We start from the raw sequence: 99,960 nt of genomic DNA on the forward strand, positions 1-99,960 counted from the left end.
GTGGAGCACCCGGCTGTTAACCGGTAGGTTGTGGGTTCGAGTCCCACCCTGAGCGCCAAGAAAAGCGATTGTCGCGGGATAGAGCAGTTTGGTAGCTCGTCGGGCTCATAACCCGGAGGTCGTAGGTTCAAATCCTACTCCCGCAACCAAATTTTTATTATGGCGAAGTAGCTCAGTTGGCTAGAGCATTCGGTTCATACCCGGAGTGTCAAGAGTTCAAGTCTCTTCTTCGCTACCATTTTTTTATAAGCTCTTAGCTTATTTTTCCTAGGAGCTATATGGCTCCATGGTCAAGCGGTTAAGACACCAGCCTCTCACGCTGGTTTCCCGGGTTCGAATCCCGGTGGAGTCACCAAATTGACCATAGACTATATAGCCTATGGTATTAATTTGTTGAAAAATCTTAATATATAATATTAGAATTGAGGCCCTATGGCCAAATGGTTTATGATCCTAACCCAATTTGCGGAGCAAATTGCTGGTAGGTCAGATGTCGACGAAGTCGACAAAGACACTTTAAGCGAAGCTTAAACATTATGAATCGTAAAATATAATATCAAGAAACATTTTAAATTAGGCCCTATGGTCAAGCGGTTAAGACACCACCCTTTCACGGTGGTATCCCGGGTTCGAATCCCGGTAGGGTCACCAGTTAGCCTATTGGCATTTCTCGCAAGTTGCGAGTTTATGGAAGTATAGCTCAGTTGGGAGAGCATCTGCCTTACAAGCAGGGGGTCACAGGTTCGAGCCCTGTTACTTCCACCATTTATAATTAATATATTTTTTGGGGATTATTTAATCCTTGATTATGGCCTGGTAGTTCAGCTGGTTAGAATGCCGCCCTGTCACGGCGGAGGTCGTGGGTTCGATTCCCATCCAGGTCGCCAATCTAAATAATAATCTAGATGTGACTTCGTTCTAGGTCCGCCGTTACGGCGGAGAGTTCTTCGGACTCACTACGTTCGTCGCGAAGATTTCAAATCTTACGATTTGAAACCCTACAAGGGACTGGGTTCGATTTTCATCCAGGTCGCCAATAGATTTTTGTTTTTTAAGCAATTGGGATTTTGCTTAAAATAAGAAAGGATTTTTTCTCCTTTCTAATTAACCTTTTTCGGGCTGATGTAGCTCAATTGGTAGAGCAACTGACTTGTAATCAGTAGGTTGTGGGTTCAATTCCTATCATCAGCTCCACAATCTTTATATTTGTTTAGCTTTCGAGCTATAGCTCGATATGCGGATGTGGCTCAGTGGTAGAGCATCGCCTTGCCAAGGCGAGGGTCGCGAGTTCGAATCTCGTCATCCGCTCCATTTTTAGCTTGCTTAGCAAGCTTTTTTAATTTAATATCATTGGTCTTATTTGACTAGTTTATAAAAATAAGATATACTAATAAGGTAATTAATCTTTATGCGTCATTAGCTCAGCTGGATAGAGCGTCTGGCTACGGACCAGAAGGCCTGGAGTTCGAATCTTCAATGACGCGCCATTAATTATAGAAAGCTTTGTTTGGGCTTTCTTTTTTTTATTTTATTTTTTATTAGACAATTTGTAGCATTAGAATAAATTTTTACCCCTATCATCTTATTTATTAAAAATGATTATATGTAATTAGACTTTATGTAAATTTAATAGAAATTTTCTAGATTATTCCCTTTAATGAGGTAAAATCACCTAAAAATGTAAAGAGGTAAAAAAATGAAAACGCAAAAATTGTTAATTTCAATATTGTTTTTAATATTGTTCATTATAGGTTTTAAATTAATTATAAACAACTATAGTAAGCCTTCTATTATACAAAAGACAGAAACTGGTGTGAGTAATCTATCAAGTGTTAAAAATAAGGGGGAAATATACTTAGCTGGTGGATGTTTTTGGGGTGTTGAGGGATATTTTAAGAAAATCCCAGGTGTCCTTGATACTAGTGTTGGCTATGCTAATGGAAAAACAGATGAGACATCCTATGAAAAAATCAGCAAAACTGACCATAGTGAGACTGTCAAGATTAGCTATAATCAAGATAAGGTATCTTTACAAGATATAATAGAGTATTATTTTAGGATCATAGATCCAACATCTGTAAATAAGCAAGGTAATGATGCTGGAAGGCAATATAGGACTGGAATTTATTACACAAATGAAAATGACAAACTTGTTATTGATGAGATTATTAGACAAGTGCAAGAAAAACATAAGGATAAAATTGCAGTCGAAGTCGAACCATTGAAAAATTTTGTTTTGGCAGAAGAGTATCACCAAGACTATTTAGATAAGAATCCAGGAGGTTATTGCCATATCAATATTTCTCTAGCTGAAAAACCCTTAGAAACAAGAAAAATCGATAAAAACAAGAAGGAACTTAAGAAAAAATTAACAGAAGAAGAGTATAAGGTTACGCAGGAAAATGAAACTGAGAGGGCTTTTTCATCAAAATATGATGATTTTGACGAACCAGGTATTTATGTCGATGTCGTATCTGGAGAGCCACTTTTTTCCTCACGTGATAAGTACGATGCAGGCTGTGGTTGGCCTTCTTTTACTAAGCCAATTGATGCGGGTATTAATTATAAGACTGATAATACACGTGGCATGGAAAGAGTGGAAGTAAGGAGCAAAAAAGGAGATTCTCACTTAGGCCATGTATTTAATGACGGACCAAAGGAAAAGGGTGGGGCAAGGTATTGCATAAATGGGGCAGCTTTGAGATTTATTCCTCTGGACAAGATGGAGGAAGAAGGTTACGGGGCCTATATTGATAAGGTAAAATAAGAAATTGAAGGAAGAAATATTTTATCTAATTTAATTGGTTCTAGCCTAGTTACCAAATGTTTTATACTATGCATTATTATTGAATTAATTAACCTAGTAAAGTATATTATAGAAAAAAGGAGTCTGATATGAAAATCAAAAAGAAATTTGCAACTGCTTTAATTTTTGCAACTGCATTTACTGGTTTGATTGCTGGCACAAGAAACGAGGCCTACGCTTTTTATACAATTAAGGATGGAGTATTGGAAGGAGATGAGTTTGGTCCTTTTAAGTCAAGGAAAGAGGCAGCAGAAGCAGCATATAATGCTTTAGAAAAGGATGCAAACAAAGAATCATATATTCTAAGTGCATTTTTGGGTAAATGGTATTATAGGTTGATAGTCCCAGTTGATAAGCTGGAACAACCTCTAAAATTTGATAATGAAGAAGATAATAAACTCTATGCAACAAGGAATAAATATTTACCTAAAATAAATTCTTTTTCAAACCTAACTAGCGAAGAAGCTAAAAAGTATATTGATGAAATTAATGGAACTGACACAGAATCATATATGAAGAAGCTTGTCAGTGAAGCACAGAAATTAAACAATTCTAGGAATAAGGGCAAGAAAGTTGTTAAGAATATTAAGAAAGAAGAAAATAAACGCAAACCACTAAGTAAGGAAGAGCAAATTGAAGAGCTAAAAAAATCTATCGAAGCCAATAAAACTGCTAAAAAATCAGCAGAAAATCTAATTGCAATTGCTCCTAAGACTGTCGCACCTGTAAGGGATAAACTAGATAATTTAATCAAAAAAGCTGATGATATCATCAAGAGATCTGAAGCAGTTTTAGAAAAAATAAAACTTTAATTTATGGACTGGTTCCTTAACTTATTATATATAAGTGGGGAATCAGTTTTTTTGTAGACTTTATATGAACTTAATTATTTTTCCATTGTTTGTCCACAAAAAGGGTATATATTATTTTGTAGGAGGAGAATATGAATAATAGAAGTTATAAAAAAGATAGTGGAAGATTTTCATCTTTTGCTGCTGCTTTAATTGGCGCTATTGTTGGTGGATTTATAGTATATTTCCTACTAGCAGGTGTTAATTCAAACAATAAAGAAGTAAGTAAAAATACAAGTCAAATAGAAACAAGGCAAGAAAATACCAAGCCAATAGAAGTTAAAGAAAATGAGTCTATGGAGTCAGTTGTGGTTAAAAAGTCAATTGATTCTGTCGTTGGTATCAATACAGTTTCCAAGGTGACTAGACAATCATTCTTTGGCCCTCAATCAGGCTATGTTGAAGGAATTGGTTCAGGATCTATAGTAAGTGAAGATGGCTACATTGTGACAAATTCCCACGTTGTTAGTGATGGTGAAGCTAAGGAGATTAATGTCTTATTTAACAATGGAGAAACAGCTCCAGCTAAATTAGTTTGGAACGATGCATCATTGGATCTTGCTATAATTAAGGTTGATAAAAATAACAAAAATTTAAAGGCAATTGACCTTGGTGATTCTGATAAGATTGGCGTTGGTGATAGGGTTGTTGCTATTGGTAATCCTCTTGGTTTCCAACTCCAATCTACTGTAACATCTGGTATAATATCTGGTCTTAATAGGTCAGTTTCCTTTAATACTGGTGTACAGATGGACGGTTTGATGCAAACTGACGCAGCTATAAACTCTGGTAATTCAGGTGGGGCTCTACTAAACTCAAAGGGTGAGCTAATTGGTATTAACACTGCCAAGGCTGGTAATAGCGATGGAATTGGTTTTGCAATTCCAATTAATACTGTAAAACCAGTTATAGAAAAGATAAGAGAAAAAGGTAAATTTGATTCAGTTTACCTTGGCATAACCGGTCAATCTTTGGACTACCTAAGGCAATTACAATACCTAAAAGATAACATTAAGGCTAAGAGTGGTATTTATGTAGTAAGCGTATTTACTGATGAAAAAACTATCAAGGAAGGCGATATAATTACAGCAATCGACGGAAAACCTGTTAAGGATATGGGAGCCTTAAAGAAATTACTACTAGCCTACAACCTTGGTGATACAGTTAAATTAACAATTGAAAGAGATGGAAAGGAAAAAGAAGTTGACTTTAAATTTACAGTTGATTCATCAAATGTAGACGAATATAAGTCAGCAACACCAAACAAATCTATGGAAAATAAAGAAGAAAAATCAAATCCATTTTTCAATCTTCCATAAAAAAATAAGGGCAGCTAATCTTAGCTGCTCTTTTTTATGGAAAAAATTTTATTTCACAACCATTAGGGAAAAATATTTTGGGTCAAGAAAAATTCTTGACATGCTTAGGCAAGGCGTGTATAATACAGGAGTCAAGTAAAAATATTGACAGGTGATATGATGGAGAAAATAGTAAAAATAGCCCAGCTATACGATATGTATGGCCCACTTCTAAATGACAAACAAAGAGATGTTATAAATTGCTATTACAACGAAGATTTATCCCTTCAGGAGATTGCTGACAGTGACGGTAAGAGCAAACAGGCAATTTCAGATATGATTAATAGGAGTGTGGATAAATTATTTGAGTTTGAAAATGAGCTTTCTTTACTAAAAAGCAAGACTGAACTTAAGGCTTCTCTTTATGAAATAAGAGAGCTGATTGAAAGTTCAAATAATAAAGAAGCAATTGAAAGATTAACAGAAATTATTGAACAGATTTAGGAGCAAATATGGTTTTTGAGAGCCTTTCGGATAGACTCCAAGAAGCCCTTGGAAAACTAACGGGAAAAGGAAAATTAAACGAAAAAGATATTGACAACGCTATGAGGGAGATAAGACTATCACTTCTTGAGGCGGATGTTAATTACAAGGTTGTAAAAGACTTTGTCAAGACTATTAAGGAAAGATCACTCGGCACTGAAGTGATGAATTCACTTTCTCCAGGACAGATGGTAGTTAAAATCGTAAATGAAGAATTGACCAGCCTTATGGGCAAGGAAAACTCAAAACTTGCTTTAAGAGGTGGTACACCACATATGGTGATGATGGTAGGTCTTCAAGGTTCAGGTAAAACTACTCATTCTGGTAAACTTGTAAAAATGCTACAAAAGGAAAATAGAAATCCTATGTTAGCAGCCCTTGATATTTATAGACCTGCAGCCATTGAACAATTGAAGGTCGTAGGTAAGCAAGCAAATACCTTTGTATTTGAGAAGGGCAAGGAAGATCCTATAAAAATTGCCAAAGAGGCCAAGGATTACGCAAGGATTAATAATTATGATACAGTAATCCTCGATACAGCAGGTAGGCTTCAGATAGATACTGATCTCATGGATGAGCTTAAGGCTATCAAAGAAGTAGTAAAACCTGACGAAATCCTCTTGGTTGTGGATGCTATGACTGGTCAAGAAGCAGTAAATGTGGCAAAATCCTTTGATGACTACCTAGACATAACTGGTGTAATACTCACAAAACTAGATGGTGATGCAAGAGGTGGAGCGGCACTTTCAATTAGACAAGTTGTAGGTAAGCCTATCAAATTTATAGGTGTAGGCGAAAAACTTGACGATTTAGAGCCTTTCTATCCAGACAGGATGGCAAGTAGGATCCTTGGAATGGGTGATGTACTTTCGCTAATAGAGAAGGCTGAAGAGCAATTTTCCTTAGAGAATGCTAAAAAATTAGAAGCAAAGATGAGGGAGCAAACCTATAGTCTGGATGATTTTATGGAACAAATCCAACAGATTAGAAATATGGGACCTCTTGAAGACTTGCTAGCTATGATACCGGGTGTAAATTCAAAAATGCTCAAGGGTGTCAATGTGGATGATGCCGGCTTTGATAAGATTGAAGCCCTAATTAATTCGATGACTAAGGAAGAAAGAGACAAGCCTGAAATTATTGGCAACAGCAGAAAAACCAGGATTTCAAACGGTTCTGGGGTAGATGTTCGCGAACTTAATAAGCTATTAAAACAATTTAAAGAGCTTAAAAAAATGATGAAAAAGATGAGCGGACTACAGAAAAAAGGAAAAAGAGGCAGAGGCTTTCCAAAGATGCCTTTCTTTTAAAAAATAAGGAGGAAAAAATGGCAGTAAAAATTAGATTAAAAAGATTAGGACAAAAGAAAAAACCATTCTACAGAGTGGTAGTAGCAGACTCTAGAAGAGCTAGAGATGGTAGATTTATTGAAGAAATTGGTTATTATAACCCAGTTTCTGAACCAAAAGTATTTAGAGTTGACAACGAAAAAGCTAAACAATGGATTAAAAACGGTGCTCAACCAACATCTATTGTAGAAAAGCTATTCAAAGACAATGATGTATTAGCATAATTATGAAAGAATTAGTAGAATTAATCGTTAAAGAATTAGTAACAGACAAAGAAGCTGTAGAAATTGTAGAAAATCGCGAAGGCAGCGAGGTTAACATCTTAATTAAAGTTGCTGAAGAAGATAAGGGTAGGGTAATAGGAGTTAGAGGCAATATCATAAACTCCATCAGAACTATCGCAAGAAGTGCAGCTATAAAGGAAAATGTTAAGGTAAACATAAAAATATGAGAATCTCAGTAGGAGAGATTGTAAAAACCCAAGGAATTAGGGGAGAAGTAAAAGTAAAAAGTCTAAGCGACAATGAAGATAGATTTAAAATTGGAGCAAAACTTTTTATTGATGACGAAATTGTCACCATAAAAAGAGCTTACAAGCAAAAAGCTATGTTGGTCTTAGGCTTTGAAGAATATGATAATATCAACGATATCCTTAAATTCGTGGGCAAAGATTTAACAATAGACGAAAAAGATTTGGGAAAACTAGCTGAAGATGAAGTCTACATAAAAGACCTAATGGGTCTGAAAGTCATCTCAAATGGGCAAAAAGTAGGTGAAATCGTAGATGTAATCACAGGTGTATATCCCAATGACGTATACGTTATAAAAACTGATAGGAGCGAAGTATTACTTCCAGCTATCAAAAATACAATCAAAAAAATTGATACTGAAGAAAAAATAATTGAAGTAGAAAATTTTAGTGACTATGAATAAGGTAACACTCCTGACCTTGTTTCCTGAATCCTTTGAATTTTTAAGGACTTATGGAGTAATAGGCAGGGCAATCGAAAATAAAAAACTAGAACTCGAAATAGTGGACATGAGAGATTTTGCAAACAACAAGCACAATCACGTCGACGATACAGTATACGGCGGGGCAGCCGGCATGCTAATCAGACCTCAAGTAATATATGACGCCCTATTATCAGTCAAAACAGCCAAGTCAAAAGTAGCCTTTATGTCGGCTACAGGAAAAGTTTTAGATCAGAAGTTAGCAATCGACTTTGCAAGTATTGAACATTTGATAATAATATGCGGTCATTATGAAGGCATCGACGCTAGAATAACCAACCACTATGTAGACTATGAAATATCCATAGGCGACTATGTCCTAACAGGTGGCGAAATCCCAGCCATGGTCTTAATAGACTCCATGGCAAGATTCATAGACGGAGTTGTAGGCAAAGAAGAGTCATTAACAACAGATTCTCACTATAATATATTGTTGCAACAAGATGAATACACCAAGCCAAGAGTATTTAATGGCTACCATGTACCAAGCGAACTTGTAAGTGGAGACCACAAAAAAATCGCAGCTTGGAATAAGAAAAATGCAATAGAAAAAACAAAAAGAGTAAGACCAGACTTATACGAAAAGTACTTACGAGAGGAGAGCAAAGATGGATTTAATCAAAAAAATAGAAAGTGAAAACCTACGTCAAGATAACTTTGACTTTAATGTAGGTGATACTGTAAGAGTAAGCTACAGAATCAAAGAAGGCGACAAGACAAGACTTCAAGACTTTGAAGGAACTGTAATTTACATCAGTGAAGGTGGAGTAGGCAAGACCTTTACCCTAAGAAGAATTTCTTATGGTGTAGGTGTAGAAAGAACTTTCCTATACCACAACCCAAGAATAGAAAAATTAGTAGTAACCAGACGTGGTAAGGTAAGAAGAGCTAAACTAAGCTACCTAAGAGAACGTCAAGGTAAGGCTGCTAAAGTTAAAGAAAAAACAAACTATTAATGGTAGAAAAAAACATCGTAAGCGATGTTTTTTTCGATTTTCACAGTTTTCGAGCAAGCAAAGCTTGCGAAGTAAAAACTGATAAAAAATTACTAAAATAACAAATGCCTTAAAGGAAACTTTAAGGCATTTTTGAATCCATAAATTTATAATTTTTATTTTTTCAATTATTTATGTATAATAGTAGGTAAGTTAGGAGATAGATATGGCACTTAATATAAATTGGTTTCCTGGTCATATGAAAAAGACCAAGGAAGATATAGAAAAAAACCTAAAGCTGGTTGACATAGTTTTAGAGATTATAGATGCGAGGATTCCAGAATCTTCGAGAAATCCAATGCTTGATGATATTTTGGGGGATAAGCCAAGGCTCATTATTATGAATAAGGTAGATCTTTCAGATCCAAAAGAAAATCAAAAGTGGATTAATAAGTTTAAAAGCGATGGAATTGTGGCTTTGCCTATGAACTCTAAAGAGAGAATCAATGTGGGCAAAATTTACGATATAGCCAGGGAAATTTTGGCAGATAAGTTTAAAAAACACGAGGAAAAAGAAATTGATAACCCTCTAATCAGGATGATGATTGTTGGCGTGCCAAATTCTGGCAAGTCTACTTTTATAAATAATGTTGCCCAAAGGAAGGGAGCGAGAGTTGGCAACCGTCCAGGGGTCACTCAAACCAAACAGTGGATTAAAACTAATTCTAATCTGCAATTATTGGATACTCCAGGTGTCCTTTGGCCAAAATTTGATGATAGGACTGGCCTACATCTATCTTTTACCAACGCCATTAAGGATGAAATCCTAAATATAGAAGATCTTACCCTTTATTTTTTAAAAGAAATAGCAAAGGAATATCCAGAAAACCTAAAGGAAAGATATGGGGTAGACCCAAGTGCGGAAGCTATTGATATTTATGAAGCTATTGCAAAAAAGCGTGGGGCAATTATTGCTGGTGGAGATTTTGATTATACGAGGACAGCAAGTATCATACTTAACGATTTTAGGACAGGCAAGCTTGGAAGAATTACCCTAGAGAAACTATGAAATATTCTGATTATAATGACCAAATAAAAAAAGAAATATACGAAAAATACGATCATATTGCGGGAATTGACGAGGTAGGAAGAGGTCCTCTAGCAGGTCCAGTTGTAACTTGTGCAGTCATTATGAAAAAGGATTCCCACATAGAGGGAGTTACTGATTCTAAAAAGCTGAGTCGAAAGAAGATGCTGGTTTTGAAGGAAAAAATTTTGGCAGATGCCCTAGCAGTTTCCTATGGTTTTGCAAATTCCAGAAAGATTGACCTAATCAATATTAGACAGGCGACCCTGGGCGCTATGAAAGAAGCCCTCGACCATCTTGAAATACGTCCAGATATTGTACTAATAGATGCAGAAAGGATTGACACAGACCTTCCCCAACTAAATATTGTGAAGGGTGACCTAAATGAATATGCTATTTCATGTGCATCGATTTTAGCAAAAGTTAGACGAGATGATATAATGATTAATTTTTCAAAAATTTATCCGGGTTATGGTTTTGAAACAAATTTTGGCTATGGAACAAAGGCTCATTATCAAGGACTCGAACAGCATGGAGAAACTCCTATTCATAGACAAAGTTTTTTGAGGAAATTTCACGAAAGGCAGTTATCATTTATATGACACGAAAAAGAGAAATTGGGGATTTTGGTGAAGAGCTCACAGCCTCGTACCTAGAGAAAAAAGGCTACAGAATCCTAGATAGAAATTATTCCAAACCCTTTGGAGAGATAGATGTGATAGCCATTAAGGGCGACTTGATAGCCTTTGTTGAAGTTAAGACTCGTAAATCAGATGATTTTGCCTATGCGGCAGAGGCGGTAGATTTTTATAAGCAGCAAAGGATAAGAAGGGCTAGCCAGGCCTATCTAGTGGAAAATGATATGACTGATTTTTTGATGAGCTTTGATGTTAGCGAAGTTTACCTAGACACAAGAAAAATAAATTATATAGAAAATGCTTTTTGATATGGATAAGAGAGAAATTTTATTATACTTAAATTACATAAATATAAACAACAGGACTATCCTAGATATTTTTGATAATACGGGTCTTGAAAATTTTTTTGAGCTGACAAGAGTTGATTATTCTTTCCTTAATGATGCAAACTATGAAAGGATTTTTAGTCCCAAAAGTCTCGAGGATTTTAAAACCTATAGGGAAAAAGTCGCTAGGCTTGGTGTGGACTTTGTAACAATTCTTGATGAATCCTATCCTGAAAATTTAAAATACATCGATGATAGACCAGCAGTTTTGTACTACAAGGGAAGGCTTGACCATGGTCGTGACAGCCAGTCTATAGCCTTTGTTGGGGCAAGAAAGTGCACCGACTACGGTAAGTGGGCTTGCAAAAATTTGGCAGGTTCTATTGCTAGCGCGGGTCTTACAACTGTTTCTGGCCTTGCTTATGGAATTGATGCTATGTGTCACAAGGCGACACTTGATGTTGGTGGTAGGACTATAGGAGTAATCGGTTGTGGGATTGACCAAGTTTATCCAATAGCAAATAAGTTTTTGTATGAAAAAATCGAGGAAGATGGGCTGATTTTATCAGAATTTCCTCTAGAGACACCTCCGATTGGCTATAATTTTCCTAGGAGAAATAGGATTATTTCTGGAATTAGTCTGGCAACTGTGGTTATAGAAGCGAAAGAAAAGTCTGGAACTATGATTACAACCAGGTGTGCCTTAGACCAGGGCAAGGAAGTCTTTGCTGTGCCCGGCAACATCAATTCTATTTATTCCAAGGGGACAAATAAGCTTATCCAAGACGGATCAAAATTAATCTTGTGCGCCGAAGACATCCTAGAAGAACTAGATTATCTGCTTGATAAGAAGGTTGAAAAAAAGGTGATTGATTATAGTGCACTTGATAAAGACGAAGCTAGTGTAGTAAGATATATTGAGAATAATCCAAATACCAGTGCTGATGACTTGGCACTCAATTTGGATTTTGAAATTGATGTAATAAATTTTATTTTAACAAGCTTAGAACTTAAGAATATAATTGAGAATATCGGAAACAATGAGTTTACAATAAAGGAGTGAGACTTTGGCTAAAAATCTAGTAATAGTGGAGTCGCCTACCAAGGCTAGGTCAATTTCAAAAATGCTAGGCAGAAACTACAAGGTAAAGGCAACAGTTGGCCACCTTAGAGACCTACCTAAGAGCAAGTTTGGAGTTGATATAGAAAATAATTTTGAGCCTGAATACATAAAGGTGAGGGGCAGGGCGAAAACTATTAATGAGCTTAAAAAAGAAGCGAAAACTGCTGACAAGGTTTATCTGGCAACAGACCCTGATAGGGAAGGTGAAGCTATTTCTTGGCACTTAGAATATCTTCTAGACCTTGATCCAAATGAAAATAATAGGGTGGAATTTCACGAAATCACCAAAAATAATGTCCTAGCTGCCATGAAAAAACCAAGAAAGATTGATAAAAACCTAGTCGATGCCCAACAAGCAAGGAGGGTCATGGATAGGATAGTAGGTTATGAGATAAGCCCAATCTTGTGGAAGAGGGTAAAATCAGGACTGTCTGCAGGTCGTGTTCAATCAGTTGCCCTTAAACTAATTGTAGATAGGCAAAAAGAAATTGATGAATTTATACCAGAAGAATATTGGACCATAACTGCCAAACATAAGTATGGGGATATATCCTTCGAATCTGAATTTTATGGCACAAAAACAAAAAAAATGAAGGTTGCAAATGAAGCTGGTGCCAAAAAAGTATTAGAAAAAATTGATAAGGACAATTTTAAAGTCGAATCAATTTCTAAAACCAAGAGAAAAAGACGACCTTATGCTCCATACACAACCTCAACCCTCCAACAAGATGCATCAAATAGACTTGGTTTTTCAACTAAATTTACCATGCAACTTGCCCAACAACTCTACGAAGGAATAGACATTGGTAAGGATGGAACAGTAGGTCTAATTTCCTACATGAGAACAGATGCGACTAGGATATCAAAGGAAATTGTTGGTGAATCCTTAAAATATATCAAGGAAAAATACGGAGCAGAATACGCTGGCAAGGGAAACACCTATTCTGGCAAGAAAAAGGGCAGCCAAGATGCCCACGAGGCAATCAGACCTACTTCAATATTTAGAGACCCAATCTCCATCAAAACCTACCTAACAGACCAACAATACAAGCTTTATAAGCTAATCTGGTCAAGGGTAGTAGCAAGTCAAATGGCTGATTATGAATATTTATCAACTCAAATTAATTATGACAACAACGGTATAATCTTTAGGTCAAATGGAAAAATCACTATATTTGATGGTTTTAATAAACTTTCAGGAAGCCTAGATAATGAAAATATTTTGCCAGACCTTAAGGAAGGCGAGGTCATAAGTGCTGAAAAAATCGAAAAGGACCAACACTTTACCAACCCACCAGCCAGGTATACAGAGGCTTCTTTAGTAAAAACCCTAGAGGAGTTTGGCATAGGCAGACCTTCAACTTATTCTGCGACTATAAACCAAATAATATCTAGAAACTATGTTGAACTTGATGGCAGATCAATTTACCCAACCAAGCTTGGCAAGACTGTAAATGAATTTTTACAAGAAAATTTTGATGATGTAATTAACGTAGAATTTACTGCAGACATGGAAAACCAGCTTGATAAAATCGCTGAAGATGGCGTTAATTGGAAAGATGTATTAAACGCCTTTTACAAGGACTTCAGAAAAGACATGGACGCTGTAAAAAAAGATACAACAGATTACAAGGTCAAGGATAAGGTATTGGATGAAAAATGCCCAAAATGTGGCAAGGCTCTTGCAGTAAAACATGGTAGAAATGGAAAGTTTATTGGTTGCACTGGTTTTCCTGATTGTGACTTCACAAAATCTATCATAAAAACAACTGGAGTTAAGTGTCCAAAGTGCAAGGACGGGGAAATTATAGAAAAAGTTTCTAAGAGGGGCAAGAGATTTTATGGTTGCAACAATTATCCAAAGTGCGACTACGCCCTATGGGACCCACCAACAGGTGAAACATGCCCAGAGTGTGGCAATCTTTTAATCCACAAAAAAAATAGGAATACAGATGAAATCAGGTGCTCAGCCTGTGATTATGTAAAAGTAAAAAAGAGATAAAATAAAGGGACTTTAGCCATGGCTTGGTCCCTATTTTAATTTATTCATTTGCGTTTGAATAGTTTTCTAATTTAGATGTGCAATTTGGACATCTGGTTGCATCAATATCAATTTTGCTCTTGCAGTATGGGCAATTTTTTTCGTTTTCTACTTTTGGTTCTTCTTTCTTTTTGTGAAGAAGGTTAATTGATTTTATCATCAAAAATAGAACGAAGGCTATAATTAAAAATGTAATAACTGAATTGATGAAAGAGCCTAGTTTAAGTTGGGCTCCAGCAATATTAATTACTAAGTCTTCGTAATTAATTCCTGAAGTAAGCCCTGCAAGTATTGGCATCAAAAGGTCTTCAACCATGCTAGTTACAATAGCTGTGAAGGCTGATCCCATAATAATACCTATAGCCATGTCTAGTACATTGCCACGGGTAATAAATTCTTTAAATTCTTTAAGCATTAAAAATCCTTTCTATAACTAAGTTTCTATTCTTAGTACACGATTATTATACCATAAAGCTTGACTTTATCAGCTTATTTATATATGATTTTATTAGAGGTTTCTATGAAATATTTACAAGTTGACCAGGAATTTTTGGACAAACTAAAATCATATGCAGTTTTCATTCCTTTAATAGAAGTAGATGGCAAAGACCATATCTTATTTGAGGTAAGAAGCGAAAGCGTAAGTCAACCTGGAGAAGTATCTTTCCCAGGTGGGAGACTTGAAGGTGGCGAAGATTTTAGCGAGGCTGCTATAAGAGAGACAATAGAAGAGCTCGGGTTAAAAGAATCTGATATCGACTATTTAGGATATTCTTCAATGATCCTTACATCGTCTTATAGGCACATTAAAAGTTTTTATGGTAGAATTAATAAAAATTTGCAGGAAATAAAGTATAATAATGAAGTGGAGTCAATTTTTACGGTTGACATTGACTTTTTTAAAAATAATCCACCAATTTCATACATGGCACCTTATAGAATGGACTTTCCTAAAGATTTTCCATTTGATAAGATTCCTAACGGCAAGGATTATAAGTTTCAAACCGGTTATAATGAAATGTTTTTCTATGATACCAAGCCGGTGATTTGGGGCTTGACTGCAAAAATGCTAAAAAACTTTATAGAAAGTTGGAGTAATAATGAGAAATGATATTTCGCAAAAAATAAAAGAATATGCAAAAACAAATCCAGCAATTGAATCTATTTTTTATGTAAAAAGGCTAAATAATGATGAATTTTACAGCGTATATACAGTAGCTAATGAAATAATCATAGCTAAGCTTGAGGAAGAATTTAAGGGTCTTTTTGATGATGTAATCTTTGTAAATAGGGTAAAAGAAAAAGCAGAACTAGATAAAAACAAGTTCTCTTTTACAACAATCGACCTTTATAAAATGGATAATATCAAAGTTTCTGAATCAATCATAAGTAGTGATATTGCTAAAGATTTTATAAAAACATTACCAACTGACATTGAGTTTTTGTATAATAAGGCTGGTAGTGAGGCTCTCTTACCAAATAAGGAATTTACCTATAATCCTGTAAAGGAATACGAGTTTAGCCAAACGGTGAAAAACTTTTTTGCCTATGCAATAGAGATTTCACTTTACCTAAATCAAAATAATACCCTGGCTGCAGCTATTAGGATGGAAAATCTGAGAGATGAGCTTATAAAAATGCTCAGAATCCATGTTGTTAACAAATACAAGGGTGGAATGGATGTTGGTAGGGATGGAAGAAACTTTGCCCACACTCTTAGCAAGGAATACAAGGATGATCTTGAAGATACCTTCCATGATATTAATCCACTTAACATTTATAATTCTCTCTTTAAGGCCACAATACTTTTTAGAAAGGTCGGTATGGCTGAAGCAGAAGAATTAGGTTTTGATTATGATAAGCAAACTGATGTGAACACTCTAAAGCTTTTGAGAAATAATTACAAAAAGCTTGAGTCCTTTTTAAACTAGGAGCAAATATGAAATACAAATACAAGCTAGCAAGTCTAATTATGGCGGCTTTTATCTTTCTTATGCCAATAAGCCTTGCGGCTGGGCAAAATAAAATAGTAGGTCTAGATGAAAATGTAAAAGCCTACATAATAGCCAACGAAGAAAATGGAGAAGTTTATTACGAAAAAAATGCTGACGAGCCAAGGGCTATGGCATCCTTAAGTAAACTTATGACTTTTCTCGTAACAATGGATGCTATCCATAGTGGAGCTCTTAAACTTGACACCAAGGTCAAGGCTGACAAGGAAGCAGAAAAATTAACAAGCTGGGAATATTCTTCCTTGGGAGTTAAGGAAGGGGAAACCTATACTGTTGATGAGCTTCTAAAGGGACTAATAGCTGTTTCAGGCAATGACTGTGCCTACCTTTTAGCCAATACTGTTTCAGTTTCAGAACCAGCTTTTGCAAGAGAGATGAATGAAAAAGCAAAAGAGCTTGACCTAAAAAGCCAAGTGTATTATAATTCTAGTGGAGTACAAACAGAAGATGGTTACCAAAATACTTCTTCTGCCAGAGATTTATTCAAGCTAAGTCAATATATCCTAAAAACTTATCCGGAAATCTTAGACTATGCAGCTATTAGGGAAATTAAAGACCCAGGTCGCGACATAGATAAAAAATCAACTATTCCCCTCATGGATGAAATAAAGGGCGTAGATGGACTTAAGACTGGCACTACAGATGAGGCGGGATATTGCTTGGTAACAACTGTAGATATGAGTAAACTTGATAGCAATGATGACTTTAGATCTATCGGTGTTGTCATGGGCGCAGACCAAAAAGATACCAGAAATAAAGTTATGAGTGACCTTATTTATTACGTTTCAAAATATTTTTCTACTAGGGTGGTCTTAGACACTAATGTGCCTATAAAATCTTTAAAAGATATAACTGTTAAACAGGGATATATAGACCTTTATCCAAAAGAAGATATAAAAATGATAATAAAAGAAGGCGAAAATCCTACAATAAAGTATAATATAAAAGATGATATAAAAGCGCCTATAAAAGAAAATGAAGATTTGGGTGAGGTGGAGGTATCCTATAAGGATGAAAGCCACACTGTCGGCTTGTTTTCAAAAAAGGCCCTTGATAGAGCGAGTCTTTTCTCAAGAGTTGTAAGGACTGTAAAAGATACTTGTGACTTTTTATTAAAGACTATAATAGCAAGATAAAGGCAAATTTTTTGCCTTATATGTATCGGTAGCTCAGCTGGATAGAGCACTGCCCTCCTAAGGCAGGTGTCGGAGGTTCGAATCCTCTTCGGTACACCAAAAGGAAATATTATGCAAGATTTATTTACAAAAGCTGATAAGTTTTTTATGACAGAAGCTATAAATGAAGCCAAACTTGCAAAATCAATTGACGAGGTCCCGATAGGGGCCGTTGTTGTTTGTGGGGACAGAATAGTTGGCAGGGGACACAATTTTACTTATAAGGGTAAGTCTGCTTTAAACCATGCCGAAATTTATGCCCTAAAAGAGGCCGGAAAGAATATTGGAGACTTTAGGTTGGAGGAGTGTACTATGTATGTAACACTTGAGCCTTGTCTGATGTGTGCAGGTGCCATTATGCATTCTAGGGTAAAAAGGCTTGTGATAGCATGCAAAGACCCAAAAAGAGGTGGCTTTTCCACATCCTTCATAGATAAGGACAGTCCCCACCTAAATGTGCCAGAGATTTCTTATGGTCTTATGGAAGAAGAATCTCTAAAGGAACTTCAAAGTTTTTTTAGGGCTCTAAGAGAAAAAAAGAAAAGCTAGGATGAACTTAGAAGGTTTCAAGTTTATCTTGGCTTTTTAATTTCAAATTTTTCTACATGAAAAAACTATGAAAGATTACAATTCCGACATTTAGAGTATAATATTTAAAGGAAGTTTTAGATAAAGGAGTAGATAGATGAAAATTAGTCTTATAGATCCTCTAGAAGTTAAAGAATCTTATATTTTAGAACAAAAAGAAAAATTGGAAAAACTTGGTCATGAATTCACCTACTATAAGGAAAGTGCCAAGGACTGTGAAGAAAAAATTGCTAGGTTAAAAGATGCTGACATAGCAATGATTACAAATAAACCTGTATCTAGAAAGGTAATAGAAAATACCAATCTTAAATTAATAGATGTTGCCTTCACAGGAGTTGACCATGTTGATCTTGAAGCTTCTAAGGAAAAGGGAATAAAAGTTTTAAATGCTTCAGGATATTCAGATGACTCTGTTGCTGAACTTGTAATTGGTCTTACCATTGGAGTTTTAAGAAAGTTTAACCAAAATAGGGAAAATATTTTTGAAAGACAAAATAATTATCTTTTAGGCTCCCTAATTAAGGGCAAAACTTTTGGTGTGATAGGCACAGGTCATATAGGAAAAAAACTCATAGAACTTCTCCAAGTTTTTGGATGCAAGATTATAGCTTTCTCTAGGACTGAAAAAGACGATATTAAGGCCTTAGGTGTAGAATATGTTGACCTTAAGACCCTGCTTAAGGAATCCGACATAGTATCTCTTCACATCCCAAACAATAAGGAAACCAAGCACTTCCTAGGAAAAGACCAACTTGACCTTATGAAAGAAGGAGCAGTTTTAATCAACTGTGCGAGAGGTGCTGTTGTGGATAATGACTATCTAGCAAAACTTTTGAATGAGGATAAGTTAAGGGCTGGTATAGATGTTTTTGATATGGAACCACCACTTCCAGAAGACTATCCACTTAGAAATGCTAAAAATGTTATTTTAACTAACCATGTCGCTTTTTACACAGAAGAAGCAATGCAAATTAGAGCAGACATTGTATTTGACAATCTTTACTCCTATCTAAGAGGGGAAATAAAAAACGAGATAAGCCTATGATAGAACCTAAAATCGTTGCTATTGCTGGAGGATCAGCCTCTGGCAAGTCTACGATTGTAAAAATAATTGCAGAAAAATTCAAGGATGATTTGGTAGTTGTGGGCCATGATAATTACTATAGGGCCCATGATGATATCGACTTTGAAGAAAGAAAACTTTTAAATTATGATCATCCACAAGCCTTTGATACTGACCTTTTTTGTGAGGATTTAAAAAAATTATTAGCTGGCCTTGAGATTGACATGCCTCTTTATGATTATAAAATCCATACTAGGAGCAAGGATACAGTAAAAGTAAGGGCGAAAAAAATCATCCTTATTGAGGGAATCCTGGTGTTGTATGATAAAAAAATAAGAGAACTTACTGATACTAAGGTTTTTGTAGATGCAGATAGTGACATTCGATTAAAAAGAAGAATCCTTAGGGATACAGTAGAAAGAGGCAGGTCTTTGGAATCTTGTCTGACCCAGTATATTGAACAGGTAAAACCTATGCATGAAAAGTACGTGGAACCAAGCAAGAAATACGCGGATATCATTATCCCAAGGGGAGCTAAAAATATAAAGGGTATAGAGATTTTGTCTAAACATATAGAAAATATAATAGGAAATACTAATGAAAGTTAATATAATACCTACAAACTATAAAGAAATAAAAGATTATATAGAAGGCAACTCAACTATTGGCCATAAGATATGGGGAGCAATCCCTTATGAAGATGGTTATATTTTTAGGGTTTATGCGCCAAATGCTGATGAAGTTTACATCAAGGGAGATTTTACTAATTGGCAAAATGAAAGGCTCATTAAAAATGATGAGTTTGGATATTTTTATGGCTTTTATAAGGCTAAAGTAAATGATTACTACAAATATATTGTTGTTAAAAATGGTAATTGGATGGAAAAAACGGATCCCTTTGCTCATGTTATGGACGGGGAGGGTGACTTTGCAGCCAAAATCACAGCAGAAGATGACTATGTTTTTAATGATGATGAGTTTATAAAAACCAGGGGCAAGAATTACGATAAGCCTCTAAATATTTATGAACTACACATAGGATCTTTTATGAGATTTTCTGGCAATGTAAATTTCTTGGATATAGTTGATAATCTAATTAATCATATCAAGGAAATGGGATACACTCATGTTGAAATCATGCCAGTTACAGAATATCCTTTTTATCCTTCTTGGGGTTACCAATCTACGGGATTTTTTGCCATTAGCCACAGGTATGGAACTGTAAGAGACTTTAAAAAATTTGTTGATCTTCTTCATCAAAATGGTATCGGAGTTATCCTTGATGTGGTGGCAGTCCACTATGCCTCTGATTACTATGGCCTTGATCATTTTGATGGGACAGCCATGTATGAATCTCAATACATGGACCTAAAATATTCTGAATGGGGCTCAAACAATTTTGATTATTCAAAGGGCCATGTGAGAAGTTTTATGAAGTCTTCTATGACATATTTGATTGAAGAATTTCACCTTGATGGAATCAGGATTGATGCTGTATCTTATATGGTATTTTATAATGGCAATAAAAATAGGGGAGTGCATGAAGATAATATATTCTTCATCAAAAACCTTAATGAAACCCTAGAAAAATTGTATCCGGATGTGATGAGGATAGCAGAAGATTCTTCTGATTATCCAAAGGTTACCCACCCTGTTTGTGAGGGCGGACTTGGCTTTGACTATAAGTGGGATATGGGTTGGATGAATGACACTTTAAGATACTTTAAGGTCGATTCATTTAACCGTAGGGACTACCAATCAAAGATTAATTTCTCCATGTTTTATTTTTACAACGAGAGATTTCTCTTGCCTTTAAGTCACGATGAGGTCGTCCATCTTAAAAAATCTATGGTAGATAAGATGAATGGGTCTTATGAAGATAAGTTTAAGCAATTGAAAGTCCTTATGACCTATCAAATGACCCATCCTGGTAAGATTTTAAACTTTATGGGCAATGAAATTGCAACTTTTGAAGAGTGGAATGAAAATGTTGGTATAAGGTGGGATTATCTAGCTTACCCAATCCATGACTCCTACAATAGTTTTATAAAAGATTTGAATAAACTTTATAAGGACGAAAAGGCCTTTTACAAGTATGATTATGACATGGCTGGTTTTCAGTGGAGAGTGGTTGATGACAATACTAATTCTGTCTTTGCCTATGAGAGAAAGGCAGATGAGGACAGGTATTTGGTTATTTTAAATATGGCCAACGTCTACCAACCATACTATGAAATTTATTATGATGAAGACCTAGTCTTTGAAGAAGTTTTTAATTCCCTAGATGAAAAATACGGCGAATATAGGAATAATAAGAGAAGAATAGAAGTTAAGAAAGGAAATAATCTCGGGTTAGAGCTTTGGCAATACGAAGCTGTAATCTTTAAGATAAAGAAGTTATGAAAGAAAGAAAACCAATCAACCTATCATGGTTAGTAGAAAAATGGACCTTGATAGACGAGGATACATATTTAAAAAATATGTGGTTAAATACAGAATCTCTTGATTTTATTAGAATTAATAAAGAGATTCAAACTAATGAAGATATAGAAGCATCCTATATAGATATAGATCAAGATGTTGAAAAATATATCCTAATGCCTGGAACAAGCGAGATAGATAATAGCGATATAAGAGATGCATTTATCTCTAGCCTTGATAGGCGCGAAAGGGACTACTTTATAGAAAATGCGGAATTTATATCACCAAGTGCAGAATTTTTAGATACAGTTTATGAATTGGGTCTAGAAGGCAGGTGGAATGACTTTAGGGATAAGGTCGCAGCGGGAATGTTACTAAGTTGGGCAGAAGATGAGGGTCTTCCTGTCAACAAGGATATGGAGACTATAAATATAAACAAAATATGAAAAAATTACTTATGATTTTGGCGCTTGCAACAAGTCTAACTGCTTGTGCCAATACCAAGGAAAGTGTTGAAAAACCAAAAGTAGAAGCAGTTAAGGAAGATTCTTCCCAAGAAGAAGGAAAAAATACTGATTCGGGCGAAGAAGTCAATAACAGTGGCGAATTAGAAAAACACACAGAAAATATCTATGAATACTTTGATACTATTACAAACTTTATAGCCTATACAAAAGATCAGGAAGAATTTGATCATTATGTAAAGGTCTTAAAGGATGAACTTAAAATTTACCACGAATTATACAATTCCTATGATGCTTTTGATGGGGTTAATAACTTTAGGACTATAAACGAAAACGCCGGCAAGGAGCCTGTTAAGGTGGACCCAAAGGTTATTGAACTTGTCGAATATTCTAAGAAAATGTATAAGCTTACAAATGGTAAAATAAATATAGCTATGGGCTCTCTCCTTGGTTTATGGCATGAGTACAGGGAGATGTCTTTGGATAATCCGGACAAGGCTGCTATACCAGAAGAAAGTATGCTAGTTAAGGCAAGTAAGCACAAAGATATAGACTCAATAGTTGTTGACGAAAAAGCTGGCACAGTTTTCATAAAAGACCCAGATGTACAAATTGATATTGGGGCTATTGGTAAGGGTTATGCTACAAAGATAATTGCAAATATTTTACAAAAAGAAGGACTTAAGCATGGAATCTTATCTGTTGGTGGCGACGATGTTCTAATCGGAGACAACCCGGCCAGCGAAAATTCATATTACAAGATAGGCATACAAAATCCAAACCTAGATGATAAGGAAAATCCATATTCATCAATAGTAAGTCTTAAAAATACTTCTGTAGTAACAAGTGGTGATTATCAGAGATATTTTATGGTTAATGGCAAGAGGTACCACCACATCATTGACCCAGCTACTATGTATCCATCAACAAGGTGGAGGTCAGTATCCGTAATTTTAGATGATATAGCAAAGGCAGATACCATTTCAACCTACCTATTCATCATTGACCTAGAAGAAGGTCGTGAGTTTGCGAAAAAGGTTGGGGCTGAAGTTTTGTGGATTGATGAAAATTATAAGTCCTATAAAACAGAAGGTTGGCCAGAAGTAGAATAGTTTTACTAGACTATTAAAAAAAATGTAGTTTAATAGTTTAAGATTAGATAAAACTGAGGTTAGAAGTGAACAAGGTAAATGAAGATTTAATTTATGAAAAATTAAATAATAAAAAAGTCAGCTTATTTTTTAAGAGGTTTTTTGATATACTAGTATCACTTATCGTCCTAATTATAATTGCTATTCCTATGATAATAGTTGCAATAGCAATCAAGCTTGATTCTAAAGGGCCAGTTTTTTATAAACAAGAAAGACTAGCCAAGGGTAAAAGGCCATTTTATATTATTAAATTTAGGACAATGAGGGTAGGAGCCGATAAGAATCTTGACAACCTAACAGTCAAAAACGATCCAAGGATAACCAAAACTGGTGCCTTCTTAAGAAAATGGAAGATTGACGAGCTCCCACAATTTATAAATGTACTAAAGGGAGATATGTCTTTAGTAGGACCAAGGCCAGAGACACCAAAGATGGTAAATTTATATCCAAATTACTATGATGTAATCTTTGCCGTAAGACCAGGTATTACTGATTATGCTTCAATAGAATTCAGAAATGAATCAGAATATTATAATTCGATTGAGGATAGTGAGAAAATTTACCTTGAAAAAATTCTTCCAATAAAGATTGATCTTAAGTTAAAATATATAGAAAATCTGTCAATAAAGACTGATATATCAATACTTTTAAAGACAGCAATGACAATAATTACAAAATAGGCGTAAATTTTTACGTCCTATTTTTTTTTGGAAAATTCTTGGTATAATTAAAAGGTATAATAGGAGGTAATTATGAAAATAGCTTTTGATAATGACAAATATATAAAAGAACAATCGGCAAAGATTGTTGAAAGAATCAGTCACTTTGATAAATTGTACCTTGAATTTGGTGGCAAACTTTTTGATGATGCACACGCGTCTAGAGTCTTGCCAGGATTTTTACCAGATTCTAAATTGAGGATGCTTCTAAACATAAAGGATAAAACCGAAATAATTATAACTATAAATGCTAAAGACATTGAAAAGACAAAAATCAGGGGAGATAATGGAATTTCTTACGATACAGAAGCCATAAGACTTAAGTCAGCCCTAGAAGATTTTGGATTTTTGGTTTCTGCTATCGTAATTACCCAATTTAATTACCAGGAAAAAGTTCTTAAGTATTGCCAATACTTGGATAACCTTGGTATAAAAAATTACAAAACTTACGATATTGTAGGCTACCCAAATAACTTAGCGACAATTATTTCTGATGAGGGTTTTGGTAAGAATGACCACGTAAAAACTACTAGACCACTAGTCGTTGTAACTGGTCCAGGACCTGGTTCTGGAAAGATGGCAACCTGTCTTTCTCAAATGTACCTTGATCACGAAAATGGAGTTAATGCAGGCTATGCTAAGTTTGAAACCTTCCCAATTTGGAGTATACCACTTAAACATCCTGTAAATATAGCTTATGAAGCAGCGACAGCTGACCTTGATGATGTGAATATGATCGACCCTTACCACCTTGAAGCCTATGGTAAGTCAGCTGTATCCTATAATAGGGATGTAGAGGCCTTCCCAATTTTAAAGAAGATGTTTGAAAAAATTATGGGCAAATCTCCTTATATGTCACCTACAGACATGGGTGTAAACATGTCAGGTTTTTGTATAGTAGATGATAAGGCAGCAGCAGATGCGTCCAAGGCAGAGATTATCAGAAGATATTACAACACCCTAGTTGATTATAGGATGGCTAAGGAAAATCTCCACACTCTAGAAAAAATCGAAATTCTTATGAGCCAGCTAGAAATATCTGCTGATGATAGGCTAGTTGCTCTTGCTGCAAGAGATAGGGAAAAATCTTCAGGCACAGAAGCATTCGCCATCGAACTTGATAGTGGGGAAATAATTACAGGCAAGAAGAGCGACCTCCTAAGTGCACCTTCAGCTTGTATTCTAAATGTTCTAAAAAAACTTGGCAAGCTTGATGATGAGATTTTACTAATTTCTCCTCATATAATAGAGCCTGTTTCAGACCTTAAGACCAAGGGACTTGGTGGAAATGAAACTAGCTTATCGGTAAACGAAATGTTGATAGCTCTTTCAATTTCAGCTACAACCAATCCTCTAACCCATATGGCGATTAAGCAACTTGGAAAATTAAAGGGATTAGATGCACATTCAACAGTTATCTTAAATGATTCACAAAAGTCAATGCTAAGAAAACTTGGCTTAAACTTCACTCAAGATCCTGAATTTTCTCAAGATAATTATAGGTAAAATAAAACAAGCCTTTTGTAAAATATTTACAAGGCTTGTTTTTTTAATTGTCACTATCATCAAATTCTATATAATTGAAATAATAGTCCACATCATTATCTGTATCATTTTGGTAGGTCTCTGCCATGTCTTTATTCATCTCGCCTATCATATCTGTGATGAATTTTCTAAGCGATCTTTGACCAAACATCTTATCTGACATATCCATCTTAAATTTTCTAACAAGTTTTGAGTGAGCTATTTCTTTAGCGAGGTCTACACCACTTATCTGAGATTTTTTTGTAATAAACTTAGAAAGGAGATTTAACAAGTCTCTTAGGTTGTTAACCTTTGACCTCATATACTTGTAGGTTAGGTTTGATGTTAGGCCTCGGGTTTTGATTAGGTCGTCATAAAACCTATTTTTAGACCCATATTTTATAAATATAATGTTGGTTGTAATATAGTCAAAAGCTTCATTTATTTCATCGCCGGCATAGTCAATAAGGTTGTCTATAATATTATAAGACTTGTCATTCAGCCTTGCTATCATAGATGTGATGTAGTCAGGTCTTTCAATATCGTTGGACCTATACTGGTAGATGAAGTTAGCAAAGTCATAAAAATTATGACCCTCCTTATCAATTGGCATTTTGAAAATCTTGTTAAGGATTTTTTCAAAAAAGTAAATCATAAGGGGTGGGTAGAGAATATCTTTCTCGATTTGTTTAAAAATCACTTCTAGGGCATCTTCAATATCGTTAGAATAAATACTCAACCTATTGCCAATAGTTTTAATTTGAATATGGTAGGCTCCATTTTCTTCAATAAGGTTAATGTTACCAATGATGGTTCGGTTGATTGGAAATTTGTCTTTAAGCATAGGGAAAACGACCTTATCCATATAAGACTGGTAAGGGGCCTTGATTTTAAGATTAGCATTCACCTGATCAATTATTTCTTTTTTGATATCTATATTTTCCAACCTCGGATTGTTGGCTTGGATTCTGATATAATTTGATATAACTTCCCTAAGAGAAAGTTGGTTTTCTAGCGTGTGCATTGATGCGTTTTCAATATGAATCAAGTTTTTATTTTCATCTATATAGGTGAATTCTTTTATAAGTTCTGTTTTAATTTCTATTTCAAAACCATTTATGGTTCCTGACTTATTGTCTATATTTAAGTGTCTGATTGGAAGAGGATAGGTGATGGTTGACCCGGTTTGGATATCGTAGATTTCATTGCCATCTTCTGAGATAAATTTAGCTGTCCCATTTTCATGGAGGTGACCAGTGAAAATAAACTTGACTCCATTATCAGCTAAGACTTCTATAGGGGTTTTGTTATTAAGTCTAGGGTCAGAATCTTTTATTTTATCCTTATATTCCTTGATTATAAATGGTGAAAAGACTAATTCTTGGTTTCTGAAATTTGGAATAAAGGCGTGGTGAGAGACGGCAATAATCATGTCGTTACGGGCCTTGGCCTCATCAATTTTATCAGCTATCCACCTTAGTTGGGCTGTAGATACAGATCCAATTACATTATTCATCCCGTCCCTATGGCCTTGTTCCATGTCTACTGCATAAATAGAAGAATCAATCATGATTATGCTTAGGCCGTTGTCATAATGATCTTCTTTTTTAATCCTTGCCACATAAGAAAAATAGCCGTTGGCATAAGAGGAATATTTTTGCTCCCTCTTATATTTTTTATTTACTTCGTCAAGGTAGGTTTTAAAGATTTCACTATCCTTATAAAATTCTAAAATAGAAGAATCTTGGTAGATAAAATCATAAATTGCATAAAAATCTTCAGGGCTTGTTGGTTGAGTTTTTTTGTCATTTTTATAATCGTAGGCTTTTTTTGAATTTATATCGTGGTTGCCAGGTATTAGAAAAATTTTTCTATCAGGAGCTTTATCTTGCCAAGCTTTAAGGAGAGAAGCAGCCTTTTTGTGGCTTATCAGCTCACCTTCCTTGCTTATATCACCAGAAATTATTAAAAATTTACTCTGAACTTCATCAACAAGACTTAGGGCTTTTTTAAAAAGACTCTCACTTTCTACGACTAGTTTTCTTTCTACTTTTAACTCTTTTCTTAAACTCTCTGTGTTGGCAATCAATGATTCGCAAAGGACGTGAGGGTCTGAAATGATTGACATATCGAAAGTTTTCTTAACATTAGTATCCATAATTTCCTCGTAAATTTGTTAACTATATTATACCTTTTTTATAAAAATTTTATATGGGAAGCTTTAGAGGTATTACTATGTTTGCCAAAAATCTTATAATAGTTTATCTTATATAATAAGAGATAGTATAATATGGGTTTTGTGTATGCTCATTTGTATTTTAAATTATATAGGAGGAGAAGATGAATAAGAAGATTATTGCGACCTTATCTGCCATTGTTTTAGCCGTATCTCTTAGCTCTTGTAGCAATGATTCAGAAATCAAAACTGCAGAAGATTACAAAGATACATATCCAGACATTTATGCGACATATAAAGCTAATGAAGATATGAGCGAAACAAAATTTGGTGGTTCAGTTCAAGTAGATTATCTTGAAGCTCATCCAAATTTGAGAACCTACTACGATGGTTATGGTTTTGCTAAACAATATGATAGGGCTAGGGGTCACGTTTATGCCCTTGAAGATGCTATTAATACAAAAAGACCAAAACCAGGTGCTTCATGTCTTGCTTGTAAGACTATTGACTTTGTAAAGGCACTTGAAAAAGATGGTATAGATGTAAATAGCATGGATTTTGACCAATTTGTGAAAGACCATCCAAAAATGCAGACAATCTCATGTGCTGACTGCCACTTGGACACTCCTGGTAAGATTCAAGTTACTAGAGATCACTTCAAGAAACAAATCGACCAAGGCAATGTAAATGGTAACAATACAAAGGCTGATAGCCTTACTTGTGCACAATGCCACGTTGAATACTACCTAGATCCAGAAACTAAGGAAGTAATTTTACCATACAAGTACGGTTTTGAAACTGATGATATGTTAAAATATTACGATGAAATTGATTTTGCTGATTGGGAACACCCACAAACAGGAGCCAAGCTCCTTAAGGCCCAACACCCAGAGTATGAAACTATGATGGGTTCTGTTCACGATTCAGCAGGACTTTCTTGTATAGATTGCCACATGCCTGTTTTTGAAAATGAGAAGGGTGAGAAATTCAGGTCTCACCATTGGACAAGCCCACTTAAGTCAAAGGAAAATATCAAAAATTCCTGCTTATCTTGCCACGCTGGTAAGAGCGAAGATGAAATGATTGCTTGGGTTGAAGAAGTCCAAAAAGGCGTATATGATAGGACAAACGAAGTAAGTGATGAACTTAAGAAATTTGTAGACCTTTTAGCTAAACATGTTAAAGCTGGTGACTTATCAGATAAGGATAAGGCAGAGCTTCAAAAAATTCACAGACATGCTCAATTCAAATGGGACTTTGTATGGGTAGAAAATGGTGAAGGCTTCCACAATTCAAAGAAGGCCCACCAAAACCTAGACGAAGCTGAAGAATTAGTGAAACAAGGCCTAGAAATCTTGAAGAAGTATGAATAAAAAGAGCTAAAATGGACTCCCAAGGAGTCCTTTTGCTTTAAGGAAAATTATGAAAAAACAAATAGAAAAAATATTTAAAAGTTTTTATTCGATGAAAACTGGGATAATTTTACTAGTGGTAATTGCACTTTTATCGGTAATAGGAACAGTGATTCCCCAAGGTAACCAAGAAGAATTTTATCTTCAATCCTACAGCGATACTTGGGCAAAGCTTATCCTTCTTTGTGATTTTGATAAGGTGTTTTCCGCATGGTGGTACATCTTAATTACAATCCTACTTTTGATAAATTTATTTTTGTGTAGTGTAAACCGCTTTAAGGTAATTTTTGAAAAATCATTTAAGGCTCCTGAAATTTCGCCCAAACTGAAGGAATATCAAACATGGACCAGGGTAAAAGATGATGAATTATCTATTTTTAAAAAGCTAAATATTAGAGCTTATAAGAAAACAGAAGTAGACGGGAAGGAAGTTTTTTATAAGTTTGATGGCAAAATTGGATACATGGGATCCTGGCTTACCCACCTATCCTTAATTATAATTATCCTAGCCTTTGCCTATGGTAGGTACAGGGGATTTGAAGAGTTTGTTCATGGAGTGCCAGGAACTGTAATGGAGCTTGAAAATTCTTCCTATAAGATTAAAGTAGACCAATATGATGTAATGTTCAGGAAAGACTACACAGTTGACCAATACATCACAAGCCTGAGTATCCTTGATAAAAATGACAAGGAAGTTGACAAGGGCCTTGCTATGGTAAACAAGCCTTTTAGGTTTAAGGACTTTAATGTATATCAAAATTCTACAGGTTGGGCCTACCACGCCTTACTATTTAAGGATAAAAAGTTATTAGAAGATAAGCTCATGTATAAGGGTGATGTCTTTGTGGCAGATAATAAAAAAATTGCCTTGCAATTTGTAGATTTTTATCCAGACTTTGATGAAAAGTCTATGATGAAACCAAGGACCAAGTCGCCATTTTTAAAACATCCCGTAACTTTATATGCTATATTCTATGATGGATTTAGGGTGGATATGGGACTTAACCATCCGGGAGAACCCATAGAATGGGAAGGCTACACATTTGTGATTAGGGATCCACAGATGTTTACCCTCTTGCAGGTGGCAAATGACCCAGCAACACCTATAGCACTTTTGGGAGCCATCCTCCTAATGATAGGTCTATTTTTAGCCTTCTATATAAATCCTAGGGAGGTCATTGTAGTTAGGGACGATGGTTTTGATTACCTTCACATTAGGCAAGCCAAACACGATAAGCTTCACAGCAAAAAATATGAAAAAATAATTGGAGAGATTAAATTATAATGAACTTAGTAAAAGTAGAAAATATATTATTTTATATAAGTCTTTTTGGCTATTTAATATCTATGTTGCTATTCATAGCACTTTTTGTAAATAAGACAGAAAAGTGGGGGATAAGGGGCAGAAATGTTTTAACAGCAGCCTTCCTAGCCCACACCCTAGCCTTGGGTGTTAGGTGGGTAAATGCAGGAAGGATTCCACTTTCAAACCAATATGAATTTGCCACTGCCTTTGCTTGGGGCATAGCTCTTTGCTATTTGATTTTTGAAAGAAAATATAAGCTCCTAGCTATGGGCACATTTGTTACCCCAATATTATTTTTAATAATAGGCTACGCTGCTATGCGTGATAGGACAGTAAGACCTTTGATGCCAGCTCTTGATAGTAAATGGCTAGCAGTCCATGTTTCCCTTGCTATCCTATCCTATGGGGCCTTTGCAGTAGCAGCAGGCATTTCTGCCATGTTCCTTATGAGAGATAAGTTTAGTAGTGATTCATTTTTATCAAAGTCTATGGCAGATAAAGAACAGCTTGACCTAATCGCCTATAGGATTATAGCCTTTGGATATATTTTCTTATCCCTAGTAATGATAACAGGTGCTATCTGGGCAGAGTCTGCCTGGGGCAGGTATTGGGCATGGGATCCAAAGGAAACTTGGTCCTTTATCACTTGGATAATCTATTCAATCTACCTTCACCTAAGAAGGTCTAGGGGTTGGGAAGGAAAAAGAGCGGCTATATTTGCAATCTTAGGTTTTATTTGCGTCGTCTTCACCTATATTGGCGTAAATACCTTATTACCATCACTTCACTCCTATGCATAAGAGGAAAATATGAAAAAATTTAAGATAAAAGACCTTACTTTCATGGCTATATCCATAGCCTTGATGTATGTCTTTGGCAAGGTTTTGTACTTGATGAGTAGGTTTTTTCCGATTCCAGGCTCCCGAGTCATATTTACCACACCACTTTTTACTTTTATTTTAACAGCAGCAGTTTTAAAAACTAAAAAAATTGGAACCATATCCATAGTCATGGGCCTTTTGGCCCTGATTTTGTTGAGGCTAACGCTTTTTGGGGCCATAGCTGTAGGCCTTACAGGGATTTTAACAGACCTTACTAGCTTGATTTTAATAAAATCTTACACAGACTATAAGTCAATTAATAAGACCCTAGCCTTTCATAGTTTTTATTCGATATGGACTTCATATTTTTTGGTAAGTCTTTTTATCGAAAATTCTACCTTTGTTATGGGTAATATTTTTTTTGTTTTCATCACTTCACTTATCTTATATTTTGTTGCCTACTATATAGGAAAACTTACTATAAGATTATTTGAATCAAGGAAATTATTGGACAATAAGACCCATAGTTTTAAGGATTAAAAATTTTTACTAGACCCTGGTAGATTGTTTAAATTCCTTTTTAAAGTAAAATAATATAGATAAAAATTATTGAATTTTTACATGGAGATTTTATGATTTTAACAAAAAATATAAACAAGATTATGGAGCCTATTTTTGTTATAGCCCTAAGTCTACTTTGCTTATATTTTGCTCAAACTAGCCTGATTTTTATAGGAATAATTCCTATATTATTTACAATATTTTACTTTAACGAGGGGATATTAAGCTTTTTAATTAGCGCTGGTGGAACATATTTTTTAGGAATGATTTTTACTGATAGGGAAGATCTTTTTACAAGTTTTGTTCCCTTATTGGTTATTAGCCTTGGGCTAATCGTTCTAATAAGCCTTAGATTTACTGCTAGGGTTCAGATTCTTACAGCTTTTATCATAACTAGTTTAACTTTTATTTTTTTATACAAATACAAGATGCTAGTTAATAATATAAGTATGGATAAGTTAGCTATAAATTTAAAGACAAGCTTTGAAAGTTCTTATCCATATAGGCTGGACTTTGATGTTTATAGGCTTACTACAAGTCTTTATCCGGCCATACTAGCTTGGATATCAATGTTTTATGCAGTCTTGTCGGTAAAAATAATTAGAAATTATTTGTCAGTTGTAGATGAGACTTATACAGATATAACCCAGCTTGATGAACTAAGGCTAAGACCTAGAGACTTACTTATTCTTTTGATTATTGGTCTAGCTATCTATTTCGTAGGTAGATTTTTTTCTATCGGGAAAATATATATTTTAGGAAATTTAATTTTACTAAGCCTGATGTTTTTTGCAACTAATGGTTTAAGTCTTTTTGATTTTATGTTAAAGAACTCAAACTTGCCTCTAACGAGGGCTTTCCAGTGGTTTTTCATGCTGATACTCATCCAGATTTTAATTATCCCTTTGATAATCTTTGGGATAGCAGATATATTTTTAGATTTTAGAGCAAGGAGGAAAAATGAAGAACAATGAAAAATTTATTAGCACACCTAATATTGTCTTAATAATGGCATTTCCCTTACTTGCTTCGATAGTAGTATTTTATTATAATCCTACACTTGGAGCCTTAGGGCTGTTTGTTTCATTATTATTATTTTTGTTTTTGAAAAGTATAAACACAACCAAGGCTAAGGAATTACAAAGGTATGTTGATGAAGTGTCATATTCTTTTGATTCTATTACTAAAAATGTAGTATTTGAAATGCCATTTCCAATCGCTATCGTAGAAGACGATAGGAAGATTAAGTGGCACAATTCATTTTTCAGGGACTTATTTCCAGATAGAACCCTAATAGGAGAAGAAATAGATACGCTAATTCCAGACTTAGGTGCACTTGAATTTGACAATGAAGAGATTAGGACATCTAAGAATGTAAATATTTCCGATAAGGTAATCCAGTTTTATTACTCTACAATTTTTGAAGATGACAATAGCAAAGGTCTTACCTTTTTATATGGGATAGACAATACTTACGATGAGTCAATCAAAAAACTCTTCAAGGATAAGAGACTGGTATTTTATTCTGTATTTATAGATAATTATGAGGATATAAGAAACTCTGCCAGCTCCGAAAATAGACCTAAAATTCTGGGAGAGATTGATAGGGTAATAAATGAGTATTTTAAAAAATATAACTGTCTAATCAGGAAATATGAAAACGACAGGTTTATGATCCTAAGTGAATACCAGGACTATGTTGAAATTCACGATGATAAATTTTCAATTCTTGATAAGGTAAGGGATATTAATGAAGGCAATGCTTTGCCACCAACCTTATCTATAGGTGTTGGTATAGCTGGAGCTAAGCCAAGTGAAATATATTCTGATTCTAGAGATGCAATCAACATTGCTCTTTCACGTGGTGGGGATCAAACTGTTGTTAAGCTCGAAGACAATTATGAGTACTTTGGTGGAAAAACTAAGGCCATAGAAAAAACTTCTAAGGTAAGATCAAGAGTAATTTCCCAAGCCCTAAAAAGAATGATGCAAACAAGCTCTGATATTTACATCATGGGCCACAATAACCCTGATATGGATTCATTTGGGTCATCTCTAGGAGTTTATGAAGGGGCAAGGATACTTGGTAAAGAAGTTTACATCATCCTGAATGAAGTGACCAAACCAATTGAGAATATGTATGCAAGGGCGACCGAAGAATTAGAAGAATTGAAAGACCATATCCTTACTGAAGAAGAGGCGCTTAAGAGGATAAGTCAAGCTTCTTTGGTAATTGTAACAGATAACCATAGGAAAAATTCTACCGAAGGGCCAACTCTTTTAGATAAGACTGACAATATCTTTATTATTGACCACCATAGGAGGGGCAAGGACTATATCAAAAAAGCTACTATTTCCTATATCGAGCCTTACGCTTCATCCGCTTCGGAGCTTGTTACAGAAATTTTATCCTATTTGGAAGAAGATTTTAAGGCAAGAACTGCTGTTGCAGAATCGCTATTGGCTGGTATAACAGTTGATACCAAAAATTTTGTCTACCAGACTGGAGTTAGGACCTTTGAGGCAGCATCTGTTCTTAAAAGATGGGGTGCAGATTCAGTTTACATCAAAAGGATGTTTAAGGATGACTTTGAGATTGTAAAATACAAATCAGAGGTAATAGCAGATTCGTTTATAGTGAATGATTTTATTGCTGTAGCTCATTTTAATAGGGAAATAGATGGGTCAACCTTGATTGCAAGTCAGGCTGCAGATGACCTTTTAAATATAAAAGGAGTTCTTGCAAGCTTTGTCTTAACAAGGGCTAATAATAAAATTCATATTTCAGGTAGAAGCTTAGGCGATATATCGGTACAATTAATATTAGAGCGCATTGGAGGTGGCGGACACTTAACAGCCGCAGCCACCCAATTAGATATGAGCATGGAAAATGCTGAAAAAATGTTAAGAAAAGCTATTATTGAATATATAAGAGAGGAAGAAGAAAATGAAAGTAATACTAACAGATAATATTGTAAGAGTTGGAGTTAAGGGAGACCTTGTAGATGTAAAGTCAGGATACTTTAGAAATTATCTAGATCCACAAGGACTTGCTGTTAAAGCAACAAAAGAAAACATGGAAGAACTTGAAAAAATGAGAGACCAACTTAAGAAAGAAGAAGCTGAAAATAGAAAAGCAGCTGAAGCTCTTAAGGAAAAAATTGAAGGTCTAACTGTAGAACAAAAGGTAAGAGTTGGCGAAGATGGAAAACTATTTGGTTCTGTAACAAACAAAGATATAGCTGAAGCTCTAGCAAACCAAGGAATTGAACTTGATAGAAAGAGAATCGAAGAAGTTGAAAAAATCGACGGACTTGGTGAATTTGTTATCAATGCTAGACTATACGAAGGAGTTAACGCAGAGCTTAAAGTTAATGTAGTTGCTGAGGTAGAATAATGACAGATGGCTTAAGGCCACTACCTTATGACTTCTTATCAGAACAGGCTATCATAGGTTGTATTTTAAGTAAAAATTCGACCTTCGATAGTGCAAACCAAATTATAAAACCTGTAGACTTTTACGACTCGAGAACCCAGAGGATATACAAGTCCATAGTCACAATGTTTGAAAAAGACATTAAAGTTGATTATGTATCGCTTGTAAGCCAATTATCGAGTGAAAATATATTACAAGAAGTTGGAGGGGAGGAGTTTATCACTGAGATTACCCTCTCCTCATTTTATACTCCAAATATTGAAACTTATTGTAAAACAGTCAAGGAAAAGTCACTCCTAAGAAGTCTTATTGGGGCAAGTGAGGACATAATCGATTCATCATATAAGCAAACAGATGATGTAAGCGATATCCTTGCGATCGCAGAAAATAGAATATTTGAAATATCACAAGACAGTCATAGCCAAGGTCTTGTAAGAGTTTCTGAAACAATGGATGAGACCCTTAAGCAAATAAATGAACTCACCCTCGCTGATGGGAAAATCACTGGAGTGGCAACAGGTCTTGATGTAGTTGATAATAAACTTTCAGGTCTACAAAATTCTCAACTTATCCTACTTGCAGCCAGACCTGCTATGGGTAAGACTGCCCTAGGTTTGACTATGGCGTGGAATGCAGCCAAGGTTGGAAAGTCTGTTGCATTTTTCTCCCTCGAGATGTCTACCTACCAGCTAAACCAAAGACTTTTATCTATGGTAAGCTTGGTAAGTCTTGAGTCAATTATTAATGGGTCTATAAGGGATGACGATTGGACCCTTCTAATTGATGCTACAAAAAAGATAGTTAAGACTGACCTATATGTTGACGAAACACCTGGTATTAGATTATCAGAAATGAAGTCCAAACTAAAAAGGTTAAAGGCAGAAAGGGGCCTAGACTTAGTTGTAATCGACTACCTCCAATTGATGCAGGCAGATGGAAGACAGGAAAATAGGCAAAATGAAATTGCTTCTATTTCTAGAGGTCTTAAATCTCTATCCAAGGAATTAAATTGTCCAATCCTTTCCCTTGCCCAGCTATCGAGAGAGGCTGACAAGAGGGCAGACCATAGACCAATCCTATCTGACCTAAGAGAGTCAGGTGCAATCGAGCAGGATGCAGACGTGGTAATGCTTTTATATAGGGAAGACTATTACGATGAGGAAGTTGAACCTAACCAAGCCAAGGTGATTTTTGCTAAGCATAGGAATGGTGCAACAGGAACAGTAGATTTGTTCTTCAATAAGCAGTGCACAACTTTCACAGACCTATCCCTAAGAGAAGAAAATGTCTAGGATATATTTAGCAAAGATAGATACCGAAGCAGCTTTTGAACTTCAGAAGTGGGCAAATTTCTCTGATCCAAGGCTTATTGGCTATAATTATGGCAACCTTACAGACTTTGAAATCAAACTCTGGCAAGGCACTATTTCTATGCCAAATAAAAAATATTTTGCTGTAAGAAGAGTAGTAGATGACAGGTTTATAGGTTTTGTTGGACTAAAAAATATAAATCCTCTCTTTAAAAGAGCCAAGTTAGGCATAGTTTTCGATCCGAATTTTGTATCGGAAGGCTATGGCTATGAGGCAGTCCTTGCTATATTAAGGGTGTTTTTTAAGGAAATGAATTACAGGACTCTAAATTTGGATGTAAATACCTTTAATGAAAGGGCTCTTAACCTATATAAAAAGTGTGGTTTTAAAATTGCATCTTATAGCAGAGAAGTATTTGAAAACCAAGATATAGAAGCAGATGATAAGGATTTTGAAATTTCCCATGGCATGATTTATTCGAAAATTATTAACATGAAACTAACAAAGGATGATTATAATGAACTTTGAAATGCAAGAATTAAAATTAGATATGGGTACAACTCCATTTGAAAATATGTTTTTAAATACCTATCTTCAAATGGCTGATGGTGATGCTATCAAGGTTTATCTATTAATCTATAAGGAAATTTACAATAATAATACAGTAGATGAAGGCAAAATTAAACGTCAGCTTAACTTTGATGACCAAAGATTTTTAGATGCTGTAAATTTTTGGATTAATATGGGTATTTTTAGAGAAAAAAAGAACGCTGATGGAAAAACTTATATAGAAATTGTATCCCTAAGACAGATGTATTTTGGTGAAAGTGACCAAACTCCTTCAAATGAAATTAATTTCGATAAGGCTCAAAGAAAGTCGATGATGTTTGAAAATATTGAAAGAATAATAGCTAGAAATTTAACTCCAGCAGATATTACAAGGATTCATGAAACCCTTGGCGAATATGACCAAGATCCTGAACTAGTTACAGAAGCCTTTAGACAGGCTAGGGAAGCCGGTAATGTCGATGTTAAGTACGTAATGGGCTATTTAAAAAGCTGGCGAGATATGGGCATAACAAGTCTTAATGATCTAAGGATGAAAGAAGAAAGAGATAAGCTTAAGAAGGTGACAGGAGTGAGGACCTATAGAAGAAAGTCCGACCCACAAATGCCAAGCGATGGGATGTCTATAACAGAAAAAGCTAGACGCAAGAGACTTCAAAGATTGAATAAGACGGAGAATTAGTATGAAAGCTAACGAAAAAGCCTCACTAATCTTAGCAGAAAGACGAAGAATGAATAAGGTTTTGCAGGAAGAGCGCAAAGAGGAAATTTATAAAAAAATTCCACAAGTAAAGGCTATTGACGAGCTTATAAAGCAAACGGGTTTTGATAGCTTAAAGCTTGCAGCCTCAAAAATTAATACAGAGCCTTACGAAGAAAAAATAAAAAATTTAAGGGAAGAAAAAAATAAACTTCTTATTTTAAATGGATATAAGACTGATTACATGGATTTGAAATACCACCATGACCTTTGCAAGGATACAGGTTTTGTGGGCACCAAGCCTTGTTCCTGTAGATTAAAGTTGATCATAGAAGACAATTATGAAAAATCAGGTCTTAGGGCTGCTATCAATAGGGAAAATTTCTCTACTTTTAACTATGATTTATTCTCAAAAAATCCCTACATGAATTATCAAGTAAGCCCATATAGAAATATTGTTGATATAGTAAATGATATCAAGCACTTCATTGATAATTTTGATAAGCAAACTGGAAATATTTATATTTGGGGAGATGTTGGCAGGGGAAAGACTTTTTTGATAAATTCTATTGCCAAAGACCTACTTGATAGAAATTATTCGGTAGTTTATATGACATCTACCAAGCTATTTAAATTTTTAAACGATTATTACTGGGCCTTTGAAGATAGGCGTGAAAATTTAGAAAATCAGTACGAAATTATTTTTGATTGTGACTTATTAATAATAGATGATTTAGGAGCTGAGACTCATAGGTCAACTGACCAATCAAATCTTTTTGATGTTGTAAATGAGAGGATGAATAAGGGACTACCTATAATCTTATCTTCAAATTTAGGCGAGGCAATGATTGGAGAAATTTATGGATCTAGAGTATTTTCTAGAATTTTGGGTAATAATTCTAAGACCTATGAAATATTTGGTGAAGATCTAAGATTAAAGGGGACAGATTATGATTTTAGTTGATAGAGATCAGATGCGTGCTATAGACCGATATGCAATTAATACTCTAAAAATTCCAAGCATTTGCTTGGTTGAAAGAGCAAGTCTTGCTGTGCTTAAACATATCAACCTCAATAAGTTTGGCTACTTTGCAGTAGTGGCAGGAGTTGGAAATAACGGCGCCGATGGCCTTGCCCTTGCCAGAAACCTCCTTGCTAGATACAAGGATGTTGAAATTTATATTGTGGGCGATGTAGCAATGGCTAGTGAAGGATTTAAGATAAACCTTGCTTCTTGCGAGACCCTCTGCGAGGAAATCTTTTATGTCGAAAGCATTGAAGATTTGGAAAATATGGAAAAAAGGTTGGCAAATGTAAACCTAATTGTTGATGCTCTTTTTGGTACAGGACTTAATAGAACAGTGACAGGAATCTATGCAACAGTTATTTCAATACTAAATAATGTGATGAAATATAAGGTATCAATCGACCTTCCTTCTGGTCTTGATGCCTCAACAGGCATGGACCTTGGTGAAGTTGTTGATGCAGACTTAATTGTCACTCTCCAACTAATGAAGGCAGGTATCTACGAAAGAGAAGCTTATAAGAAAAAGTGCGTAATAGAAGATATAGGTATTCCACAAAAGGCTATAGATTCTGTTTTATACGGGTTAGTAAATTAAGAAAGACTTTCTACGAGTCTTTTTTATTTTTTGCAATTCTTTACCATGATGATATAATAAAAGAAAAGAGGAGGCTCTTATGAAAAAGAAAATTTTGCTCATAGTACTCAGTCTCTTTGTCCTAACTTCTTGTGGGGTTGGGTCCTATTCTATAAAGGAAGAAGCAAATAAAGCCTTAGACTATGCGAGCGAACATGACCAAGCAAGAGAGGAAATGACAAAAGATGAAGCAAGTCCTAGTGAAGCAAGCGAGAATTTAAGTGAAAATCCGGACGACTATATAGAAAAATTTGTCTATATAGACCTTGAAACCATGAACTATGATGAGGATTTAAAAACTATAAAGAATAGTGTTAATACTCTTAAAGGTTTGATAGAAAATGAAGCGACCTTTTTCTCCTCATCTGATAGGTTAAATGATCTAAAGACAACCGAATTTACCATAAAAATCCCAAGAGATAGGTCGAAAAAATTTGACCAAGTCTTAGCAGGTATAGGCAAGACTATGGATATTAATAAAAATTCTAATAACCTACAAACTGCCTTCAGGGATGTGGATAAGGATCTAGAAATTAAGCAAAAACAACTAAAAAAATTCAATGAGCTCTTGGATAAAACTACTAATATTGATGACACCCTTGTCATAAATGCAAAAATTATAGAAACCCAGGGTGAGATTGATGCTATAAAAAAGGCCAAGGCAGACCTAAAAACAAGGGTGACCTATGATACCTACAATATCACCCTCAAGGAAGTTTTTTCCTTTGACCAAAGAGCAAACAACCCAGACTTAGGAACTAGGATTAAGCTAGCCATGGGAGAATCCTTAGCTATATTCAAAGGATTTTTCTCTCAATTAATAGTAGGATTTTTCCTCTACCTACCATTTATCATCATAATTTTACTAGTTGTTTTCATCATTTATGGGCTAAAGAAAAAAATCAAGAAACCAAGGGACTGATTAATCAGTCCCTTTTTTGTAAAATAATTTTTACTCTTAAGTTTGCTTTAAGACAAAAATACTTGGGACAATATTAGTTTCCTCATATGTATCCTTATTATTTAAATCCCATATAATTAATAAAAAAAACCCGATGCAGGTGCGAAACCAATTCATAAAGAACTATAGAGACTTCTCGTCTCTGTGCTCCTCGAGGTGGGAGTTGTTATTCTTACTTTCTTTCAAAGCTTAATAATATTATTACATAAAAAAGGCAAATTCGTCGAAATTGACTCAAACCCACACACCCATCTCGAACGCAGTGAGAGACCTCCATCATTCAGGATATCAAAGGTTCCGTATGTGCATCGTTATTATCTTAAGCCTTTATAATTAACAAAAAATACCGATGCAGGTGCAAACCAAATTCATAAAGAACTATAGAGACCTCTTGTCGCTGCGTTCCTCGAGGTGGGAGTCCTTTATTCTAACTTTCTTTCATTTGACAAGTCATAATTTTCTTGATATGATTAAACAAATGGGGAGTTAGCTCAGCTGGAAGAGCATCACGTTGACATCGTGGAGGTCGCTGGTTCAAGTCCAGTACTTCCCACCACTTGCAGGAATAAACCTGCTTTTTTTATTTGCCTTAAATCTTTACATGGAAAAATTTTTAAAAATAAAACCCCCGGACCTAGCAAAAGTAAAAATGCTATTACTTTCAAAGTCCAAGGGGGTTTTCTATTCTCCAACTTTATTTACATTCAAAATCTTTCTTATAACCAAGTCAGCGTAAGCTTGACTACCTTCCACATTTGGGTGGGTCCTGTCAACAGCTAAGAGCTCTGGTCTATCCTTAACATATTCACGCCAGTTAATTAGGTGGGCTTTAGGATTATCATCGACAAAGTCTTTCATATCCTTATTAACCTTGTCCATGTAGGATTGGAGGTGGGAGGTGTTTACAAAATATACATCTCTTCCATCAGCAATATCCATTATAGCCTGCATGTCTTTGTGGTTGGCAGATCCATTTGATCCAAGTGATATAAGGATTATATCGCCGAGACCAACATTATTTTTAATATTTTGCAAAATTTCTGGCCCTGCTGGCATATCCCTGCCTACCTTGCCGTCAAGGTAGAGGTTTGGTACGTAGGCTCTTAGGTACTTATCAATGTTTATAAGGACTGAATCGCCTACAGCAGTGATGTGGAGGTCTCTGACATAGAAAAGTTCATTTTCTGTGAAATCAAAATCATCATAGGCTTTTTCCTTAAAGTTCTTTGATGATTTTTTCACCTCATCTTTTTTATCTTCATCTTTGTCTTTTTCTTCTTTATCTTTTTCTTCGTCGTCATCGCTAGGAGAATCTTTTTTATCCTTATCTAGCTTTTCTTTTTCTTCTTCATCTTTATTATGAGTTTTGAAAGACTCGTTATTTTTCTTGATTTCTTCTTCGCTCTGTGCAAACCTAGCCTTAAGCTCAGCCATATCTTTTTCTTTCTGGTTGCCGATGGCAAGGGAAATAGCATTTAAGATAGCAAGACCAACAAGTGGAACTATAATTAAGTATTTATTAATTCTCTTTCTGTCAAAAAGTATGTGGCATACTTCACCCATAAATATTATCCATATTACTTGTAATCCATAGAATAAGAATTTATTTTCTAAGAGGTTGATCAAGAAATATGCAAAGAATACTTGGACTACATATTGGAGGATGTATAGGTAGAAGCTCCTCCTGCCTAAGTATTCTAATATCCCACCCAATATAGTGCGAGAAAATCCTGCCCCATATTCAATTTCATACTTATAAAGGACTGCAACCAACAAGGCAAAGCTAAGGGTGTAGACAAGGAAGAAGGATCTATAAATCCAAATATTTTCGCCGTTTATAAAAAACATTGGCAAGAAAATACATAAGCCCAAGATGCCTATAGCAATCCTTAGGTGGTTTTGGTTTAATTCTAACCTATCCCTGTATTTTAAATACAAGAGGTAGAATGCCATTCCAAAGAAAAAGGCATATATTCTTGTATCTGTTCCGTAATAAATGCGGATGATTGGACTATCAGTAAGGGCAAGGTAAAAAGAAATAGCTACACTAGCGATAGCCAAGATGAAAATCATCCAAATCTTTAAGGAGATAGATTTAACCATTCCACCCAAGTACTTAACTATATAAAAAATTCCTATAAATTGAAGGTAGAGAGCTATGTACCAGAGGTGGACAAAAATATTAAAATTACCATTCCTATCAAAATATGAAGCCCCAGCAATGATTTGTCTTATATTTTCAAAACCAAAAACTACAGCCAAACTTGATTTGGCAGAGTCATCAAAGATTTCCCTTGCAAAAATCAGGGCAATCACAAGACTTACAAACATAATAAAGACAATCGGAGGAAGGATTTTTTTTACCTTTCTCTTAAGACTTTCAAATATATCTATAGGGGTTAGGTCCCTGTTGAAATTTGCTTTTTCCATCAGGAAGCCAGACATTACTAAAAATCCAATTACAGCTAAAAATCCACCTGGCAGGGCGTGACCAAAAAGGTGGTAGGTTGAAACTGCTAAGAGACAAAGACCTCTTAGGATATTTAAGTAGCGGAAACTCACTTTTCTTTTAGTTAATTTTTTCACATTTCTCTCCATAACAAAATCATTATACTCTACTAGAGCTGATTTAAAATTATTTTATCCAAAGATTATGAAATAAAAATGTTCACAGTGTTAAATTAGGATAAAGATTATCAAATGCAACTAAAGAAATTTGCATTTTTTGCGATATGTTGTATATTATAAGAAATGAAATATTGCGATGACAAGAAGTAGTAGCTGTTAAAGACACCTAGAGAGGGAATGGTTGGTGGAAATTCTCTGTTGGAGCCAGTGAATCCGTCTTTGAGCAAATAAGAAATTAAGGCAAGCTAAGCTTGTATAATTTGGGTGGCACCACGAGACCTTCGTCCCAATTGGGGAGGGTTTTTTTTATGCATATTTTTAAGGAGAAGACATGATTGATATTAAATTATTAAGAGAAAATCCAGATTTTGTTAAGGAAAATATTAAGAAAAAATTTCAAGATGAAAAATTAATTTTAGTTGATGAAGTCCTAGAACTTGATGAAAAACTTCGCAGTTACAAGACTGAAGGCGATAGACTAAGAAGTGAAAGAAACAAGACATCTAAAGAAATCGGTGCTCTTATGGGTCAAGGAAAAAAAGAAGAAGCTGAAAAGGTTAAGGCCCATGTAGTAGAAATTAATGACGAATTAGTCCACATCGAAGAAGAAACTGCTAGACTTAACGAAGAAGTTAAGAAAAGAATGCAAGTTATCCCACAAATCATAGATGAAACAGTTCCTTTAGGTAAGGATGATACAGAAAATGTAGAAATCGAAAGATTTGGTGAACCAGTAGTACCAGACTTTGAAGTTCCTTACCATATTGACATCATGGAAAGCTTTGATGGAATCGACCTTGATTCATCAAGAAATACTTCAGGTGCAGGATTCTATTACCTAAAGGGTGACATAGCAAGACTTCACTCAGCTATTCTTTCCTACGCGAGAGACTTTATGATTGATAGGGGTTACACATATTTTGTTCCACCATTTATGATTAGGTCCGAAGTAGTAACAGGTGTTATGTCTTTTGCTGAAATGCAAGATATGATGTATAAAATCGAGGGCGAAGACCTCTACCTAATCGGTACTTCTGAACATTCTATGATTGGTAAATTTATCAACACCATCAACGAAGAAGAAAAAATGCCGCTTAAGATGACATCATATTCTCCATGTTTTAGAAAAGAAGTTGGGGCTCATGGCATTGAGGAACGTGGAGTTTACCGTATCCACCAATTCGAAAAACAAGAAATGGTAATTATTTGTAAACCAGAAGATAGCAAAAAATTATACAACGAACTATGGCAAAATACTGTAGAATTCTTTAGAAGTCTTGAAATCCCAGTAAGAACCCTAGAATGTTGTTCAGGAGACTTAGCAGACCTTAAGGTGAAATCTTGTGACGTAGAGGCATGGAGCCCACGTCAAGAAAAATATTTCGAAGTTGGATCTTGTTCAAACCTTGGCGATGCCCAAGCAAGAAGACTTGGAATCAGACTTAGAGGAGAAGATGGAAACTACTTTGCCCATACCTTAAATAACACTGTAGTAGCTCCACCAAGAATGCTAATAGCCTTCCTTGAAAACCTACTTCAAGCTGACGGCAGTGTAAAAATCCCAGCACCACTACAAATGTATATGGGTGGAAAAGATAAAATCGTACCAACAGCAAAATAAATTTTTGACTTAAAAGCACCCCAGCCCGGGTGCTTTTGCAATAATTTTTTTAATTTTAAAAGATAGGGGAAAATCGTTAATGATCCACAAAAACGATCTTGCAATATTAGAATTTGATGATTCGTATGAATCGGTAATAATGCCAACCCATGAATGGCTAGATATAAAATTACCTAAAAAATGTGTTTTTGGATTTTTGGAAGACCATATTGACCAGTATGCAAGGGAAAACAAGGCTAAAAAAATCGCGGAATTTGAATCTGCAACAAAGACCTACCCAGTTTACCTCACAAAGCATAGGGGTCAGGAAATTTGTCTTGTCCAAGCTCCGGTAGGCTCAGCACCTGCTGCCCAGTTAATGGATTGGCTTATTGGTTATGGGGTAAGGGAAATAATTTCCACTGGTACATGTGGGTGCTTGATAGATATGCCAGAGTCAACTTTCCTTCTCCCAACAAGAGCCGTAAGACAGGAAGGGACAAGCTTTCATTATGTAAAACCTTCCAGGTATATAGGAATAAATCCGATAGCTATATCTGCAATAGAAGATTTATTTAAAGAAAGAAGACTCAAATATAGGGAAGTTATGACCTGGACTACAGATGGATTTTATAGGGAAACTAAGGATTTGGTAAAATATAGGGTGGAAGAAGGGTGTTCTGTGGTTGAAATGGAATGTTCTGCCCTGGCAGCTGTGGCGGAGATGAGAAAAGTTATTTGGGGTGAAATTTTATTTACAGCGGATACTTTAGCTGATATAGAAAATTATGATCAAAGAAACTGGGCCAGAGACACTTTTGCCTACGCATTAGAACTTGCCATGGATGCGGTTTGCAAAATATAAATTTAAGACTTATAAGTGAAGATTAAAATAGAGACTAAGATTTTTCTTAGTCTCTGTTTGTATTTAGACTATAATTTTTCCTGCAAAGTCCACAAAGCTGTCACAGGCAGTTTGGACAAAGTCTCTTGTAGCAGGGATTAATTTACCCTCCTTATCCATTAGCTCGTTAATTTTGGATAGGTAAACTTCTGGCTGGGCCATGGCTATGAGTCCAACACAGGCGAAGGATTGTTTTAGGGCGAGGTTTGATGAAACACCACCCATAGTGCCAATAGTTGAGCTAAAAACTGCTGCAGGCTTTCCTTTCCAAAGATTGCCTTCAGGGCCTCTAGAGGCAATATCTATGGCATTTTTAAGGACTGGGGCAAGGGACCTGTTATATTCTGGTGTTACAAAAATAAAAGCGTCACAAGCCTTGACATCTTCTCTGAGTCTGGTGTAGGCTGGGTGAACTTCCCCAAGGTCTAGGTCTTGGTTATAAAAAGGCATATCAGCAAGGTCTATAAAATAAGTTTCTTCCTTAATTAGAGAAGCTACTTCCTTTGCTAATTTTTTGTTCCATGAATTTTTCCTAAGAGATCCTACTAAGATTCCAATTTTCATATATTCCTCCCTTATTTTTATAACTTATACCCAAAAAACTTCTATTAAAGCAAAAGTGCCAGGAAAATGAACTGCTTCCTTAAGATAAATCAGAGTTTAAGTCTTAAGTCAGTTCAAAATCTTGGCAACTATTTTACTTATCGTTTTTATTTCTTATATATTTATCAATGTTGGCTGCGGCTTTTTTGCCGGCTCCCATGGCGAGGATTACTGTGGCAGCGCCACTTACAGCATCACCTCCTGCAAAAACTCCGTCCTTGCTAGTCATGGTTGTATCATCTATTATAATTCCACCCCAAGATTCGGTTTTTATATCTGGGTTGGTGTGCTTGATAAGTGGGTTTGGTGATTGGCCGATTGAAACTATAACAGAATCAAACTCGACTTCTTCGTATGTGCCAGTAGCAACAGGACGTCTTCTACCTGAGGCGTCTGGTTCACCAAGTTCCATTTTTTCAACCTTCACAGCCTTAACCCAACCATTTTCGCCGATAATTTCCACTGGGTTGTGAAGGTTCATAAAATTAACGCCTTCTTCTATGGCGTGGTGGCTTTCTTCTGCCCTTGCAGGCATTTCTTCAAAACTTCTACGATAAACAACGGTCACATCTGCGCCAAGTCTTTTAGCAGATCTTGCTGCATCCATGGCCACATTTCCACCCCCAACTACGCAGACTTTTTTGCCAACGTGGACTGGTGTGTCATATTCAGGAAACTTGTAGGCTTTCATTAGGTTCATCCTTGTTAAAAACTCATTGGCAGAATAAACTCCGTTTAGGTTTTCACCAGCAATGCCCAAAAATTTTGGAAGGCCAGCACCAGATGCGATGTAAATTGCCTCATAGCCTTGATCATAAAGATCTTCTATAGAAAGAGTCCTGCCAACTATGGTGTTGGTTTTAAGTTTGACTCCAAGGCCGATTACGTTTTTAAGTTCTGTATTTACAAGTTTTTTTGGAAGTCTAAATTCAGGAATTCCATATATCAAAACCCCACCTGCAGTGTGAAAGGCATCAAAAAGTGTTACCTTATAGCCAAGTTTTGCTAAATCTGCTGCACAAGTTAGGCCTGATGGTCCAGCTCCAACAACAGCTACCTTTTCTCTATTGGCATAAACTTCGACTGGCTTTTTGTATTTTTTGTTGTTATGATAGTCTGCTACAAATCTTTCAAGCCTGCCTATACCAACAGGTTCGCCTTTTCTTCCTCTTGTACAAACGCCCTCGCATTGGTTTTCTTGCGGACAAACCCTGCCACAAATGGCTGGAAGGTTGTTGGTTTCAGCAATTTTTTCGTAGGCAGCATCAAGGTCGCCGTCCACAATAAATTGGATAAATTCAGGGATTTTAACAGAAACAGGACAACCAGAAACGCAAGGTTGGTTCTTGCAATGGACGCATCTTTTAGCTTCTTCCATAGCCATCTCTAGGGTGTAGCCTGTCGCAACTTCCTCGAAATTTTTATTTCTTACCTTAGGGTCTTGTTCAGGCATCTTAACTTTTTCTTGACTCATATTAAATTTTGCCATTTCTTACCTCCCCAGTTAGGTTACAAATGTGTTCTCTTTCTTCTGTAGCGTAGTTTCTCGACCTATTCATGGCTTCATCAAAGTCGATTAAAAATCCGTCGAAATCTGGGCCATCAACACAGGCAAATTTCATCTCGCCACCAACTGTAAGCCTGCAACATCCACACATACCTGTGCCATCAACCATAATTGAATTCATAGAAACTGTTGTTGGAATGTTTTTTGGTTTGGTAATGTTAACTACATTTTTCATCATAATGGCAGGGCCAATTGTAAGAACGTGGTCGTAAGATTTTCCTTCATTTATTAGGTCTTCTAATACTTGGGTTACAAACCCCTGCCTACCATAGGATTCGTCATCGGTTGTTATGTATAAGTTATCTGAACAAGCTTTAAGCTCATCTTCTAGAATAATTATGTCTTTATTTTTAAAACCCATGATGACATCGACGTTGGCTCCTATTTGGTGAAGGTATTTGGCCTGTGGGTAGGCAATGGCAGTTCCAAGTCCACCACCGATTACACATACATTTTTGCCTTTTAAATCATCTAATTCGGTAGGCTTTCCAAGAGGGCCAACAAAATCTAAAAAACCATCTCCAGCCTTAAGGCCGTTCATTCTCATAGTTGTACCACCCACTATTTGGACGATAATTGTTACATTTTCTCCGTCGGTCCCTGAAATGGTGAAAGGCACTCTTTCGCCCTTTTCATCAAGCCTTAGGATAATAAATTGGCCAGGAAGAGCTTTTTTTGCAATATCCTTGGCTTCTACAACAAACTTAATTGTACTATCATTTAAGTTTGTTTTTTCTATTATTCTTGCCATAAGTCCTCCTTTTGACAAAGTTATCTATACTTATAATATACTTCAGATAGGTACAAATAAAAATTAGAACTAAGCCCTAGGTGAAATATTAATTATAAATAGTATTATAGACATACTAAGAGATTTATAGAAGGGAGACTTATGGAAAAAAATAAGAGAAAATATACAAACAATTACCTATTTAGAAGGTTCTTACCTTATTATGGACCTTACAAGAAGGTTTTGACCATAGATTTATTGGCAGCAGCCTTTACAACAATTTCTGAATTAATCTTGCCACTTTTGTTATCCTACTTGACAGATTGGGCTCAAATTGGAATCTTAGATGCTCCTAGGATATTGAAAGTTGCTGTAATTTATGTTATAACAAAGGCAGTATCAGTTGTTGCCAGATATTTCATGCAGTCTATGGGCCATATCATGGGAGCCATGATCGAAAGAGACATGAGAAAGGACGTATTTAACCACCTCATGGAGATGGATACAGAATTTTTTAATGAATCTAAAGTCGGCCAACTTATGACTAGGCTTACATCGGACCTATTTGAAATTACAGAATTTGCTCACCATGTTCCAGAAGAATTTTTAGTTGGAGCTATCAAACTATTTGTATCTTTCGTGGTACTTTTGACAATCAACTGGAAATTATCCCTAGTTATCTATATCCTAATCCCACTTATGTATGTAGTATCTAGACAGTCTAGGGCGAAATTTAGGAGGGCGACCAAAAATTCTAAGAAGCAAATTGGAGAAATTAATGCAGGCGTGGAAGACACCCTACTTGGCATCAGCGTTGTCAAATCCTTTGCGAACGAGGCAATAGAAAAATCAAAATTTGCCAAGGAAAATGACAAGTTCGCCGACATCAAGGCAGACCAATACTACAACATGGCAAAATACTTCATGGTTAAAGACACATTTTCTGGCATAATGTACTTGGCTTTGATCGTAATTGGTGGATTTTTGGTAATCCAAAAAGAAATCACACCGGGTGATTTAATCGCCTTTACCATGTACCTAAATATGTTAGTTGCAACTATTGAAAGGTTGATAAACTTCACCGACACTTACGAAAGAGGCACCACAGGCATCGAGAGATTTATTGAAATTATGAGTCTTGATAGGGATATATTTGATAAGGAAAACCCTGAAACTCTTACCAATGTGAAAGGCAAGATAGAATTTGACAAGGTTTCATTCAAATATCCAAATACACCAGTCGGCGAAGCCTACGTCCTAAAAGATATGTCATTTAAGATAAATGTTGGCGAAAACATAGCCCTTGTTGGCCCATCAGGAGCCGGCAAGACCACTATTTCTAAACTAATCCCAAGATTTTACGATGTAAATGAAGGTGAAATCAGGATAGACAATACCAATATCAAGGACCTATCCATTGAATCTTTAAGAAATAATATTGGGATTGTCCAGCAAGATGTTTATCTATTTTCAGGCACAGTAAGGGCAAATATAGCCTACGGCAAGGAAGATGCGACAGAAGAAGAAATCAAAGAAGCAGCTAGACTTGCAGGGGCAGATGAATTTATAAAAGACCTGCCAGATGGGCTTGACACCTACATTGGAGAGCGAGGAGTGAAATTATCAGGAGGACAAAAGCAAAGAATCTCAATTGCCAGAGTCTTCCTCAAAAACCCACCAATCCTGATTTTAGACGAGGCAACCAGCGCCCTAGACAACAAGAGCGAAGCCATAGTCCAAGCTTCCTTAGAAAAACTATCCATAGGCAGGACCACCCTAACAATCGCCCACAGGCTATCAACCATCATAAACGCCGATGAAATCATAGTCCTAACCTACGATGGCATAGTAGAAAGAGGTAATCATAAGGACCTCCTAGCCAAAAAAGGCGTCTACTATAACCTATACAATTCAAATAACACAGACCTATTCGGCTAAAAAGAACAGACCCCGGGGTCTGTTTTTTGTTGGTAAAATAGGTTAAAGATGTATAATATATGAGGACAGAAAGGATAGCTTATGAAAAAACTACTTGGCAAGGCCTTGCACGGACTTGCAAGCTTAATAGGAACTATTTTTACAGTTCTAATTAATTTTATGAATATATTAGTAATGACCTTTGAAGGGATTAGAAGTCTTTTGGCACTTGTTTTCATGGTTGGATGTTCGACTTTTATTTTCCTTCCAACTCTTTTATTGTTTTTACCTAGCAAGGTCTGGTATGCGATTTTTATTATCCTTGTTATTCCAGTTCTTGGGCCTAAGTTTATTTCTATCTTAAGGTATGGAAACTACGTCCTTACAGAATGGATGTATGATAGGGCAAATTATTTGATTACAGGCCAGAGGGTTGGTTTTGAAAATATTTCAGATTATTCTGAAAAATACAAGGTTGATCAAGAAAGAGAAAGGCAAAGACAGGCAGAAGAAGAGTCCAGAGCTCGCCAAGAGCAGATGTATAATTACTTTGAAGACCTTTTTGGCAATTTCACTTATTATGATGCAAGGGATTTTAACCAGGGCAATTTCGGTGGATTTGATGGCACTTATAACAACGGAAATTTTGGGGGCTTTTCTGGTGTAAATGATCTTGGTTTTAAGGAAAGGTATGAAAGAGCTACAGGCAAGCTCGGAGTGCCAGTAAATACAGATATTTATGAGGTTAAGCTTGCCTATAGGAAGCTTGCGAAAAAATATCACCCAGACTTGAATAAAGAGCCTGGTGCCAAGGAAAAATTCCAAGAAATCAACGATGCCTATGAGTTTTTGTCTGAAGAAAATATTAAAAAATACAAAAATACTTATTTATAGGATAGACCATGCATGATGTAATTTTAGATGAAAAATCAGCCGTTTTATTATCGGAAGTCGCCTCAAATGCAGGTGCACTCATGCTTGAGAATGGGGCAGAGATATATAGGGTTGAAGATACAATAGAAAGAATTATTAGGAGTAAAACAAACGCTAAGGATGTCGATGTTTATTCTACCTTTAATGTGATTATCCTCTCTTTTACTTATGAAAATGAGGTTCATTCAAATGTTAGGAGGGTAAAAAGCAGGTCTAATAAACTTTTTTATGTTGATAAGGTTAACCAGTTTTCGAGAGATTTTTGTGCAGGCAAGCTCAGTCTTGAAGAGGCCTTAATCGAGCTTGAAGAAATCAAGCAAAGTAAGGGCAGGCCACTTTTTGAAAGATTTTTTGGTGGAGCAATCGCGGCTGGAGCCTTTTCCCTTCTTTTAAGTGGGGGCCAGAATGAGATGGCAATTTCCATAATTGTTGGTATGCTTTCCTACTATGCTTCATATGTTATGGAGCAAAATGGCTTGGGATATTTTGTGGTAAATTATCTTTATGGGGTAATAGTTTCTATCCTCACAATGATTTTTGCCCGTTTTTATCCAGATATTAAGTCAGGTGTTATCATTGTTTCATCTATGATGGCACTTTTGCCGGGTATTACTATAACAAATGCCATGAGGGATTTAATGAGTGGAGATGCTACATCAGGCTTAACTGGAGCTGTTATTGGTATTTTAATTTCCACAGCCCTCGCTATGGGAGTTGGTACGCCTATTACAATTATGAAAATTTGGGGGTAGGATGTTTTATATTAAGGAATTTATTATATCAACCATTGCAGCAGTTGGTTTTGGTTTGATATTTGATTTGCCAAAAAAAGCTTTATATATCTCAAGTCTTGCTGCTGGTTTTGGTTGGGTAATTTACAAGGTTGTATTTGCCCATACTAATTCAGTTTACTTGGGCTCTTTGATTTCTGCCTTAGTTATGACAGCAACTGCAGAAATTTTAGCGAGAATCTACCACCATCCAGCCAGTGTTTTTATCCTTCCGGGCATCATAAATCTTTGCCCGGGTGAAGCGATTTATAAGTCAATGACAAATTTTATTGCCAATAATACCTATATTGCCATAGGTTATTTATACAAGGCGCTTGGGATTGCAGCAGCCATAGCCTTTGGAGTATTACTTGCATCATCATTTTCTTCTTCGCTAAAGACCTTTAAGGAAAGAAACCATAGAAGGACTGATTTTACAAAATTTGGGAGAAATAAATGAAGGATATATATTTAGCAGGCGGATGTTTCTGGGGAGTAGATGCCTATTTTTCAAATCTTGATGGGGTTGTTGCTACCGAGGTAGGTTATGCTAACGGAAAAACAGAGACAACTAGCTATGAGGAATTGTATAAAACTGACTTTGCAGAAACTGTAAAAGTTACTTTCAACGAAAAAGTTATAGCTTTAAGAGAAATCTTAGAACATTTTTATTATATAATTAATCCTTTTTCTTTAAATAGGCAGGGAAATGATATGGGACGTCAATATAGGACTGGGATTTATTCTGAAAATGAAAATGATTTAGAAGTTGCGAAAAATTTCCTAAGAAAAAAGCAAGAAGCTTCTGATAGAAAAATCCTAGTAGAAGTAGAGCAGTTAAAATCCTACGTTGTAGCCGAAGCCTACCACCAGGATTATTTAAAGAAAAACCCAGCTGGCTATTGCCACATAGACCTAACAGATGTATTGGAGATAAAATGAAAAAAATAAGTAAAATAATTGTCCTAGGTGTGGCACTAATGATTGGTACGCCATGTCTAGCTCATGCAGATGAAATTGTAAAATATGACCCTACAAACCTTGATCAAATCTTAGTGAAAAATGGAATTAAGGTTGATGAATCAAAGGTTAAGGCAAGACGTGATGAATTGGTAAAGAAAAATCCTGATCTTAAGCCAGATCTAAAGGTCGTAGAAGAAGTTAAGGAAAATAAGCCTGTTGTTTATCCGAAAACAGCAGTATATTCAAACGTGGTTGATATAAGCGAGCACCAAAAACCATCTTCTATAAACTACGATAAGTTTGCAGCAGATATAGACGGCGCTATCCTAAGGTCATCTATAACAACTTTTAAGGAAGATGAGGAAACTAAAGAAAAGTCCTATTATTTAAGACGCGACTTTACAGTAGATACTCATTATAATAATCTAAATAACCGAAATGTGCCTATAGGTTTTTATCACTATTCAAGAGCTACAAATGAAGAAGAAGCTACGAAGGAAGCTAATTTTGTCCTTGATTATATAAGGGGTAAAAATGTTTCACTTCCGATATATATAGACATTGAAGATAATTTAAGGCAGTCAAAAGTTAGCAGGGAAAGCCTATCCAAGGCTGCTGAGACTTTCATAAATATTATGGAAAGAAATGGTTATGTATCAGGAGTATATTCATATCCTTACTTTGCCAAGAAGCACCTTACAAAAGAAATCAGAAATAGGGGTAATTTCTGGATTGCTGATTATGCTGGCATAGGCTTTACTGGCTACACAGATACAGACTTTGATATTTGGCAATACGCCCACAAGGGTAGGGTTAATGGTTATGCAGGAAATATTGATAAAAATGCTCTTTATAAAGATTATCCTTTGATTATTAAAGGCAAGAGCAGGAAGGATTATAACAAGTTAATCCAAGAAATAATAGATGGTCACTGGTCAACAGGCAAGGAAAGAGAGAAACGTCTCAAATATGCTGGCTATGATTATAATAAAATTCAAAAAGATGTTACCAGACGCATGAATTTGAAAAAATAGAAAGGGAGAGTGAATTATGGCAATTAAATATGATATAGTAGAAAATTTAGGAATTCTTTCTACCAATGCTAAGGGTTGGACTAAGGAACTAAACCTTGTTAGCTGGAATGATAGAGAAGCAAAATATGATATCAGAGATTGGAATGAAGATCACACTAGGATGAGCAAGGGTATCACTCTAACAACAGAAGAGGCAGAAGTCTTAAAAAATATTCTAGCAGATGAATTCGATAAGTAATTAGACTCTCCCTTTTTGGGGGAGTTTTTTATGGAGGTTATATGGCATATATTTACGCCCTTATTTCGGCAATATTTGCTGCGCTAACATCGATTTTAGCTAAAATTGGTATAAGTGATATTAACTCAAACTTGGCAACTGCTATTAGAACGACAGTTGTTTTGGTATTTTCCTGGCTGATGGTCTTTGTGGTAGGAGGTCAACACGATCTAGGAGCAATTAGCAAAAAATCTCTAGTTTTTATCATCCTGTCAGGTCTATCTACTGGTATATCTTGGCTTGCTTTTTATAAGGCTTTACAGATGACAGACGCATCAAAAATAGTGGCGATTGATAAGTTAAGCGTTGTATTTACAATAATATTTGCTTTTCTAATCTTAGGAGAAGCCGCAAGTAAAAAAGCTATCTTAGGTACAATTTTAATTGGACTTGGTACCCTTATTATGGTTATCTAAGTAGATTATTTTCTAAAAATAGGGTAAATAATTAATAGTAATAATAAAGGAGTTAAAATGAAAATAGAACTTTCAAAAAATAAGGCTAAATTAATAGCAAATACAAATGGAGCTTATATAGAGGAATATACTTACGATGGTAAGGATATAATTTTTCCTAAATTTGAAACCGAAATTGCCGGCAAAAAGAAAATTAGAGGTGGTAGCCACCCTTGTCTTCCATCTTTTGGCCCAAGCGAGATTAATGACCTAAAAGATCATGGCTATGGTAGAGATTGTGACTGGGAAGTAGTAGAGAAAAGTGCTAACAAGGTTGTTTTAAAACTTGAAGGTCTTTGTGGGTATGAAGGAATGGATTCTTTTATTACCTATGAACTAGGGGATGAATGGTTGCTAGCAGAAATAAAAATGATAAATAATGCTAACAAAGACCTACCGATTGCACCTGGTTTCCACCCATATTTCAGAGCTGGTCAAAGTTTTAAGGTTGATGGTGTTGACTTTGGTAGTTTCAAACTCGAAGATACTTATTTTCTAGATGCCAGTGAAGTTTCTTTCAAGGCAGGAAATTTCAATATAGAAATCAAAAATGAGAACTTCCACAAATTTGCTATATGGACAGATTTTCTAGACGATTATAGGTGTGTAGAGCCTTGCTATAATGGCAAGTCTTTTGTGAAAGATGGCAAACCTTACATCCTAAAGGTGGGTGAGACTTTCCTTGCAAAGATGAAAATAAAAATAGAGGCTTAGATTTTTACCAGACTTTAGGGTCTGGTTTTTTGTTGGTCTTTATCAATTCTTGATAAAAATTATGTAGAATATTAGGGAGGTGAGAAGATGAACATATGCATAATTGAAGATAACCTAACCTTGGTCGAATCTCTCAAGGATCTTTTGGAGAGTGAAGGCTATGAGGTTGATTATTTTTTGGACCTTAGGGAAATTGATGATTATTTAACTTTAAATAAATACGACCTCATAATATTGGATTTGATGTTGGGAGATTTTGATGGGCTCGATTTTCTTAAGACAATCAGAAATGAAATAAAAAGACCGATTGTTATCCTTACTGCCAAGAATGGCAAGGAAGATGAGCTAAGAGGTCTCAGGCTTGGTGCAGATGATTATATTAAAAAGCCTTTCGATCCAGATATTTTGCTAGCCAGGATAAAAAGCAAATTGAGGCTTAATGAAAATGTAGAAATTTCATACAAAGATACGACCTTTGATTTTGAAACGGGATTTGTAAAGAAAAAAGAAAATAAGGCTTATTTTACAAACCAGGAGAAAAAAATTTTAAATATCCTTTATATAAATAAGGGGATGGTTCTCTCCAAGGATAGTCTGCTTTCTATGGTTTCTGAAAATTTTGATTCTATATCTGAAAAGACAATTGTGACCCATATTTATAATATCAGGAAGAAAATCCTAGAAATAGGAGCAGCCGACCCCATAGAAAAGAGGGTTATAAGTGGAAAAACGAGTGAAAAATTTAGTTTTTGGACTTCTATTGGATAATTTTTTAAGAGTCCTAATTTATGGCATTTTAACAATTTTGCCCCTCAAATAAGGTCAAGCATACCTATATCCACTGAGGCTAAAAAGAGATTTTGCCATGGGCATTTTTATGATTTATACCCTTTATTTTCTTAGAAAATCTTACATCGGAATTGATAGGAATATCTTAAGAGATTTAAGAAATCTAGAAGATTATATCAGAAAAGATAACTATGACAAGGACTTGGAATTAGCAGAATTTGACCTAATTGCAAAGACTCTTAAAGATAAAAACCAAAAATTAAGAGAGAAAGATTCTTTCATCAAAACAAGTCTAGCAGCAATTTCCCACGATATGAAAACTCCCCTAACTGTGATAAATACTAATCTTTCCTTGATAAAAGTGACTGAGCCCAAAAACCAAGAGAGAATATCTAAAATCAAAGGCGAGAGTGAAAAAATTTCATCCTATATAGATGACTTGATGGAAGTGGCTGGGGGCTTTATCGATGAAATTCAGTTAGAAAAAATTTCTTTTTCGGTATTTATGGAAAATCTTAAGGCGCATTTATCCCTTTTTGAAGACATGAAGGAAGAAAAAATCAATATTTTAAATAAAATAAATTCTAAAGATGATTTTTATATAAATATTGATAAAAATAGGTTTGACAAGGCTCTTAACCAACTTTTAACCAACGCTTTTGAACACAAAAAGAGGTCTGTTTGGCTAGAGGTCATGGCAAAAAATGAAAAAATCATAATCACAGTTGCCGATGACGGGGCAGGTTTTGATGAAAAGAGCCTCAGAGATGGGAAAAAACTTTTCTATACGGACAATTATGGCAGGACATCCGGTAAGGGGACTGGCATGGGACTCTTTATAGCTAATTCATATATTTCTGCCATGGGAGGCGCCCTTGTTTTAGCAAATGAAAATGGGGGACGAGCCAAAATTTGTCTAGACATTGGGGAGGATAAGCATGGAAAATAAATTATTTTTAATAACCCTAATAATCTTTGCCAGTTTTGATTTTTATAAATTGATAAAAAAAGACCTGGGCTTTTATAGCTTTTTTAGACCTCTAAGCCTTGCTATTAGCTACAAATTTATCCTTGATGGTATAGATCAAAGGCTTTATGTAATAGTCCTTGTTTATTTTATATTTTTAGGAACTATTTTCACAAAGAACATGAGAAAGGAAGAACTTTATGAAAAAGAAATTTGATTTTTATGACTTTTTAGTCTTTATTTTTGGCCTTGTTGGTTTTGGTGCATATTATTTAGTAATGACTCAATTTTTTAAAATTGCTCCCTTCAAAGGATTAGCCATCATACCAACCATATATTTTGGTATTTCGGTTTTTACCATGGTTTTTGTATATGATATAGTTAATGAGAAAATTGGGAATAATATTATTCTAACTTACAAAACCGTACATTTAGTTTCTTATGTATTTGGACCGATAATTTTTATTTACAAAATGATAAATAAGTAAAATTAACCAGCTTAATGCTGGTTTTACTTTGGCTAAAAACCTTGATTTCAAGGCATATACAAGTATATTGGAAGAATGAAGAAGATTTATTTTGACTATGCGGCAACAAGCATAAAAAGAAAGAAAATTTTAGAAGATATATTCGAAAAGGCCGACTTGTTTGATGGCAATCCCGATTCTAGCCATTCTTTTGGAAGAGATGCCAAAAAGATTTTGGAAGAATCTAGAAAGGCTATTGCGAAATCCATCGGGGCAAAGCCAAGTCAGATAATTTTCACATCTGGCGCTAGTGAATCAAACAATACAGTCCTTTCTGCCTTCAAAAATGAAAAAATAATTACAACAAATATAGAGCACGACTCGATTGAAAACACCTATAATCCAGAAAATACAATCCTAATTGAAGCGAGCCAAGAAGGCATAAGCCTTGATCAAATAAAGGAAAAAATCACAGATGAGGTTAAACTTGTTTCGGTAATGATGGTTAATAATGAAATTGGCCTTGTCATGCCGATTAAGGAAATTGGTGGATTTTTAAAGGATAAGGACATTTATTTCCACGTCGACTGTGTCCAAGCCTACGGTCATTTGGATATAGATGTTGATGAGATGAATATTGATTTCCTATCCCTTTCAGGCCATAAAATTGGTGGCATAAATGGTTTTGGCATTCTTTACGCTAGGGAAAACATCCCTTCCTTTATAAAAGGCGGCGAGCAGGAAAAATACCGCAGGGCAGGTACATCTTTTGTTATGGGAGCCTATTCCATGGCCAAATCTTTTCCTTATATGATTGAGGAAAGGGAAAAGATTAAGGATTTGAAGGGATATTTACTAGAAAGTCTTGGAAAATCAAAGATAAATTACGAAATAAATGGAAATCCAGGAAATACTGTCGACCATATTGTAAATATTTATGTTAAAGATTATAAATCAGACTTTTTGTTAACCTACCTTGATATGCATGGCATAAGCGTTTCTGCAGGATCTGCTTGCAGGGCTGGGGCTGTGATTCCTTCAAAGGTTGTTGAAAGAATTTACGGACCAGACAGGGCCAGTCATTCACTAAGAATAAGTCTGGGTTTTGAAAATGCTAGAGCAGATGTAGATAGGCTTATTGAAGTTTTAGGAGAATTGAGATGACAGATAAAAAAGATATAAAGGTAATAGTAGGCATTTCCGGTGGGGTGGATTCTTCTGTTGCGGCCCTTCTTCTAAAGGAAGAAGGTTACGATGTGACAGGGATTTTCATGAAAAACTGGGATGATACAGACGAAAACGGATTTTGTACTGCTGAAGAAGACTTCGAAGATGCAGTTGCTGTTTGCAATCAAATCGGGATTCCTTACTATTCTATAAATTTTGAAAAAGAATACTACGACAGGGTTTTTTCCTACTTTCTTGATGAATACAAGAAAGGAAGGACTCCAAACCCTGACATCATGTGCAATAAGGAAATAAAATTTAAGGCCTTTTTGGACTTTGCCAAAAATCTTGGGGCAGACTATCTTGCAACTGGCCACTATGCTAGAGTTGATAGAAAAGATGGGGAAACAAAGATGTTAAGAGGTCTTGATTCTAACAAAGACCAGACTTATTTTCTTAGCCAACTATCCCAAGAACAAATTAAAGATGTTTTATTTCCGGTAGGAGATTTGCAAAAATCAGAAGTGAGGGAAATCGCCAAAAAAGCTGGACTTGCAACTGCTAATAAGAAGGATTCAACAGGTATTTGCTTTATTGGCGAAAGAGATTTTAACGAATTTTTATCTCATTATTTGCCAGCCCAACCGGGAAATATTGTCGATATTGAAGGCCATATCATGGGCAAACATGACGGATTGATGTACCACACAATAGGCCAAAGACGTGGTTTAGGAATTGGTGGCGAGGGCGAAGCTTGGTTTGTTTATGGCAAAGATTTAGAGAAAAATGAACTTCTAGTTTGCCAAGGCAAAAATAACCCACTTTTATTTTCAAATAAGCTATACGCCTCAGAATTTTCCACAATTTCTGATAAGGAATGTCCAAAGGAATTTGCCTGCACAGCTAAGTTTAGGTATAGGCAAGCAGATATAAAAGCCCATGTAAAAGTCCTAGGAGATGGCAAGGTTGAAGTCACTTATGATGACACTAAGGCCGTTACCCCAGGCCAGGCGGCGGTATTCTATGATGGCGAAGTCTGCCTAGGTTCTGCCATAATCGATGAAGTTTACATGAATGATAAAAAACTAAGAGTATAAAATCAATTTAAAAATAAAAATAAATAGCAAATTGAAAATAAAAATAGACCTTGAAGACCATTTTAAAATGGATTCTTCAAGGTTTTTTCTTATATATTAATTTCCAAAACAATTGGTGTGTGGTCTTGTCTTTCGCCAGAGTCAATCATGTCTGAATTTGTGATTAGATTTTTTATTCTGTCAGATACAAGGAAATAGTCAATCCTCCAGCCGGAGTTGTTGATTTTGCTTGTCTTTACCCTTTGGGCCCACCAAGTATATTTTCCTTCTACATCGCCGTGGATATGCCTAAAGGAGTCTGTAAATCCTTTTGCCAAAAGGTTTGTAAAGCCTTCCCTTTCTTCATCTGTAAAACCTGGAGATTCATGGTTATTTTCAGGATGGGCAAGGTCGATTTCTGTGTGGGCTACATTATAGTCGCCACAAGCGATTACTGGTTTATTTTGGTCCAAACTTTTTAGATAATCTGCATAGAGTTTATCCCACACCTGCCTGTCAGCGAGCCTTGTTAGGCCATTTCCTGCATTTGGTGTGTAGACGTGAGTAAAGTAAAAATTATCAAATTCTAAAGTTATAATCCTGCCCTCATAGTCCATGGTGCAAGGAGCTCCTATTTGTGGGTAGGTTGGTTCAACCTTTAGGCCCTTCTTATAAAGTGTCATGGTTCCAGCATAGGATTTTCTTGCAGGATCTTCGCTTGACCTATAAACATAGTCATAGTCGGGGAAATATTCGCTAAGTTTTCCAATATGTTTTTTGCTAAGACCGGTGTAAGGGAGTTTGGTTTCTTGGATGGCAATTACATCAGCATTTTCCTTTACTACTGTATCTAAGACTAAACGACTCATAATCGCCCTAGCAGAATCACTTGTTAGGGCTGCATTTAGTGAATCTATATTCCATGAAATAAATTTCATAACTACCTCTCTTTTTTATATTCTATTATTAATATACAACTAATAAATAATAAAGAAAATATTTGCATCCGGGCCTAGCTAAAAATAAGTTAGGTAAATATTTCAAATTAAACATAAACTAATATGAAAAATATTATATAATTTTTGAGACTAGATAAAAAAGTGGAAGTATATTATTAAAGAGGGGTGAGATAGTGAACGAATATTATATGAATAAATTCACAGATCCTGATACTATAAAAAGGATCGAAGAAAAAGAAAATTCTCCAGAATTCAAGGAAAAGCTTTTAGCTATAAAAACAAAAATGAAGGGCAAGAAAACACAAGTATTTGATTTTAGTTTTTTAATCGCTCTAGTTATTGGGATTTTGCTAATGCATACACGTTACTATTCTCTTTTTATCATATGCTTTGTTTTGTATTTAAAATTTTTTAAGTCAGACAATAAGGTTGATAACGATATTAGTGATGACTATGTAGAAGGTTTTGTGAATCCGATTGTAGATGAAATCTTCCCAGGGAGCAAGGTAGATTATAGTGATGGCTTAGAAGAAAGTGATTTTGATAAAATTTTTATAGATTCACATAGGTATGAATCAACTTGCCATATTAGTTTTGCTGATCCTTATAAGACCCAACTTTATAATTTAAAGGCCTTTTATAAGTATAGGAATAGCAAGGGTAATCTTGTAGATAGTATTGGTTTTTTAGGCCAAGTTTTACTAGAAAATTTCGATACAAAAGGTGAAGGCCATGTTAGGATAGTGCCCCTAAAATATAGGAATGAGTATGGGCCTCACATAGAAGCATACTATGGGAAAATCCAAGAAGGTGAAAGAGAAATTTTAACAGAATCAATCGAATTTAACGATTCTTATGCTGTTTTTGCTACTGATGAACTTTTAGCCAAACGCATTCTAGATCCAAATATCATAGAGATTTTAAACGCTTGGTATAGAAGAACTGAATTGTGTCTTTATGTGGATGAAAAAGGGCTTATGATGAGCTTTAACACTGGTTCATATATGTTTGATTTGCCATCAAGAAAAGTCGATATTGACAAGCTTTCTCTTTCAGGTGAATATGAAAAGGTGCGAGTAAACTTGGCGTATTTTTATGGTCTGATGGCTTCAATTAAGGGAAAGTTATAAGAAATAATAAGGAGTTACAATGAATTATTTAAGTAGTTTTATATTACCAGTAATAATTTTATGGTTGGTTTTTAGATTTTATATTAGAACCTTAAATAAACTAAAGAGGTATAGGGTAATTATAGAGGAATCAAAGAAGAACGTTGATGTCGCCCTAGCTAAAAGATATGACACAATTTCTCAAATGATTAATGTGGCAAAATCATATGCTAGATATGAAAAAAATACCTTCACAGACTTGGCAAAATTAAGGGATGGTTATAGCATCAAAGATTTTAATAAAACAATCAAAAATCAGGACCAGGCGATAGATAAAATTTTTGCCCTTGCTGAAGCTTATCCTGAATTAAGATCTTCAGATGAATTTTTGAATTTACAAAAAGAGATAGATGATGAAAATGAACAACTAGCTGCTGCTAAGAGGATAGTTAATAATAATATAAGTATGCTTAATCAAGAAGTAGTAAGTTTCCCAAATTCTATTGTTGCAAGTATGAATGGAATCAAGGAATTAGACTTTCTTAGTGAAGACAATCTAGAAAATAAAAAATCAATTGATAGTTTTGACTATGAGATATAAGGCTTAATAATAAGAAGCAGATAAACATGGTCTCTAAAGTTAGAAATAATTTTAGAGACCAGTTTTTTTATTTAATTTTTTTAAAAATTTCTACAAATTTAACACAAAATTAACACCCTTTTGGGTATTATATAGTTAAGAAGAGACACTAATATAAGAATTTTTAAGGAGGGTGTCATGAAAAAATCTAAGTTATTACTAGCCCTAGCAGTGTCAGCTATGTTGATTAATAGCACTTATGCTAGCGAAATGAAAGATCAAAAAGTAAATGAAATCGAAGCAGAGGACCCTATTTCAAATCCAAAAGTTGCAGAATACAAAGTAAAGAAAATCTATGAAGAAGGGGTAGACATCGTTGACGTAAATAACGAAGCTGATGTCTACAATGTTCCAAAATCTTATTTTAATGGTATGGACCTTAAAGAAGGAAAAATTTTCACTCTTTATACAAATTGGGATATCCTAAAATCTGATCCAGCAAAATTTGGAAAAGTTTATAGGGTTATCGAAGGCAAAGAGAGCCATGTTTTTTCTGATATTTACGTAATTAAAAAAATAAACGCAGAAGGCGTAGATGTTTACAAGAAATCAAATCCAGATGACCTTTACAATGTCCCTAAAAAAGAATTTAAGGATATTGATTTAGTAGAGGGTAAAGAAGTAGAAATTGTGGCAGACGATACAGTTCTCGCTTCTTATCCAGCTCAATTTACAAAAATCCATAAAATAAATGAAGTAAAGCCTAAAGAAGAAAAAGTCGTTAGAGACTTTGTTGTAAAAGAAATCAACGAAGAAGGAGTCACCCTTTATGAAGTAGGCAACGAATCAAACCTTTATAATGTTCCAAAATCAGAATTTAAGGGAATGAAACTTGAAAAAGGCAAGGTCTTTACTATCACATCTGATAACATTTCTTTAAAATCTTACCCAGCTCAATTTGGCAAGATTTTCTCAATTGTTGAAAAAGCAATGCCAGCTAAGACTATGGTAAAATCTTATGTTGTTGAAAAAGTTACTAAAGATATAGTAACGGTTCATGAAAAGGGCATGAAAGAAAGTAAGTATAATATTGCAAAGAAACACTTTGGAAAAATTACTCCACAAGTAGGTAAGGCCTATAAAATCGAAACATCAGAAGAAATCCTAACTTCTGATCCTGCTCAATTTGCAGCTATTTATAAGGTTGAACTTGTAAAAGAAACTCCAAAGAAAAACGAGAAGCCAGCTGATAAGAAAAAACCAGCTAAAAAATCTAAAGAAAATAAGAAAGAAGCTGAAAAAACTATTTTTGATATCTTTGTAGTAGAAAAAATCGATGAGGAAGGTGTAACTGTAGCAAGAAAGTCAAACAAGGAAGATAAGTACCTTGTTCCTAAAAAAGATTTTGGCAAGCTTGAAATTAAAGAAGGCAAGGAATACAAAATCTTCACAGATGACATAGTTCTCACATCTTATCCAGCCCAATTTGGCAAGATTTACAAAATCGAAGAAGTGATGGCAGGAAAGAATAAAAATCCAGCAACAAACCCAAAGACAGGTCTAATTGGCACAAGCCTTGCTCTTGTCGGATTAATAGGCGCAGGTCTTGGCTATAAGAAAATCAAATAAAATCTAAAGGCACCTCAGGGTGTCTTTTTTTGTCCTCAAATTTATGATAAAATTATTAATATAGTAAAGGAGAAAATTATGATTAGCAAATATTTTGAATCATACCTCGGCCATATCTTTGACTTAGCTGAAAAATATGACTCTGTAAAAGAAAAAATAGACTATATTTTTCAATTTTTTGCTCTAGCCTATGATTTAAGTTTAAGAGAATTTGAGTTTTTGATTGAAAGTCTATATTTTGAAAGAGATGAAATTTCTAAAAACAAAAAAACAACAGCCTTATTTAAGTTAGGTGAAGTTAAAGATGAGCTTTTATCTCTGTCTGATAAGGGATATGTAAAAATTGAAAGAGCTGATGAAAGTGATGATGACTACTATTACGTATATGACTATACGGTAGAGGCCTCTTTCTTATATGTGGACTTTATGCAAAGACTTTCTGCTATTCTTGAAAAATATAGATCTGCCCAAAATGTGGTGCCAGAATCCTACCTAGATAGTAAAAATAGTTTAGCAGATCTCCTTGATGACCTAAAAATTTTGGCTGATGATAAGCATTTTTTAGAATTAGATTCAAATGCTGATATTTCTTCTTATAGCTATCGCTTTGACCTTCTTATAGATTTAAAAAAATCTTTAAATAAAAAATATTCTGACCTTAAAATTTTAAGTTTTGAAATTGCCAAGGAATATTATTCCGAGGATGATTTTGAGGATGCTCTGGTAGGCCTTATTGAGGAAGGTAGACATAAGCTTGAAATTGAATACACTGAAAATGGTAAAAAGATAAAAAAAGCCCTTCTCGTAAAGGAAGACGACTACGAAGATATAATTGAAGTAGAAGACCTTGATGAAAAAATCGAAGATGGCGAGGCCTTCACTCACTTTGTGATGCTAATGGATGATTTTAATAGGGACCATAAAAAAATTAAGGAAAAGTTGAGAAATCTTTATGAATTTATTGCTCCAGCCTATGATTTGACCCTGGCCGAATTTGAATTTTGCTTGTATTATACAACAATTTACTCTACAGCTTATGACGAAATTTACGATATAGATGGCTATTTTATTGAAGATAGCAAAAAAATTGTCACAAATCTTATAGAGAAAGGTTATATTTATTCCAGTGAAGATGGCTTCATCCTTACAGAAAAATCTGATGCTGTCTTTAAACACATGGGTGCACTTTTTGCCAACACTATGGAGAAAAATAAGGCTGATTATGATAGGCTTTTAACTTGTGTTAATAATTATTATGATGCGAGTGAGACCCTTGAAGAATTTACAGACAACTTTGCCTATAGGTTTAGCTTTGAAGACTTTGATGTCGAAGAACAGATAAGTGATGAAATTGACGAATATAGTTTGGGAGTGCCTTTTGAAAAGGCAGTAGCTAACCTGCTTGCTAAAAAATTCACCAATCCAAAAATCCTTTCCCTTACAGATGAGGGAGACTATATCGAGGCGATTTTTATTACTGATGATTACAAGGGTAAGACCCTTGCTGGATATCTTAATAAAGAAGGAATCAATGAAATGTAGGAGCTACTATGAAAAAAATACTTAAAATAATTTTTGCTCTAATCCTAATAAATTTAGGTTTGGCTGGCAAGGCTTTAGCAAATACAGACGATGATATGCTAAAAAATGATATACACACTGCCATTAAGGACACCATTGATGGGAAGTTAATATACCAGGTGAATGTAAGAACAGTCTATGGTCCCAGTGATGTAAATATTTATATGGCTAATTCGGATAAGGATAAGCTTCCTGCTGCGTCTACTATAAAGACAATGATTGGTCTTGCAGTTTTAAATAGGGTTGAAAATGGAAAGATGACCTATAGCGAGGAAATAAAAAGGGACCTTGACCTTAGTCTTAGATTATCAGATAACGATGCTACAAACAGGTTAATCGAAGCTCTTGGTGGGTTTGATCCTATAAACGCCTTTATAAAATCCTTTACAAAAAATAACAGAACTAGCCTTAATAGGTTAATGCTTGGGGCCGGTGATGAAAACTATACTAATGCAAAAGATTTAGCCTGGGCTTTATATGGGATTTATAGGAGCAATTCTGAAATTGCTAGGGATATGGTCAGATCTCTTTCCAACTCATCATCTAAAAGGGTGAAACTTTTAAAAAATATAAACCCATCCTATAAGTCTATGAATAAGACTGGTGAGCTTGATAGAATCCAAAATGATGTGGCCCTTGTAGAAACTAAGTCTCAGGCCTACATCATAAGTGTAATGACAGAAAATGACGGATACATGGATACCTACAATCAAATTCTCCTTATAAATCAATTAGGAGAAAAAATTGCTCTAGCCTTTGATAAGTACGAACTAGCCTATAAGAATAGGAAAAGACTAAGTGATGAAAAAGTAATAGCAAGGTTAAATACCCAAGAAAAAAAACTTGCTTACGCAGTTTATTCTAATCAAATTCTTATAAACGCTGGTAAAATTTTGCTTAATTCTGACCTTAGAGCAGTTGATGAGATGAGGCCAGCTCTTTTAGCGAAGATTAATGATTCTGAAAAGACTTTGGTTAAATCAAAAAAGGTGCTCGCTAAACTATCTAAAGAGCCAATTAAAAATGAAAATGACATGGTTGTTAACCTTGTAAGGCTTATTTATACCAACAAGGACTTAAATTCGAAAGTTGACAAGGATTTAGCGCTTGCCTTTTATAAAAATCAGTCTGCTGTTAAGGCGGGGGAAATGCTTTTGAATGAGGCACCAAAAACCAGTCTAAGCATCAGAAGACCACTTCTTAAGAATATTAAAAAATCTGAGAAGACCTTTGAGAAAATGAATAAGTTTTTTGATAAGTTGAATGAAAAATCTTAAATTACCTATATAATAAACACATGATATTAATAGCAGATGACCTTATAAGAGTTGATAAATACATATCTGATGAGCTTGATAGTATACCAAGGGAAAAGATAAAAGATTTTATCAAAGCTTCTTTAATAAAAGTTAATGACAAAAAAATAAAACCATCCTTTAAGCTTCAGATGGGCGATGAGATTTTTATAGACGATTCGCTCTTTGAAGTTCAAGAGATAAAGGCAGAGGATATTCCTCTTGATATAGTCTATGAAAATAACGATTATGCGATTATAAACAAGCAAAAAAACCTCATAGTCCATCCAGCAGGGGCGATTGTGACAGGAACCTTGGTCAATGCCCTTCTTTATAAGTACGGCTATGATGGCCTATCTCACATTGGTGGGGAAGATAGGCCAGGTATTGTCCACAGGCTTGATAAGGATACGACTGGCCTTATGGTAATAGCGAAAAATAATGAATCTTATCGCTATTTAAAAACTCTGTTTGAAACCAGACAGGTCAGGAAAGAATACCTTGCCATAGTCTTTGGAAATTTTGACGAAAAGTGTGGCAGGATTGAAAATTTCATGGATAGGGACCCACATAATAGACGTAAGATGGCAGTCCGTCCTAGCGGGAGAAAGGCGATTTCTGAATACGAAGTCCTAAGCGAAACTGATGGTTTTAGCTTGGTTAAAGTTCATATCATAACTGGCAGAACCCATCAAATAAGAGTCCACATGACATCTATCAACCACCCGCTCTTGGGCGATCCTGTCTATGGAAACTTTAAACACAAATTTAACCTAGACCACCCCCTACTCCATTGTGCCCACCTTTCTTTTGAAGATAAGGATGGAAATGAAATGGTTTTTGATAAAGAAGTGCCAGAGGAGTTTGAAAAGTATAAAAATATTCTTGGTTTATAAGTAAAACCATATGAAAAGTGGTTGGTTTGTTTCAAGAGGGAAGTCCTAAAAAATTTAGGGCTTTTTTTGTTAAAATTTTTGTAAATTAGGAATTTTGATTGAATAAAACAACCAAAGCATATATAATGTATAGTGGATTAAAATCATTATCTGTTATTTTACGAAATAAAATTTAGTTTATATTTGGAAACAATACACGCCCAATTTGGCTTTATTAACTATATTTGATTGAAATTTTGTATAATAAGGGTAGGATAAGTGAAGAATTGGAAGGTGAAAAATTTGGCATTATTTAATATATTTAAGTCATTTAGTCAAAAAGAAATCGAACAAAACCAAAAAACGGTAGATAAGATTTTAGCACTAGATGAAGAAATGCAAAAGTTAACTGATGAGCAGTTACAACATAAAACAATTGAATTTAAAGAAAGACTAGCAAATGGCGAGACCCTGGATGATCTTTTAGTTGAAGCCTTTGCTGTAGTTAGAGAAGCAAGTTACAGGGTTTTAGGAATCAAGCACTATCCAGTGCAACTTTTAGGTGGTATTGTACTACATAATGGACAGATAGCGGAGATGAAAACAGGTGAAGGTAAGACTCTTGTAGCAACACTTCCATCTTATCTAAATGCCTTATCTGGCAAGGGTGTTCACGTAGTTACAGTTAACGACTACTTAGCTAAGCGTGACCAAGAGTGGATGGGCAAGGTTCATACCTGGCTTGGTCTATCTGTAGGTTGTATTATTTACGGACTTACAAATAGCGAAAGAAGAGAAAATTATAACGCAGACATCACTTATGGAACCAACAACCAATTTGGTTTTGACTACCTAAGAGATAACATGGTTATTTATAAGGAAGACATGGTTCAACGTGGCCTAAACTACGCAATTGTAGATGAGGTTGACTCAATCTTAATAGATGAGGCAAGAACACCTCTTATTATTTCCGGTCAAGGCGATGAATCAACAGATACCTACCAAAAGGCAAATGAATTTATCCAAACACTAGAAGGTAGGATTCTAGATCCTAATGAAGATGCTGATATTGACCCATTTGATAGGGAATTCAAGGTAGAAGACGTAGACTTCCTTGTAGATGAGAAGAGAAAATCATCAAACTTAACAGAAAAAGGTACAAAAAAGGCTGAAGAATTTTTTGGTATAGAAAACCTATCTGATACAGAAAACCTAGAGCTATCTCACTATATCAACAATGCTCTTAAGGCAAATACAACAATGACAAGAGATATTGACTATGTTGTAAACCATGGCGAAGTTGAAATTGTAGATGAGTTTACAGGCCGTATCATGCAAGGTAGGAGATTTTCAGATGGTCTTCACCAAGCGATAGAAGCTAAAGAAGGTGTAGAAGTTAAGGCAGAAAGCAAGACCCTTGCTACTATTACTTTCCAAAACTACTTTAGAATGTATGCTAAATTATCAGGTATGACTGGTACTGCAAAGACAGAAGAAGACGAATTTGATGAAATCTATAAGCTAGACGTAGTTGAGATTCCTACAAATAGACCAGTACAGAGAATAGATGATAACGACCATGTTTATATAAATGAACGTGGTAAGTTTAATGCAATCATAAATGAAATTAACGAAGTTCACGCAACTGGCCAACCAATCCTTGTTGGTACAATTTCTATCGAGGCAAGTGAAAGACTTTCAGCTGCTCTTAAACAAGCTGGTATTTCTCATACAGTCCTAAACGCTAAAAACCACGAAAGAGAAGCAGAAATTGTTGCCCAAGCAGGTAGGCTTGGTGCTGTTACAATCGCAACCAACATGGCAGGCCGTGGTACAGATATCACCCTTGGTGGTAACGTAGACTTCATGGCTAAGCAAAAACTAAGAAGAGAGGGAACTAGCGAAGAATTAATCGAAGAGGTTGACTCATTCTCTGCAACAGATAACCAAGAAATCATAGAAATTAGAAAGAAATTCAGACACTACAAAGATCAATTTAGACCAGCTATCAAAGAAGAAGAAGCTAAGGTAATTGCTGCAGGTGGTCTATATATCATTGGTTCTGAAAGACATGAATCAAGACGTATTGATAACCAGCTTAGAGGTCGTTCAGGCCGTCAAGGAGACCCAGGTAAGTCTAGATTTTTCATATCTCTTGAAGATGATTTGATCAGACTTAACGGTGGGGAAGCTGTAGCAAAATTTGTTCAAAAAGCAGATTTTGATGAAAATGAACCAATAGTTTCAAGAATGGTTACAAGGTCAATTGAAAAGGCTCAAACAAGAGTAGAAGCAAACAACTTTGCTACAAGAAAAAGAGTCCTTCAATACGACGATGTCATGAACAAACAAAGAACAATAATCTACAACGAAAGACGTGAAGTTCTTATGGGTCAAGATATGAAGGAAACTATCATCGATATGATTAAACAAGTCATAAAAGATGCTGTTTATACCTTCACAAATCCAGAAGTTAAGCCAGAAAATTGGGAAATGACAGCCTTACTTAACTACCTAAATGGTCTTGGTGTACCTGTAACCCAACTTCATTTTGAAAATATCAATTCTTACACTCAAGATGACCTAATCGAATATGTAACAGGTGCGACTCTTGCTAAATATGAAGATAAGGAAGCAAGTTTTGGCCCAGATAATATGAGAGAAGTTGAAAGAGTAATCCTTCTTAGGGTAATAGATCAAAAATGGATGGATCACATTGATGCAATGGATCAAATGCGTAAGGAAATCGGAGTTAGGGCAATGGGCCAAGAAGATCCAGTTAGGGCCTACACTAACGAAGGTTTTGATATGTACGAAGAAATGACCAGGGCTATCCTTGAAGATACAGTAAGATACATGATGAATGTAGAAATTAGACAAAATATCCAAAGAAAGCAAGTTCTAATTCCAGAAGATGCAAGCCATGAAGATATTACAGGTCCATCTACAGATGAAGAAGACCATGAAGGACTAAACAGGGCTGAGCGCAGGAGAATGGACCGCGAAGCTAAGAAATCAACTGTAAAGAAATAATATGAGAGAAATATTTGAACTAAAAGAAGAAATCAAAAACTTTCAAGAAACTTTAACCCTAGTCGGAGACAGTCTTTGACCCGGCTAGGCTTAAAGAAGAAATAGATGAACTTCAAAAAAAATCAATGAGCCCAAATTTTTGGGATGACTCCGATAAGGCACAAACTGTGATGGCAGACCTATCTGATAAAAAAGAAGATTTAAAGGCCTACACAGATATAGAAGATGCTATAAAAGATAACAAAGACTTAATTGATCTTGTTGAATTAAGTGATGAAGATGAGTCTAAAACCTTAGAAGAAGTCGATTCAAATCTAAAACAAATCAAAAAGTCACTCGCAAGTCTTAAGTTAAAGACTCAACTTAATGGAGAATATGATAAAAATAATGCTTACCTTTCTATAAATGCAGGCGCAGGTGGTCTTGAAGCGACAGATTGGGCTGACATGCTCTTTAGGATGTATACCAGATATTGCGAGAAAAGGGGCTTTAAGGTTGAGGTTAAGGATTTAAACAACGAAGAGGCAGGTGGAATAAAATCTGTTACTCTTCATGTTAAGGGTCCATATGCTTATGGTTATCTTAAGGGGGAAAAGGGAGTCCATAGATTAGTAAGGATTTCACCTTTTGACAGCCAATCAAGACGTCATACTTCTTTTTCTTCAGTGGATATATTCCCTGAATTAGACGAAGATACAAGTATAGAAATTGATCCATCAGATTTAAGGATTGATACCTATAGAGCAAGTGGGGCAGGTGGTCAGCACGTAAATAAGACTGACTCTGCAGTTAGGATAACCCACATACCAACAGGAGTAGTTGCAACCAGCCAGGCCGAAAGAAGCCAGATGCAAAATAGGGAAACAGCAATGAACCTCCTTATTTCAAAGTTGATTCAAATAAAAGAAGAAGAGAAAAAAGAAAAAATTGAAGATATCCAGGGAAGCTATTCACAAATTGCCTGGGGTAGTCAGATAAGATCTTATGTTTTCCAGCCATACACCATGGTTAAAGACCACAGGACAAATTATGAGATGGGAAATGTGGAAGCAGTTATGGATGGCGATATCCAAGGCTTCATTGATGCTTATCTAGCACAAAATCAAAATAAATAGGGAAGCAGAAGCTTCCCCTTTTTTACATGAAAAGGAGAAATTATGGGAGATATAATTTTAACAGGTGACAGACCAACTGGTAGACTCCACCTTGGTCACTACGTAGGAAGCCTCAGAAATAGGGTGAAGATGCAAAATGAAGGTTCTTATGATAAGATGTATGTCATGATTGCAGATAGTCAGGCTCTTACAGATAATTTTGACAATCCACAAAAAATCCGTGAAAACCTTATCGAAGTAGCCCTTGATTACTTAAGTGTGGGAATAGACCCATCCAAGGTGAGTATTTTCATCCAATCACAGGTGGCAGAGCTTACTGAACTTACTTTTTACTTTTTAAATCTAGTTACCCTCTCAAGGCTTGAAAGAAATCCTACTGTAAAATCAGAAATAAAATTAAGAAATTTTGAAACTAGTTTGCCAGCAGGATTTTTGATTTATCCTGTAAGCCAAGCAGCTGATATTTTATTATTTGATGCGAATGTTGTACCTGTTGGCGAAGATCAAGAGCCAATGCTTGAACAAGCTAGGGAGCTTGCTAGAAGTTTTAATAATATATATGGTGAAGTCTTTGTGGAACCAAAAGCAGTTCTTCCTGAATCTAAAATGGCTCGCCGTATGCCAGGAATTGACGGAGCTGCCAAGATGAGCAAGTCACTTGGAAATGCCATTTATCTCGCAGATGACAAAAATACTGTAAAGAAAAAAGTAATGTCTATGTATACCGACCCAGACCACATAAATATAGATGATCCGGGCAAGGTAGAGGGCAATATTGTCTTTACCTACCTAGATGTATTTTCAAATGATAGTCATTTTGAAAAATATTTACCAGAATACAAAAATTTAGATGAATTAAAGGCCCACTACCAAAGGGGAGGTCTAGGCGATGTTAAGTGCAAGAAATTCTTAATCAAGGTCCTAGAAGAGGAGCTTGAACCAATTCGAGCTAGACGAGCTGAATATGAAAAAGACATAGAAGGCGTGTTTGATATTTTAAGAAAAGGCACAGCTGATGCGAGAAGTCAAGGAGCTAAAAAACTTGAAAAAGTGAAAGCTGCTATGGGAATTAATTATTTTGAAGATTCTGACCTTATAAAAGACCTTCAGAATAAGTACAAGGACTAGGTATGAAGCTTCCAAAGACTAAATCAAAAACAATCTTTGTCCTATCCGCCACAGGCTCTGCGGTGGGTATGGCAAATGTTTGGGGTTTTCCTTATAAATTTCATAAGGGTGGAATATTTTTCCTGATTTTTTATTTGATTTTTATTTCCCTTTTTTCTTATGTCGGCCTTTCTAGCGAATTTGCTATAGGAAGGATGATAAAGGGATCAGTCGTAAAATCATATAAAAAAGCTATCGAGACAAGGCATCCAGAATCGAAAATTGCAAAAATTTACGGCTATTTTCCTCTGGTGATTTCCTTGATTATGGCAGTTGGCTATACGATTATAGTTTCTTATGTAGCGAAGGCACTTGTGGATACCATAAATGGAAAACTCATAATTACACCACCTTTCACCTGGTTTGAAGAATTTTCTTCTAGATCTTTTGCAGTAATGGAAGTTCATCTTTTAATAATTGTCCTAGTTATTTTAATAAGCCTTGGAGGTTTTAAATCAGTCCAGTGGCTAAACTCTGTTTTGATGCCATCAATGATAGTGATTTACCTTATAGTCTTATTTAAGATGTTAACGCTTCCAAACATTGAAGAAGGCTACAAACTACTTTTTAGGTTTGATTTTAAGGACTGTAATATAGGCACAGCTATTTCTGCCATGGGAGATGCCTTGTTTGCCCTTTCTATAACTGGCTTTGGCATGGTTTTTGTTGGAAGGATGCTTACAGATGATCATGACATAGTTACAAATTCAAAGTTAACTGGTCTATTTGACACAATTGTTGCACTTCTTTCAGCTTTTATTATTGTTCCTTCGATTGTAGTTTTCTCCATGCATGAAGCTGGAGGACCAGCTTTAATTTTCCAAATATTGCCTAGTATTTTTAACTCGATGAGGATTGGAAGAGGCTTTGCAGTTTTGTTTTATATGGCAATAATAATGGCAGGTCTTACCTCGCTTCAAACAATATTCGAATCGATTGCCCATACTTTAAACCAAGAGTTTAAGATGAATGATAAAACAGCCTTGCTATTGGTAGGAACTACAGTTTTAATTTTGGGTGTTGACCTTCACCCACTAGCCAAATGGACAAGCCTGATGGACATTACAATTTATTACCTAATTCCTCTAGGTGCAGTGCTTGGAGCAGTGGTTTGGTTTTTTGTTATGGACTCAGAAGTCTTGCTTGATGAAATAAATAAGGGTGCAAAACATAAAAAAACTCAGACCTTCATAAAGATTGGCAGGTATATTTACACCCCACTTGTTATATTAGTCAGCCTTGCAGCAATTCTGTTTCATTAATATTTACTCCTACAAAGATTCTTTGCCAAAAAGTTTCTAAATTTTTAGCGAAATCTCTTATCTTTGTAGGAGATTTTTTTTCTTGATTTATTTAAAAATTCGGTTATAATTAGATTATGCTTTAAAGTGATATATCAACAAAGAAAATAAATAAATATAATGAAAAAGGAGAAAAAAGATGAATAAATTTAGTTCTAAATTAGGATTTATCCTCACGGCAGTTGGTTCTGCAGTCGGTATGGCAAATGTGTGGGGCTTTCCATATAAGTTTCAAAAGGGAGGCATAGTTTTTTTAATTGCCTACATATTTTTTGTAAGCGTCTTTGCTTACTGTGGTCTTGCAAGTGAGTTTGCAGTGGGTAGGTACGCTCACACAGGTACTCTTGGCGCCTACCAAAAGGCATTTAAAAGTCGCAAGGAAGATACAATCATAGGCAAATTTATAGGTTACATACCACTTATTGGATCACTTTTGATTGCGATTGGTTATGCAGTAATTGTTGCCTACGTCTTAAAAGCTTTGGTAGATTCTCTAACCGGGTCACTTTTAACTGTAGATACAACAAGTTATTTTGATAGCTTTTCTTTAAAACCTTTCTCAGTAGTGCCTTACCACTTTTTTATCATAGCCATTACTCTACTTTCTTGTATTGGTGGCGCATCTACTATTGAAAAATCAAATAAAATCATGATGCCAGCTTTCTTTGTGCTTTTTGTAGTCCTTGCTATTAGGATTCTAACACTTCCAAATGCCTTTGAGGGATACAAGTATATGTTTAGGTTTGATAAAGAAATGATAAATTGGGGAACAATTCTTCAGGCTATGGGCCAGGCGTTTTTCTCCCTATCAGTGACTGGTTCTGGTATGCTAGTTGTAGGTGCTTATCTTTCTGATGATGAAGACATCGTTTCATCTTCAAAGATGACAGGTTTCCTAGATACTGTAGCTGCTATGCTTGCTTCCTTTGTAATGATTCCGGCGATTATCGTCTACAACATGGACCAGGCAGGTGGACCTGGTTTACTTTTCCAAGTCCTACCAACAATCTTACAGGATATGGGCTTTGGTAGAGTTTTTGCAATTATATTATACGTAGCAGTTGTCTTTGGCGGTATATCATCCCTTCAAAATATGTTTGAAGTAGTAGCAGAATCCCTCATGCAAAGACACCCCAAATTAAAACGTAATCTAGTTTTATTTTTGATAGGTCTCGTGGTTTTTGCTATAGGTGTAAACATGGAAATGATTAGCCAATGGGGACCATTTATGGACTTTATCTCAATATATGTTATCCCAATAGGGGCAATGATTGGTGCTGTAACTTGGTTCTGGATCTTAACCAAAGATCAGCTTCTTGGAGCAATTAACCTAGGTGCTAAAAAACAATACGGAAATACTTGGTATAATATTGGTAAATTCCTATATGTACCTCTAGCAGTTATTCTTTGCTTAATTGCAGTAATATTTAGAATATCATTTTAACAAAAGCAGGCGTTTGCCTGCTTTTGTGTTGGAAAATTATAAAAAAATCCCTCTTGTAAAATCTCAAGAGGGATTGGTTTTTATTTAAGGACTAATTCTGATAGTCTAAGTGGTTCGATGTATTCATTATCCTTATAGACTCTCATGTTGCCACCAGATATTTCGTCAATTAGGATGATTTTATCATTCTCATCTACGCCAAATTCTAGTTTTATATCATAAAGGTCAAGACCTTTTTCTTTTAGAATGTCACGGATTAGACCACAAATTTCTTTTGTAAGTCTTTTTAGTTCTTCGTATTGGTCAGCTGTTGCAATATTTAAGGCTGCTAGACAATCTTTTGAAATAGTAGGATCGCCTGCGGCATCGTCTTTTATTGTAACTTCAAAGAATCCATCAAGTGGAGCACCTTCTTCTATGTATTTGCCATATCTTTTGTAAAAAGAACCTACTGCCCTATATCTGCAGATAAATTCAAGACCCTTGCCAAACACTTTTGCTTTTCTAACTTCCATAGTGTTTTCATCAATGTTTGCAGCTACATAATGGGTTGGGACATTTTTTTCGTTAAGTTTGTTAAAGAAAAATTCTGTCATCCTTAGTCCAGCTTTGCCAGCTCCATCAATTGAAAGACCAACTTGGTTTTCACCTGGATCAAAAACTCCGTCCTTGCCTGTAACGTCGTCTTTAAATTTCATCAAGATGTTGCCATTATCTAAGCTATAGATGTTCTTTGTCTTGCCTTTGTAAATTAAATCCATTATTTTCTCCTTATTCTTTTGCAATAATGATATAAATTTATGACATTCTTACAAGTAAATTTTATTAACTTAGGAAAATTTGTCAAGGATAGATGGAAAATTTTTTATTTAACTTTAAACATTGAAAAAAATAATAAAATAGATATACTAATTTTGTAGAAGAAAAGATAAGGAGTTAAAATGTCAAAAATAGCTGTCATAATGGGTTCAAAATCTGACTACAAGACTATGAAAGAATGTTGTTCTGTGCTTGATAAGTTTGGCATAGACTACGACAAGAGGGTTATCAGTGCGCATAGGACACCTGAGTTAATGGTTGACTTTGCGAAAAATGCCAGGAAGAACGGCTACAGCCTAATCATAGCTGCAGCTGGTGGGGCTGCACATTTGCCAGGTATGGTTGCTGCGTCAACTACACTACCTGTAATTGGTGTTCCAATTAAATCATCTACTCTAAATGGCGTTGACTCGTTGCTTTCTATTGTGCAAATGCCATATGGCGTGCCAGTTGCGACCATGGCTATAGGAGAGGCAGGAGCTAAAAACGCTGCTATTACTGCCCTTGCGATTCTTGCTATCAATGATGAAAAATTAGCAGAAAAGTACAGGGATTTTAAAATTGAATTAGAAAATATAGTAAAGGAAGATATGAAAATATGATCAAGACTATATTACCAAAAAGCACTATCGGTATAATCGGTGGCGGCCAACTTGGACGAATGCTTGCTATGAGCGCAAAAGAAATGGGCTATAAGATTGCAATTCTCGATCCAAGCGAAGACGCCTGCGCTAGAAAATTCGCAGATTATTTTATCCATAGTGCTTTTAATGTATACGAAAATATCGAAAAACTGTGCCAAATGAGCGATGTAATTACTTTCGAGTTTGAAAATATTGACATAGATTCTTATAAAAAACTTGAAAGTAAATACAATTTCGTCCAGTCTTCAAGGATTTTGGAAATTAGTCAGCACAGGCTTAAGGAAAAGGAATATGCTAGGTCGCTTGGGATTCCAACGGTAAAATACTTTGATGCTAATAAAGGCGATTATGAAATTGATGGCAAGTTCGTCATGAAAACCACTAGATTTGGTTATGACGGCAAGGGGCAAAAAATTATTTCTTCAAATGAGGAAGTAGAAAAAGACACAATCCTCGAAGAGCTAATCGATTTGGATAAGGAAATTTCGGTAGTTGCAGTTAAGGATATCGATGGAATCGAGATTGTGGCTGTGGTTGAAAATGAACATAGACACAACATCCTCTATAGGTCAAATATTCCTGCCCATATTACCAAATACCAAGAGTCAAAGGCAATTGAATATACAAAGAAGATCCTCGCTGACAATGACTACTACGGAGTACTTACAGTTGAGTATTTTATTTCAAATGGAGATGTAATCTTCAATGAAATTGCTCCAAGGGTCCACAATTCTGGTCATATAACCCAGGAATCAGCGACCAAGTCCCAATTTAGGGCCCACATAGAAGGTATTTGTGGACTAAAGGTGGGAAAAATAGAAAACAGGGAAGCGACCCTATATAATATTCTCGGCCAAAACGAAGAATATTTTATTAACCTAATCACCAAGAAACAAGGCTATCTTCACTTATACGAAAAGGAAGCTCGCCACAACAGGAAAATCGGTCACATGAACTTTTTAGGAAATGTATATTTGGAGGATGACTTTGAATAAGAGAATATTTGTACAAAAAAGACCTGCCTATGACAGGGAGAGCGAAAATCTAAAAAAACTTTTTAACAGAGATTTTAATCTTGCTTTAGAGAAAGTTGATACATACGTAATTTACGACATTTATAACATTTCAGAAGACCTTTATGCGAAGGCAAAAACAAGAGTTTTCGCAGAAATAATGACTGATCAAGTCTTTGAAGACCTTGACCTTGATGGCAAAACCTACATAGCTTACGAAACCCTCCCAGCCCAGTACGACCAAAGGTCAGACTCAGCTATGCAAGCCCTAAAATTAATTGACGATAATGTAGACGTCTTAGTAAGGGCAGGCAAGCTTGTAGTATTAGATGGAGAAGTTTCTGAGCAAGAACTAGGAAAAATAAAAAAATACCTAATAAACCCAATTGAATCTAGGGAAAAAGACCTAGGAAAAATGGACTTTGCTATAGATTCTCAAATGAAACCATTGAGGGATTTGACTGGTTTTAGGAATTATGGAAAAGAAGAACTCGAAGGTTTAATAAAAGACCTATCACTAGCTCTAGACCTTGAAGATTTGGAATTTATTCAAGACCACTACAAGAAAGAAAATAGGGACCCAAGTGAAACTGAAATCTACGTTCTAGACGTATTTTGGTCTGACCACTGCAGGCATACAACCTTTGAAACAAGCCTTGATGAGGTAAAAATAAATTCAAAACTTTTCCAAAAAGAAATGCAAGATGCTTTTGATTATTATTTGAAATTAAGGGAAGAGCTTGGCATTACTAAGCCAATTAGACTCATGGATATGGCCTCAATTTTTGGCAAGTACCACACCAAGGTGTTGGGTGATACTAATATAGAAGTTTCTGAAGAAATCAACGCTTGTTCGTTTTTCACAGAGATAGAAAATAAGGGAAAGAAGGAAAGGTGGCTAATTCAGTTTAAAAACGAAACCCACAACCATCCTTCAGAAATCGAGCCATTTGGTGGAGCTTCAACCTGTATTGGTGGGGCTATCAGAGACCCACTTTCTGGTAGGTCCTATGTTTACCAAGCTATGAGAGTGTCTGGTGCTGGAAATATCCTAGAAAAAAGAGAAGATACTATGGCTAACAAGCTCCCACAGGTTGAAATTTCTAAGGGAAAGGCCTTAGGAAATTCATCTTATGGTAACCAAATCGGCCTTGCAACAACCTTTGTCAGAGAAATTTACGACCCATCCTATGTGGCAAAAACCATGGAAGTTGGGGCTGTTGTTGGCGCAGTAAAAGACGGAGATTACAAGAGAGAAGAGCTTCTCCCTGGTGATATAGTTATCATGATTGGAGGAAGAACTGGCAGGGATGGTATCCAAGGTGCATCTGGATCTTCTGTAATCCACAATGACTCATCTTTAACAACTGCATCTAGCCAAGTTCAAAAGGGAAACCCAGTAGAAGAAAGAAAAATCCAGAGACTCTTCAGAAAACCAGAGGTTACACGACTTATCAAAAAATCAAACGACTTCGGTGCTGGTGGTGTATCTGTAGCCATCGGTGAGCTTTCTGAAGGTATTGAAATATTCCTTGATAGGGTAAAGACCAAATATAAGGGACTAAATCCAACAGAAATAGCCATTTCAGAATCCCAAGAAAGAATGGCTGTAGGAATTGACAAAAAAGACTATGAGGCTTTTGTAAAAGAGTGTGAAAAAGAAAACCTTGAATATGTTCACGTTGCAAATATCACCGACAAGAAACGCTTGGAAATGTATTACAATGATGAAAAAATTGTAGACTTTAGTGCAGAATTTTTAGCAACAGCGGGTGTTAGAAAACACGCCAAGGCAGACCTAGTTGACAAGGTTCGTGAAAATCCTTTTGTTAAAAAAGAAGTGAGCAAGCAAGCTATCCTGGATGAGCTAAAAGACCTAAATGTCACCAACCAAAAGGGTATGGTTTCAATGTTTGACTCAACAGTAGGTGCTCAAACAGTTATGATGCCTTTTGCAGGCAAGGAAAGGATAACCCCAGTCCAAGCATCTGTTGCAGCCATTCCGACCTTGTATTCGACACCAGATACAGCAACAATTATGGCCTACGGTTTTATACCAAAAATTTCAAAATATTCACCATTCCTATCAAGCATTTACGCAGTTTTAGAATCTGTTGCCAAAGTTTATGCAGCTGGTGGAAATAAGGAGTCCTTATACTTCTCCTTCCAAGAATATTTTGAAAAACCCCTAGATGACCCAGAAAAATGGGGCAAGGTTACCCAGGCCATGCTAGGATCAATTATCGCTCAAAGAGAAATTGGCAGACCTTCAATCGGTGGCAAGGATTCCATGTCAGGATCTTTTAACGACCTAAATGTAGTTGAAACTTTAATTTCCTTTGCTTGTACCCCTGTAAAAATCGAAGACGTTATTACTCCAGATCTTAAAAAAGTCGGCAATAAATTATATATCATAGAAATAGAAAAAGACGAAAAGGCCTATCCAAATATTAAAAAGGCCATGGAAGACTTTGAAAAATTAAATTCTTATATCAAGAATAAGAAGGTTGTAGCAGCCTACGTCCAAGACTTTGGATCTGTAACTTCATCCTTAATCAAGATGGCTCTTGGTAATAAATTAGGTTTTACAATCGACTATGATGCGACTCTTGATTTTAATCCTTGTTCAATTGTCATTGAAGCAAATACTGATTTAGACTTTAAGGAAATCGGTAAGGTAAGCAAAGAAATCTCTGTAAATGGCATTAAAATAAATATCGATGAGGCTGAAAAAGCCTATATGTCAACTCTTGAAGAAATCTATCCTACCTACTACAACAAAAACCAAGGCAAGGTAGAAAATCTCGTTTCAGAAAAAACCGAGAATATCTATTACAAGGAAAAAGTTGACGAGGTTAAGGTGGTAATTCCAGTATTTCCTGGTACAAACTCAGAATACGATACCCAAAAGGCCTTTGAAGAGGCGGGTGCAAGGGTGACCCAAGTTGTCTTTACCAATACAAAATCGGATGACATTGAAAAATCAATCGATGCTTTCGTAGAAGAAATTAAAACTTCTCACATAATAGCCTTCCCCGGGGGATTTTCTGCAGGAGATGAGCCAGATGGATCAGCGAAATTTATTGTAAACATCCTTAAAAATGACAAGGTCAAAGAAGCAATCCATGCCCACTTAGGAGACAAAAAGCTAATCCTTGGTATCTGCAACGGATTACAAGCCCTTATAAAATCAGGACTTTTGCCTTATGGAAAAATCTGTGACCTTGACGAAGATGACCTTAGCCTTTTTAGAAATGTTGGCTATAGGCATATATCAGACACAGCTATCACAAGAGTGGCATCTACCAAGTCACCATGGACCCAAGGGTTTGAAATTGGAGACCTCCATGAGCTTGTCTTTAGCCACGGAGAAGGAAGACTCGTTGGCAACAAGATTGAAAAATTCAAACACCTTGCAGCCTTCCAATACGTAGACGCCGATGGGGACGCAAGTCTAAACGGCAAATATAATCCAAACGGATCAGCCCTAGCCATTGAGGGAATGGTAAGTGAAGATGGTCTAATCTTAGGTAAGATGGGCCATTCTGAAAGGTCCTATAAGACTCTTTACAAAACCAATACCTTAAAGGATAGGCAAGACATATTTAAAAACGGTGTGGAATATTTTACTAGATAAGATTTAACAAAAGGAGTAGGAATGTTTGGAATTTGGAATATAGAAAAGGCACCAAGTGTTGCCTTTTATGCTCTTCACGCTCTTCAACACAGAGGTCAACAGGGTGCAGGAATTGTATCAACAGAAAGAACTAGACTAAGGGGTTATAGAAACATTGGCCTTCTTGCTGATGTATTTAAAGATAATGGAAAATTAGAAAAAATAGATGGGTCTGCCGCCTTGGGTGCTCTTTGGTACTCAAGTGGCAATTCCACCAACGTTCAGAATATCGAACCACTCTTGTATAAATTTAACGATGGCCACCTTGGCATAGCCATGAATGGTAATTTGAATAATGCCAAATGGCTAAGGGCAGAGCTTGAAGACGAGGGAGCAGTTTTCCACTCAGCAAGCCACGCAGAAATTATCATGCACTTAATTAGAAGGTCAAGAAAGGAAACTATCGAAGAAAGGTTTAAGGAAGCCTTAAATAAGTTAAGGGGATCATTCTCTGTAATGCTTTTAACCCAAGATGCTCTTTATGGAGCTGTTGATAGACACGCCACAAGGCCTCTAGTACTTGGCAAACTTAATGATTCTTATGCCATTGCATCTGAATCTTGTGCCCTAAATGTAATCGGTGCAGACTTTTTAAAGGATATTTCAGCAGGTGAATTTATAAAAATTGATGATAAAGGTTATGAAATAGGAAGTTTCACACCAGGCTCAAATATAGCCATCGAATCCATGGAATTTATTTATTTTGCAAGGCCAGACTCAACTATCCTTGGCAAAAACGTCCACATAGTTAGGAAAAATACCGGCAGGGTTTTGGCAAGGGAATACCCTGTGGAGGCTGATATAGTTGTTGGTGTACCAAATTCTTCCCTATCACTTGCTTCAGGTTATGCAGAAGAAATTGGTTTGCCATATGAAATGGGTCTTATCAAAAACCAATACATAGGAAGGACTTTTATCGAGCCTTCCCAACATTTAAGAGATATAGCAGTAAAGATGAAATTGTCTGCCCTATCTGACGTAGTTAGAAATAAGAGGGTAATCCTTCTTGACGATTCAATCGTAAGGGGCACTACATCTAAGAGAATCATTTCCATGCTCAAAAGGGCAGGAGCAAGCGAAGTCCACCTAAGAATAGGCTCTCCTGAGATAATCTTCCCTTCTTATTCGGGAATCGACATGAAGACTTCTGAGGAATTAATTGCAGCCAACCTTACCAAAGACGAGGTAAGAGATTTAATAGGTGCCGATAGTTTGGAATTTATAACTGTAGAAGGTCTAAAGGAAGCAATCGGTTTTGACTTTGATAGTCCAAACAACGGAATTTCCTTAGATATTTTCACAGGTGAATATTATGAAGGCCTGGGTGATTACGAGGAAGAATTTAAGAAAGAACTTACAGACATACAAAAACAATATTTAGCAAAGGGGAATAAATGAGCGAGAAATACAAGGCGGCAGGTGTTAGCCTAAATGCCGGTTATGAATCAGTTGAGAGAATAAAAAAACATGTAGAATCCACAAAAAACAAAGGAATGATGGATATGATTGGCAGTTTTGGTGGAGCTTTTGACCTTTCTGCCTATGGATTTAAAAATCCAGTTCTTATAAGTGGAACAGATGGGGTTGGCACCAAGCTTAAACTTGCCTTTGACATGGATAAGCACGATACAATTGGCATTGACGCTGTGGCTATGTGTGTAAATGACATCCTTGCCCAAGGTGCTATTCCACTTTTCTTTTTAGACTACATTGCTTGTGGCAAAAATGATCCATCCCAAATCGAAGCCATTGTTAAGGGAGTGGCCGATGGTTGCAGAGAGGCGCAAGCTGCCCTTGTGGGTGGGGAAACTGCTGAGATGCCAGGTTTTTATAAGGAAGGCGAGTACGATATAGCAGGTTTTGCTGTTGGTGCTGCCGAAAAAGAAGATTTAATTAATCCAGAAAATACCAAACCAGGCCAAGCTGTAATAGGCATACCTTCAACAGGTTTTCATTCAAATGGTTTTTCTCTAATAAGAAAAGTTTTGAAGGATGAAAATATAAGTCTTGATGATGAATTTAATGGCGAGACTATCGGCGAGGCTCTTTTAAGACCTACAAAAATTTACGCTAAGGAAGTTAAGACTTTACTTGAGAATGTGAAGGTTGCAGGCATTTCCCACATCACAGGTGGGGGATTTATAGAAAATCTCCCAAGGGCTCTCAAAAAAGGTCTTGGCATGAAAATTTATAGGGATTCTTACGAAGTGCCAGCAATTTTCAAATTTATAGAAGAAAAAGGCAAAATAGACCATGACGAGATGTACCAAGTCTTTAACATGGGCGTAGGCCTTGCTGTAATTGTTGACGATGCCGATAAGCAAAAAGTCTTAGATTTAATTGACGATGCCTTTGTCTTAGGTGAAGTTACTGACAAGGAAGGGATTGTCCTTCTATGAAAAAAATAGGAATATTTGCCTCAGGCACAGGTACAAATTTTGAGGCTCTAGCAAGTTCAGATCAAATAAAAGGTCTTGCAGATATAAAAATCATGGTTTGTGACAAGCCTGGGGCCAAGGTTATTAAGAGGGCAGAAGATAAAAATATTAAGACCTTTGTTTTTAATCCAAAAGACTATGCAAACAAGGCTGCTTATGAAAAAGAAATCCTAGAAAAGGTCAAAGACCTTGATTATATTTTCCTAGCAGGCTATATGAGGATTTTATCTAAAGATTTTCTAGAAAAATATAAGGGCAAGGTGGTAAATATCCACCCTTCCCTCCTTCCAAGATTCAAGGGGATAGAGTCAATCAAAAGAGCTTACGAAGCGGGAGAAGAGTACATAGGAGTGACTATCCACTATGTAAATGAGGAAATCGACGGCGGAGAAATCCTCGCCCAAGATAAGTTTAAGGTTGATTATAAGAAATCTTTAGATGAAATAGAAAGCCAGGTGCACGATCTTGAGCACAGGTTATATATAAAAACAGCAGCAGAAATATTAAAGGGGGAAAAATGAAAAGAGCATTGATAAGTGTGAGTGACAAGGCCGGTGTGGCAGATTTTGCCAAGGGTCTTGTGGCAAATGGTTTTGAAATAATTTCCACAGGTGGAACCTTAAACCACCTAAGAAATGCTGGAGTAGATTGCATTTCTATAGAAGATTACACTGGTTTTCCAGAAATCTTAGAAGGTAGGGTCAAAACCCTCCACCCAAAAGTCCACGGAGGACTTCTCTCAAAAAGGGATAATGAAAGTCATGTGTCAGAGCTTAAGGCCAATGACATCGGCTATATAGACCTAATTTGCGTTAACCTTTATCCATTTGCAGAAACCCTTGCTAAAGAAGGTGTGAGCCATGATGAAATTATTGAAAATATCGATATCGGTGGCCCTTCTATGCTAAGGTCTGCAGCAAAAAATTATAAATTTGTAACAGTTGTCACAGATAAAAATGATTATGAAACCATCCTAAAGGAATTAGAAGTAAAAGGCGAAACAAGCCTAGAAACAAGACAAAGACTTGCAGGAAAAGTTTTTAACAAAACTGCCCAATACGATTCTCTAATTGCTTCTTACTTTAATAAAATAAATGGAAGCGAAGAAACTTTGAATTTAACATTTAGGCTAGAAGACGAACTAAGGTATGGGGAAAATCCTCACCAAAAGGCTGCCTTCTATGTTTCAGACGAGGAAGTTTCTTATGCCCTCCAAGATTGCGTGCAACTTCATGGCAAGAGAATGTCTTACAACAATATCCAAGACGCCTCAGCTGCCCTTGATATCTTGCAAGAATTTGACGAGACTGTTTGTGTCGGCTTAAAACATATGAATCCATGTGGAGTAGCTACAGGTAAGACTGTTTTTGAAGCTTGGGAGCGTGCCTTTGAAGCAGATCCAGTTTCAATCTTCGGTGGCATTGTCGCCATTAACGGTACAATTGATAAGGAAACTGCAGAAAAAATGCACGAGATTTTCCTTGAGATCATTCTTGCTTACGATTATGAAGATGAAGCTTTAGAAATTCTTGAAAAGAAGAAAAACGTAAGGATTTACAAGATTCCAAAGAAGACTGACAAAAATCCTAAATTAATAAAATCAGTTAGAGGCGGAATCCTAGTTCAAGACTACGATGACAAGGTTTATGAAAAACTAGAAACAGTTACAGATACAAAGGTCAGCGAAGAAGACCTAAAGGACCTAGAATTTGCCAACAAGATTGTAAAACACGTAAAATCAAATGCGATATTGCTTGCCAAGAACGGTCAAACTATAGGTGTTGGCGCTGGTCAAATGAACAGGGTCGGTGCAGCTGAAATCGCCTTTAAACAAGCAGGGGATAAGGCAAAGGGGGCAGTTCTTGCATCAGATGCCTTCTTCCCATTTAGGGACAGTGTTGATGAGGCAGCTAAACACGACATCAAAGCCATCATCCAACCAGGTGGATCAATTCGTGACCAAGAATCAATCGATGCTTGTAATGAAAACGGCATAGCTATGGTATTTACCGGCATGCGTCACTTTAAACATTAATATGGCAAGGGTATTAGTAGTAGGAAATGGTGGCAGGGAACATGCCATTTCTGATAAATTATATAGGGAAGGCCACGAAATTTTTATGCTGGGAGAAAATCCTGGCGTGGCCAAGTTTGGAACTTGTATCACTTGTGAAGTCGGAGAACTTCCAGATTTTTGTAAGGAAAAGGAAATTGACCTGGTCTTTGTAGGCCCAGAAGCCTTTTTGGTTGACGGGATCGTAGACATTTTAGAAAAAGAAAATATCAGGGTCTTTGGCCCAAACAAGGCCGCTGCCATTCTTGAAGGTTCAAAGGCCTTTGCCAAAGATTTGATGAAAAAATATGACATTCCAACAGCATCTTACGAGACTTTTACAGATTATAAAAAAGCCTTGGCCTATGTTGAAAAATCTTCTTTTCCACTTGTAATTAAGGCTGATGGAATAGCTGCAGGTAAGGGAGTAATAATTGCCCAAAATCTTGAAGAGGGAAGAGAAGCCCTCAAAGAGATTATGGTTGATCAGATCTTTGCACAAGCTGGTGCATCTGTTGTTATAGAAGAATTTCTTGAGGGTGAGGAATTTTCCCTCTTATCATTTGTGTCAGGTGATAAGGTTATGCCGATGAAGGTTGTCCAAGACCACAAGAGGGCCTTTGATAATGACGAAGGCCTAAATACAGGTGGCATGGGCGTTTATATGCCAATTAAACACATCACAGACTTAGATATTGAAGAGGCCTTAGAAAAGGTTGTAAGGCCAACAGCTGTGGCTATGATTAAGGAAGGCAGACCTTTTAAGGGAATCTTATTTGCAGGTCTTATGAAAACCAAGGACGGGGTTAAAACTATAGAATACAACGTTCGTTTTGGAGATCCTGAGACAGAAATTATCCTTTTATCTATGGAGACTTCCCTTTACGACTTGGCTGAGGCAGTCCTTGACGGAAGAGAGATGGAAATTAAGTGGAAGGATAGGGCCTATATAGGTGTTGTCCTTGCTTCAAAGGGTTATCCAGAATCCTACCAAAAAGGTTTTGAAATTACTGGTCTTGACGGTCTTGATTCAAAAGTTTTCCATATGGGTACAAAAGAAAGTGACGGAAAGATTCTTACAAATGGAGGTAGGGTTTTAATCGTGTGTGCAGAAGGAGAAACTTTGGCACAAGCGAGAGAAGCCGCCTACAAGGATGTTGAAAAAATTAAGTGCGATAATCTTTTCTGTAGGAAAGACATCGGACATTTATCATTGAAGTGAGGGAAAATGAAGACTGATTACGAAATATCTTTACAAGCAAAGAAAGAAAAAATAGAAGACGTTGCAGCAAAGATTGGCATTTCAGCCGATAAATTAATAAAATATGGGGACTACAAGGCAAAGATTAAAAGAGAAAACTTTGATAATTTATCTGAAAACCTAGTCTTAGTCACATCTATAAACCCAACCTCATCTGGGGAAGGAAAATCAACTGTAACTGTAGGCCTATCTGACGGTTTAAATAAAATAGGCAAAAAATCCACAGTTGCTCTTAGGGAACCATCTTTTGGACCAGTTTTAGGTAGAAAAGGCGGGGCAACAGGTGGAGGCTACGCCCAAGTTGTGCCAATGGATGAGATAAATCTACATTTTAATGGGGACTTTCACGCCATCACATCTGCCCACAACGCAATCATGGCCCTAATTAATAATCATATTTTCCAAGGTAATGAACTTGGTTTTAAAAAAGTCATGTTTAACTATGTCATGGATATGAATGAAAGAGCCCTTAGAAGGATAAAAATCAATGCCAATGGCAAGGACGAGAGGGATTCTTCATTTGATATTACAGTTGCAAGTGAAATCATGGCTATCCTATGTCTTGCAGAAGACCTAGAAGACCTAAGATCAAGGATTGGCGATATCATGGTGGGTTATAACCAAGATGACAAACCTATTTTTGCAAAAGATTTGGGCGTTGAAGGTGTAGTTGTGGCTATCCTTAAAGATGCCATGAATCCAAACCTTGTTCAATCTTTGGAAAACAACCCAGCAATAATCCATGGCGGTCCGTTTGCCAATATTGCCCACGGTTGTAACTCTGTTATTGCAACAAAGACAGCCCTCAAATATTCTGACTATGTAATCACAGAAGCAGGTTTTGGGGCAGATCTAGGAGCTGAAAAGTTTTTAGACATCAAATGTAGGGTTTCTGGTCTACGTCCAAAGGCAGCTGTTGTAGTTGCAACTATCAAGGCCCTTAAACTTCACGGCGGGGTTGATGAAAGTAATCTCACCGAAGAAAACCTAGATGCCCTAAAAGAAGGGGTTAAAAACCTTGAAAAGCACGTAGAAAACATGAAGAAATACAACCTTCCAGTAATAGTTGCCCTTAATGAATTTGTGACAGACACAGAAGCTGAAATCAAATTTATGGAAGACTGGGCAAAGAACTTTGGAGTTGAGTTCTCCCTAACCCAAGTATGGGCCAAGGGTGGTGACGGTGCGATTGACCTTGCTAATAAACTCGTGAAATTAGTTGAAAACAATAAGGAAGACATGAAACTTCTTTACGAGGACAACCTATCAACAGAAGAGAAAATCAACACAATCGCCAAGGAAATCTACGGAGCAGCCAAGGTTAATTTTACAGATGAGGCAAGGGCGGTCCTTGATAAAATCGACGAACTTGGTTATAGAAATTTCCCAGTTTGTATGGCAAAAACTCCAGCATCTTTAACAGATGATGGAAAAATCAAGGGCAGACCAGAAGGTTTTGAAATTACAGTTTCTGACATCAAAATTAAGACAGGATCAAGGTTCATAGTTGCATATCTTAATAAGGTCCTAACTATGCCAGGCCTTCCAAAACACCCAAATGCTCTTGACATAGACGTTGACGAAAATGATAATATTATAAATTTATTCTAGAAAATACAAAAAGGATAGAAGCTGAAAGATAAAATCATCAAAATTAAGGAAAATTTAACCTATTATATAAAATCTTTGTCCTTTACGAGTTCATATATAGATGAACAAAGAATGTATAAGAGCACAGATTGGGAAAAAGAAGTTGAAATTTTACCCTTGGGTGCTAAGGTTTTAATGGTCCTTTTAATCATCTTCTTATTAATAATTCTATAAAAATTTACAAGCGGCTGCGGCCGCTTTTTTTGAATTATTTGGGAAATCCTTTTTTTTATTTTGATTTTGGGTATTATATAAGTAACAAGATAAAGGGGGATAAGATGAAAAAGTTTTTAATAATATGTGCCTTGGCCCTTGCCATTACTGGCTGTAATAAAAAAGCTAATCTAGAAGAAGGTGTGAAAATAAGCCAAGCTAAGACTGATGTAGATGCGGTAGAGTATTTTGGCGAAGAAAAGCCATTGAGCCTTGCCTCTAATACTTATTCTTTAAAGGGGCTTGACTTTGATAAGCTAAAAATGAACTTATATTCTATAAAAAATGGAGAAATTACTGGGATTTTAGGTGGCACTTTAACAGAATTTAAGGCAAGTGAATTAGTTGGCTTTGGCTTTGATGAGCACGTCTTTACTAACTATGGAATAAAAGATGGGAAAATCCACGATCCTGCAACCTTTAGGGTAGATGAGAATATTCTTAAAGACCAATTTTCTAAGACCTATTGGTTAGATGAGAAGGAAATCAAAGGAGATGAGTCATCTATAGTATTTGTAGGCCTATCAAAGGATGTGGATATAGACATAAAAAATATGGCAGATGAGGACCTTAAAAAAATGACTGAAGAAGATAAGGACCTTGACATCTTAGTCTTAAAACTTGGCCTAGGTGAAGAGGAAGAAGATTACCATAGCGCTAATTTTTAATTTATTTTTACGGAGATAGAAATGAAAAAGAGAAATGTATTATTAAGTCTATTTTTAATACTAAGCTTAGCGTCTTGTAAAGTAGAAGTGAAAAATGCAGAAGATGTTATGCTTACAAAAGAAGACTATGAGCTTAACGTGCTTGACACCTTTGATGGTGGAGATAATTTAGATTATGGGGCAGGAGTTTATTCCTTCAAGGGAATAAGGCCTGATGATCTTCGCCTGACTCTTTCAACTTATGAAAATGGGGAAATTTCAGAATCTTTTGATATTGAGCTTCCTAAAATAGAAGATAAGGAAAAGCTTGGAATTGCAGTAAACTCAAGTAAAGTATATATTTATTCTATTTCAGATAAGAAAACTTCTGTTCTTACCAAATATGAATTTAAAGATAAAAAACTTACTCACAAGATGTCAAATGGCTGGCAGTGGGATAATGGTGGGGTAATCAAGAACGGAGAAGTTTACCCAATATTTGCAAGTTTTTCTAATGAAGCTAATTCTTTAGTAACCCCAATTTTTCATGAAGATGATATAAGAGATTGGATAAAAAATAATAAGGAATACTCAGGTATGCTCTTAGAATTAAGACTTGAGGATAGTGAGTAATAACATTATAGAATCTATTATCAAAACTTAAGAGCGGCTTTGGCCGCTTTTTCTTTATAATTTTTCAAATAAGTTTTTTCTGATTTGTGATATTATATAAGTGATAAGATAAAGGAGGATAGTATGAAAAAAATAATTATATTAGCATACTGTATGGTACTCTTATCAGGCTCGAATATTGAAAGTTAAGATTCTGGAGAACTTAGCTCATAAAATAATATTTTGACCTTAATCTAATGGTTAAATAAGGAAGGATAAAATATGGAAATTCTAGGAAAAGCGCTTTATTTATTACTTATAATAGTTTTTATGAGATTTTTCTATTTTATATTGAGAAAATCTTTTGAAGATAAAAATGCAACCACAGTGAAAATGGTAACTAGGGGTATTGTTTTATCTATCTATACAATAGCGATTTTATCTCTCTTTGCCATAGCGATTTTTATCCCGGCTGTGGGAATGACAAAAAGAGCCCTTGCAGGAGTTGTAGCTATCTTGATGTCAATCTATTTTGCTATAATAGTTAAGAAATATATAAGAAAGGAAGCCTTCTAATGTGGCTTATCTTTGGAGGGGCGGCAATAATTACCGCCCTTTTAAATATAATGAATTACAAAAATCGTGCTGATATCTTTAGATTTTTAAGCCTAGCTTTCACAAGCCTAACTGTTTGTGCCTTTTATGCGGATGGGGCAGGAAGAGTAATAAGAGAAGATTGGGCAAGCTTAATGGATACCATGCCAACCATATCTAAGGCCCTTTGGATATGTGTGGCCCTTTCAATTATTATAAATTCTATTTCATTAATAAAATTTCATAGATAAAAATTGCAAAATAAAAAGGCAGCTTAAATAAATTAAGCTGTCTTTTAGATTTTAAAGGCCATCCTTATTATTCCAAAAATCAAAAGATGAACTGGATAAAATAGGTAGTTAAATATTTTATTTTGCTTGCCTTTTTCGCCGTTATATAAAAGTACTGTTGCAAAGCCTAAGATTGCGTAGATTTCCTTGATTATTACAAGGTAGCCAAGTCCTGATGCAAGAAGTCTTTTGTCATAAAAAATATAGTATAGGTATATTATTATGATGGCATAGTACTCATAGTCAGATGATATGAGCATGGAGCCAAGGCTTGAAAGTGCGACTAATAGTAAGGATACAAAGATCCATAGGGGTCTTTTTTTGATGTAGGCTTTTAATTTATCAATTGCCATGATTGTGAATAAGCCTAGGGCAAGTCCCCAGAGAATATTTTGTGACCAAGTATTTACAAATTCAGCCGACTGGAACATGTCGTAGGGAATTTCGGAAATCACTGCAAAAATAAGTAAATTTCTTAAATATTTCCATTGTGATTTGGTTTTGAAAAATCCTTCCACAACCATAAAGGCAAATATAGGAAAGGCGATCCTTCCTAATATGTCAAAAATAGTTGTAATAATAACCATAGGGCCAGTTCCTGTTAGAAATGGGGTTATGATTGCCTTGTTGAAATGGTCTATAAACATTGAAGCGAAGGCTATATATTTTAATTGGGCACCGTTTATGCCCTTTAAATTTTTGATTTTTTCCATAAGATTCTCCTTATTGTTTTAGGAGATTATATCTTAAAATTATAAAAATTGCAAATTTTTAGCAAAAAAATCTCCGATTAGAAAACTAATCGGAGATTGGATTTTATTTATTTTTTTCTATTGCTGCTTGAGCTGCTGCAAGTTTAGCTATTGGAATTCTGAATGGTGAACAAGATACATAGTCAAGACCTACATTGTAGAGGTATTTAACTGTGTTTGGTTCACCGCCGTGCTCACCACAGATACCTAAGTGGAGGGCAGGATTTGTCTTTCTTCCTTTTTCTACAGCTGTTTCTACTAAGAAACCAACGCCTTTTTGATCTAGAACTTGGAATGGATCTTTTTCAAAGATATCTTTTTCGATATAAGCTGGTAAGAATTTACCTGCATCATCCCTAGATAGACCGAAGGTCATTTGAGTCAAGTCGTTTGTACCGAAGCTGAAGAAGTCAGTTACTTGTGCGATCTCATCTGCTGTGATAGCAGCTCTTGGGATTTCAATCATGGTACCAAGAAGGTATTTGATTTCCATTCCTTGTTCTTCAAAGACTTTTTCTATTTCTTCCCTAACGATATTTTTAACGTAATCAAGTTCGTGAACATCAGATGATAATGGGATCATGATTTCTGGAACAACATTTACGCCTTCCTTATTTAATCTAATTGCAGCTTGCATGATTGCTCTTGCCTGCATTTTTGATATTTCTGGATAGATTACACCAAGTCTAAGACCTCTGAAACCAAGCATTGGGTTTACTTCTTGAAGTTCTGCAATTCTTTCTTTAACCCTAGCTGGTAGCATCTTTAGGTCAAGGGCAAGATCAGATATTTCTTTTTCTCCCTTTGGTAGGAATTCGTGAAGAGGTGGGTCAAGAAGTCTAACTGTTACTGGTCTTTCCTCCATTAGTTTGTAGATTTGATAGAAGTCTTCCTCTTGCATTGGAAGGATTTTATCAAGGGCAGCTTGTCTAGTTTCAAGATCTGAAGCAAGGATCATCTTTCTAACTTGGAAAATCCTGTCATCTGCAAAGAACATGTGTTCTGTCCTACATAGACCAATACCTTCTGCACCAAATTCTAGCGCTTGTTTAGCATCTCTTGGTGTATCAGCATTTGTTCTAACTTTCATATCTCTATACTCATCTACCCATTGCATAAATTTGCCGAAAGCACCATGCATTTGTGGTGGTTGAGTAGCAAGGGCACCTGCATAGATTTCACCTGTAGATCCGTCAATTGAAATTGTATCTTCACTTGTTAGGACAACATCGCCTACTCTTAGGGTGTGTTCAAATTCGTTAACGTGGATATCTGATGCACCAGATACACAGCACTTACCCATACCTCTTGCAACTACAGCTGCGTGGGAAGTCATACCACCACGTGCAGTAAGAATACCAACTGCAGATACCATACCTTCAAGGTCTTCTGGGCTTGTTTCTTCACGGACAAGGACAACTACTTCACCATCTTTAGCTCTCTTAGCTGCTTCTGGGGCAGAGAAAGCAATTTTACCTACAGCTGCTCCTGGAGATGCTGCAAGACCCTTGGTAAGTGATTGGGCATTTTTTACAGCTTCAGCAGTAAAGGTTGGGTGGAGAAGACCGTCTAGGTCTTGTGGATTAACTCTTAAAAGAGCTTCTTTTTCGTCAACTAAGCCTTCTTCTACCATATCTACAGCTACTTGGACAGCTGCTTGGGCAGTTCTCTTACCATTTCTAGTTTGTAAGAGGAAAAGTTTGCCTTCTTGGATAGTAAATTCCATATCTTGCATGTCTTTGTAGTGTTTTTCAAGAGTTTGTGCTGTATTATAAAATTCGTCATAAACTTCAGGCATAAGCTCGTGAAGGTGGCTTATTGGTTCTGGTGTACGAACACCTGCAACTACGTCTTCACCTTGAGCGTTCATTAGGTATTCACCGTAAAGGACGTTTTCACCAGTAGCTGGGTTTCTTGAGAAAGCTACACCAGTACCAGAAGTTTCACCCATGTTACCAAATACCATGGTTTGAACGTTAACAGCTGTACCCATCTTATCATCAATTTCGTTTAATTTTCTATAGAGGATAGCCCTTGGGTTGTTCCATGAAGAAAATACTGCTGAAATAGCAAGGTCTAATTGTTTTCTAGGATCTTGTGGGAATTCTTCGCCAGCAAGTTCTTTGTAAACTTTCTTGTATTTTTCTACAACATCAACAAAGTCTTCTGCTTCCAAGTCGTGGTCAGTTTTTACGCCTTTTTCTTCTTTTTTTGCTGTAAGAACTTCTTCAAATTTATTTTTATCAAGTCCCATGGCAACGTCAGCAAACATTTGTATAAATCTTCTGTAAGAGTCGTAGGCAAATCTCTTGTTTTCTGTCTTATTTTCAAGACCCTTAACAGCAACATCATTAAGACCAAGGTTTAGGATAGTATCCATCATACCTGGCATAGATATTGGTGCACCGGACCTAACTGATACTAGGAGAGGGTCCTCATTGTTGCCGAAAGTCTTGCCATTGTGTTTCTCAAGATCTTTGATGTGGCTAGTAATTTCTTCGTTTAAGGTATCCCAAAGCTTTTGATCTTCATTGTAATATCTGATACAAGCTTCAGTAGTTACAGAAAAACCATATGGTACGTTAATACCCATATTTGTCATTTCTGCAAGGTTTGCACCCTTACCGCCCAGAGTATCTCTCATTGTCTTGTTGCCTTCATCAAAGTTATAAACGTATTTTGTGCTCATAATTCGTTCCTTTCTATATTTTATTTAAGCTATTGATGATAATTTCTGAAGTTTCTTCTATAGATTTATAAGTAACATCTATAATAGTACAACCTAGGTCATTCATAAGCTCTAGGGCATAATCAATCTCCCTATCAATCCTTCCCTTAGAGGAATAAAGCGAATCAATAGACAAGCCTAAAGATTTAAGTCTTTCTTCTCTTATTTTTTTAAGGACTCCCTTGTCTATAGTCAAACCAAAAATTTTACTAGGGTCTATCTCAAATAATTCTTTTGGAACCTTTGAGTCAACCAAAATTGGTATATTGCTAACCTTAAGTCCCTTGCTAGCAAGGTACATGGATAGGGGGGTCTTAGATGATCTTGAAACTCCAATTATTGCTACGTCACAAAAAGCTAGGCCCTTAAAATCTTGTCCATCATCAAAATTTATCGCAAAATCCAGAGCATCGATTCTCTTTTGATGATTTTTAGCTGGTGAATCTATTTGGACTTTTTTTTCTGAGGTTTTATCCAAGAGATTTGCCATTTGACTTACAGAATAATCCATAAGTCCGATTGACTTTAATTTTTTACTAGCCAAGTATTTTTTGACATAGGCCTTCATTTTAGAATCTCTAAATGAGTGGTAAATTATCGAACTGTCACAATCCTTTATTGATGTTAGTATCTGGGATAGTTTTTTCTCACTATTAATCCTATCAAACGTTTTTATTTCATAGGCTTTATCAAAGTGTCCCATGGTGAGTTTAACCATTTCTAATAGGGCAATAGCGCTACTATCTGAGATTATATATATTTGCAATTTCATAATTTCTCCTACACCAAGACTCTACACCTATTATATCAAAAAAATTAAAATAATGAAAATATTTTCATCAAAAATTTATAATTATCCTTAGACTTGAGAATAAATTGCTCAAATTACAAGGATAAGGCTTGGTAAAGAAATTATATCTTTAAGGAAATCTATATCATGAAAAACATGGATATTTCTTTAACAAAATTTGATGGTGTTGACTTTTAGCTAATTATTAATATAATAAATTTAAGTTGAATACTAACAATGAAAGAGGAGTAAGCTAAAAAGTCCCTCAGAGAGAAGATGGCTGGTGAAAATCTTTGGATCTATTAGGTGAAGGTTGCTTTCGTATATGTTAATGTAGCATGCATAAATGCAAAGAGAGTCTTTTTATAAGAAATTTAGGTGGTAACGCGATAATTCGTCCTAGAATGCGTTATCACCTTTTTAATTGAGAGGAGAAATTATGGATACAAAATATAATCCACAGGATTTTGAGAAAAAAATTTACAAAGAATGGGAAGATGGTGGATATTTTAAGGCAGGAGTAAACCCAGATAAAAAGCCATTTACAATAGTAATGCCACCACCAAATGTAACTGGGCAATTGCACTTAGGCCACGCCCTAAATAATACCTTGCAAGATATTGTTATTAGATACAAGAGATTGGCAGGCTTTGAAGCCCTTTGGATACCTGGAACTGATCATGCTTCTATTTCTACAGAAGCCAAGGTTGTAGGAAAAATTGCGGGTGAAGGTAAGACTAAGGCAGATTTAGGTAGGGATGGCTTCCTAAAAGAAGCTTGGGATTGGACCCATAAGTATGGTGGTACAATTAAAAAACAACTAAGGACCATCGGTGTTTCTTGCGATTGGAATCACGATTCTTTCACAATGGATGAAAACCTAACTCGTGCTGTCAAAAGAGTTTTTAAAAAAATGTACGATGATGGATTGATATACAGGGGCAATAGGATTGTAAACTGGGATCCAAAGGCAGAAACAGCAATTTCTGATGCAGAAGTTTACCACAAGGACCAAAAGGGTAAGCTTTGGTATATCAAATATCATTACGAAGATAGTGATGATTTTATAACAATAGCTACAACTCGTCCAGAGACCATGCTTGGCGACTTGGCTGTTGCAGTAAATCCAGAAGATGAACGCTTTAAGGATAAGATAGGAAAAAATTTAATCCTTCCGCTTGTAGGTCGCAAGATTCCAATAATTGCAGATTCTTATGTAGATATGGAATATGGTACTGGTTGTGTAAAAATAACACCATCCCATGACCCTAACGACTTTGAAGTAGGAGCTCGTCACGATCTTGGTCAATGTGTTATTTTAGACTCTAAGGCTCACATTGTTGAAGGCTATGGCAAGTATTCTGGCATGGAAAGATATGAAGCAAGAAAAGCCATGCTTGCTGACCTCAAAGAGCAAGGTCTTCTTGTAAAAATTGAAGAAATCGACCATGCAGTAGGTTATTCTGAAAGAACTGATGTTGTAATCGAACCACTTATTTCTAAACAATGGTTTGTAAAGATGGATGATTTTGCCAAGATGTGTATAGATGCTTACAATTCTGGCGAATTAAAATTAATCCCAGAAAATTTATCAAAAACCTACATGAACTGGCTTGAAAATATCAGAGATTGGACAATTTCCCGTCAACTTTGGTGGGGCCACAGACTACCAGTTTTCTATACAGAAGATGGGGAAATCATAGTATCAGAAGAAGAACCAGACGAAAATGGAATGCTTGAAGGCAAAAAAGTTACCCAAGAAGAGGACACACTTGATACCTGGTTCTCATCAGCCCTATGGCCTTTTGCTACCCTAGGTTGGCCAGAAGAAAATGAAGAATTTGACTATTTCTTCCCAACAGATATCCTAATCACTGGCTATGATATAATCTTTTTCTGGGTAATTAGAATGGTGTTTGCTTCCCTATATACAACTGGAAAAGTACCTTTCTCCCACGTTTTATTTACAGGTCTAATCAGAGATAGCCAAGGCAGAAAGATGAGTAAGTCTTTAGGCAATGGTGTTGACCCAATAGACGTAGTTAACAAGTATGGAGCAGATGCTCTTAGGTTTACTTTGATTACAGGCAATTCCCCAGGAAATGATATGAGATATGATGAGGATAGGCTTCTTGCATCAAGAAACTTTGCCAACAAGTTATGGAATGCATCAAGGTTTGTCCTTATGAATATAGATGAGTCTGATGACTTAGATTTTGATGGAAAAAATTTAACCCTTGAGGATAAGTGGGTCCTAAAGAGACTTAACCAAGTTATAGAAGATGTATCTAAGAATCTTGATAAGTATGAAATAGGCATGGCTGCAGATAGGATTGAAGACTTTATTTGGAACGAATACTGTGACTGGTATATAGAATTTGCGAAAATTAGACTTTACGGTGATGATGAAGAGGCTAAAGCAAATGTGAAAAAAGTATTGATTTATGTGTTAAAATCAATGCTCATCCTCCTTCATCCATTTATGCCTTTTATAACAGAAGAAATTTATTCTTCACTTCCAAATAAAAAGGACATGCTAATTGTAGAAGAATGGCCAGAAATCAAGGAAGAGTTTGATTTTGTAGAAGAAGAAAAAAATGTGAACTCTGTTATTAAGGCAATCACAGCCATAAGAAATCAAAGGGCAAGTCTGAATGTACCAGCAAAAACTAAGCAAAACCTAACTATAGTTGCTGAAAACGACAAGAACAAGGACCTACTCGAACAAATAAAAGCTCAATTTATAAACCTTGCAAGTGCAAGTGGGGTTGAAGTTTTAAATAAGGATGAAGCAGAAATATCTGACGAAGGCTTGGTAAAACTTGTCTTTAACGAATTTTCAGTTTATATGTCCCTAGACGAACTAATGGACTATGATAAGGAGAGAGAACGTCTAAGAGGCGAGATTAAGAAAATAGAATCTGAAATTAAAAGAGCAGAAGGCAAACTTTCAAACAAGGGCTTCACAGACAAGGCTCCAGAAGTTGTTGTTAATAAGGAAAAAGAAAAATTAGCTGACTACAAAGACCTTTTAGAAAAAACCAAGGCTAGTCTTGAAGAAATAAAGGATAAGTAATGTACGGTGAGTTTTCCTATATCTATGACAAATTAAGTTTTGATATAGACTACGAAGGCTACGCCAAAAATATCAAGGACTTGGCAAAAAAATATGAAATTGGAAATGAGAATATGCTTGAGCTCGCTTGTGGCTCGGGCATGCTCACCCAGTATTTTTTTGATGACTTTGAGAGAATAGATGCCCTTGATATTTCAACAGATATGCTAAATTGTTTTGCAGAAAAGTATGATATTGACAAGGTAAATCTAATTTATTATGATATGGTAGCCTTTGAACAAAAAAACTTTTATGACCTAATCGTAATCTTATTGGATAGTGTAAATTACGTCACAAATCCAGCTGACCTTGAGAAACTTTTTAGAAATTCCTATGACAATCTTAAGGACGATTCGCTTTTGGTTTTTGATATAAATTCAGAAATGAAGATGCGAGAGATTTTTGGGTCAGAATGCTATGTCTATGAGTATGAAGATATTTTCTATACTTGGGATAATTATATGGAAGATGACCTAATTAATATGAATCTAAACTTTTTCGTAGAAAATCCAGACGGAACATACAGGAGAATAGAAGAATATCAACAGGAAAGGATTTACGGGGTTGACTATGTAAAAACTTTGCTTGAAAAGATTGGTTTTACTGATATAAGGATTTTTGACGAGGATACACTTGACGATGTAAATGAGGAAACTTTGAGAGTCCTATTTTCAGCAAGAAAGGCGGCAAAATGAGTATAGGTGTAGTTAAATTCTTTGATAATAAAAAAGGATTCGGTTTTATAAAGTGGGGTGGAGAAGATCTCTTTGTTCATTTTTCTGATATAGTATCTGAAGAAGAATTTAAGAAATTAGAAACTGGAGATAATGTAGAATTTGAAAAAATCGAAGCCCCAAGGGGCCCACAAGCAAAAAAAGTAAAAAAAATATAAGAAGGGGCTGTTGCATAAGTCCCAACATAGAAAAAAGACGAGGAAACTAAACATCCTCGTCTTTTTCTGATACAATGTATTTATGAA

At 35.7% G+C, this 99,960-nt stretch carries 94 protein-coding genes and 11 tRNA genes; 94 read left to right on the forward strand and 11 right to left on the reverse strand.

Annotated features, from left to right (window positions below):
• The first annotated feature begins 72 nt into the window (after positions 1 to 72).
• The 24 genes from HMPREF1630_RS01920 to topA all read left to right on the forward strand — a co-directional run bounded on the left by HMPREF1630_RS01920 (position 73) and on the right by topA (position 13,969).
• A tRNA-Met gene (locus HMPREF1630_RS01920) sits at positions 73 to 149 on the forward strand.
• Positions 150 to 161: 12 nt separating this feature from the next.
• Positions 162 to 238: transfer RNA gene (locus HMPREF1630_RS01925), tRNA-Met, on the forward strand.
• Between the two features lie 42 nt (positions 239 to 280).
• A tRNA-Glu gene (locus tag HMPREF1630_RS01930) sits at positions 281 to 355 on the forward strand.
• 221 nt (positions 356 to 576) lie between these two features.
• Positions 577 to 651: transfer RNA gene (locus HMPREF1630_RS01935), tRNA-Glu, on the forward strand.
• Positions 652 to 689: 38 nt separating this feature from the next.
• Positions 690 to 765, forward strand: a tRNA-Val gene (locus HMPREF1630_RS01940).
• Positions 766 to 810: 45 nt separating this feature from the next.
• Positions 811 to 887, forward strand: a tRNA-Asp gene (locus tag HMPREF1630_RS01945).
• Between the two features lie 231 nt (positions 888 to 1,118).
• Positions 1,119 to 1,194, forward strand: a tRNA-Thr gene (locus tag HMPREF1630_RS01950).
• Positions 1,195 to 1,236: 42 nt separating this feature from the next.
• Positions 1,237 to 1,311, forward strand: a tRNA-Gly gene (locus HMPREF1630_RS01955).
• 99 nt (positions 1,312 to 1,410) lie between these two features.
• Positions 1,411 to 1,487 (forward strand) — tRNA-Arg (locus tag HMPREF1630_RS01960).
• A gap of 209 nt (positions 1,488 to 1,696) precedes the next feature.
• The gene (gene msrB, locus HMPREF1630_RS01965; protein WP_081931851.1) at positions 1,697 to 2,767 is read left to right on the forward strand and encodes a peptide-methionine (R)-S-oxide reductase MsrB; all 1,071 of its coding nucleotides are present in this window, start codon (positions 1,697 to 1,699) and stop codon (positions 2,765 to 2,767) included.
• Between the two features lie 128 nt (positions 2,768 to 2,895).
• A complete protein-coding gene (locus HMPREF1630_RS01970; protein ID WP_037326576.1) occupies positions 2,896 to 3,618 on the forward strand; it encodes a GA module-containing protein in 723 nt (240 codons plus the stop codon).
• A 131-nt stretch (positions 3,619 to 3,749) separates the two neighbouring features.
• On the forward strand, positions 3,750 to 4,976 hold the full coding sequence (locus tag HMPREF1630_RS01975) for a S1C family serine protease (RefSeq protein WP_037326579.1): 1,227 nt from the start codon (positions 3,750 to 3,752) through the stop codon (positions 4,974 to 4,976).
• Positions 4,977 to 5,135: 159 nt separating this feature from the next.
• A complete protein-coding gene (gene ylxM, locus HMPREF1630_RS01980; protein ID WP_037326582.1) occupies positions 5,136 to 5,459 on the forward strand; it encodes a YlxM family DNA-binding protein in 324 nt (107 codons plus the stop codon).
• Between the two features lie 8 nt (positions 5,460 to 5,467).
• Positions 5,468 to 6,808, forward strand: coding sequence for a signal recognition particle protein (gene ffh, locus HMPREF1630_RS01985; RefSeq protein WP_037326585.1), 1,341 nt, complete (start codon positions 5,468 to 5,470; stop codon positions 6,806 to 6,808).
• Positions 6,809 to 6,825: 17 nt separating this feature from the next.
• Positions 6,826 to 7,071, forward strand: a complete 246-nt coding sequence (gene rpsP / locus HMPREF1630_RS01990; RefSeq protein ID WP_004829684.1) for a 30S ribosomal protein S16 — start codon at positions 6,826 to 6,828, stop codon at positions 7,069 to 7,071.
• Between the two features lie 2 nt (positions 7,072 to 7,073).
• Positions 7,074 to 7,298: a KH domain-containing protein gene (locus HMPREF1630_RS01995; RefSeq protein WP_037326588.1), complete on the forward strand. Its 225-nt coding sequence runs from the start codon at positions 7,074 to 7,076 to the stop codon at positions 7,296 to 7,298.
• Positions 7,295 to 7,780: a ribosome maturation factor RimM gene (gene rimM / locus HMPREF1630_RS02000; RefSeq protein WP_004829688.1), complete on the forward strand. Its 486-nt coding sequence runs from the start codon at positions 7,295 to 7,297 to the stop codon at positions 7,778 to 7,780. Before HMPREF1630_RS01995 ends, rimM begins: the two co-directional genes overlap by 4 nt.
• Positions 7,773 to 8,495, forward strand: coding sequence for a tRNA (guanosine(37)-N1)-methyltransferase TrmD (gene trmD / locus HMPREF1630_RS02005; protein ID WP_037326591.1), 723 nt, complete (start codon positions 7,773 to 7,775; stop codon positions 8,493 to 8,495). Before rimM ends, trmD begins: the two co-directional genes overlap by 8 nt.
• The gene (rplS, locus tag HMPREF1630_RS02010; protein ID WP_037326594.1) at positions 8,467 to 8,814 is read left to right on the forward strand and encodes a 50S ribosomal protein L19; all 348 of its coding nucleotides are present in this window, start codon (positions 8,467 to 8,469) and stop codon (positions 8,812 to 8,814) included. Before trmD ends, rplS begins: the two co-directional genes overlap by 29 nt.
• A gap of 205 nt (positions 8,815 to 9,019) precedes the next feature.
• Positions 9,020 to 9,862 carry a ribosome biogenesis GTPase YlqF gene (gene ylqF, locus HMPREF1630_RS02015; protein WP_037326597.1) on the forward strand — a complete coding sequence of 281 codons (843 nt, stop codon included), beginning with the start codon at positions 9,020 to 9,022 and terminating at the stop codon, positions 9,860 to 9,862.
• Positions 9,859 to 10,482 (forward strand): ribonuclease HII, encoded by a 624-nt coding sequence (locus HMPREF1630_RS02020; protein ID WP_052039349.1) that lies wholly within the window; start codon positions 9,859 to 9,861, stop codon positions 10,480 to 10,482. Before ylqF ends, HMPREF1630_RS02020 begins: the two co-directional genes overlap by 4 nt.
• Complete coding sequence (locus HMPREF1630_RS02025; protein WP_037326599.1) at positions 10,479 to 10,826, forward strand: YraN family protein; 348 nt, start codon at positions 10,479 to 10,481, stop codon at positions 10,824 to 10,826. Before HMPREF1630_RS02020 ends, HMPREF1630_RS02025 begins: the two co-directional genes overlap by 4 nt.
• Before the next feature lies 1 nt (position 10,827).
• On the forward strand, positions 10,828 to 11,907 hold the full coding sequence (gene dprA, locus HMPREF1630_RS02030) for a DNA-processing protein DprA (RefSeq protein WP_037326744.1): 1,080 nt from the start codon (positions 10,828 to 10,830) through the stop codon (positions 11,905 to 11,907).
• 4 nt (positions 11,908 to 11,911) lie between these two features.
• Positions 11,912 to 13,969 carry a type I DNA topoisomerase gene (topA, locus tag HMPREF1630_RS02035; protein WP_037326601.1) on the forward strand — a complete coding sequence of 686 codons (2,058 nt, stop codon included), beginning with the start codon at positions 11,912 to 11,914 and terminating at the stop codon, positions 13,967 to 13,969.
• Positions 13,970 to 14,009: 40 nt separating this feature from the next.
• Here topA and mscL read toward each other — a convergent pair whose 3' ends face one another.
• Entirely contained in the window at positions 14,010 to 14,423 is a 414-nt protein-coding gene (mscL, locus tag HMPREF1630_RS02040) for a large conductance mechanosensitive channel protein MscL (protein ID WP_037326604.1), read from the reverse strand.
• 105 nt (positions 14,424 to 14,528) lie between these two features.
• Here mscL and HMPREF1630_RS02045 point away from each other — a divergent pair, with 105 nt between their 5' ends.
• The 12 genes from HMPREF1630_RS02045 to HMPREF1630_RS02100 all read left to right on the forward strand — a co-directional run bounded on the left by HMPREF1630_RS02045 (position 14,529) and on the right by HMPREF1630_RS02100 (position 25,107).
• Entirely contained in the window at positions 14,529 to 15,119 is a 591-nt protein-coding gene (locus HMPREF1630_RS02045; RefSeq protein WP_037326606.1) for an NUDIX hydrolase, read from the forward strand.
• Complete coding sequence (locus HMPREF1630_RS02050; protein ID WP_004828596.1) at positions 15,109 to 15,939, forward strand: aminoglycoside 6-adenylyltransferase; 831 nt, start codon at positions 15,109 to 15,111, stop codon at positions 15,937 to 15,939. Before HMPREF1630_RS02045 ends, HMPREF1630_RS02050 begins: the two co-directional genes overlap by 11 nt.
• A gap of 8 nt (positions 15,940 to 15,947) precedes the next feature.
• Positions 15,948 to 17,156, forward strand: a complete 1,209-nt coding sequence (locus HMPREF1630_RS02055) for a D-alanyl-D-alanine carboxypeptidase family protein (RefSeq protein ID WP_004828598.1) — start codon at positions 15,948 to 15,950, stop codon at positions 17,154 to 17,156.
• A 22-nt stretch (positions 17,157 to 17,178) separates the two neighbouring features.
• Positions 17,179 to 17,255 (forward strand) — tRNA-Arg (locus tag HMPREF1630_RS02060).
• Positions 17,256 to 17,267: 12 nt separating this feature from the next.
• Entirely contained in the window at positions 17,268 to 17,744 is a 477-nt protein-coding gene (locus HMPREF1630_RS02065) for a nucleoside deaminase (protein ID WP_004828600.1), read from the forward strand.
• 136 nt (positions 17,745 to 17,880) lie between these two features.
• The gene (locus HMPREF1630_RS02070; protein WP_037326608.1) at positions 17,881 to 18,828 is read left to right on the forward strand and encodes an NAD(P)-dependent oxidoreductase; all 948 of its coding nucleotides are present in this window, start codon (positions 17,881 to 17,883) and stop codon (positions 18,826 to 18,828) included.
• Positions 18,825 to 19,454 (forward strand): uridine kinase, encoded by a 630-nt coding sequence (gene udk / locus HMPREF1630_RS02075; protein ID WP_004828603.1) that lies wholly within the window; start codon positions 18,825 to 18,827, stop codon positions 19,452 to 19,454. The genes HMPREF1630_RS02070 and udk overlap by 4 nt, the downstream gene beginning before the upstream one ends.
• A complete protein-coding gene (glgB, locus tag HMPREF1630_RS02080) occupies positions 19,444 to 21,249 on the forward strand; it encodes a 1,4-alpha-glucan branching protein GlgB (protein WP_037326610.1) in 1,806 nt (601 codons plus the stop codon). Before udk ends, glgB begins: the two co-directional genes overlap by 11 nt.
• On the forward strand, positions 21,246 to 21,713 hold the full coding sequence (locus tag HMPREF1630_RS02085; RefSeq protein ID WP_004828607.1) for a hypothetical protein: 468 nt from the start codon (positions 21,246 to 21,248) through the stop codon (positions 21,711 to 21,713). The genes glgB and HMPREF1630_RS02085 overlap by 4 nt, the downstream gene beginning before the upstream one ends.
• Positions 21,710 to 22,843, forward strand: coding sequence for an FAD:protein FMN transferase (locus HMPREF1630_RS02090; protein ID WP_004828609.1), 1,134 nt, complete (start codon positions 21,710 to 21,712; stop codon positions 22,841 to 22,843). Before HMPREF1630_RS02085 ends, HMPREF1630_RS02090 begins: the two co-directional genes overlap by 4 nt.
• A gap of 65 nt (positions 22,844 to 22,908) precedes the next feature.
• Positions 22,909 to 23,562, forward strand: coding sequence for a sugar transferase (locus HMPREF1630_RS02095; protein WP_004828612.1), 654 nt, complete (start codon positions 22,909 to 22,911; stop codon positions 23,560 to 23,562).
• 72 nt (positions 23,563 to 23,634) lie between these two features.
• Positions 23,635 to 25,107, forward strand: coding sequence for a DUF1846 domain-containing protein (locus HMPREF1630_RS02100; RefSeq protein WP_004828613.1), 1,473 nt, complete (start codon positions 23,635 to 23,637; stop codon positions 25,105 to 25,107).
• 43 nt (positions 25,108 to 25,150) lie between these two features.
• Here the strand turns inward: HMPREF1630_RS02100 and HMPREF1630_RS02105 are convergent, their stop codons facing one another.
• A complete protein-coding gene (locus tag HMPREF1630_RS02105) occupies positions 25,151 to 27,283 on the reverse strand; it encodes a metallophosphoesterase family protein (protein ID WP_037326617.1) in 2,133 nt (710 codons plus the stop codon).
• 182 nt (positions 27,284 to 27,465) lie between these two features.
• On the opposite strand from HMPREF1630_RS02105, the gene HMPREF1630_RS02110 reads away from it, so the two are divergent.
• The 14 genes from HMPREF1630_RS02110 (at position 27,466) to HMPREF1630_RS02170 (ending at position 40,593) form a co-directional block, all read left to right on the forward strand.
• A complete protein-coding gene (locus HMPREF1630_RS02110; protein ID WP_037326622.1) occupies positions 27,466 to 28,674 on the forward strand; it encodes an ammonia-forming cytochrome c nitrite reductase subunit c552 in 1,209 nt (402 codons plus the stop codon).
• A gap of 49 nt (positions 28,675 to 28,723) precedes the next feature.
• Positions 28,724 to 29,998, forward strand: a complete 1,275-nt coding sequence (locus tag HMPREF1630_RS02115; protein ID WP_037326624.1) for a cytochrome c biogenesis protein ResB — start codon at positions 28,724 to 28,726, stop codon at positions 29,996 to 29,998.
• On the forward strand, positions 29,998 to 30,819 hold the full coding sequence (ccsB, locus tag HMPREF1630_RS02120; protein WP_004828624.1) for a c-type cytochrome biogenesis protein CcsB: 822 nt from the start codon (positions 29,998 to 30,000) through the stop codon (positions 30,817 to 30,819). Before HMPREF1630_RS02115 ends, ccsB begins: the two co-directional genes overlap by 1 nt.
• 9 nt (positions 30,820 to 30,828) lie before the next feature.
• On the forward strand, positions 30,829 to 31,380 hold the full coding sequence (locus HMPREF1630_RS02125; protein ID WP_004828625.1) for a hypothetical protein: 552 nt from the start codon (positions 30,829 to 30,831) through the stop codon (positions 31,378 to 31,380).
• Between the two features lie 92 nt (positions 31,381 to 31,472).
• Positions 31,473 to 32,375: a DUF2232 domain-containing protein gene (locus HMPREF1630_RS02130; protein ID WP_037326626.1), complete on the forward strand. Its 903-nt coding sequence runs from the start codon at positions 31,473 to 31,475 to the stop codon at positions 32,373 to 32,375.
• On the forward strand, positions 32,362 to 34,371 hold the full coding sequence (locus HMPREF1630_RS02135; protein ID WP_037326629.1) for a DHH family phosphoesterase: 2,010 nt from the start codon (positions 32,362 to 32,364) through the stop codon (positions 34,369 to 34,371). The genes HMPREF1630_RS02130 and HMPREF1630_RS02135 overlap by 14 nt, the downstream gene beginning before the upstream one ends.
• The gene (rplI, locus tag HMPREF1630_RS02140; RefSeq protein WP_004828636.1) at positions 34,349 to 34,798 is read left to right on the forward strand and encodes a 50S ribosomal protein L9; all 450 of its coding nucleotides are present in this window, start codon (positions 34,349 to 34,351) and stop codon (positions 34,796 to 34,798) included. The genes HMPREF1630_RS02135 and rplI overlap by 23 nt, the downstream gene beginning before the upstream one ends.
• A complete protein-coding gene (gene dnaB, locus HMPREF1630_RS02145; protein WP_004828638.1) occupies positions 34,798 to 36,129 on the forward strand; it encodes a replicative DNA helicase in 1,332 nt (443 codons plus the stop codon). Before rplI ends, dnaB begins: the two co-directional genes overlap by 1 nt.
• Complete coding sequence (locus tag HMPREF1630_RS02150) at positions 36,122 to 36,676, forward strand: GNAT family N-acetyltransferase (RefSeq protein ID WP_037326631.1); 555 nt, start codon at positions 36,122 to 36,124, stop codon at positions 36,674 to 36,676. The genes dnaB and HMPREF1630_RS02150 overlap by 8 nt, the downstream gene beginning before the upstream one ends.
• Positions 36,657 to 37,397, forward strand: a complete 741-nt coding sequence (locus tag HMPREF1630_RS02155; RefSeq protein WP_037326634.1) for a DnaD domain-containing protein — start codon at positions 36,657 to 36,659, stop codon at positions 37,395 to 37,397. Before HMPREF1630_RS02150 ends, HMPREF1630_RS02155 begins: the two co-directional genes overlap by 20 nt.
• Position 37,398: 1 nt before the next feature.
• Positions 37,399 to 38,379, forward strand: a complete 981-nt coding sequence (locus HMPREF1630_RS02160) for an ATP-binding protein (RefSeq protein ID WP_037326636.1) — start codon at positions 37,399 to 37,401, stop codon at positions 38,377 to 38,379.
• Positions 38,366 to 39,037, forward strand: a complete 672-nt coding sequence (locus HMPREF1630_RS02165; protein ID WP_037326639.1) for an NAD(P)H-hydrate epimerase — start codon at positions 38,366 to 38,368, stop codon at positions 39,035 to 39,037. The genes HMPREF1630_RS02160 and HMPREF1630_RS02165 overlap by 14 nt, the downstream gene beginning before the upstream one ends.
• Before the next feature lie 79 nt (positions 39,038 to 39,116).
• The gene (locus HMPREF1630_RS09210) at positions 39,117 to 39,998 is read left to right on the forward strand and encodes a DUF4349 domain-containing protein (protein WP_052039350.1); all 882 of its coding nucleotides are present in this window, start codon (positions 39,117 to 39,119) and stop codon (positions 39,996 to 39,998) included.
• A 519-nt stretch (positions 39,999 to 40,517) separates the two neighbouring features.
• Positions 40,518 to 40,593: transfer RNA gene (locus HMPREF1630_RS02170), tRNA-Val, on the forward strand.
• A gap of 125 nt (positions 40,594 to 40,718) precedes the next feature.
• Here the strand turns inward: HMPREF1630_RS02170 and HMPREF1630_RS02175 are convergent.
• Positions 40,719 to 42,623 (reverse strand): acyltransferase family protein, encoded by a 1,905-nt coding sequence (locus HMPREF1630_RS02175; protein WP_231549501.1) that lies wholly within the window; start codon positions 42,621 to 42,623, stop codon positions 40,719 to 40,721.
• A 373-nt stretch (positions 42,624 to 42,996) separates the two neighbouring features.
• Between HMPREF1630_RS02175 and serS the strand changes: the two genes are divergently transcribed.
• Complete coding sequence (gene serS / locus HMPREF1630_RS02180) at positions 42,997 to 44,286, forward strand: serine--tRNA ligase (RefSeq protein WP_037326645.1); 1,290 nt, start codon at positions 42,997 to 42,999, stop codon at positions 44,284 to 44,286.
• Positions 44,287 to 44,365: 79 nt separating this feature from the next.
• The gene (locus HMPREF1630_RS02185) at positions 44,366 to 45,130 is read left to right on the forward strand and encodes a nucleoside phosphorylase (protein ID WP_004828656.1); all 765 of its coding nucleotides are present in this window, start codon (positions 44,366 to 44,368) and stop codon (positions 45,128 to 45,130) included.
• 63 nt (positions 45,131 to 45,193) lie between these two features.
• Here the strand turns inward: HMPREF1630_RS02185 and HMPREF1630_RS02190 are convergent, their stop codons facing one another.
• The 3 genes from HMPREF1630_RS02190 to HMPREF1630_RS02200 form a co-directional block, all read right to left on the reverse strand.
• Entirely contained in the window at positions 45,194 to 45,733 is a 540-nt protein-coding gene (locus HMPREF1630_RS02190; protein WP_037326648.1) for an NADPH-dependent FMN reductase, read from the reverse strand.
• A 133-nt stretch (positions 45,734 to 45,866) separates the two neighbouring features.
• Positions 45,867 to 47,261, reverse strand: coding sequence for an NADPH-dependent glutamate synthase (gltA, locus tag HMPREF1630_RS02195; RefSeq protein WP_037326651.1), 1,395 nt, complete (start codon positions 47,259 to 47,261; stop codon positions 45,867 to 45,869).
• A complete protein-coding gene (locus HMPREF1630_RS02200; protein WP_037326654.1) occupies positions 47,248 to 48,090 on the reverse strand; it encodes a sulfide/dihydroorotate dehydrogenase-like FAD/NAD-binding protein in 843 nt (280 codons plus the stop codon). Before HMPREF1630_RS02200 ends, gltA begins: the two co-directional genes overlap by 14 nt.
• Before the next feature lie 141 nt (positions 48,091 to 48,231).
• Between HMPREF1630_RS02200 and HMPREF1630_RS02205 the strand changes: the two genes are divergently transcribed.
• The 15 genes from HMPREF1630_RS02205 to mnmA all read left to right on the forward strand — a co-directional run bounded on the left by HMPREF1630_RS02205 (position 48,232) and on the right by mnmA (position 59,619).
• Positions 48,232 to 50,007 carry an ABC transporter ATP-binding protein gene (locus HMPREF1630_RS02205; protein ID WP_037326657.1) on the forward strand — a complete coding sequence of 592 codons (1,776 nt, stop codon included), beginning with the start codon at positions 48,232 to 48,234 and terminating at the stop codon, positions 50,005 to 50,007.
• 81 nt (positions 50,008 to 50,088) lie between these two features.
• Complete coding sequence (locus HMPREF1630_RS02210; RefSeq protein ID WP_037326659.1) at positions 50,089 to 50,880, forward strand: DnaJ domain-containing protein; 792 nt, start codon at positions 50,089 to 50,091, stop codon at positions 50,878 to 50,880.
• An 8-nt stretch (positions 50,881 to 50,888) separates the two neighbouring features.
• Positions 50,889 to 51,671 carry a threonine/serine exporter family protein gene (locus HMPREF1630_RS02215; protein WP_004828667.1) on the forward strand — a complete coding sequence of 261 codons (783 nt, stop codon included), beginning with the start codon at positions 50,889 to 50,891 and terminating at the stop codon, positions 51,669 to 51,671.
• A gap of 1 nt (position 51,672) precedes the next feature.
• Entirely contained in the window at positions 51,673 to 52,149 is a 477-nt protein-coding gene (locus tag HMPREF1630_RS02220) for a threonine/serine exporter family protein (protein WP_037326662.1), read from the forward strand.
• On the forward strand, positions 52,146 to 52,631 hold the full coding sequence (gene msrA / locus HMPREF1630_RS02225; protein WP_037326665.1) for a peptide-methionine (S)-S-oxide reductase MsrA: 486 nt from the start codon (positions 52,146 to 52,148) through the stop codon (positions 52,629 to 52,631). The genes HMPREF1630_RS02220 and msrA overlap by 4 nt, the downstream gene beginning before the upstream one ends.
• Positions 52,628 to 53,686, forward strand: a complete 1,059-nt coding sequence (locus tag HMPREF1630_RS02230) for a GH25 family lysozyme (protein ID WP_004828671.1) — start codon at positions 52,628 to 52,630, stop codon at positions 53,684 to 53,686. Before msrA ends, HMPREF1630_RS02230 begins: the two co-directional genes overlap by 4 nt.
• A gap of 16 nt (positions 53,687 to 53,702) precedes the next feature.
• The gene (locus HMPREF1630_RS02235) at positions 53,703 to 53,924 is read left to right on the forward strand and encodes a YdbC family protein (protein WP_004828672.1); all 222 of its coding nucleotides are present in this window, start codon (positions 53,703 to 53,705) and stop codon (positions 53,922 to 53,924) included.
• A gap of 41 nt (positions 53,925 to 53,965) precedes the next feature.
• Entirely contained in the window at positions 53,966 to 54,379 is a 414-nt protein-coding gene (locus tag HMPREF1630_RS02240; protein ID WP_004828673.1) for an EamA family transporter, read from the forward strand.
• A 57-nt stretch (positions 54,380 to 54,436) separates the two neighbouring features.
• Positions 54,437 to 55,132 carry an aldose epimerase family protein gene (locus tag HMPREF1630_RS02245; protein WP_037326668.1) on the forward strand — a complete coding sequence of 232 codons (696 nt, stop codon included), beginning with the start codon at positions 54,437 to 54,439 and terminating at the stop codon, positions 55,130 to 55,132.
• Positions 55,133 to 55,219: 87 nt separating this feature from the next.
• Entirely contained in the window at positions 55,220 to 55,900 is a 681-nt protein-coding gene (locus HMPREF1630_RS02250) for a response regulator transcription factor (RefSeq protein ID WP_037326670.1), read from the forward strand.
• A 109-nt stretch (positions 55,901 to 56,009) separates the two neighbouring features.
• A complete protein-coding gene (locus HMPREF1630_RS02255) occupies positions 56,010 to 56,870 on the forward strand; it encodes a sensor histidine kinase (protein ID WP_197049845.1) in 861 nt (286 codons plus the stop codon).
• The gene (locus HMPREF1630_RS02260) at positions 56,860 to 57,105 is read left to right on the forward strand and encodes a hypothetical protein (RefSeq protein WP_004828682.1); all 246 of its coding nucleotides are present in this window, start codon (positions 56,860 to 56,862) and stop codon (positions 57,103 to 57,105) included. Before HMPREF1630_RS02255 ends, HMPREF1630_RS02260 begins: the two co-directional genes overlap by 11 nt.
• The gene (locus HMPREF1630_RS02265; RefSeq protein WP_037326674.1) at positions 57,089 to 57,376 is read left to right on the forward strand and encodes a hypothetical protein; all 288 of its coding nucleotides are present in this window, start codon (positions 57,089 to 57,091) and stop codon (positions 57,374 to 57,376) included. Before HMPREF1630_RS02260 ends, HMPREF1630_RS02265 begins: the two co-directional genes overlap by 17 nt.
• 75 nt (positions 57,377 to 57,451) lie before the next feature.
• Positions 57,452 to 58,519, forward strand: a complete 1,068-nt coding sequence (locus HMPREF1630_RS02270; RefSeq protein WP_037326676.1) for a cysteine desulfurase family protein — start codon at positions 57,452 to 57,454, stop codon at positions 58,517 to 58,519.
• Positions 58,516 to 59,619, forward strand: a complete 1,104-nt coding sequence (gene mnmA, locus HMPREF1630_RS02275) for a tRNA 2-thiouridine(34) synthase MnmA (protein WP_197049846.1) — start codon at positions 58,516 to 58,518, stop codon at positions 59,617 to 59,619. Before HMPREF1630_RS02270 ends, mnmA begins: the two co-directional genes overlap by 4 nt.
• Before the next feature lie 89 nt (positions 59,620 to 59,708).
• Here the strand turns inward: mnmA and HMPREF1630_RS02280 are convergent, their stop codons facing one another.
• Complete coding sequence (locus tag HMPREF1630_RS02280; RefSeq protein WP_037326680.1) at positions 59,709 to 60,536, reverse strand: exodeoxyribonuclease III; 828 nt, start codon at positions 60,534 to 60,536, stop codon at positions 59,709 to 59,711.
• 194 nt (positions 60,537 to 60,730) lie between these two features.
• Between HMPREF1630_RS02280 and HMPREF1630_RS02285 the strand changes: the two genes are divergently transcribed.
• The 11 genes from HMPREF1630_RS02285 to HMPREF1630_RS02335 all read left to right on the forward strand — a co-directional run bounded on the left by HMPREF1630_RS02285 (position 60,731) and on the right by HMPREF1630_RS02335 (position 75,686).
• Positions 60,731 to 61,687 (forward strand): DUF3137 domain-containing protein, encoded by a 957-nt coding sequence (locus tag HMPREF1630_RS02285; protein WP_156095800.1) that lies wholly within the window; start codon positions 60,731 to 60,733, stop codon positions 61,685 to 61,687.
• Between the two features lie 19 nt (positions 61,688 to 61,706).
• The gene (locus HMPREF1630_RS02290; protein ID WP_037326685.1) at positions 61,707 to 62,267 is read left to right on the forward strand and encodes a LemA family protein; all 561 of its coding nucleotides are present in this window, start codon (positions 61,707 to 61,709) and stop codon (positions 62,265 to 62,267) included.
• A gap of 177 nt (positions 62,268 to 62,444) precedes the next feature.
• Complete coding sequence (locus HMPREF1630_RS02295; RefSeq protein ID WP_037326688.1) at positions 62,445 to 63,875, forward strand: hypothetical protein; 1,431 nt, start codon at positions 62,445 to 62,447, stop codon at positions 63,873 to 63,875.
• A 78-nt stretch (positions 63,876 to 63,953) separates the two neighbouring features.
• Positions 63,954 to 65,417: a hypothetical protein gene (locus HMPREF1630_RS02300; RefSeq protein ID WP_037326691.1), complete on the forward strand. Its 1,464-nt coding sequence runs from the start codon at positions 63,954 to 63,956 to the stop codon at positions 65,415 to 65,417.
• Positions 65,418 to 65,425: 8 nt separating this feature from the next.
• Entirely contained in the window at positions 65,426 to 66,733 is a 1,308-nt protein-coding gene (locus tag HMPREF1630_RS02305) for a serine hydrolase (RefSeq protein ID WP_037326694.1), read from the forward strand.
• Positions 66,734 to 66,753: 20 nt separating this feature from the next.
• The gene (locus HMPREF1630_RS02310) at positions 66,754 to 67,647 is read left to right on the forward strand and encodes an RluA family pseudouridine synthase (RefSeq protein WP_037326696.1); all 894 of its coding nucleotides are present in this window, start codon (positions 66,754 to 66,756) and stop codon (positions 67,645 to 67,647) included.
• A 282-nt stretch (positions 67,648 to 67,929) separates the two neighbouring features.
• Positions 67,930 to 70,659: a preprotein translocase subunit SecA gene (gene secA, locus HMPREF1630_RS02315; RefSeq protein WP_037326698.1), complete on the forward strand. Its 2,730-nt coding sequence runs from the start codon at positions 67,930 to 67,932 to the stop codon at positions 70,657 to 70,659.
• Between the two features lies 1 nt (position 70,660).
• Positions 70,661 to 71,774, forward strand: a protein-coding gene (gene prfB, locus HMPREF1630_RS02320; RefSeq protein WP_156095801.1) for a peptide chain release factor 2 whose coding sequence is annotated in 2 segments (ribosomal slippage) — positions 70,661 to 70,735 and positions 70,737 to 71,774 — 1,113 coding nt in all. Because the reading frame shifts where the segments join, the coding sequence is not laid out codon by codon here.
• 42 nt (positions 71,775 to 71,816) lie between these two features.
• A complete protein-coding gene (gene trpS, locus HMPREF1630_RS02325) occupies positions 71,817 to 72,902 on the forward strand; it encodes a tryptophan--tRNA ligase (protein WP_037326704.1) in 1,086 nt (361 codons plus the stop codon).
• A 2-nt stretch (positions 72,903 to 72,904) separates the two neighbouring features.
• Positions 72,905 to 74,203: a sodium-dependent transporter gene (locus HMPREF1630_RS02330; RefSeq protein WP_037326705.1), complete on the forward strand. Its 1,299-nt coding sequence runs from the start codon at positions 72,905 to 72,907 to the stop codon at positions 74,201 to 74,203.
• Positions 74,204 to 74,381: 178 nt separating this feature from the next.
• A complete protein-coding gene (locus HMPREF1630_RS02335) occupies positions 74,382 to 75,686 on the forward strand; it encodes a sodium-dependent transporter (protein ID WP_004828710.1) in 1,305 nt (434 codons plus the stop codon).
• A gap of 80 nt (positions 75,687 to 75,766) precedes the next feature.
• Here HMPREF1630_RS02335 and HMPREF1630_RS02340 read toward each other — a convergent pair whose 3' ends face one another.
• Positions 75,767 to 76,447, reverse strand: a complete 681-nt coding sequence (locus HMPREF1630_RS02340) for a phosphoribosylaminoimidazolesuccinocarboxamide synthase (protein ID WP_037326708.1) — start codon at positions 76,445 to 76,447, stop codon at positions 75,767 to 75,769.
• A gap of 180 nt (positions 76,448 to 76,627) precedes the next feature.
• Between HMPREF1630_RS02340 and purE the strand changes: the two genes are divergently transcribed.
• The 13 genes from purE (at position 76,628) to HMPREF1630_RS02405 (ending at position 91,557) form a co-directional block, all read left to right on the forward strand.
• Entirely contained in the window at positions 76,628 to 77,107 is a 480-nt protein-coding gene (gene purE / locus HMPREF1630_RS02345) for a 5-(carboxyamino)imidazole ribonucleotide mutase (protein ID WP_004828714.1), read from the forward strand.
• Positions 77,104 to 78,144, forward strand: coding sequence for a 5-(carboxyamino)imidazole ribonucleotide synthase (locus HMPREF1630_RS02350; RefSeq protein WP_037326711.1), 1,041 nt, complete (start codon positions 77,104 to 77,106; stop codon positions 78,142 to 78,144). The genes purE and HMPREF1630_RS02350 overlap by 4 nt, the downstream gene beginning before the upstream one ends.
• A complete protein-coding gene (locus HMPREF1630_RS02355; protein WP_037326714.1) occupies positions 78,131 to 81,799 on the forward strand; it encodes a phosphoribosylformylglycinamidine synthase in 3,669 nt (1,222 codons plus the stop codon). The genes HMPREF1630_RS02350 and HMPREF1630_RS02355 overlap by 14 nt, the downstream gene beginning before the upstream one ends.
• Before the next feature lie 21 nt (positions 81,800 to 81,820).
• Positions 81,821 to 83,236 carry an amidophosphoribosyltransferase gene (gene purF / locus HMPREF1630_RS02360; RefSeq protein WP_004828718.1) on the forward strand — a complete coding sequence of 472 codons (1,416 nt, stop codon included), beginning with the start codon at positions 81,821 to 81,823 and terminating at the stop codon, positions 83,234 to 83,236.
• Positions 83,233 to 84,237, forward strand: coding sequence for a phosphoribosylformylglycinamidine cyclo-ligase (gene purM, locus HMPREF1630_RS02365; protein WP_037326717.1), 1,005 nt, complete (start codon positions 83,233 to 83,235; stop codon positions 84,235 to 84,237). Before purF ends, purM begins: the two co-directional genes overlap by 4 nt.
• Positions 84,234 to 84,797 (forward strand): phosphoribosylglycinamide formyltransferase, encoded by a 564-nt coding sequence (purN, locus tag HMPREF1630_RS02370; protein WP_037326720.1) that lies wholly within the window; start codon positions 84,234 to 84,236, stop codon positions 84,795 to 84,797. Before purM ends, purN begins: the two co-directional genes overlap by 4 nt.
• The gene (gene purH / locus HMPREF1630_RS02375; RefSeq protein WP_037326722.1) at positions 84,794 to 86,311 is read left to right on the forward strand and encodes a bifunctional phosphoribosylaminoimidazolecarboxamide formyltransferase/IMP cyclohydrolase; all 1,518 of its coding nucleotides are present in this window, start codon (positions 84,794 to 84,796) and stop codon (positions 86,309 to 86,311) included. The genes purN and purH overlap by 4 nt, the downstream gene beginning before the upstream one ends.
• Position 86,312: 1 nt before the next feature.
• Complete coding sequence (purD, locus tag HMPREF1630_RS02380) at positions 86,313 to 87,551, forward strand: phosphoribosylamine--glycine ligase (RefSeq protein ID WP_037326725.1); 1,239 nt, start codon at positions 86,313 to 86,315, stop codon at positions 87,549 to 87,551.
• Positions 87,552 to 87,557: 6 nt separating this feature from the next.
• Positions 87,558 to 89,201, forward strand: a complete 1,644-nt coding sequence (locus tag HMPREF1630_RS02385) for a formate--tetrahydrofolate ligase (protein ID WP_004828723.1) — start codon at positions 87,558 to 87,560, stop codon at positions 89,199 to 89,201.
• 317 nt (positions 89,202 to 89,518) lie between these two features.
• Positions 89,519 to 90,121, forward strand: coding sequence for a hypothetical protein (locus HMPREF1630_RS02390; protein ID WP_037326729.1), 603 nt, complete (start codon positions 89,519 to 89,521; stop codon positions 90,119 to 90,121).
• Between the two features lie 21 nt (positions 90,122 to 90,142).
• On the forward strand, positions 90,143 to 90,733 hold the full coding sequence (locus HMPREF1630_RS02395; protein WP_037326732.1) for a hypothetical protein: 591 nt from the start codon (positions 90,143 to 90,145) through the stop codon (positions 90,731 to 90,733).
• Positions 90,734 to 90,994: 261 nt separating this feature from the next.
• Positions 90,995 to 91,288, forward strand: a complete 294-nt coding sequence (locus HMPREF1630_RS02400; protein WP_004828727.1) for a hypothetical protein — start codon at positions 90,995 to 90,997, stop codon at positions 91,286 to 91,288.
• A gap of 50 nt (positions 91,289 to 91,338) precedes the next feature.
• Positions 91,339 to 91,557: a hypothetical protein gene (locus HMPREF1630_RS02405; RefSeq protein ID WP_231549502.1), complete on the forward strand. Its 219-nt coding sequence runs from the start codon at positions 91,339 to 91,341 to the stop codon at positions 91,555 to 91,557.
• Positions 91,558 to 91,601: 44 nt separating this feature from the next.
• On the opposite strand, the gene HMPREF1630_RS02410 is transcribed toward HMPREF1630_RS02405, so the two are convergent.
• From HMPREF1630_RS02410 to HMPREF1630_RS02420, 3 genes are all read right to left on the reverse strand, one after another.
• Entirely contained in the window at positions 91,602 to 92,309 is a 708-nt protein-coding gene (locus HMPREF1630_RS02410; protein ID WP_004828731.1) for a TraX family protein, read from the reverse strand.
• Between the two features lie 103 nt (positions 92,310 to 92,412).
• Positions 92,413 to 95,037: a pyruvate, phosphate dikinase gene (gene ppdK, locus HMPREF1630_RS02415; protein ID WP_037326737.1), complete on the reverse strand. Its 2,625-nt coding sequence runs from the start codon at positions 95,035 to 95,037 to the stop codon at positions 92,413 to 92,415.
• A gap of 13 nt (positions 95,038 to 95,050) precedes the next feature.
• Positions 95,051 to 95,848 (reverse strand): pyruvate, water dikinase regulatory protein, encoded by a 798-nt coding sequence (locus HMPREF1630_RS02420; RefSeq protein WP_037326738.1) that lies wholly within the window; start codon positions 95,846 to 95,848, stop codon positions 95,051 to 95,053.
• A 457-nt stretch (positions 95,849 to 96,305) separates the two neighbouring features.
• On the opposite strand from HMPREF1630_RS02420, the gene HMPREF1630_RS02425 reads away from it, so the two are divergent.
• The 3 genes from HMPREF1630_RS02425 to HMPREF1630_RS02435 are packed head-to-tail and all read left to right on the forward strand — an operon-like array spanning position 96,306 to position 99,873.
• A complete protein-coding gene (locus HMPREF1630_RS02425) occupies positions 96,306 to 98,942 on the forward strand; it encodes a valine--tRNA ligase (RefSeq protein WP_037326740.1) in 2,637 nt (878 codons plus the stop codon).
• Complete coding sequence (locus HMPREF1630_RS02430) at positions 98,942 to 99,676, forward strand: class I SAM-dependent DNA methyltransferase (protein ID WP_037326741.1); 735 nt, start codon at positions 98,942 to 98,944, stop codon at positions 99,674 to 99,676. The genes HMPREF1630_RS02425 and HMPREF1630_RS02430 overlap by 1 nt, the downstream gene beginning before the upstream one ends.
• A complete protein-coding gene (locus tag HMPREF1630_RS02435) occupies positions 99,673 to 99,873 on the forward strand; it encodes a cold-shock protein (RefSeq protein WP_004828739.1) in 201 nt (66 codons plus the stop codon). The genes HMPREF1630_RS02430 and HMPREF1630_RS02435 overlap by 4 nt, the downstream gene beginning before the upstream one ends.
• The last annotated feature ends 87 nt before the right edge of the window (positions 99,874 to 99,960 follow it).

This window comes from Anaerococcus lactolyticus S7-1-13, from assembly GCF_000758765.1.
Classification (GTDB): domain Bacteria; phylum Bacillota; class Clostridia; order Tissierellales; family Peptoniphilaceae; genus Anaerococcus; species Anaerococcus lactolyticus.

What these genes read in the sequence shown, in the direction of transcription:
- HMPREF1630_RS02165 (WP_037326639.1), top strand. Translation starts at nt 38,366, where the DNA reads ATGATTTTAGTTGATAGAGATCAGATGCGTGCTATAGACCGATATGCA.
- HMPREF1630_RS02240 (WP_004828673.1), top strand. Translation starts at nt 53,966, where the DNA reads ATGGCATATATTTACGCCCTTATTTCGGCAATATTTGCTGCGCTAACA.
- HMPREF1630_RS02130 (WP_037326626.1), top strand. Translation starts at nt 31,473, where the DNA reads ATGATTTTAACAAAAAATATAAACAAGATTATGGAGCCTATTTTTGTT.
- ccsB (WP_004828624.1), top strand. Translation starts at nt 29,998, where the DNA reads ATGAACTTAGTAAAAGTAGAAAATATATTATTTTATATAAGTCTTTTT.
- HMPREF1630_RS02330 (WP_037326705.1), top strand. Translation starts at nt 72,905, where the DNA reads ATGAAGCTTCCAAAGACTAAATCAAAAACAATCTTTGTCCTATCCGCC.
- HMPREF1630_RS02020 (WP_052039349.1), top strand. Translation starts at nt 9,859, where the DNA reads ATGAAATATTCTGATTATAATGACCAAATAAAAAAAGAAATATACGAA.
- rimM (WP_004829688.1), top strand. Translation starts at nt 7,295, where the DNA reads ATGAGAATCTCAGTAGGAGAGATTGTAAAAACCCAAGGAATTAGGGGA.
- HMPREF1630_RS02270 (WP_037326676.1), top strand. Translation starts at nt 57,452, where the DNA reads ATGAAGAAGATTTATTTTGACTATGCGGCAACAAGCATAAAAAGAAAG.
- HMPREF1630_RS02430 (WP_037326741.1), top strand. Translation starts at nt 98,942, where the DNA reads ATGTACGGTGAGTTTTCCTATATCTATGACAAATTAAGTTTTGATATA.
- rplI (WP_004828636.1), top strand. Translation starts at nt 34,349, where the DNA reads ATGAAAGTAATACTAACAGATAATATTGTAAGAGTTGGAGTTAAGGGA.
- msrA (WP_037326665.1), top strand. Translation starts at nt 52,146, where the DNA reads ATGAAGGATATATATTTAGCAGGCGGATGTTTCTGGGGAGTAGATGCC.
- HMPREF1630_RS02350 (WP_037326711.1), top strand. Translation starts at nt 77,104, where the DNA reads ATGATCAAGACTATATTACCAAAAAGCACTATCGGTATAATCGGTGGC.
- purF (WP_004828718.1), top strand. Translation starts at nt 81,821, where the DNA reads ATGTTTGGAATTTGGAATATAGAAAAGGCACCAAGTGTTGCCTTTTAT.
- HMPREF1630_RS02050 (WP_004828596.1), top strand. Translation starts at nt 15,109, where the DNA reads ATGAGAAATGATATTTCGCAAAAAATAAAAGAATATGCAAAAACAAAT.
- purD (WP_037326725.1), top strand. Translation starts at nt 86,313, where the DNA reads ATGGCAAGGGTATTAGTAGTAGGAAATGGTGGCAGGGAACATGCCATT.
- mscL (WP_037326604.1), bottom strand. Translation starts at nt 14,423, where the DNA reads ATGCTTAAAGAATTTAAAGAATTTATTACCCGTGGCAATGTACTAGAC.
- rplS (WP_037326594.1), top strand. Translation starts at nt 8,467, where the DNA reads ATGGATTTAATCAAAAAAATAGAAAGTGAAAACCTACGTCAAGATAAC.
- HMPREF1630_RS02125 (WP_004828625.1), top strand. Translation starts at nt 30,829, where the DNA reads ATGAAAAAATTTAAGATAAAAGACCTTACTTTCATGGCTATATCCATA.
- HMPREF1630_RS02335 (WP_004828710.1), top strand. Translation starts at nt 74,382, where the DNA reads ATGAATAAATTTAGTTCTAAATTAGGATTTATCCTCACGGCAGTTGGT.
- HMPREF1630_RS02300 (WP_037326691.1), top strand. Translation starts at nt 63,954, where the DNA reads ATGATTAGCAAATATTTTGAATCATACCTCGGCCATATCTTTGACTTA.
- HMPREF1630_RS09210 (WP_052039350.1), top strand. Translation starts at nt 39,117, where the DNA reads ATGAAAAAGAAAATTTTGCTCATAGTACTCAGTCTCTTTGTCCTAACT.
- HMPREF1630_RS02155 (WP_037326634.1), top strand. Translation starts at nt 36,657, where the DNA reads ATGATTATAATGAACTTTGAAATGCAAGAATTAAAATTAGATATGGGT.
- HMPREF1630_RS02280 (WP_037326680.1), bottom strand. Translation starts at nt 60,536, where the DNA reads ATGAAATTTATTTCATGGAATATAGATTCACTAAATGCAGCCCTAACA.
- HMPREF1630_RS02090 (WP_004828609.1), top strand. Translation starts at nt 21,710, where the DNA reads ATGAAAAAATTACTTATGATTTTGGCGCTTGCAACAAGTCTAACTGCT.
- HMPREF1630_RS02105 (WP_037326617.1), bottom strand. Translation starts at nt 27,283, where the DNA reads ATGGATACTAATGTTAAGAAAACTTTCGATATGTCAATCATTTCAGAC.
- HMPREF1630_RS01970 (WP_037326576.1), top strand. Translation starts at nt 2,896, where the DNA reads ATGAAAATCAAAAAGAAATTTGCAACTGCTTTAATTTTTGCAACTGCA.
- HMPREF1630_RS02100 (WP_004828613.1), top strand. Translation starts at nt 23,635, where the DNA reads ATGAAAATAGCTTTTGATAATGACAAATATATAAAAGAACAATCGGCA.
- dprA (WP_037326744.1), top strand. Translation starts at nt 10,828, where the DNA reads ATGGATAAGAGAGAAATTTTATTATACTTAAATTACATAAATATAAAC.
- HMPREF1630_RS02295 (WP_037326688.1), top strand. Translation starts at nt 62,445, where the DNA reads ATGAAAAAATCTAAGTTATTACTAGCCCTAGCAGTGTCAGCTATGTTG.
- serS (WP_037326645.1), top strand. Translation starts at nt 42,997, where the DNA reads ATGATTGATATTAAATTATTAAGAGAAAATCCAGATTTTGTTAAGGAA.
- dnaB (WP_004828638.1), top strand. Translation starts at nt 34,798, where the DNA reads ATGACAGATGGCTTAAGGCCACTACCTTATGACTTCTTATCAGAACAG.
- HMPREF1630_RS02355 (WP_037326714.1), top strand. Translation starts at nt 78,131, where the DNA reads ATGACTTTGAATAAGAGAATATTTGTACAAAAAAGACCTGCCTATGAC.
- ylqF (WP_037326597.1), top strand. Translation starts at nt 9,020, where the DNA reads ATGGCACTTAATATAAATTGGTTTCCTGGTCATATGAAAAAGACCAAG.
- HMPREF1630_RS02055 (WP_004828598.1), top strand. Translation starts at nt 15,948, where the DNA reads ATGAAATACAAATACAAGCTAGCAAGTCTAATTATGGCGGCTTTTATC.
- HMPREF1630_RS02290 (WP_037326685.1), top strand. Translation starts at nt 61,707, where the DNA reads ATGAATTATTTAAGTAGTTTTATATTACCAGTAATAATTTTATGGTTG.
- gltA (WP_037326651.1), bottom strand. Translation starts at nt 47,261, where the DNA reads ATGGCAAAATTTAATATGAGTCAAGAAAAAGTTAAGATGCCTGAACAA.
- HMPREF1630_RS02405 (WP_231549502.1), top strand. Translation starts at nt 91,339, where the DNA reads ATGAATTACAAAAATCGTGCTGATATCTTTAGATTTTTAAGCCTAGCT.
- HMPREF1630_RS02420 (WP_037326738.1), bottom strand. Translation starts at nt 95,848, where the DNA reads ATGAAATTGCAAATATATATAATCTCAGATAGTAGCGCTATTGCCCTA.
- purM (WP_037326717.1), top strand. Translation starts at nt 83,233, where the DNA reads ATGAGCGAGAAATACAAGGCGGCAGGTGTTAGCCTAAATGCCGGTTAT.
- HMPREF1630_RS02215 (WP_004828667.1), top strand. Translation starts at nt 50,889, where the DNA reads ATGCATGATGTAATTTTAGATGAAAAATCAGCCGTTTTATTATCGGAA.
- HMPREF1630_RS02205 (WP_037326657.1), top strand. Translation starts at nt 48,232, where the DNA reads ATGGAAAAAAATAAGAGAAAATATACAAACAATTACCTATTTAGAAGG.
- HMPREF1630_RS02065 (WP_004828600.1), top strand. Translation starts at nt 17,268, where the DNA reads ATGCAAGATTTATTTACAAAAGCTGATAAGTTTTTTATGACAGAAGCT.
- trpS (WP_037326704.1), top strand. Translation starts at nt 71,817, where the DNA reads ATGGGAGATATAATTTTAACAGGTGACAGACCAACTGGTAGACTCCAC.
- msrB (WP_081931851.1), top strand. Translation starts at nt 1,697, where the DNA reads ATGAAAACGCAAAAATTGTTAATTTCAATATTGTTTTTAATATTGTTC.
- HMPREF1630_RS02310 (WP_037326696.1), top strand. Translation starts at nt 66,754, where the DNA reads ATGATATTAATAGCAGATGACCTTATAAGAGTTGATAAATACATATCT.
- HMPREF1630_RS02265 (WP_037326674.1), top strand. Translation starts at nt 57,089, where the DNA reads ATGAAAAAGAAATTTGATTTTTATGACTTTTTAGTCTTTATTTTTGGC.
- HMPREF1630_RS02250 (WP_037326670.1), top strand. Translation starts at nt 55,220, where the DNA reads ATGAACATATGCATAATTGAAGATAACCTAACCTTGGTCGAATCTCTC.
- HMPREF1630_RS02025 (WP_037326599.1), top strand. Translation starts at nt 10,479, where the DNA reads ATGACACGAAAAAGAGAAATTGGGGATTTTGGTGAAGAGCTCACAGCC.
- HMPREF1630_RS02110 (WP_037326622.1), top strand. Translation starts at nt 27,466, where the DNA reads ATGAATAAGAAGATTATTGCGACCTTATCTGCCATTGTTTTAGCCGTA.
- HMPREF1630_RS02115 (WP_037326624.1), top strand. Translation starts at nt 28,724, where the DNA reads ATGAAAAAACAAATAGAAAAAATATTTAAAAGTTTTTATTCGATGAAA.
- HMPREF1630_RS02230 (WP_004828671.1), top strand. Translation starts at nt 52,628, where the DNA reads ATGAAAAAAATAAGTAAAATAATTGTCCTAGGTGTGGCACTAATGATT.
- HMPREF1630_RS02085 (WP_004828607.1), top strand. Translation starts at nt 21,246, where the DNA reads ATGAAAGAAAGAAAACCAATCAACCTATCATGGTTAGTAGAAAAATGG.
- HMPREF1630_RS02340 (WP_037326708.1), bottom strand. Translation starts at nt 76,447, where the DNA reads ATGGATTTAATTTACAAAGGCAAGACAAAGAACATCTATAGCTTAGAT.
- HMPREF1630_RS02410 (WP_004828731.1), bottom strand. Translation starts at nt 92,309, where the DNA reads ATGGAAAAAATCAAAAATTTAAAGGGCATAAACGGTGCCCAATTAAAA.
- ylxM (WP_037326582.1), top strand. Translation starts at nt 5,136, where the DNA reads ATGGAGAAAATAGTAAAAATAGCCCAGCTATACGATATGTATGGCCCA.
- HMPREF1630_RS02135 (WP_037326629.1), top strand. Translation starts at nt 32,362, where the DNA reads ATGAAGAACAATGAAAAATTTATTAGCACACCTAATATTGTCTTAATA.
- HMPREF1630_RS02400 (WP_004828727.1), top strand. Translation starts at nt 90,995, where the DNA reads ATGGAAATTCTAGGAAAAGCGCTTTATTTATTACTTATAATAGTTTTT.
- HMPREF1630_RS01995 (WP_037326588.1), top strand. Translation starts at nt 7,074, where the DNA reads ATGAAAGAATTAGTAGAATTAATCGTTAAAGAATTAGTAACAGACAAA.
- trmD (WP_037326591.1), top strand. Translation starts at nt 7,773, where the DNA reads ATGAATAAGGTAACACTCCTGACCTTGTTTCCTGAATCCTTTGAATTT.
- HMPREF1630_RS02435 (WP_004828739.1), top strand. Translation starts at nt 99,673, where the DNA reads ATGAGTATAGGTGTAGTTAAATTCTTTGATAATAAAAAAGGATTCGGT.
- ppdK (WP_037326737.1), bottom strand. Translation starts at nt 95,037, where the DNA reads ATGAGCACAAAATACGTTTATAACTTTGATGAAGGCAACAAGACAATG.
- purN (WP_037326720.1), top strand. Translation starts at nt 84,234, where the DNA reads ATGAAAAAAATAGGAATATTTGCCTCAGGCACAGGTACAAATTTTGAG.
- HMPREF1630_RS02045 (WP_037326606.1), top strand. Translation starts at nt 14,529, where the DNA reads ATGAAATATTTACAAGTTGACCAGGAATTTTTGGACAAACTAAAATCA.
- HMPREF1630_RS02220 (WP_037326662.1), top strand. Translation starts at nt 51,673, where the DNA reads ATGTTTTATATTAAGGAATTTATTATATCAACCATTGCAGCAGTTGGT.
- HMPREF1630_RS02210 (WP_037326659.1), top strand. Translation starts at nt 50,089, where the DNA reads ATGAAAAAACTACTTGGCAAGGCCTTGCACGGACTTGCAAGCTTAATA.
- HMPREF1630_RS02390 (WP_037326729.1), top strand. Translation starts at nt 89,519, where the DNA reads ATGAAAAAGTTTTTAATAATATGTGCCTTGGCCCTTGCCATTACTGGC.
- udk (WP_004828603.1), top strand. Translation starts at nt 18,825, where the DNA reads ATGATAGAACCTAAAATCGTTGCTATTGCTGGAGGATCAGCCTCTGGC.
- HMPREF1630_RS02190 (WP_037326648.1), bottom strand. Translation starts at nt 45,733, where the DNA reads ATGAAAATTGGAATCTTAGTAGGATCTCTTAGGAAAAATTCATGGAAC.
- HMPREF1630_RS02070 (WP_037326608.1), top strand. Translation starts at nt 17,881, where the DNA reads ATGAAAATTAGTCTTATAGATCCTCTAGAAGTTAAAGAATCTTATATT.
- HMPREF1630_RS02425 (WP_037326740.1), top strand. Translation starts at nt 96,306, where the DNA reads ATGGATACAAAATATAATCCACAGGATTTTGAGAAAAAAATTTACAAA.
- HMPREF1630_RS02305 (WP_037326694.1), top strand. Translation starts at nt 65,426, where the DNA reads ATGAAAAAAATACTTAAAATAATTTTTGCTCTAATCCTAATAAATTTA.
- HMPREF1630_RS02385 (WP_004828723.1), top strand. Translation starts at nt 87,558, where the DNA reads ATGAAGACTGATTACGAAATATCTTTACAAGCAAAGAAAGAAAAAATA.
- HMPREF1630_RS02200 (WP_037326654.1), bottom strand. Translation starts at nt 48,090, where the DNA reads ATGGCAAGAATAATAGAAAAAACAAACTTAAATGATAGTACAATTAAG.
- HMPREF1630_RS02150 (WP_037326631.1), top strand. Translation starts at nt 36,122, where the DNA reads ATGTCTAGGATATATTTAGCAAAGATAGATACCGAAGCAGCTTTTGAA.
- purE (WP_004828714.1), top strand. Translation starts at nt 76,628, where the DNA reads ATGTCAAAAATAGCTGTCATAATGGGTTCAAAATCTGACTACAAGACT.
- HMPREF1630_RS02255 (WP_197049845.1), top strand. Translation starts at nt 56,010, where the DNA reads ATGATTTATACCCTTTATTTTCTTAGAAAATCTTACATCGGAATTGAT.
- HMPREF1630_RS02235 (WP_004828672.1), top strand. Translation starts at nt 53,703, where the DNA reads ATGGCAATTAAATATGATATAGTAGAAAATTTAGGAATTCTTTCTACC.
- HMPREF1630_RS02160 (WP_037326636.1), top strand. Translation starts at nt 37,399, where the DNA reads ATGAAAGCTAACGAAAAAGCCTCACTAATCTTAGCAGAAAGACGAAGA.
- HMPREF1630_RS02395 (WP_037326732.1), top strand. Translation starts at nt 90,143, where the DNA reads ATGAAAAAGAGAAATGTATTATTAAGTCTATTTTTAATACTAAGCTTA.
- HMPREF1630_RS01975 (WP_037326579.1), top strand. Translation starts at nt 3,750, where the DNA reads ATGAATAATAGAAGTTATAAAAAAGATAGTGGAAGATTTTCATCTTTT.
- glgB (WP_037326610.1), top strand. Translation starts at nt 19,444, where the DNA reads ATGAAAGTTAATATAATACCTACAAACTATAAAGAAATAAAAGATTAT.
- HMPREF1630_RS02245 (WP_037326668.1), top strand. Translation starts at nt 54,437, where the DNA reads ATGAAAATAGAACTTTCAAAAAATAAGGCTAAATTAATAGCAAATACA.
- HMPREF1630_RS02260 (WP_004828682.1), top strand. Translation starts at nt 56,860, where the DNA reads ATGGAAAATAAATTATTTTTAATAACCCTAATAATCTTTGCCAGTTTT.
- ffh (WP_037326585.1), top strand. Translation starts at nt 5,468, where the DNA reads ATGGTTTTTGAGAGCCTTTCGGATAGACTCCAAGAAGCCCTTGGAAAA.
- rpsP (WP_004829684.1), top strand. Translation starts at nt 6,826, where the DNA reads ATGGCAGTAAAAATTAGATTAAAAAGATTAGGACAAAAGAAAAAACCA.
- purH (WP_037326722.1), top strand. Translation starts at nt 84,794, where the DNA reads ATGAAAAGAGCATTGATAAGTGTGAGTGACAAGGCCGGTGTGGCAGAT.
- mnmA (WP_197049846.1), top strand. Translation starts at nt 58,516, where the DNA reads ATGACAGATAAAAAAGATATAAAGGTAATAGTAGGCATTTCCGGTGGG.
- HMPREF1630_RS02185 (WP_004828656.1), top strand. Translation starts at nt 44,366, where the DNA reads ATGATCCACAAAAACGATCTTGCAATATTAGAATTTGATGATTCGTAT.